The 111,639-nt window shown below is 69.7% G+C and carries 102 protein-coding genes and 3 pseudogenes (2 of these 105 running past the window's edge); 49 read left to right on the top strand and 56 right to left on the bottom strand.

The features are described 5' to 3' along the window. The 5 genes in view from CCZ27_RS18200 to CCZ27_RS18180 are tightly spaced (at most 27 nt apart) and all read right to left on the bottom strand, a layout consistent with a single transcriptional unit that may run on beyond the window. On the bottom strand, window positions 1-203 hold the 5' end (the start) of the coding sequence (locus tag CCZ27_RS18200) for a type VI secretion system Vgr family protein (RefSeq protein ID WP_096450582.1). It extends 2,623 nt beyond the left edge of the window; the window shows 203 of its 2,826 coding nt (coding positions 1-203); it begins with the start codon at window positions 201-203; the stop codon falls past the left edge of the window. After that, complete coding sequence (locus tag CCZ27_RS18195) at window positions 200-1,384, bottom strand: hypothetical protein (protein ID WP_096450580.1); 1,185 nt, start codon at window positions 1,382-1,384, stop codon at window positions 200-202. Before CCZ27_RS18195 ends, CCZ27_RS18200 begins: the two co-directional genes overlap by 4 nt. A gap of 27 nt (window positions 1,385-1,411) precedes the next feature. Next, the gene (locus CCZ27_RS18190; RefSeq protein WP_096450578.1) at window positions 1,412-2,695 is read right to left on the bottom strand and encodes a hypothetical protein; all 1,284 of its coding nucleotides are present in this window, start codon (window positions 2,693-2,695) and stop codon (window positions 1,412-1,414) included. Window positions 2,696-2,703: 8 nt separating this feature from the next. Continuing rightward, complete coding sequence (locus tag CCZ27_RS18185; protein ID WP_096450576.1) at window positions 2,704-3,738, bottom strand: hypothetical protein; 1,035 nt, start codon at window positions 3,736-3,738, stop codon at window positions 2,704-2,706. A 1-nt stretch (window position 3,739) separates the two neighbouring features. Then, window positions 3,740-6,469: a type VI secretion system Vgr family protein gene (locus tag CCZ27_RS18180; protein WP_096450574.1), complete on the bottom strand. Its 2,730-nt coding sequence runs from the start codon at window positions 6,467-6,469 to the stop codon at window positions 3,740-3,742. 387 nt (window positions 6,470-6,856) lie between these two features. Between CCZ27_RS18180 and CCZ27_RS18175 the strand changes: the two genes are divergently transcribed. Further along, window positions 6,857-7,069, top strand: coding sequence for a DUF3079 domain-containing protein (locus CCZ27_RS18175; RefSeq protein ID WP_096450572.1), 213 nt, complete (start codon window positions 6,857-6,859; stop codon window positions 7,067-7,069). Between the two features lie 144 nt (window positions 7,070-7,213). Then, window positions 7,214-8,233, top strand: coding sequence for an ATP synthase subunit B family protein (locus CCZ27_RS18170; RefSeq protein WP_096450570.1), 1,020 nt, complete (start codon window positions 7,214-7,216; stop codon window positions 8,231-8,233). Window positions 8,234-8,257: 24 nt separating this feature from the next. Here the strand turns inward: CCZ27_RS18170 and CCZ27_RS18165 are convergent, their stop codons facing one another. After that, the gene (locus tag CCZ27_RS18165; protein WP_157748633.1) at window positions 8,258-10,417 is read right to left on the bottom strand and encodes a phytoene desaturase family protein; all 2,160 of its coding nucleotides are present in this window, start codon (window positions 10,415-10,417) and stop codon (window positions 8,258-8,260) included. 113 nt (window positions 10,418-10,530) lie between these two features. On the opposite strand from CCZ27_RS18165, the gene CCZ27_RS18160 reads away from it, so the two are divergent. Continuing rightward, entirely contained in the window at window positions 10,531-11,157 is a 627-nt protein-coding gene (locus tag CCZ27_RS18160) for a TetR/AcrR family transcriptional regulator (RefSeq protein WP_198363174.1), read from the top strand. 91 nt (window positions 11,158-11,248) lie between these two features. Here CCZ27_RS18160 and CCZ27_RS18155 read toward each other — a convergent pair whose 3' ends face one another. Beyond that, window positions 11,249-12,121, bottom strand: coding sequence for a class I SAM-dependent methyltransferase (locus CCZ27_RS18155; RefSeq protein WP_096450564.1), 873 nt, complete (start codon window positions 12,119-12,121; stop codon window positions 11,249-11,251). Window positions 12,122-12,319: 198 nt separating this feature from the next. Here CCZ27_RS18155 and CCZ27_RS18150 point away from each other — a divergent pair, with 198 nt between their 5' ends. Then, window positions 12,320-13,321 (top strand): AraC family transcriptional regulator, encoded by a 1,002-nt coding sequence (locus CCZ27_RS18150; RefSeq protein ID WP_096450562.1) that lies wholly within the window; start codon window positions 12,320-12,322, stop codon window positions 13,319-13,321. Window positions 13,322-13,449: 128 nt separating this feature from the next. After that, entirely contained in the window at window positions 13,450-15,768 is a 2,319-nt protein-coding gene (locus CCZ27_RS18145) for an acetate/propionate family kinase (protein ID WP_096450560.1), read from the top strand. A gap of 43 nt (window positions 15,769-15,811) precedes the next feature. Here the strand turns inward: CCZ27_RS18145 and CCZ27_RS18140 are convergent, their stop codons facing one another. The 4 genes from CCZ27_RS18140 to CCZ27_RS23695 are packed head-to-tail and all read right to left on the bottom strand — an operon-like array spanning window position 15,812 to window position 18,340. Further along, window positions 15,812-17,140 carry a ferredoxin reductase family protein gene (locus CCZ27_RS18140; RefSeq protein ID WP_096450558.1) on the bottom strand — a complete coding sequence of 443 codons (1,329 nt, stop codon included), beginning with the start codon at window positions 17,138-17,140 and terminating at the stop codon, window positions 15,812-15,814. Between the two features lie 12 nt (window positions 17,141-17,152). Further along, window positions 17,153-17,641: a diheme cytochrome c gene (locus CCZ27_RS18135; RefSeq protein WP_096450556.1), complete on the bottom strand. Its 489-nt coding sequence runs from the start codon at window positions 17,639-17,641 to the stop codon at window positions 17,153-17,155. Window positions 17,642-17,663: 22 nt separating this feature from the next. Then, window positions 17,664-18,086 carry a DUF1924 domain-containing protein gene (locus tag CCZ27_RS18130; protein WP_232516461.1) on the bottom strand — a complete coding sequence of 141 codons (423 nt, stop codon included), beginning with the start codon at window positions 18,084-18,086 and terminating at the stop codon, window positions 17,664-17,666. Further along, window positions 18,083-18,340, bottom strand: coding sequence for a hypothetical protein (locus CCZ27_RS23695; protein WP_157748632.1), 258 nt, complete (start codon window positions 18,338-18,340; stop codon window positions 18,083-18,085). The genes CCZ27_RS18130 and CCZ27_RS23695 overlap by 4 nt, the downstream gene beginning before the upstream one ends. A gap of 197 nt (window positions 18,341-18,537) precedes the next feature. Here CCZ27_RS23695 and CCZ27_RS18125 point away from each other — a divergent pair, with 197 nt between their 5' ends. The 6 genes from CCZ27_RS18125 to ahpF all read left to right on the top strand — a co-directional run bounded on the left by CCZ27_RS18125 (window position 18,538) and on the right by ahpF (window position 24,121). Next, the gene (locus tag CCZ27_RS18125; protein ID WP_096450554.1) at window positions 18,538-19,533 is read left to right on the top strand and encodes a TerC family protein; all 996 of its coding nucleotides are present in this window, start codon (window positions 18,538-18,540) and stop codon (window positions 19,531-19,533) included. 208 nt (window positions 19,534-19,741) lie between these two features. After that, a complete protein-coding gene (locus CCZ27_RS23690; protein ID WP_157748631.1) occupies window positions 19,742-19,933 on the top strand; it encodes a hypothetical protein in 192 nt (63 codons plus the stop codon). A 33-nt stretch (window positions 19,934-19,966) separates the two neighbouring features. Then, a complete protein-coding gene (locus CCZ27_RS18120; RefSeq protein WP_232516460.1) occupies window positions 19,967-20,638 on the top strand; it encodes a glutathione peroxidase in 672 nt (223 codons plus the stop codon). A gap of 199 nt (window positions 20,639-20,837) precedes the next feature. Next, window positions 20,838-21,701, top strand: a complete 864-nt coding sequence (locus tag CCZ27_RS18115; protein ID WP_096450552.1) for a putative RNA methyltransferase — start codon at window positions 20,838-20,840, stop codon at window positions 21,699-21,701. A gap of 176 nt (window positions 21,702-21,877) precedes the next feature. Next, the gene (gene ahpC / locus CCZ27_RS18110) at window positions 21,878-22,441 is read left to right on the top strand and encodes an alkyl hydroperoxide reductase subunit C (protein ID WP_096450550.1); all 564 of its coding nucleotides are present in this window, start codon (window positions 21,878-21,880) and stop codon (window positions 22,439-22,441) included. Window positions 22,442-22,552: 111 nt separating this feature from the next. Continuing rightward, window positions 22,553-24,121 (top strand): alkyl hydroperoxide reductase subunit F, encoded by a 1,569-nt coding sequence (ahpF, locus tag CCZ27_RS18105; RefSeq protein ID WP_096450548.1) that lies wholly within the window; start codon window positions 22,553-22,555, stop codon window positions 24,119-24,121. 251 nt (window positions 24,122-24,372) lie between these two features. On the opposite strand, the gene CCZ27_RS18100 is transcribed toward ahpF, so the two are convergent. The 5 genes and pseudogenes from CCZ27_RS18100 to lysM all read right to left on the bottom strand — a co-directional run bounded on the left by CCZ27_RS18100 (window position 24,373) and on the right by lysM (window position 28,559). Then, window positions 24,373-25,056, bottom strand: a complete 684-nt coding sequence (locus CCZ27_RS18100; RefSeq protein ID WP_096450546.1) for an SDR family oxidoreductase — start codon at window positions 25,054-25,056, stop codon at window positions 24,373-24,375. A 10-nt stretch (window positions 25,057-25,066) separates the two neighbouring features. Then, the gene (locus CCZ27_RS18095) at window positions 25,067-26,035 is read right to left on the bottom strand and encodes a glycerophosphodiester phosphodiesterase (RefSeq protein ID WP_096450544.1); all 969 of its coding nucleotides are present in this window, start codon (window positions 26,033-26,035) and stop codon (window positions 25,067-25,069) included. A 90-nt stretch (window positions 26,036-26,125) separates the two neighbouring features. Further along, window positions 26,126-27,397, bottom strand: a pseudogene (locus CCZ27_RS18090) (TIGR03862 family flavoprotein); the annotation flags it as partial. 104 nt (window positions 27,398-27,501) lie between these two features. After that, on the bottom strand, window positions 27,502-27,930 hold the full coding sequence (locus tag CCZ27_RS18085) for an acyl-CoA thioesterase (protein WP_096450540.1): 429 nt from the start codon (window positions 27,928-27,930) through the stop codon (window positions 27,502-27,504). A gap of 155 nt (window positions 27,931-28,085) precedes the next feature. Further along, a complete protein-coding gene (gene lysM, locus CCZ27_RS18080) occupies window positions 28,086-28,559 on the bottom strand; it encodes a peptidoglycan-binding protein LysM (RefSeq protein ID WP_096450538.1) in 474 nt (157 codons plus the stop codon). A gap of 220 nt (window positions 28,560-28,779) precedes the next feature. Between lysM and CCZ27_RS18075 the strand changes: the two genes are divergently transcribed. From CCZ27_RS18075 to CCZ27_RS18065, 3 genes are all read left to right on the top strand, one after another. Further along, window positions 28,780-29,307 (top strand): OmpA family protein, encoded by a 528-nt coding sequence (locus CCZ27_RS18075; RefSeq protein WP_096450536.1) that lies wholly within the window; start codon window positions 28,780-28,782, stop codon window positions 29,305-29,307. Then, window positions 29,285-30,628: an NADP-specific glutamate dehydrogenase gene (gene gdhA / locus CCZ27_RS18070; RefSeq protein ID WP_096450534.1), complete on the top strand. Its 1,344-nt coding sequence runs from the start codon at window positions 29,285-29,287 to the stop codon at window positions 30,626-30,628. The genes CCZ27_RS18075 and gdhA overlap by 23 nt, the downstream gene beginning before the upstream one ends. 186 nt (window positions 30,629-30,814) lie before the next feature. Continuing rightward, window positions 30,815-31,456 carry an MBL fold metallo-hydrolase gene (locus CCZ27_RS18065; protein ID WP_096450532.1) on the top strand — a complete coding sequence of 214 codons (642 nt, stop codon included), beginning with the start codon at window positions 30,815-30,817 and terminating at the stop codon, window positions 31,454-31,456. 195 nt (window positions 31,457-31,651) lie between these two features. Here CCZ27_RS18065 and mscL read toward each other — a convergent pair whose 3' ends face one another. After that, complete coding sequence (gene mscL / locus CCZ27_RS18060) at window positions 31,652-32,080, bottom strand: large conductance mechanosensitive channel protein MscL (RefSeq protein ID WP_096450530.1); 429 nt, start codon at window positions 32,078-32,080, stop codon at window positions 31,652-31,654. A gap of 251 nt (window positions 32,081-32,331) precedes the next feature. Between mscL and CCZ27_RS18055 the strand changes: the two genes are divergently transcribed. The 7 genes from CCZ27_RS18055 to CCZ27_RS18025 all read left to right on the top strand — a co-directional run bounded on the left by CCZ27_RS18055 (window position 32,332) and on the right by CCZ27_RS18025 (window position 38,522). Continuing rightward, entirely contained in the window at window positions 32,332-33,303 is a 972-nt protein-coding gene (locus tag CCZ27_RS18055; RefSeq protein WP_096450528.1) for an NAD(P)H-dependent flavin oxidoreductase, read from the top strand. 23 nt (window positions 33,304-33,326) lie between these two features. Beyond that, window positions 33,327-34,199 carry a branched-chain amino acid ABC transporter permease gene (locus tag CCZ27_RS18050; protein WP_096450526.1) on the top strand — a complete coding sequence of 291 codons (873 nt, stop codon included), beginning with the start codon at window positions 33,327-33,329 and terminating at the stop codon, window positions 34,197-34,199. 5 nt (window positions 34,200-34,204) lie between these two features. After that, complete coding sequence (locus tag CCZ27_RS18045) at window positions 34,205-35,137, top strand: branched-chain amino acid ABC transporter permease (protein ID WP_385961077.1); 933 nt, start codon at window positions 34,205-34,207, stop codon at window positions 35,135-35,137. A gap of 97 nt (window positions 35,138-35,234) precedes the next feature. Continuing rightward, window positions 35,235-35,582 carry a YMGG-like glycine zipper-containing protein gene (locus CCZ27_RS18040; RefSeq protein WP_096450522.1) on the top strand — a complete coding sequence of 116 codons (348 nt, stop codon included), beginning with the start codon at window positions 35,235-35,237 and terminating at the stop codon, window positions 35,580-35,582. Window positions 35,583-35,695: 113 nt separating this feature from the next. After that, window positions 35,696-36,859: an ABC transporter substrate-binding protein gene (locus CCZ27_RS18035; protein ID WP_096450520.1), complete on the top strand. Its 1,164-nt coding sequence runs from the start codon at window positions 35,696-35,698 to the stop codon at window positions 36,857-36,859. 416 nt (window positions 36,860-37,275) lie between these two features. Next, window positions 37,276-37,905, top strand: a complete 630-nt coding sequence (locus tag CCZ27_RS18030) for a flavin prenyltransferase UbiX (RefSeq protein WP_096450518.1) — start codon at window positions 37,276-37,278, stop codon at window positions 37,903-37,905. Continuing rightward, window positions 37,902-38,522, top strand: coding sequence for an LON peptidase substrate-binding domain-containing protein (locus CCZ27_RS18025; RefSeq protein WP_096450516.1), 621 nt, complete (start codon window positions 37,902-37,904; stop codon window positions 38,520-38,522). Before CCZ27_RS18030 ends, CCZ27_RS18025 begins: the two co-directional genes overlap by 4 nt. Here the strand turns inward: CCZ27_RS18025 and mutY are convergent. Then, on the bottom strand, window positions 38,512-39,570 hold the full coding sequence (gene mutY / locus CCZ27_RS18020; protein WP_096450514.1) for an A/G-specific adenine glycosylase: 1,059 nt from the start codon (window positions 39,568-39,570) through the stop codon (window positions 38,512-38,514). The genes CCZ27_RS18025 and mutY overlap by 11 nt on opposite strands. 131 nt (window positions 39,571-39,701) lie before the next feature. Between mutY and CCZ27_RS18015 the strand changes: the two genes are divergently transcribed. Further along, window positions 39,702-40,199: a flavin reductase family protein gene (locus CCZ27_RS18015; RefSeq protein WP_096450512.1), complete on the top strand. Its 498-nt coding sequence runs from the start codon at window positions 39,702-39,704 to the stop codon at window positions 40,197-40,199. Window positions 40,200-40,225: 26 nt separating this feature from the next. Next, on the top strand, window positions 40,226-41,416 hold the full coding sequence (locus CCZ27_RS18010) for a class I SAM-dependent rRNA methyltransferase (protein WP_096450510.1): 1,191 nt from the start codon (window positions 40,226-40,228) through the stop codon (window positions 41,414-41,416). Between the two features lie 185 nt (window positions 41,417-41,601). Here CCZ27_RS18010 and CCZ27_RS18005 read toward each other — a convergent pair whose 3' ends face one another. The 9 genes from CCZ27_RS18005 to CCZ27_RS17965 form a co-directional block, all read right to left on the bottom strand. Then, window positions 41,602-41,937 (bottom strand): cupin domain-containing protein, encoded by a 336-nt coding sequence (locus tag CCZ27_RS18005; RefSeq protein WP_096450508.1) that lies wholly within the window; start codon window positions 41,935-41,937, stop codon window positions 41,602-41,604. Further along, window positions 41,934-42,545, bottom strand: a complete 612-nt coding sequence (gene paaY, locus CCZ27_RS18000) for a phenylacetic acid degradation protein PaaY (protein ID WP_096450506.1) — start codon at window positions 42,543-42,545, stop codon at window positions 41,934-41,936. Before paaY ends, CCZ27_RS18005 begins: the two co-directional genes overlap by 4 nt. Before the next feature lie 179 nt (window positions 42,546-42,724). Continuing rightward, a complete protein-coding gene (locus CCZ27_RS17995; RefSeq protein ID WP_198363173.1) occupies window positions 42,725-44,251 on the bottom strand; it encodes a methylenetetrahydrofolate reductase C-terminal domain-containing protein in 1,527 nt (508 codons plus the stop codon). A 20-nt stretch (window positions 44,252-44,271) separates the two neighbouring features. After that, on the bottom strand, window positions 44,272-45,087 hold the full coding sequence (locus CCZ27_RS17990; RefSeq protein WP_096450502.1) for an ABC transporter ATP-binding protein: 816 nt from the start codon (window positions 45,085-45,087) through the stop codon (window positions 44,272-44,274). Window positions 45,088-45,178: 91 nt separating this feature from the next. Next, the gene (locus tag CCZ27_RS17985; RefSeq protein ID WP_096452760.1) at window positions 45,179-46,012 is read right to left on the bottom strand and encodes an ABC transporter ATP-binding protein; all 834 of its coding nucleotides are present in this window, start codon (window positions 46,010-46,012) and stop codon (window positions 45,179-45,181) included. Between the two features lie 11 nt (window positions 46,013-46,023). Then, entirely contained in the window at window positions 46,024-46,800 is a 777-nt protein-coding gene (locus tag CCZ27_RS17980) for an ABC transporter permease (RefSeq protein WP_096450500.1), read from the bottom strand. Further along, on the bottom strand, window positions 46,797-47,702 hold the full coding sequence (locus CCZ27_RS17975) for an ABC transporter permease (RefSeq protein ID WP_096450497.1): 906 nt from the start codon (window positions 47,700-47,702) through the stop codon (window positions 46,797-46,799). Before CCZ27_RS17975 ends, CCZ27_RS17980 begins: the two co-directional genes overlap by 4 nt. Window positions 47,703-47,714: 12 nt before the next feature. After that, the gene (locus CCZ27_RS17970) at window positions 47,715-48,896 is read right to left on the bottom strand and encodes an ABC transporter substrate-binding protein (RefSeq protein WP_096450495.1); all 1,182 of its coding nucleotides are present in this window, start codon (window positions 48,894-48,896) and stop codon (window positions 47,715-47,717) included. A 24-nt stretch (window positions 48,897-48,920) separates the two neighbouring features. Next, on the bottom strand, window positions 48,921-49,787 hold the full coding sequence (locus tag CCZ27_RS17965; protein ID WP_096450493.1) for a 3-methyl-2-oxobutanoate hydroxymethyltransferase: 867 nt from the start codon (window positions 49,785-49,787) through the stop codon (window positions 48,921-48,923). Window positions 49,788-50,000: 213 nt separating this feature from the next. Between CCZ27_RS17965 and CCZ27_RS17960 the strand changes: the two genes are divergently transcribed. Further along, window positions 50,001-50,702: a Crp/Fnr family transcriptional regulator gene (locus CCZ27_RS17960; RefSeq protein WP_198363172.1), complete on the top strand. Its 702-nt coding sequence runs from the start codon at window positions 50,001-50,003 to the stop codon at window positions 50,700-50,702. Between the two features lie 164 nt (window positions 50,703-50,866). Here the strand turns inward: CCZ27_RS17960 and CCZ27_RS17955 are convergent, their stop codons facing one another. The 13 genes from CCZ27_RS17955 to paaN form a co-directional block, all read right to left on the bottom strand. Continuing rightward, a complete protein-coding gene (locus tag CCZ27_RS17955; protein ID WP_096450491.1) occupies window positions 50,867-53,533 on the bottom strand; it encodes a bifunctional acetate--CoA ligase family protein/GNAT family N-acetyltransferase in 2,667 nt (888 codons plus the stop codon). Between the two features lie 177 nt (window positions 53,534-53,710). Then, window positions 53,711-54,808 (bottom strand): 1,2-phenylacetyl-CoA epoxidase subunit PaaE, encoded by a 1,098-nt coding sequence (gene paaE / locus CCZ27_RS17950; protein WP_096450489.1) that lies wholly within the window; start codon window positions 54,806-54,808, stop codon window positions 53,711-53,713. A gap of 19 nt (window positions 54,809-54,827) precedes the next feature. Next, window positions 54,828-55,328 (bottom strand): 1,2-phenylacetyl-CoA epoxidase subunit PaaD, encoded by a 501-nt coding sequence (paaD, locus tag CCZ27_RS17945; RefSeq protein ID WP_096450487.1) that lies wholly within the window; start codon window positions 55,326-55,328, stop codon window positions 54,828-54,830. Between the two features lie 11 nt (window positions 55,329-55,339). Beyond that, window positions 55,340-56,122, bottom strand: coding sequence for a 1,2-phenylacetyl-CoA epoxidase subunit PaaC (gene paaC / locus CCZ27_RS17940; protein ID WP_198363171.1), 783 nt, complete (start codon window positions 56,120-56,122; stop codon window positions 55,340-55,342). After that, entirely contained in the window at window positions 56,122-56,418 is a 297-nt protein-coding gene (paaB, locus tag CCZ27_RS17935) for a 1,2-phenylacetyl-CoA epoxidase subunit PaaB (RefSeq protein WP_096450483.1), read from the bottom strand. The genes paaC and paaB overlap by 1 nt, the downstream gene beginning before the upstream one ends. Next, window positions 56,415-57,422, bottom strand: a complete 1,008-nt coding sequence (gene paaA / locus CCZ27_RS17930; protein ID WP_096450481.1) for a 1,2-phenylacetyl-CoA epoxidase subunit PaaA — start codon at window positions 57,420-57,422, stop codon at window positions 56,415-56,417. The genes paaB and paaA overlap by 4 nt, the downstream gene beginning before the upstream one ends. Window positions 57,423-57,523: 101 nt before the next feature. After that, complete coding sequence (locus CCZ27_RS17925) at window positions 57,524-58,309, bottom strand: enoyl-CoA hydratase/isomerase family protein (protein ID WP_096450479.1); 786 nt, start codon at window positions 58,307-58,309, stop codon at window positions 57,524-57,526. Between the two features lie 83 nt (window positions 58,310-58,392). After that, on the bottom strand, window positions 58,393-59,598 hold the full coding sequence (gene pcaF / locus CCZ27_RS17920; protein WP_096450477.1) for a 3-oxoadipyl-CoA thiolase: 1,206 nt from the start codon (window positions 59,596-59,598) through the stop codon (window positions 58,393-58,395). Window positions 59,599-59,608: 10 nt separating this feature from the next. Continuing rightward, window positions 59,609-60,934 carry a phenylacetate--CoA ligase PaaK gene (gene paaK / locus CCZ27_RS17915; RefSeq protein ID WP_096450475.1) on the bottom strand — a complete coding sequence of 442 codons (1,326 nt, stop codon included), beginning with the start codon at window positions 60,932-60,934 and terminating at the stop codon, window positions 59,609-59,611. 38 nt (window positions 60,935-60,972) lie between these two features. After that, window positions 60,973-61,440, bottom strand: a complete 468-nt coding sequence (gene paaI / locus CCZ27_RS17910; protein ID WP_096450472.1) for a hydroxyphenylacetyl-CoA thioesterase PaaI — start codon at window positions 61,438-61,440, stop codon at window positions 60,973-60,975. Next, entirely contained in the window at window positions 61,433-63,004 is a 1,572-nt protein-coding gene (gene paaH, locus CCZ27_RS17905) for a 3-hydroxyacyl-CoA dehydrogenase PaaH (RefSeq protein ID WP_096450470.1), read from the bottom strand. The genes paaI and paaH overlap by 8 nt, the downstream gene beginning before the upstream one ends. Next, window positions 63,001-63,798 (bottom strand): 2-(1,2-epoxy-1,2-dihydrophenyl)acetyl-CoA isomerase PaaG, encoded by a 798-nt coding sequence (gene paaG / locus CCZ27_RS17900; RefSeq protein WP_096450468.1) that lies wholly within the window; start codon window positions 63,796-63,798, stop codon window positions 63,001-63,003. The genes paaH and paaG overlap by 4 nt, the downstream gene beginning before the upstream one ends. A 10-nt stretch (window positions 63,799-63,808) precedes the next feature. Beyond that, window positions 63,809-65,476 (bottom strand): phenylacetic acid degradation protein PaaN, encoded by a 1,668-nt coding sequence (paaN, locus tag CCZ27_RS17895; RefSeq protein WP_096450466.1) that lies wholly within the window; start codon window positions 65,474-65,476, stop codon window positions 63,809-63,811. Between the two features lie 593 nt (window positions 65,477-66,069). On the opposite strand from paaN, the gene paaX reads away from it, so the two are divergent. The 9 genes and pseudogenes from paaX (at window position 66,070) to CCZ27_RS17850 (ending at window position 76,147) form a co-directional block, all read left to right on the top strand. Beyond that, window positions 66,070-67,020 carry a phenylacetic acid degradation operon negative regulatory protein PaaX gene (gene paaX, locus CCZ27_RS17890; protein WP_232516458.1) on the top strand — a complete coding sequence of 317 codons (951 nt, stop codon included), beginning with the start codon at window positions 66,070-66,072 and terminating at the stop codon, window positions 67,018-67,020. Between the two features lie 142 nt (window positions 67,021-67,162). Then, window positions 67,163-67,951, top strand: coding sequence for an IclR family transcriptional regulator (locus CCZ27_RS17885; protein ID WP_096450464.1), 789 nt, complete (start codon window positions 67,163-67,165; stop codon window positions 67,949-67,951). A 143-nt stretch (window positions 67,952-68,094) separates the two neighbouring features. After that, window positions 68,095-69,243 carry an ABC transporter substrate-binding protein gene (locus CCZ27_RS17880; protein WP_096450462.1) on the top strand — a complete coding sequence of 383 codons (1,149 nt, stop codon included), beginning with the start codon at window positions 68,095-68,097 and terminating at the stop codon, window positions 69,241-69,243. A gap of 108 nt (window positions 69,244-69,351) precedes the next feature. Beyond that, window positions 69,352-70,389 carry a branched-chain amino acid ABC transporter permease gene (locus tag CCZ27_RS17875; RefSeq protein WP_096450460.1) on the top strand — a complete coding sequence of 346 codons (1,038 nt, stop codon included), beginning with the start codon at window positions 69,352-69,354 and terminating at the stop codon, window positions 70,387-70,389. Next, on the top strand, window positions 70,386-72,179 hold the full coding sequence (locus tag CCZ27_RS17870; RefSeq protein WP_096450458.1) for a branched-chain amino acid ABC transporter ATP-binding protein/permease: 1,794 nt from the start codon (window positions 70,386-70,388) through the stop codon (window positions 72,177-72,179). Before CCZ27_RS17875 ends, CCZ27_RS17870 begins: the two co-directional genes overlap by 4 nt. 16 nt (window positions 72,180-72,195) lie before the next feature. Further along, window positions 72,196-73,013: pseudogene (locus CCZ27_RS24050) on the top strand (ABC transporter ATP-binding protein). A 202-nt stretch (window positions 73,014-73,215) separates the two neighbouring features. Beyond that, window positions 73,216-73,812, top strand: coding sequence for a hemerythrin domain-containing protein (locus CCZ27_RS24045; RefSeq protein ID WP_096450456.1), 597 nt, complete (start codon window positions 73,216-73,218; stop codon window positions 73,810-73,812). Between the two features lie 456 nt (window positions 73,813-74,268). Continuing rightward, window positions 74,269-74,742 (top strand): acyl-CoA thioesterase, encoded by a 474-nt coding sequence (locus tag CCZ27_RS17855; protein ID WP_096450454.1) that lies wholly within the window; start codon window positions 74,269-74,271, stop codon window positions 74,740-74,742. 259 nt (window positions 74,743-75,001) lie between these two features. Beyond that, complete coding sequence (locus CCZ27_RS17850; RefSeq protein WP_096450452.1) at window positions 75,002-76,147, top strand: ABC transporter substrate-binding protein; 1,146 nt, start codon at window positions 75,002-75,004, stop codon at window positions 76,145-76,147. A 115-nt stretch (window positions 76,148-76,262) separates the two neighbouring features. Here the strand turns inward: CCZ27_RS17850 and CCZ27_RS24645 are convergent, their stop codons facing one another. After that, window positions 76,263-76,412, bottom strand: coding sequence for a TetR-type transcription factor C-terminal domain-containing protein (locus tag CCZ27_RS24645; RefSeq protein WP_332460903.1), 150 nt, complete (start codon window positions 76,410-76,412; stop codon window positions 76,263-76,265). Next, entirely contained in the window at window positions 76,358-77,161 is an 804-nt protein-coding gene (locus CCZ27_RS17845) for a TetR family transcriptional regulator (RefSeq protein ID WP_332460883.1), read from the bottom strand. The genes CCZ27_RS24645 and CCZ27_RS17845 overlap by 55 nt, the downstream gene beginning before the upstream one ends. A 301-nt stretch (window positions 77,162-77,462) precedes the next feature. On the opposite strand from CCZ27_RS17845, the gene CCZ27_RS24390 reads away from it, so the two are divergent. From CCZ27_RS24390 to CCZ27_RS17780, 13 genes and pseudogenes are all read left to right on the top strand, one after another. Next, window positions 77,463-80,507: an AMP-binding protein gene (locus tag CCZ27_RS24390; RefSeq protein WP_096450450.1), complete on the top strand. Its 3,045-nt coding sequence runs from the start codon at window positions 77,463-77,465 to the stop codon at window positions 80,505-80,507. Window positions 80,508-80,530: 23 nt separating this feature from the next. Beyond that, the gene (locus CCZ27_RS17835; RefSeq protein WP_096450448.1) at window positions 80,531-81,301 is read left to right on the top strand and encodes a crotonase/enoyl-CoA hydratase family protein; all 771 of its coding nucleotides are present in this window, start codon (window positions 80,531-80,533) and stop codon (window positions 81,299-81,301) included. Between the two features lie 52 nt (window positions 81,302-81,353). Then, complete coding sequence (locus tag CCZ27_RS17830; RefSeq protein WP_096450446.1) at window positions 81,354-82,610, top strand: thiolase family protein; 1,257 nt, start codon at window positions 81,354-81,356, stop codon at window positions 82,608-82,610. Between the two features lie 25 nt (window positions 82,611-82,635). Beyond that, the gene (locus tag CCZ27_RS17825) at window positions 82,636-83,403 is read left to right on the top strand and encodes a 3-hydroxyacyl-CoA dehydrogenase (RefSeq protein ID WP_096450444.1); all 768 of its coding nucleotides are present in this window, start codon (window positions 82,636-82,638) and stop codon (window positions 83,401-83,403) included. Window positions 83,404-83,415: 12 nt separating this feature from the next. Then, window positions 83,416-83,835: an acyl-CoA thioesterase gene (locus CCZ27_RS17820; protein ID WP_096450442.1), complete on the top strand. Its 420-nt coding sequence runs from the start codon at window positions 83,416-83,418 to the stop codon at window positions 83,833-83,835. 36 nt (window positions 83,836-83,871) lie between these two features. Beyond that, the gene (locus tag CCZ27_RS17815; protein ID WP_096450440.1) at window positions 83,872-85,659 is read left to right on the top strand and encodes an acyl-CoA dehydrogenase; all 1,788 of its coding nucleotides are present in this window, start codon (window positions 83,872-83,874) and stop codon (window positions 85,657-85,659) included. 43 nt (window positions 85,660-85,702) lie between these two features. Continuing rightward, on the top strand, window positions 85,703-87,271 hold the full coding sequence (locus CCZ27_RS17810; RefSeq protein ID WP_096450438.1) for an acyl CoA:acetate/3-ketoacid CoA transferase: 1,569 nt from the start codon (window positions 85,703-85,705) through the stop codon (window positions 87,269-87,271). An 81-nt stretch (window positions 87,272-87,352) separates the two neighbouring features. After that, window positions 87,353-88,389, top strand: a pseudogene (locus tag CCZ27_RS17805) (branched-chain amino acid ABC transporter permease). Further along, complete coding sequence (locus CCZ27_RS17800) at window positions 88,386-90,179, top strand: branched-chain amino acid ABC transporter ATP-binding protein/permease (protein WP_096450436.1); 1,794 nt, start codon at window positions 88,386-88,388, stop codon at window positions 90,177-90,179. Before CCZ27_RS17805 ends, CCZ27_RS17800 begins: the two are co-directional and overlap by 4 nt. 16 nt (window positions 90,180-90,195) lie before the next feature. Continuing rightward, window positions 90,196-91,014: an ABC transporter ATP-binding protein gene (locus tag CCZ27_RS17795; protein ID WP_443081512.1), complete on the top strand. Its 819-nt coding sequence runs from the start codon at window positions 90,196-90,198 to the stop codon at window positions 91,012-91,014. Between the two features lie 194 nt (window positions 91,015-91,208). Continuing rightward, window positions 91,209-91,805, top strand: a complete 597-nt coding sequence (locus CCZ27_RS17790) for a hemerythrin domain-containing protein (RefSeq protein ID WP_096450434.1) — start codon at window positions 91,209-91,211, stop codon at window positions 91,803-91,805. Window positions 91,806-91,983: 178 nt separating this feature from the next. Next, window positions 91,984-92,259 (top strand): HU family DNA-binding protein, encoded by a 276-nt coding sequence (locus CCZ27_RS17785; RefSeq protein ID WP_021248184.1) that lies wholly within the window; start codon window positions 91,984-91,986, stop codon window positions 92,257-92,259. 498 nt (window positions 92,260-92,757) lie between these two features. After that, on the top strand, window positions 92,758-94,089 hold the full coding sequence (locus CCZ27_RS17780) for a DEAD/DEAH box helicase (protein ID WP_096450432.1): 1,332 nt from the start codon (window positions 92,758-92,760) through the stop codon (window positions 94,087-94,089). A 93-nt stretch (window positions 94,090-94,182) separates the two neighbouring features. Here CCZ27_RS17780 and CCZ27_RS17775 read toward each other — a convergent pair whose 3' ends face one another. Next, window positions 94,183-94,599 carry a secondary thiamine-phosphate synthase enzyme YjbQ gene (locus CCZ27_RS17775; RefSeq protein WP_096450430.1) on the bottom strand — a complete coding sequence of 139 codons (417 nt, stop codon included), beginning with the start codon at window positions 94,597-94,599 and terminating at the stop codon, window positions 94,183-94,185. Between the two features lie 77 nt (window positions 94,600-94,676). On the opposite strand from CCZ27_RS17775, the gene CCZ27_RS17770 reads away from it, so the two are divergent. Beyond that, window positions 94,677-95,255, top strand: coding sequence for a Tll0287-like domain-containing protein (locus CCZ27_RS17770; RefSeq protein WP_096452752.1), 579 nt, complete (start codon window positions 94,677-94,679; stop codon window positions 95,253-95,255). A 249-nt stretch (window positions 95,256-95,504) separates the two neighbouring features. Here CCZ27_RS17770 and nusB read toward each other — a convergent pair whose 3' ends face one another. From nusB to CCZ27_RS17705, 13 genes are all read right to left on the bottom strand, one after another. Next, window positions 95,505-95,993, bottom strand: a complete 489-nt coding sequence (nusB, locus tag CCZ27_RS17765; protein ID WP_096450428.1) for a transcription antitermination factor NusB — start codon at window positions 95,991-95,993, stop codon at window positions 95,505-95,507. Then, window positions 95,990-96,493 (bottom strand): 6,7-dimethyl-8-ribityllumazine synthase, encoded by a 504-nt coding sequence (gene ribH / locus CCZ27_RS17760; RefSeq protein WP_096450426.1) that lies wholly within the window; start codon window positions 96,491-96,493, stop codon window positions 95,990-95,992. Before ribH ends, nusB begins: the two co-directional genes overlap by 4 nt. A 9-nt stretch (window positions 96,494-96,502) precedes the next feature. After that, window positions 96,503-97,591 carry a bifunctional 3,4-dihydroxy-2-butanone-4-phosphate synthase/GTP cyclohydrolase II gene (gene ribBA / locus CCZ27_RS17755; RefSeq protein ID WP_096450424.1) on the bottom strand — a complete coding sequence of 363 codons (1,089 nt, stop codon included), beginning with the start codon at window positions 97,589-97,591 and terminating at the stop codon, window positions 96,503-96,505. A 37-nt stretch (window positions 97,592-97,628) separates the two neighbouring features. Continuing rightward, entirely contained in the window at window positions 97,629-98,243 is a 615-nt protein-coding gene (locus tag CCZ27_RS17750) for a riboflavin synthase (RefSeq protein WP_096450422.1), read from the bottom strand. A 306-nt stretch (window positions 98,244-98,549) separates the two neighbouring features. Further along, window positions 98,550-100,418, bottom strand: a complete 1,869-nt coding sequence (gene dsbD, locus CCZ27_RS17745; protein WP_096450420.1) for a protein-disulfide reductase DsbD — start codon at window positions 100,416-100,418, stop codon at window positions 98,550-98,552. A 2-nt stretch (window positions 100,419-100,420) separates the two neighbouring features. Further along, window positions 100,421-100,792: a divalent-cation tolerance protein CutA gene (gene cutA / locus CCZ27_RS17740; protein ID WP_096450418.1), complete on the bottom strand. Its 372-nt coding sequence runs from the start codon at window positions 100,790-100,792 to the stop codon at window positions 100,421-100,423. Between the two features lie 191 nt (window positions 100,793-100,983). Then, a complete protein-coding gene (locus CCZ27_RS17735; RefSeq protein WP_096450416.1) occupies window positions 100,984-101,448 on the bottom strand; it encodes a ferritin-like domain-containing protein in 465 nt (154 codons plus the stop codon). 124 nt (window positions 101,449-101,572) lie between these two features. After that, window positions 101,573-102,013, bottom strand: coding sequence for a universal stress protein (locus tag CCZ27_RS17730; RefSeq protein ID WP_096450414.1), 441 nt, complete (start codon window positions 102,011-102,013; stop codon window positions 101,573-101,575). Between the two features lie 10 nt (window positions 102,014-102,023). Beyond that, entirely contained in the window at window positions 102,024-102,767 is a 744-nt protein-coding gene (locus CCZ27_RS17725; RefSeq protein ID WP_198363168.1) for a TerC family protein, read from the bottom strand. A gap of 25 nt (window positions 102,768-102,792) precedes the next feature. Further along, window positions 102,793-103,404 (bottom strand): glutathione S-transferase, encoded by a 612-nt coding sequence (locus CCZ27_RS17720; protein ID WP_096450412.1) that lies wholly within the window; start codon window positions 103,402-103,404, stop codon window positions 102,793-102,795. Window positions 103,405-103,434: 30 nt separating this feature from the next. Further along, entirely contained in the window at window positions 103,435-104,094 is a 660-nt protein-coding gene (locus tag CCZ27_RS17715) for an alpha/beta hydrolase (protein ID WP_096450410.1), read from the bottom strand. Continuing rightward, entirely contained in the window at window positions 104,091-104,414 is a 324-nt protein-coding gene (locus CCZ27_RS17710; protein WP_096452748.1) for a (2Fe-2S) ferredoxin domain-containing protein, read from the bottom strand. The genes CCZ27_RS17715 and CCZ27_RS17710 overlap by 4 nt, the downstream gene beginning before the upstream one ends. 167 nt (window positions 104,415-104,581) lie before the next feature. Further along, complete coding sequence (locus tag CCZ27_RS17705; RefSeq protein ID WP_096450408.1) at window positions 104,582-105,688, bottom strand: VanZ family protein; 1,107 nt, start codon at window positions 105,686-105,688, stop codon at window positions 104,582-104,584. Between the two features lie 250 nt (window positions 105,689-105,938). Here CCZ27_RS17705 and CCZ27_RS17700 point away from each other — a divergent pair, with 250 nt between their 5' ends. Both CCZ27_RS17700 and CCZ27_RS17695 read left to right on the top strand, forming a co-directional pair. After that, on the top strand, window positions 105,939-109,418 hold the full coding sequence (locus CCZ27_RS17700; protein ID WP_096450406.1) for a transglutaminase family protein: 3,480 nt from the start codon (window positions 105,939-105,941) through the stop codon (window positions 109,416-109,418). A 4-nt stretch (window positions 109,419-109,422) separates the two neighbouring features. After that, window positions 109,423-111,639: the 5' portion of a circularly permuted type 2 ATP-grasp protein gene (locus CCZ27_RS17695; protein ID WP_096450404.1), read on the top strand. It continues 444 nt past the right edge of the window; only the first 2,217 of its 2,661 coding nucleotides appear in the window; its start codon is at window positions 109,423-109,425; its stop codon lies off the right edge, out of view.

Below are 111,639 nucleotides of genomic sequence, written 5' to 3'. Positions count from 1 at the left end.
ATGCCGGCAAGGTCGAAGTTGGCGGCCAGGCTGGGGGCGAAGGCGAGCGCGTCGGGGGTCTTGAGTTCGAGCAGGTAGGTGAAGAGCGACGAGAGCCCTTCTTCCCCGGACAGGCGCACCGGCACCAGGGCAGGCTGGCCGAGGTGCTGCGGCAGCGCGGCGCTTTGGGCCGTCAGCGTGCGGGCGGATTTGAAGCGGTTCATGGCCGGTCGTCCTTACTGGGATACCCCACGCCTTCCCGCAGGCACGGCTGGCCCGGCCGCGCCGAGAGCGCGGGCGGCTTCGGCTGCGCCGGTGCGGATGGCGGACGGGGTGCCCGGCGCTCGGGCGAGGGCCAGTCGCTGCCTTCGTCGAAGCGCCCCATCCAGCGCGGCCCGCTCTGGAAATCGAAGCGCGGATTCGGGTCGTCGTCCCACGGGTCGAGCGAGAGCAGGTTCAAGTCGTCGCAACGCACCGGGCGGATCAGCCGGTTGGCGATCACCGGCAGTTCCGGCACGCCGTCTTCGATCGGGTACAGCGACAGCTCCCCCAGTTCGATCCAGTAGCTCGTCCGCCCGTCGCTGCTGCGCGGCAGGGCTTCGATGCGGATGCGTGCATCGTTCAGCCCTTCGTACAGGCGTAGTTCGTCCAATCCCAGCTTGTCGAACCAGTGGGGCGACAGCAGGAAGCCCCAGGTCGGCGTGCGCAGCCCGGCGCCGAGGCGGGCCGGATTGACCCAGCCCTTCTCATTTCGGTGGTACTGGAAGCCCATGTCACCGGGGTGGTCGATGTCCAGCCCGTAGAAGTGGTCGGCGCAGATGCGCTCCAGGACGTCGCTTTCGTAGGCGCCGGTGTTGCCGATCTCGAAGCCGCTGTAGCACTGTTCCGGTTCCAGCAGGTGCAGGCAGGCGAGCACGAATTCCCGCCATTCCCGCCGATGCTCGACATACCAGCTATGGCGGAAGGTGATCTTGAGCGTGGTGTAATCCATCGCGCTGCAATTGGTCACCTGCGCGTCGATGGCCCAGCGGGCCGAGGCGAGCGGGCTGTCCATGTCGGTGGCCCGAACCCAGAATTCCTTGCCCTGGTCCAGTGCCTTGCGCGCCTCGGCGCGCAAGTCGGTCGGCAGGCGCTTGTCGCTGGCCTTGAACCAGACTTGGGTGGCATCCTTCCAAACCTTGCGGTAGGGCGAATCGATCATCCGCTCCAGCCGGTGGTGGAGGTCGATCATCTTGTCGCACAGGCTCAGGAACTGCGCGTCATGGTGGTAGACGTAGAAGGTAATGAACGGGCATACGCCGTATTCCTGGTCTTCGTAGCCGTAGGTATAGCCATACCCCTTCTTGGTCTCGGCGATGAATTCGGCGATTTCCTCGTCGGTGAGATACAACTCGCTGGTGCTCATGGTCCTTTCTTCCCTCTGACAAGCCCGTCACGGCCCCTTGAAATACCAGGTGACCGCCCCGGACGGGCCGATCTTCGGCCCGGGCATGGTTTCGCCCTGCCGCATGCGTATTTCCTTGCCACGCAGGTGGATGGCGAACCACACGCCTTCTCGCGGGCAGGGCTCGCCGGGGCGGGCCGAGAGCGTGGGCGGCTTCGGCTGCGCCGGTGCGGATGGCGGACGGGGTGCCCGGTGCTCGGGCGAGGGCCAGTCGCTGCCTTCGTCGAAGCGTCCCATCCAGCGCGGCCCGCTCTGGAAATCGAAGCGCGGATTCGGGTCGCCGTCCCACGGATCGAGCGAGAGCAGGTTCAAGTCGTCGCAACGCACCGGGCGGATCAGCCGGTTGGCGATCACCGGCAGTTCCGGCACGCCGTCTTCGACCGGGTACAGCGACAGATCCCCCAGTTCGATCCAGTAGCTCGTCCGCCCGTCGCTGCCGCGCGGCAGGGCTTCGATGCGGATGCGTGCATCGTTCAGCCCTTCGTACAGGCGTAGTTCGTCCAGCCCCAGCTTGTCGAACCAGTGGGGCGACAGCAGGAAGCCCCAGGTGGGCGTGCGCATCCCGGCGCCGAGGCGGGCCGGATTGACCCAGCCGTCCTCGTCCCGGTGGTACTGGAAACCCATGTCGCCGGGGTGGTCGATGTCCAGCCCGTAGAAGTGGTCGGCGCAGATGCGCTCCAGGACGTCGCTTTCGTAGGCGCCCATCACCCCGGCCGCGGTGTTGCCGATCTCGAAGCCGCTGTAGCACTGTTCCGGTTCCAGCAAGCGCAGGCAGGCGAGCACGAATTCCCGCCATTCCCGCCGATGCTCGACATACCAGCTATGGCGGAAGGTAATCTTGAGCGTGGTGTAGCGCATGGCGCTGTTCTTGGTCACACGTGCGTCGATGGCCCAGCGGGCCGAGGCGAGCGGGCTGTCCATATCGGTGGACTGAATCCAGAATGAGCGATGCTGAGCCTGTGCCTTGCGCGCCTCGGCGCGCAGGTCGGTCGGCAGGCGTTTGTCGCCGGCCTTGAACCAGGTTTCGGTGGCATCCTTCAGAACCTTGCGGTAGGGCGAATCGATCATCCGCTCCAGCCGGTGGTGGATGTCGATCATCTTGTCGCACAGGCTCAGGAATTGTGCATCATGGTGGTAGACGTAGAAGGTAATGAACGGGCATACGCCGTATTCACGCCCTTCGTCGCCGTAGAAGTACTGCGGCTCGGCCTTGGTCTCCCGGATGAACTCGGCAATTTCCTCGTCGCTCAGGTAGGTTTCGCTGGTGCTCATGGGTTTCCTCAACGGTTGTGCTTGCGTCCGGGTTTGCGTTGCGAGCCCGCGCGGGCGGGCTTGCCATCCTCGTCACGGGCTTTGGCCTTGTCCTCGGGGTAGCGGAAGAGCGACACCCGGCAGCCGAGGGTGACGCCCTTGCCGCCGTAGGTGCGCGCCTTGCCGATAGCCTCGGTCTTGACCTTGGCGCATCTGTCGCTGAGTTCCTTGTATCCCTCGAATTGCCGGTTTTCGATCTTGTCGCGCTCAAACTTGATCTCGACAAGGGCAAAGACGTTGTCCTTGCGCAGCGGCGTCTTGCGGTAGTCGGGGATGGCCAGGTCGGCGGCCAGGCTGCCGCGCCCGCGATGGGGCAGCGGGTAGAAGGGGTTGATCGACGGCCCCCTGCGCAAGAGCCTGGTGCCTTCGAGCGGCGGGTCGGCGTAGCCGGGGCCCGGGCCGAAGCTGGCTTCCGCCTTGAGCGGGCTGGCCCACTCGACGAGGTCGTCCATGAACTCGAAGATGAGGCTGGCCATCAACTGCTTCTGGCGCACGACGATGAATTGGTCGATGTCTTCGATGTAGCCCAGCTCCGTGGCGCCGGCCGCCAGGATCTCCAGCAGGACTTTCTTCCTGGCCGCACCCAGGTCCTTGAGTTCGGCGCCCGGCCGGCGGCGCACGGAAACGACCGGCATGCGGTCGGCCTGGTCGCAGACCATGGAGATCACTTGGCGGAAGGGAATCTTCTGCTGGATGGCGGTCTGGATCAGGGGGCTCCTGGCCCCGCGCCCGCTGGCCTGGCGCGTGACTTCCTGCTGGATCTTGCCGTCCGCCTCGGTCGCGGCCCACAGCGCGGCACGCTCTGTCTCATGATCGACCTTGGCCGCGATCTCTTCCATCAGGGCCTCCATGTTCTTGCGGATTTCGGCCTTGGCTGCCTCGACATTCTTGGAGAACTCGCCCACGCCGTCGTACAGCGCCCTGCTGAGGTCGTAGATTTCGTAAGCGGTGATGGCGGCACTCACCAGTTCGAGGATGGCCCAGGCAATGGCTGGCACGGCCATGTCAGCCTCCCTTCCCGGCCAGCCGGGACTGCCAGTCTTCCGTCAGGCGCTCGCTTTCGCGCAACACGGCTTTTTCTACCGAAACGCGCCTGGGCGATTCGGTTTCGATCACCCGGATATGCCCGTCCGGATCGGTGTACTCGTGTTTGAGCATTTCGCCGTCCACTCCGGCCTGACAACGGTAGCCTTCATAGGGGCGCCCATCGTTCTTGAAGATCTGGTAGCGGGCTGCATACGGACCGGCGACGGCCAATGGCATGTCGGGCATCCGCACCGGCACGCTCTTCGGTCCGACCATGGAGAATGCGGCGCGGTGGACCGTGACCTTGCCTGCGGTGCCGGCCTCGATCTCGTCCTTGGCCAGGCGGATATAGCTGCCGCCGCCGTTGATGATGATTTCCTTCTTGGCCTGGAATTGGATGGTTTCGGCAGTGCAGGTGATGCCGAGCTTGGCGACGAGGTTGATCGCGTGCTTCAGGGCGTGCACGTCGATGTCGTCGTGGGCGGCGACGAACTTCATGCCCTTCTCCTGGGTGAAGAGGCTGATCTTCTCCTTCACGCTGGCGAAGAATCCCTTGCCGCTGGCGATGCCGAGGTCGCCGCCGGTGGTGAGCGCGGTGTGCTCGCCGCTGGCGAGGTGGATGCTGCCGCCGCTTGTCGCGGCAATGCCCGAGGGGCTGGACAGCGTGAGATGCGGTGCGGCGAATTCAGGGAAATGGCCGGATTCGGGGTTGGGCGCTCCCTCGCCCCGCAGGTCCTGGTTCTGGCGCTCCAACGCGTCCGAGACCTCATCCTGCTCGCCGCTGGTTTGCGCCTCATGCTGGCGAGCCAGGTCGGCGAGTGCCGCATGCGCTTCCTGCGCGGCTTCCAGCCGAGCCAGCGTCTCGCCCATGGATTTGACATGGCTGGCGGCGTGGCTGCGGGTTTCGGTGGTGAGCAGCATGCCCGCCCCGGCGCGCACGACGCCGTGCGCATCGGTGCGCAGTTCGAACCCTTCCCCGCGCCGGTCGGCCCGCCCGCTGGTGTCGGGAATGCGGGTGATGCTGCCGAGGTTCAGTTGGCTCAGCGCATGGTCGGAGGACAGTTGCGCCTGGATCTGGCCTTCGCTGTCGTCGAGCACGAGGTGGTTGTTGCGCTGGCCGTACAGTTCCTTGCTGCGCAAACCCGAGAGCGCCTGGTTGCCGGGCAGTTGCCAGGGCGGCAGGTTCTGGTTGTCGGCCACCCGGCCGGTAACGATGGGTTTGTCCGGGTCGCCGCCTTCGAAGCTGACGAGCACCTCGTGGCCGATGCGGGGGAGCTGGATGCCGCCGTACTGGTTGCCGGCCCAGGCGGTGGAGACCCGCAGCCAGCAGGAGGAATGGTCGTCGCTGCGGTGGTAGCGGTCCCACGGGAAGGCGACCTTGACGCGGCCGTAGGGGTCGGTCCAGATCTCCTTGCCCGCCGGGCCGGTGACGATGGCGCGCACCGGGCCGCCGATGGCCGGGCGGGGATGGTTCAGCGGCGGCCGATAGACCTCTCGCGTCGGTTGCAGCTCGAGATCGACGGTGCAGCGCCATTGCTGGGCGGGGATGCCGGCGCTGCCCTGGCTTTCCTGGGCAATCTCTTCGATGTCCAGGCGCGCGGACAGGATCAGCCATTCGATGTTGGCCGCGTCCTGCGGGTGTTTCTTCAGGTGGAAGGTGTGGCCGGCGGCCAGGCCGCGGACGTTGCCCCGGGCGCTGGCCTGCCAGCCGGCGGCGCGCAGGGCCTGCAGGCGCACGCGGGCGAAGTGTCCGCCTTCGGCGCGCGGGTCGTTGGCCGGGCCGGACATGCCGCCGGCGCCGGCCTTGGGCTGGCTGGTGTCGGCCGGCCAGTGGAAGACTTCGTGGTCGGCATGGCCGGTGGGGCGCGGGTCGTGGTGGCGGACGGCCAGATCGGCGCGGCGGCGGGTGTAGTCGACGTCGGTGCCGGCCCAGGCGCCGGTGACGAGGCGGTCCCGGATGGAGACGGCGTGCAGGTATTCCTCGTCGAGCTTGTGGCCGGGCGGGTAGACGCTCACCTGCCGGTAGGCGTCGCTGGGCGAAGGGCGATAGGCGCCGGGCTGGTCGGCGAGGATCAGGCGGTGCTTGCCGTCGGCGTGCTCGAACCACCAGGCGATGCCCCATTCTTCGCACAGGCGGGCGAAGAAGTGGTAGTCGGTTTCGTTGAACTGGGTCTGGTAGTCGCGCGGCGGGTACTTGGCGGTCTGCAGGCGCTTTTCGACGACGAAGGGGGTGTCGGCGAAGAGGTCGTCCAGGATCTGGATGACGGTCTTGTCCTGGAAGATCCTGCAGTCGGCGGTGAGGGTGGCGAGCCACAGCCAGGGGCGCAGGGTGAGGCCATAGACGTGGTGGCGGCCTTCTTCGCGCAGGTAGCGGGCCTCGGCGATGAGTGCGGAGATTTCGCGCACGCCGGCGCCCTGGTTGGCCAGCCCCTGGTCGCCGACGGCGCCGGGGATGAAGTGGCCCCGGCCTTCGAGCTGGATGCTGACGGTGATCTCGCGGCCGACCATGCCGGCAAGGTCGAAGTTGGCGGCCAGGCTGGGGGCGAAGGCGAGCGCGTCGGGGGTCTTGAGTTCGAGCAGGTAGGTGAAGAGCGACGAGAGCCCTTCTTCCCCGGACAGGCGCACCGGCACCAGGGCAGGCTGGCCGAGGTGCTGCGGCAGCGCGGCGCTTTGGGCCGTCAGCGTGCGGGGGGCGTCAAACAGGCCCATGGGCGACCGTCCTCATGGTGAGGGATGGATGCAGCAAGATCGGCATGCGCTTCTCCTTCGCGAAACGGGTTGGGACGGATCGTCGGGCGGCGGGCGCGCCCTTCGGGAATCCGGCAAAGGCCGTGGCAGGCGCCTGCCTGGCGATTCCGCGATCATGATCCTGCAGGACATTTGGATAGGCGTGTTTTGCTGGAAGGGCGCAAACCTTTGATTGCAGGCTCGGGCGCATCGGCGGCGGCCGCGAGCCAGTGCTGGACGAGGGGCGTACGTCCGGTGTGTTCGGGGAGCGGTGCAGGCCGGGCAGGACTTGAGCCAGGTCAAGGCCGGTGTCCGATAGTTGAGTAATCTTGTCGGGTATCGACGATGTCCCCGCTTTCCACACCCGCCATGGCCAAGAAGTTTCCTCTCCACCCGAGGCATCCCGAGCGGATCTGCTGGGGATGCGACAAGTATTGCCCTGCCGATTCGCTCGGTTGCGGCAACGGTTCGGGGCGCACGCAGCATCCGATGGAAGTCCTGGGGGAGGACTGGTACGAGTACGGGGACTGGGGGCTGGACGTCGAGGAGGGGGACAAGACGGCGGGTGGCGGTTCGCGCTGAGCGCGCGGGCGCAGGGCTGCGGGCGCGGTCCGGTCTGGTGAGCCGGGGCGGGACGGGTTAGGCTGGTCGATGATGGCGTTCGCCGCGGCCGGTCGTGCGCCGGCCGGCGGGCCGCGTCTGCCCACCTTCCGCCCAGGGGCCTCCATGAACTCGTCCGTAGCCACCGTTGCCGGAGCCGATCTCAAGCGCCTTGCCGACCGATACCGGGAACGGGCGCAGAAGTACGAGCGTACGGCCAGGGTCTATCTCTACATCATCATCTTCGTGCTGTCGGCCTGCATCCTGATCTTCGCGGGGGCGGACCGGCTTGCGGGCGCCTTGTTCAAGACCGCGGCGGAGCGCGAGGTGGAGGCGGTGCTGCGCCAGGCGACCATGCAGACCTTGCGCAACCTGTCCGCCGCGTCGCAACGGTTGCAGGACGGGGTGCAGGGCGATGCGGTTCTTCCGGCGCCGGCTGCTCCGCGTCTGCCTTCCGTTCCTCCCGCGCCGGCTGCAGGGGTTCCGGCGATGCCGCCGGGCCTGCCCGGCGTGGCGCCGTCGCCGATGCCCGGTCCCGCGGCCGGCACCGCGGTGCCGAAGGCCGGCAAGCAGCCGCCGGCGCGGGCGACGTCCGGCAACGAGGGGCTGCACCGGACCATCAAGCAACTGTATGAGGACAATGCTGCGCTCCACGAGCAGCTTGCGCAGGCGCGCGGCCGTCTCGGGGAGGAGGCCGATCGCTTGTCGATCGAGGAGCTGCGCAAGGATGCAGCCGTCGAGGTGGCGCAGATCCGTGCCAACGTCGACGAGAGCCGTGCCTCGGCGGACCGCGACATCGCGCAGGCGAAGGCCGACGTGGAACGCGCCGCCGTGGAGGAGGCCACGCGCCGGGCCGAAGACCTGAACGCGCTGATCGCCAGTTCGGTCGCCCGCGTCGGTGCCGCGGTGATCGTCATCCTGCTGGTCCGGATCTTCCTGCGCGACAGGCAGCGGCTGATCCTGCTGGGGGGCTTCTATCTCGGCCTTGCGGATGCGATCGAGATCAGCGGCGGCGATCCGGCGCGGCTCAAGGAATGGCTGCCGCAACTGGTTCCGCCCGCGGTTGCGGCGCCGGACGACGTGCCGACGCCGATCGAGTCGGTCATGCAGGCGGTGGTGGAGCTGGCGAAGCGGGGGCGCGTCTGACGGCTTTGCCGCCGGCCGCCCGCATCAGGCCGGCGTGGGGGGCGCGGCGCGTGCGAGCAGGCCCGGCAGCAGCGCTTCGGCGGCGTAGGCGCCGGAGATGACGACCGCCTCGATACCCGGCCCATGGGTGGCCGCGCCGGCCACCACGAGGTTGCGCACCGGCGATTTGGTAGGGATGGCGCCGTGGCTGCGCATGCCGTAGATGGCGCCGCCGGTTGCCCAGGCGTAGCGCTGGAAGGTGAGCGGGCTGGCGTCGGTGCGGTAGATGATGCGCTGGTCCAGGTCGGGGATGGCCTGCCGCGCCAGTGCGATCAGGCGGTCGCCGGCAGCCTGCTTGCGCGCGAGGTATGGTGCCGAGCGGCGGTATGCGCGGTGGTCGTGGCCTTCCTCGGCGCGATCGTCGGCCGGCATGTCCGCAAACCAGGCTTGCGCCTCGTCCGGACGCATCAAGGCCAGCAGTTCGACGGTGGAATGGCCGGGCGGCGCGCAGCCCGGGTCCACCTGCGACGGGATGACGATGGACACCGCTCCGCCTGCGCCCTCCACGTGGACGATCGGCGGCATGGCCAGCATGCCCTTCACCGCCAGGCTCACGCCCATCGCCGAGCATGTGGGCTGCAGTCGCCCGGCCAGTTCCCGTACGCCGGGCGGCGCTTCGTCCCGGGGGAGCAGCCGGGTCAGGCTCTGGCCGAGGTCGGCATTGGTGATCACCGCCCGCGCCTGCACGCTGCGCTCCGGGCCGTTCTGTCCGCGCACGACGACGCCTTTCGCCGCGCCGTCCCCGGTGACGATGCGCAGCACCTCGGTGCGCAGGTGGACGCGCCCGCCGCGCGCCTCGATGGCTTCGACCAGCCGCCGCGCGATCAGGCCCGAGCCGCCCAGCGGGTAGTAGCCGCCCTCGAAGTAGTAGCCGAAGATGGGGACGATGTCGCGCACCCGGAGCCGGGCGATGTCGTCGGTGACGTAGCCCGCCAGCGCGCCTATCCATGCCTGCACCGCGCGGTCGCGCACATGGCGTTCGACGAAGTCCTGCCACGGCCGGTCGAGCCAGGCGACCGCGAGCGGATGGCGCAGGGCGAATTCGAGCAGGGCGCGCGGCGTTCCCGGCGTTCCGGGAATGCCGCCGCGTTCGGCGGCCGTCGAGAACATCGCCTCGTAGACGGCGTGGATGTCTCCGAACAGCGCGCGCAGCCCGGCCGCCTCGTGCGGGAATTCCGCGGCGAGCCGTTCGACCCAGGCGCGCCAGTCGCGCGGCACGTCGAGCGTGCGGCCGTCCAGCATGTAGCGATGATCCAGCCGCACCCATTCGTCTTCGCGGGCGATCCCCAGGCGCTCGAACACGCTGCGCACGGTGCCGCCCGGGTGCCAGCCCGACACGTCATGCACGCCGGAATCGAAGCGGAACACGAGCGGCTCGCCGCTTTGCGGGTCGCGTACGCGGGCGCGCCGGAGCCAGGTGTGGGAGAAGCCGCCGGGTACGTCGTGCTGCTCGAACACCTCCACCCGCAGGCCGGCGTCGGCCAGCAGCGCCGCCGCGGTGAGGCCGCCGATGCCGGCGCCGATCACGGCCACGTCCGCCGTGCCGCCTTCGCCCGGGGCGGCGGGATGCGATGCGCGCAGGTCGGGGGGCGGCCAGTCGTAGCGTGTGTCGCCCGCGGCCATCTTGCGCAATCCGCGCGCTACCAGCAGCCGCGGCAGCAGGATGGAGGCCAGCGCGCCGCCGGCGAGCGGGAGCCAGTGCGCTGGCGGCGGCAGCGCCAGCCACGCGGCGACCGCCAGCCAGCCGAACAGCGCGCCCCACAGGGCCGAGATCGTCTCGTTGATGGCGACGAACAGCGGTGTCGCGCTCGCGCCGCCGAATTCGGCGGCCGAGAACTCCGCCGTCCAGGGGCGCCCGCGCAGCACGCTGGCGATGGCGCCGGCCGACAGGCAGCCCATCACGATGCCGATGCCTTGCGCCGCGTCCGCGGCTGCGGCCGCCAGCCCGATCGCGGCAAGCGCGAAGCCGGCCATCAGCGCCGCCTCGAACGGCGGCGGCGGTTGCAGGCCGCGTCTCAGCAGCGATGCGCCGGCGCTCCAGGCCAGGCCGGCCAGCGCGCCGGGAAGGGCATGGCCCTGCGCCGCCGCGATCAGGAACGCCAGCAGCGGAACGAGGAACAGCTTGACTCTGAGGAAGGTTTTCATCGGGCGCATCCTGTGCCGGCCGGCGGAATGGATCGGATTGATGGAGCGATGTTTACACCGTAAACATAGCGGGCGCTGTTTACGTTGTAAACATGATTCGCCATACTGCCCCGATGAAAAAAGCGCTGATCGACAAAGAGACGGAAGGGATGGCGGGGACGGGCGACCTGCGCGAGCGGCTCGTCGCCGAGGCGGCCGCGATCCTGGAAACGCAGGGCCTGGATGCCGTCACGCTGCGCGCGGTCGCCGGTGCCGCGGGCGTGTCGCACATGGCGCCGTACCGGCATTTCGCCGACAAGGACAGCCTGCTCGCCGCGGTTGCCGAACGCGGCTTCCGCGCCCTGTCGGCGGACATGGGTGCCGCTGCGGGGGGGGAGCGCGACACGGCGGCGCGCCTGCACGCATTCGGCATGGCCTACCTCGCCTTCGCCCGCCGCCGCCCGGCGCTGTATCGCCTCATGTTCGGGCCGGCGCTGGCCTGCAAGCCCCAGTCCGCCGGCCTGGCGGAGGCGGGCGGCGAGGCTTTCGCCCATTGCGCGGATGCCGTCGCCGCCATCGTGCGCGAGCGCGGCGCGGCGCCGGATACCGATCCGCGTGCGCTGGCGATCGCGACCTGGTCGCTGGTCCACGGCCTGGCCATGCTGCTGATCGACCGCCGGCTCGACCTGCCCGAGGATGCCCGGGCGCAGGACGAACTGATCGGCCAGGTGCTCGTGCTGCACGGCAAGGCGTTCGGCTGAGCCGCATGGCGGGCGGAACCCGCCGGTCTGCCCGCCTTGATCCGTGCCCGCGGCCCGTGCCCCGCGCCGCGGGCACGGGCAGGCCGCCCGCCTATTGCCGCGTGATCACCACTTCGAGATATTCGCCCGGCACCACCAGCGAGCCGGGGCCGCCGACGTCGAGCGATCCGAGCAGGTGCAGCAGGTCGGCGTGGAAGCGCGCCTGGCCGTCGCCGTCCAGCGCGGCGAAGGCTTTGTGCGTCGGCCCGTAGTAGTTGCGGAAGACTTCGATCCAGTGCTCCGGCGAGCGGTAGCGGAAGTTGAACGTGCGGCGGATGCAGCGGATGTCGTCGGCGTGGGGGCCGAACAGCGCCACCACGTAGGGTTCGTCGCCCCACTTGACCGGCGAGCGGAGGCCGGCCGGCGGCGGCACGTGGCTGCCCACGAGGCGGAACAACTGGCCGATGAAGCCCTCCGGCGTCCACGCGGCGAACCCGATGCGCCCGCCGGGCCGCACGACGCGCAGCAACTCGCCGGCGGTGCGGTCGTGGTCGGGCGCGAACATCGCGCCGAAGGTGGATAGCGCGACGTCGAAGCTGCCGTCGGCAAAGGGCAGCGCCTCGACGTCGGCCACCTGGAAGTTCACCGCCAGGCCCTCGGCCTCCGCACGCGCGGCGCCCTTGTCGAGCAGGTGCGGCACGTAGTCGGTCGAGGTGACCTCGGCAAAGCGGCGGGCCGCGGCCAGCGTGGCGTTGCCGTTGCCCGCGGCGACGTCCAGCACGCGTTCGCCGGCGCACACGTCCGCCGCCTCGGCGAGCATCTCGCCCACGATCTGCAGCGTGGTGCCGACGACGGCATAGTTTCCGCTCGCCCACGTGGCCTGCTGGCGCGTCTTGATCGCGGCGAGGTCGGGGGCGGGGGTGGAAGGCGCCGCGGCCTGGCTGGCGGATTGGCCGGGGGCGCACGTCTCGATGGGAGCGTTCATGGTGTGGTTTCCTTGCGTTGGGATTGGGGCGGGCCTCTGCGGACCCGTGCCGGAAAGGCGGGCGTGCCTGCCGACGCCCCCATTCTTTCGCCGCGGGGCATTCGATGCTTCACTGAAAGTCGGCCGAACTTGCCCGTGCGTCCGCCGTTGCCCGCCGGCGGGTGGCGTCCGGGCGCGAATCTTTCGGAGTCGAGCGCGATGAGCCGCGACACGCTGTCCGACCTGCTGGGCACCGTGCGCCTGCGCGGCGCGGTGTTCTACTACGTGAGCTGCTGGCGCGACTGGGCGGCGGAAGCGCCGCCCGCGTGCGAGATCGCCGACGCGGTGCTGCCCGGCGCCGAGCACGTCATGGAGTTCCACGTGGTGGCCCGCGGCGGCGGCTGGGCCGCGGTGAGCGGCTGCGCGCCGGTGCGGCTGGAGGCGGGCGACATCGTGGTGTTTCCGCACGGCGACGGGCACGTGATGTCGAGCGCGCCCCACGTCAGGCCGGAACGCCGCGAGGCGGCCTGGGTGTTCGCCACGCGCCACGAACCCAAGCCGATGCCCATCGCCTACCACCACGGCGTCAGCACTCCCGGCTCCACCGAGCCCAACGACGATGCCGACACCGTGCTGGTGTGCGGTTTTCTGGGCTGCGACCTGCGGCCGTTCAATCCGCTGGTGGCGGCGCTGCCGCGCTTGCTGCATCTGCCCGCGGCGCGTGCCGGCGGCTGGGTCTCGCGCGTCATCGACCAGGCGGCGCAGGAGTCGGCCGAGCGCAGGCCGGGGGCGAATGCCGTGCTGGAAAAGCTCGCCGAGACGATGTTCGTCGATACCGCGCGGCGCTATCTCGACAGCCTGCCCGAGGACGCCACCGGCTGGCTGGCCGGGCTGCGCGACCGCTACGTCGGCCGCGCGCTGGCGCTGCTGCACGCGTTTCCGGACCGTCCATGGACCATCGACGAACTCGGCCACCAGGTCGGGCTGTCGCGCTCGGCGCTGCACGAACGCTTCATGCAGTTCCTCGCCCAGCCGCCGATGCACTACCTCGCCAACTGGCGCATCCAGCTCGGCTCGCGCCTGCTGCGCGAGACCAACCGCACCGTGGCGTCGATCGCGCTGGACGTCGGCTACGACTCGGAAGCCGCTTTCTCGCGCGCCTTCAAGCGCCTCGTCGGCACGCCGCCGGCGACGTGGCGCCGGACGGTCGCTTCGGCCTGAGGCCGTCCTGCGGCGCGCCCGCCGGTGCCGCGTGCGCCCTTGCACGGACGCGGGCCGAATTCATATTGCACTGCAACAAAAGTGCTAATCTGGGGGCCGAGAGCATTCCAGTCCCGTCGAGCCGCGCCATGACCGAAACCGATCTGAACAAGTTCTTCCTCGAACAGGTGCGCCTGTTCGAAGCCTTTCCGGCCGAAGAGGTCGGGGAAATCGTCGCCAGGTCCCGCCTCGTCACCTACGAAGGCAACGAAGCCATCATGGAGACCGGCGACCGCGGCCGCTTCATCGGCGTCATCGTCAGCGGCCATGCGGAAGTGTCCATCACCGACAACACCGGCGTGCGCACCGTGATCCAGCAGCTCGGGCCGGGCGACGTGTGCGGTGCGATCTCGCTGCTGACCGGCGACCCGCTGGTGGCCGACGTGATCGCCGGCACGCGCTGCTTCGTGCTGGAGATCCCGCAGGACGTCGTCCACGCCCACATCCTCGGCAATCCGCAGGCGGTCGCCTACCTGTCGCGCGTGCTCGCCGACGTGACGCGCGCGATGTCGGCGGACATGGCGGCCGCGCGGGCGGGCGCGGTGGCGAAGTCCGAAGACCCCTACGCGCTGTCGCTGCGGACCGATGTGCCGGGCAAGGTGGTGGCGCTCAACGTCGGCGCCGGCCGAATCCGCTTCGGCATCTACGACACGCGGGATCTCGGCGCCGACGTGCAGGGCACGATCGACGTCTCCGATCCGGCGGTGTGCCGCGTCGCCGTGGGCGTCGGGCCGCACCGGCGCAGCTACGAGCGCGCGCCCTTCCCGCTCGCCGGGCTGTTCGGGGTGATGCAGGAGGCGGCCGGGCAACTCGGCGGCGACTTCGCGCTGCACCTGCCCGACGTCGTCGCCGTCGGCCACCGCGTGGTGCATGGCGGCAACCGCTTCGCCAGCGCGGTGGTCGTCACGCCCGCGGTGATCGCCGACATCGAGGCGCTGGCGGTGTTCGCGCCGCAGCACAATCCGCAGAACGTGGCCGGCATCGAGGTGGCGATGAAGGAACTGCCCCACGTGCCGCACGTCGCCGTGTTCGACACCGCCTTCCACCAGACGCTGCCGCCCTACGCCTACCTGTACGGCCTGCCGTACGGGATGTACAAGCAGGAAGGCATCCGCCGCTACGGTTTCCACGGCACCTCGCACCGCTACGTGTCGCTGAAGTCGGCCGAGGTCCTGAAGCGCCCGCTGGGCGAACTGGAGATCGTGTCCTGCCACCTCGGCGTGGGCGCGTCGATGTGCGCGATCGACCACGGCCGCTCGGTCGACACCACGATGGGCATGACGCCGAGCGACGGGCTGATCATGCCGACGCGCTCGGGCAGCATCGATCCGGCGGTGATGATCCACCTGATGGACCACTACCGGATGACGCCCGAGCAGCTCTCCGCGCTCATCAACACGCAGAGCGGGCTGAAGGGCATCTCGGGCCTGTCCGGCGACATCCGCGAGATCGAGGAGGCGGCCAACGACGGCCACCACCGCGCGCTGCTCGCGCACAAGGCGTTCTGCTACCAGATCCGCAAGAACATCGGCGCCTACGTCGCGGCGATGGGCGGCATCGACGTGCTCGCCTTCACCGGCGAGGTCGGCGAGACCAGCGCCGCGGTGCGCAGCCTGGCCTGCCAGGGCCTGGGCTACATGGGCATCCGGCTCGACGAGGAACGCAACCGCGACCTCGGCCGGCTCGTCTCGCACGCCGTCGTCTCGGCCGACGATTCGCCGGTGAAGATCCTCGTCATCGCCAACGACAACGAACGCCTGGTCGCGTGGGAGACCCTGCGCGCGGTCGAGCGCAACCAGTTGCTGGTGTCGGCGGGGCAGCAGCGGTGCCCGATCCCGATCGAGATCTCGGCGCACCACGTGCACCTGTCGCAGGCGGACGTCGAGAAACTGTTCGGCTCCGGCCACCAGCTCACGCCGCAGCACGAGCTGTCGCAGCCCGGCCAGTACGCCTGTGCGGAGAAGGTGCATCTGGTCGGCCCCAAGGGGCGCATCGCCAACGTGCGCGTGCTGGGCCCGACGCGCAAGGAGACCCAGGTCGAGATCGCGATGACCGAGCAGTTCAAGCTCGGCGTCCAGCCGCCGATCCGCGAATCGGGCGACCTCGCCAACACGCCGGGCGTCACGCTCGAAGGACCTCACGGCAGCGCCACCATCGAGCGCGGCGTGATCTGCGCCCAGCGCCACATCCACATGACGCCGGAAGACGCGCTGCGCCTGCACGTGGGCGACAAGTACATCGTGCGCGTGCGCGTCGAGGGCGAGCGCGAGCTGATCTTTGGCGACGTCGTGGTGCGGGTGAGCCCGTCCTACCGGCTGGCGATGCATCTGGACACCGACGAGGGGAACGCGGCCAACATCCGCACCGGCATGGTCGGCTACATCGACGCCATCCAGAGCCGCCACTGAGGCGGCGCGGCGGCCCTCCGCGGGGCCGCCGGCCGCGGCCCGCTCAGCGCATCTCGAACGCTTCCTGGTGGAAGCGCATGCCGCCCATGCCCAGCCGGCGCAGGCCGTCGCGCAGCTTGTCGGCCAGGCCCTGCGGGCCGCAGAACCAGATCTCGGCGCGCGCCCCGTGGCGCCCGTGTTCGCGCAGGGTCTCGGCGCTGAGCCGTTCGTTGCGCTCGCTGCTCAGCACGTGCAGGCGTACCGAGGGCAGCACGGCGCACAGCGCTTCCAGCCGGGCGGCGAAGGGGTCGGATTCGCGCTTGCGCACGCTGTAGTAGAAGTCCACCTCGGGCGCCTTCTCCGGCGCCGCCTGCAGGGCTTCGAGCCAGGCGAGGAAAGGGGTCACGCCGATGCCGCCGGCGATCCACACCTGGTTCCGCCCGCGTGCGCCGGAGGGCAGTTCGAAGCAGCCGTAGGGCCCTTCGATGCGTACCGGCTGCCCGCTGCGCAGCTTCTGCGCCAGGCCCCGCGTGTAGTCCCCCAGGGCCTTGATCTGAAAGGTGACGCGGTGGTCGCCGCGGTCGGCGCCGGCGATGGTGAAGGGATGCGCGCCTTCCAGGCGGTCGAAGGTGACGAAGGCGAACTGGCCGGCGCGATGCCCGTGCCAGGTCCCGTCCAGCTTGCAGATGACCTCGGTGAGGCCCGGCGCGGGTTCGCGCACCGTTTCGACGACGCCCGCGCTGCGCCGGCCGCGTCCGATCCAGCCGGCGAGCGCCTGCACGCCGGCGGCCGAGCCGGCGGCGATCAGCAGCGCCAGCAGCGCACCCACCGGCTGCGTCCAGTAGCCGGACGGCGCGAGGAAGGCGGCGTGGAAGGCCAGCGCCAGGTACAGCAGCGGCATCACCTTGTGCAGATAGCGCCAGATGCTGAACGGAAAGCGCTTCCACAGCGTCAGCACGAGCATCGCCGGCAGGGCGTAGATGGCGAACTCGCCCAGCCCCTCGGCGACGTCGCGCATCGCCTCCAGGAAGGCGCCGCCATGCTCCTTCGGCAGCCGCCCCGCGCGGCCGAACACGGTCTTGATGAGATCGTCCGACATCTCCACCAGCCAGTGCAGCACGGCGAAGCCGATCGCGAGGATGCCCGCCCACTTGTGCACGCGGTAGATGCGGTCCATGCCGCCGAAGGGACGCTCCAGCCAGGCCGGCCGGGTGGCGAGGACCATCGCCAGCGACATCAGCGAGAAGGACCACAGGCCGGTCAGCGTCAGCGCGTGCTGCCGTACCGTCCACGCGGTGACCGGGGCGGCGGGTGCGGCGCCCGCCGCCGGCAGCAGGTCCCAGCCCCAGGCCAGGGTGACGAGCGCGACGAATGCGGCGAGGAAGCGTTTCATGGCGGTGCTCCCTCAGTCGTCCTCGAAATAGCCCTTTGCCGCGTCGACGTGGCAGGCGGCGCAGTTGGCCTTGCTGCCGACGTCCTTGCGCGTCCAGTCGCGCCGCGGGACCTCGCGGTGCTCGCGCACCCATTTCGGCAGTTCGGTGATGCGCAGCGGCGCTTCGCCCGGCTTCAGCCCGCGCAGCAGCCTGCTGTCCTGGCCGGGGGCGTCGCCGGCGTTGCGCACGAGATAGCGGGTGATCGCGGCGGCGGTATCGGGATCGAGGCTGGCGTCGTCGCCGAAGTGGTCCTGCAGCCCGCCCATCATGCGTTTCCACGATGCGGCGGGCAGCATGGACGGCGGGAAGGCGAGGTGGCAACTGCCGCATTCCTGCAGCGCGAGTGCGTCGGAGACCGGCGGAAAATACTCGTCGTCGCCGGCCTGCGCGCGGCCCAGCAGCGCGGCAGCGGCGGCGAGGGCGGCCAGGAGGACGGCGAGCGGGCGGAGGGGAAGGTTCATCTGCGTGCTCCGTGCATCTGCGTCACTGCTTCATCATGTAGGCGAGCCAGTCGCCCTTCTCGCGCGGGCTGCATTCGCGCCCCAGCACCTCGGTGCAGTTGCGCCTGAACCACTTCTCGACCTTGGCCGCGTCGCCGTAGCGGGCCGGCGACACCGACGCGGCCATCGGCTCGATCCGCTTGCCCGCGCGGGTACGGCCCGCGGCGCGCGCGTCGTCGCCGTGACAGGCGGTGCAGGCCGGCGTGTCGGGCTTGCCGCCGCCGTACCGGGTGCGATGCAGGGTTTCGCCGCGGGCGGCGGAGAAGCCAGCGAAGGCCGGGTCGGCGGCGCGGGCCTCGGCGGCATAGCGGGCGATGAGGTCCTCGCGCTCGCCGGCCAGTGCGGCGGTGCCGGGGCCGAGTGCGAGGAGGAGGGCGATCGTGATGCGTGCGGCGGTCATCTTCATGTCACGGTTGGTTTGCGGATGGCGGCGCCGGGCGGGATTCCGCGCACGGCACCGAAGCTGATGCGCAGTGTGCGGATGCCCGACTGAATCCACGCTGAACGCGTGCGGGCGAGGGCGATCGGTGCGCGCGGCGTGCCGGTTCCCCGTCCGGCGGCAAAGTAGTAGTTGACCGGATCGCTCGGCTTATCTAGAGTCCGAACGTCCCAAGGGGGAGTAGCTCTCCGCCGCGGCGTCGTCAGTTCGGAACGGCTCACGGAGCCTTCCCGGCGCCCGGGCAGCCGTCACAGGATGGCTGCGAGCAAGACCTTTGCCGCGATGGCGGAGGTCCCCTTGTCGAAGTACTGCGGCCCTTCGTCCTCGCCGGACAAGGGCCGTTCCGTTTTCCGCTGCCGGGTCTTGCGGCCGGCAGGAGACGGAACGGAAGACGGTATCGACAAGGAGGACTCGTTTCATGGAATCAATCGGCACATGGTGGATGTGGGCGGGCTTCTTCGCCATCGTCCTCGTCATGCTCGCCATCGACCTGTTCGTGGTCGGCGGCGGCAAGCGTCATCGCGTTTCGTTCAGGGAGGCCGCCACGTGGTCCGGCGTGTGGGTCGCGGTGTCGATGCTGTTCGCCGGCGCGCTGTGGTGGCATCTCGACGGTGCGATGGGGCGCGAGATCGCCAACCAGAAAGCGCTCGAATTCGTCACCGGCTACCTGATCGAGAAGTCGCTCGCGGTCGACAACGTGTTCGTGTGGCTGATGCTGTTCAGCTTCTTCGCGATCCCGCTCGAACTGCAGAAGCGCGTGCTGGTGTTCGGCGTGTTCGGCGCGATCGTGCTGCGCACCGTCATGATCATGGCCGGCGTGTGGCTGATCGCGGAGTTCCACTGGCTGCTGTACGTGTTCGGCGCCTTCCTGCTGATCACCGGCATCAAGATGTGGTGGTTCGCCGAGCAGGAACCGGACCTCGCCGGCAACCCGGTCGTCAGGTGGATCCGCCGCCACATGAACGTCACGGAGGAGCTGCACGGCGAACGCTTCTTCGTCACGAAGCAGCACGCCGGCAAGTGGGTGCGCTGCGTCACGCCGCTGTTCCTGGCGCTGGTGCTGGTCGAACTGAGCGACGTGATCTTCGCGGTGGACTCGATCCCGGCCATCTTCGCCATCACCACCGACCCCTTCATCGTGCTCACGTCCAACGTGTTCGCGATCCTGGGCCTGCGCGCGATGTACTTCATGCTCGCCGGCATGGCGGACCGTTTCCCGCTGCTGAAGTACGGCCTCGCGCTGGTGCTGGTGTTCATCGGTGCCAAGATGCTGTTGATGGACATCTACAAGATCCCGGTGGGCATCTCGCTGGGCGTGGTGGCGCTGATCATCGGTACCTCGGTGGTGCTGTCGCTGCGCCGCACCGCCGGCGAAGGCGCGGCCGGCAAGCCGGTGGAGGACCGCGCCGACTGAGGGCCGGCGCCGGGCGGGAGGCCGGGGCGGCAGTGCCCGGCTGAACCTTTTGCCCGGTGCCGTGGTCAATCCTGCCGTCCGGGCAGGGAAATGCCCGGGGCCCGGCGGGAGCCCGGTCGCGAAGAGGCGATCGAGGAAGTCCCGCCGTTTCCAGGTGATGTGCCGGCGGCGCGGTTGCGCCTGCGGTCCGGATGCGGGGGTTCCGCCCATGCCACCTTTTTCCTTGCCGATGCTGATGTTCGCGGCGGTCGACATCAGCCTGTCGATGATGATCGCGGTGCTGCGGTTCCAGCACAACCTGATCACCGGGCATCGGCTGAACCAGCCGGGCGGCAGGCTGCTCGGGCGCCCGCGCGAATCCGCGCGCGACGCCGACAGGCCGGAAGGCGAGGGCGGCTGAGTGCCCGGCGATGGGGTCTCGGAGTTGAATGCGATGAATGCCAGGACATCGACAGGGCGCGGCGAATCCGCCGCGGTTGCCGGACGGGCGCCGGCTGACGGGCGGATGGCGCGCGCCACCATGCCCCGGGTGCGGGGACGACTTGTCGCCGTCCTGTTCGCACTGGCCGCGGCCGGCCTGGCGGGCGGCGCGTCCGCCGCGGAGGATGCGGCCACCGCCTGCCCCGCGCTGCTCGACCACCGCTTCCCGGCGCTGCAGGACGAAAAGCCGCAGTCGCTGTGCCAGTACGCCGGCAAGGTGATCCTGGTGGTGAACACCGCGAGCTACTGCGGCTACACCAAGCAGTACGACGGTCTCGAGCGCCTGTACGACAAGTACCGCGACCGCGGCCTGGTCGTGCTCGGCTTCCCGTCCAACGACTTCAACCAGGAGCCCGGCAGCAACCGGGAGATCGCCGATTTCTGCCGCAGCACCTACGGCGTGCGCTTCCCGATGTTCGCCCGCAGCACGGTGTCCGGCCGTACCGCCAACCCCCTCTACGTGCGGCTCGCCGAGATGACCGGCGACCGGCCGCAGTGGAACTTCCACAAGTACCTGATCGACCGCAGCGGCAACGGGGTGACCAGCTTCCCCAGCCAGCTCTCGCCGGAAAGCCCGCTGCTGGTCGGCACCATCGAGAAGCTGCTGGCAGTCGCCCAGCCCTGACGCGGGTGCGCTCCCGCCCCGGCGGGCCCGTTGCCTCCGGCCGCAAGGGGGCCGGGCGGGCGTCTGCACCGGAGGGCCGGGTGCAAGCCGCCCGCTTGCTCCGCCGGTCGGCGCGCGGCGGGTTTGCGGTCCGCGGCCGATCCTGATATCCAGCAGGCTTTCGCAACCTCCGGCGCCCTGCCGGCCGGGACCCGCCTGCATGTACATCGTTCCCTTCCAGTCCCTCGCCTGCCCGCTCGACGGCGCGCCGCTGCAACGCAGCGGTTCCGCCTGGCGCTGCCCGTCGGGCCACAGCTTCGACGTCGCCCGCGAGGGCCACACGAATCTGCTGCCGGTGCAGAACAAGCGCTCGCGTGATCCGGGAGACAGCAAGGAGATGGTCGCCGCGCGCAGGCGCTTCCTGAATGCCGGCGGCTACCAGCCCATCGCCGCGGCGGTCGCGCGCACCGTGCTGCGGCACCTGCCGCCCGCCGCCGACGCGGCCTGCCTCGACGCCGGCTGCGGCGAAGGCTACTACCTGCGCCAGCTCGCCGGAGCGGCGGCCGCGGCCGCAGGCGACCATACGCTGGCGCTGCTCGGGCTGGACATCTCGAAATGGGCGGTGCTGTCGGCGGCGAAGCAGTTTGCGCAGGCCGGCTGGGTGGTGGGCAGCAACGCCAACCTGCCGGTGCGGCCGGGCGCGTTCGATTGCGTGCTGTGCATGTTCGGCTTTCCGGTCCATCCGGAGTTCGCCCGCGTGCTGAAGCCGGGCGGGCTGCTGCTGCAGGTGGATGCCGGCCCCGACCATCTGCGCGAACTGCGCGAGATCATCTATCCCGCGCTGAAACCGGAGCGTCCGGCGGCCGATGCCCCGCCGCCGGCGGGCTTCGTCCGGCTGGACGGCGAAGCCGTCCGCTCTCCGCTGCAATTGGCCGGCCAGGCGCAGATCGCCGACCTGCTGGCGATGACGCCGCACCTCTACCGCGCCACCGCAGAGGGCCGCGCCAGGGCTGCGGCGCTGGATTCGCTGGCGGTCACCGTGGATGTGCGGCTGGCCGGCTTCGAGCGTGCCCGTTCGGCATGAACAGGCGGCGGGCCGGACGTCCGCGCTGCCGGCCATGGCGCAAGGGATGATCGGCCGTCACTTCTCAATAGATTCAAGGAATGATGATCATTTTCTCAATCAATTTGAGCTATTGATCGCCGCGCCTTAGGATTCGTTTCGTCTTCTCCCGACACGCAAACACAGGAGCGAATCGAATGGCAATCATCAACAGCACGGTCAAACCCTTCAAGGCCACCGCCTACCACGAAGGCAAGTTCGTCCCCGTCTCGGACGAGACGATCAAGGGCAAGTGGGCGGTGTTCTTCTTCTACCCGGCCGACTTCACCTTTGTATGCCCGACCGAACTGGGTGACATGGCCGACCTGTACCCCGAGTTCCAGAAGCTCGGCGTCGAGGTGTATTCCGTCTCCACCGACACCCACTTCACCCACAAGGCGTGGCACGACGCGTCGGACACGATCAAGAAGATCGGGTATCCGATGATCGGCGACCCCACCCAGGCCATCAGCCGCAACTTCGACGTGCTGATCGAGGAAGAGGGCCTGGCGCTGCGCGGCACCTTCGTGGTGGACCCGGAAGGCAGGATCAAGGTCGCCGAGATCCATGACCTGGGCATCGGCCGCGACGCCGCCGAACTGTTGCGCAAGGTCAAAGCCGCGCAATACATCGCGGCGCATCCTGGCGAAGTCTGCCCGGCCAAGTGGACCGAAGGCGCCGAAACGCTGAAGCCTTCGCTGGACCTGGTCGGCAAGATCTGAGCGACCGCAGGTACCGCCGAATTCCCGCCCATCGGCGCGGAATCCAGCGTCAAGCACACCCGCCGCGGGCGTGCTTGGCGATGAATTCCCCATCCATTTCAGGAGGACACCATGCTCGACGCCACCATCAAGACCCAACTGAAAGCCTACCTTGAGAAGGTCATGCAGCCGATCGAGATCGTCGCGTCGCTGGACGATGGCGAGAAGTCGCGCGAGATGCAGGCGCTGCTGGCCGACATCGCGGGCCTGAGCGACAAGATCACGCTGAGCGAGGTGCGCGACGACGCGCAGCGCAAGCCCTCGTTCTCGCTCAACCGCCGGGGCGCCAAGCTGGGCGTGCGTTTCGCCGGGCTGCCCATGGGCCACGAATTCACCTCGCTGATCCTGGCGCTGCTGCAGGTGGGCGGGCACCCGCCCAAGGCCGAGGCGGAGGTGATCGAGCAGATCCGCGGGCTGGAGGGCGAATACCACTTCGAGACCTACATCTCGCTGTCGTGCCACAACTGCCCGGAGGTGGTGCAGGCGCTCAACCTGATGGCGGTGATCAACCCGAACGTGCGCCACACGATGATCGACGGCGCGCTGTTCCAGGCCGAGGTCGATGCGCGCAAGATCATGGCGGTGCCGACGATCTTCCTGAACGGCGAGCCGTTCGGGCAGGGCCGCATGGAGCTGGGCGAGATCCTCGCCAAGGTCGACACCGGCGCGGCGGCGCGCGAGGCGCAGAAGCTGTCGGCCAGGGACGCGTTCGACGTGCTCGTGGTCGGTGGTGGGCCGGCGGGGGCGGCGGCGGCGATCTACGCCGCGCGCAAGGGCATCCGCACCGGCATCGTGGCCGAGCGCTTCGGCGGGCAGGTGATGGACACGATGGGCATCGAGAACTTCATCTCGGTGAAGGAGACCGAGGGGCCCAAGCTGGTGATGGCGCTCGAAGAGCACGTGCGCCAGTACGGGGTCGACATCATGAACCTGCAGCGCGCGGCCAAGGTCGTGCCCGGCGGCGCGGACGGCAGCACGCTCGCCCGGGTGCAGCTCGAGAACGGCGGCACGCTGCAGGCGAAGACGGTGATCCTGGCCACCGGGGCGCGCTGGCGCGAGATGAACGTGCCGGGCGAGAAGGCGCTGCGCGGCAAGGGCGTGGCGTACTGCCCGCACTGCGACGGCCCGCTGTTCAAGGGCAAGCGGGTGGCGGTGATCGGCGGGGGCAACTCGGGCGTGGAAGCGGCGATCGATCTGGCCGGGGTGGTGTCGCACGTGACGCTGCTCGAGTTCGCCGAGGAACTGCGCGCGGACGCGGTGCTGCAGAGCAAGCTCCACAGCCTGCCCAACGTGAAGGTGATCAAGAGCGCGCAGACCACCGAGGTGACCGGCGCCGACAAGGTCACCGGGCTGATGTACAAGGACCGGGCGTCGGGCGACACGCACTGGCTCGAACTGGAAGGCATCTTCGTGCAGATCGGCCTGCTGCCGAACACGGACTTCCTGAAGGGCACGGTGGAGCTGACGAAGTTCGGCGAGATCATCGTCGATGCCAAGGGCCACACCTCGGTGCCGGGGGTGTTCGCGGCGGGCGACTGCACGACGGTGCCGTACAAGCAGATCATCATCGCCATGGGCGAAGGGGCGAAGGCGTCGCTGTCGGCCTTCGACCACCTGATCCGTACCTCGGCTCCGGCCTGATCGCGGCACGGCGGGAAGCAACGCCCGCGCCCCGGACCGGCAGGGATCCGCAGCCGGTCCGGGGCGGGCCGTCGAGGGCCCGTCGATCCTCCGGCATGACGCTCAGCCGGCCGGGAAGCCGCTCCGGCCGGCTGAGCCGCTTTTTCGGGGACGGCGCGGCCTTGCCGGCCGAGCCGCACCGGTTGCGCCCGGCAGGCGGACCGAGCAGGGAAGATTCGGCCGGCAACGCGCCGGGACGGGGCCGGAACGGCTCAGCGCACGACCCAGCCGCCGCAGACGGGGAAGACCTGGCCGACGAAGCAGTTGGCCGCGTCGCTGCACAGGTAGGCGGCAAAGGCCGCGTCTTCCTGTGCGCCGACCAGGCGGCCGAGCGGTACCTCTCGCTGCAGCCTCTCCTGGAAACGTGGATTGGCCTGCACCTCGGGCGGGAAGTAGGTGGGGTTGTCGACGAAATTCTGCGCGATGGCGTTGACCTGGACGCCGTGCGGCGCCATCTCCACGCCGAGTGCCTGCACGTAGGCCAGTTGCGCGCCGCGCGCGGCGCTGTAGGTGGAGGCGCGCTTCATGCCGCGCAGCGCCGAGGCGCTGCCCATCAGCAGGATCTTGCCGGCGCGGCGCGCCACCATCTGCGGCAGCACCGCGCGGCACAGCCGCGGCAGCGGATCGACCAGGCAGCCGAACACCTTTGTCCATTCGGCCTCGTCCACGTCCAGGGCCGGCGTGCTCGGGGCGGGCAGGGCGAGGTTGGCCACCAGCACGTCGATGACGCCGGAGGCGTCCACCAGCGCCGCCGGCGCGCCGGGGTCGGGCAGTGCTTCGGTGCTGGCGATCACCTCCGCGCCCTGGGCGGCGAAGACTTCGCACAGCACCGGGCCCATGAAGGCGTCGGCCTGGGTGATGAGCACGCGTTTTCCTGCAAGCGGGGCATCTGCCATCGTCGTCTCCTCAGTTCCAGCGCAGCGCCGGGAAATCGTGCCGCGCGCGGCGCATGGCCGCAGCGCGGTTCGGGTAGTCGGTGATGATGCCGGTCACGCCGGCGGCGTCGAGCGCCGACATGCGGTGCGCATCGTTGCAGGTCCACACGAAGACCATGCGGCCGGCGGCGGCGAGCGCGGCGATGGCGGCGGTGTCCAGGGCGCCGTGCACCGAATCGAAGCCCAGCGAATCGGCCTCGCCGTGGCAGCAGGGGTGATAGGCGTCGGCGTCGAGCAGCGCGAGGTAGTCGGCGATGCGTGCCAGCCGGCCGCTGGTCAGCACCCCGGTGGCGATGCCGGCATCCAGGCGGCGTACCTCGACGAGCTGCTCATGGTCGAAGGACGACACCAGCACGCTGCTCTGCAGGCCGGCGGCGCGCACCTCGTCGACCACGCGCGCGGCGATGCCGCCATAGAGGCGCGGGATGGACTTGATCTCGACGTTCAGCATCAGGTCGGCTTCCGCGACCAGCGCCAGAACCTCCTGCAGCGTGGGGATGCGGATCGCGCCGCTCGCGTAGCGTTCGCGTTCGCCGGCGGGCACGTGCCCGTCGAGTTCGGCGTCCGTCAGGTCGCGCAGGTAGGCCTGGCGCCGTTCGGCGGGCAGATCCAGTTCATGCGCATACCACGTGCCGGCATCCAGCACGCGCAGTTCTTCCAGCGTGAAATCGGAGATGAACTCGCCTGCGAAGAGCGGAAACTGGATGGCGACGTCGGTGCAGCGGCCGAGACGGTCGTCGTGATGCACCACCGGCACGCCATCGCGCGACAGGTGCACGTCCAGTTCCACCATGTCGCAGCCGAGCGCGGCCGCCTTCTCGAAGGCGGCGAGCGTGTTCTCCGGCGCGAAGGCGCGCGCGCCGCGATGGCCGACGATGAGCGCGCGCCCGGCCGGCAGCGGACGGCCGGAAGGAAACTGCAGGCGACGGGCAGGCGGCATGCGGCTCTCCGGACATTTCGGGACACGGCGGAGCCCCGATTCTAAGGCGTGCCGCCGCAGGCGCGGATGCCGTGCGCCAGGCGCGCGCGGTCAGCGCTCCGCGCCCGCCCGCAGCCAGTCGAGTGCGCCGAGCCCGGCCGCCCGGCCGCTGGCAAAGCAGGCGGTAAGCAGGTAGCCGCCGGTCGGCGCTTCCCAGTCCAGCATTTCGCCGGCGACGAAGACGCCGGGCAGCGCGCGCAGCATCAGGCGCCCGTCCAGTTCGTCGAACCGGACGCCGCCGGCACTGCTGATCGCCTCGTCCAGCGGACGCGGGGCGACGAGGCGCAGCGGCAGCGCCTTGATGCCGGCGGCGAGCCGCGCCGGGTCGGCGAAATCCTCCGCCGGCAGGCATTCCCGCAGCAGCGCCGCCTTCAATCCCTTGATGCCGGCCTGGCCCTGCAGGTGGCTGGCCATCGAGCGGCTGCCGCGCGGGCGTGCAAGCTCGGCGGCGAGGCGTTCCGCGCTGCGGCCGGGTGCGAGGTCGAGTTCGAGCACCGCCTCGCCGCGCGCGGCGATCGTGTCGCGCAGCGGCGCCGACAGCGCGTAGATCAGCCCGCCCTCGATGCCGGTGGTGGAAATCATGCATTCGCCGGCGCGCTCGTGCAGGCGGCCGTCGGCGTCGGTGACGCGGGCGGCGACCGACTTGAGCGGTTCGCCGAGGTGGCGTGCCAGCAGGTGGGCGCTCCAGCCGCGGCCGTCCGCTCCGCCGGCGGCGACGTCGAAGCCGCAGTTGGCGGGCGCGAGCCCGGTCACCGCGATGCCGCGGGCGCGCAGGATCGGCACCCAGGCGCCGTCCGAGCCCAGCTTCGCCCAACTGCCGCCGCCGAGGGCGAGAACCACGGCGTCGGCGTCGATGCGCCGCTCGCCCTCCGGCGTGGCAAAGCGCAGTGCCGTCGCGGGCCGCTTCGCGTCGCTCGTGCCGCGATCCCAGCCCAGCCAGCGGTGGCGTACGGCGAAATGCACGCCATGCGCGCGCAGCCGGGCGAGCCATGCGCGCAGCAACGGCGCCGCCTTCATCTCGTGCGGAAACACGCGGCCCGAACTGCCGACGAAGGTGGACACCCCCAGCGCATGCGCCCACGCCCGCAGCGCATCGGCGTCGAACGCGTCGATCAGCGTTTCCAGCGCTTCGCGGCGCGGTCCGTAGCGGGACAGGAAAGGTTCGCGCGGTTCGGAATGCGTCAGGTTCAGGCCGCCGCGGCCGGCGAGCAGGAACTTGCGTCCGACGGAGGGCATGGCGTCGAGGACGGTGACCTCGGCCGTGCCGGCCAGCACCTCGGCGGCCATCAGGCCGGCCGGTCCGCCTCCGACGACCGCGACGCGCGGCCGCCCGGAGCAATCCGCAGATACGGCGCCATGCTCCGCGAAACCCCTGCTCCACCCTTCCCGCGGCGTGGCGGGCGTTTCTTCCGGACGGCCGGGGACGTTCATGCCGCGGCGCAGCGGCGGCGGAAGACCTCGGGCATGGGGGCGATCCTGCGTGCACCGTAGTCGAAGAACACGATGCCGGTCTTGCCGCGCGCCACTTCGCGCCCGCTGGCCTTGTCGCGCATGCGCCAGACCACGTCGCAGCCGTACTTGTTGAAATCGTCGGCGCCCATTTCGACCGCCATGGTCTCGCCGTGGAAGGCTTCGGACAGGTACTGCAGCGCCGCGTCGGCAACGAGGATGCCCAGGCCCTCGACGTCCAGTTCCCGGTAGCCCATGGATTGCAGCCAGCGCACCCGTGCTTCGGAGACCAGCGACAACAGGCGGGCGTTGTCGAGGTGGTTGCCGTGGTTCATGTGGCCGATGTAGAGCGGCAGTTCGGTGGAGAACGGCAGCGATTCCGGCACTTCGATCTTGATGCGGGCCATGGGAGATCCGGCGCGTGGAGAGCGTGAAGAAGGAGGCCCGAACGAACGGCGGGCGAAGGGGTGAAGCCTAGCGCACGGTGCGCGCCGGCTTCAACCACCTCCGCCCGCCCGGCTTCCCGACCCGGACCGCGCAACGGGTCCGGGCCGGGGACGCGTCAATCCTCGGCCGGGATGCGCAGCACCTGGCCCGGATAGATCTTGTCCGGATGGCTGAGCATCGGCTTGTTGGCCTCGAAGATGACCGGGTACTTGTTGGCGTTGCCGTAATACTGCTTGGCGATCGCCGACAGCGTGTCGCCGCGCGCCACGGTGTGGAAACGCGCCTCGGCCGCTGCGGCGGCGACCGTCATCTGGTCGCTGACCTGGCTGACGCCGGCGACGTTGCCCGCCGCGAGCAGGATCTTCTCCTTGGTGGCCTGGTCCGGCGCGGTGCCGGACACCGCCACGGTGGAGTTGGTGCCGTCGAAGGCCACGGCCAGATCCGCCGGCGCCAGGTTCAGCGCGACGATGTAGTTCTTGATCGCCTCGCCGGCCTTGGCATTGGCGGCGGCGTCGGTACCAGCGGCATGCGCTTCCCCGCTGCCGAAAAGTTTTTCACCAGCTTCCTTGATGAACGCGAAAAGTCCCATGTCTTCCTCCTGACGGAAATGACGTGACGAAGTGACGGTGCGAACCCCGGCGCACTCAGGATAGAGGGATACGCCGGCCGGGTCCACGTGCACGAATAGCATGCGCAGGCTCCGGCGGTGCCGTCGCGGGCGCAAAAGCCTCAACGGCGTGTCGTCTTTCCGCTAAACTGCGCGCCGACCCTGCGGATGCGGGATAACCCTGAGAATCTGGAGCCAAAACATGTTCGATCAGGAAGACGGCGAACTCAATGTCGTCATGGGCGTACTGTTCGGCATCATCGCCCTGGTGATTGCCTTCGTCATCGGTCTCGGCGTCTTCAAGATGCGCTCGGCGGCCCCGTCGGCCCCGGTGGTGGCGGCGGCCCCTGCCGGCGCCGAGTTCGCGGAGGTGGAAGAGGTGGGCGAGGCGCTCGCCAAGGTCTATTTCGGCCTCGGCCAGACCGAGCTGCCGGCCGATGCCGCCGCCAGCATCGCCACCGTCGTCGCCGCGCTGCAGGCCGAGCCGGGCAAGCGCGCCCTGCTGTCGGGCTACCACGATGAAACCGGCGGCGCGGCGATCAATGCCGAGGTCGCGAAGAATCGTGCCGTGTCGGTGCGCAGCGCCCTCGTCGCCGCTGGCATCCCGGCCGAGCGCGTGCTGATGCGCCGTCCGGCGGTCACGCTGGGCGGCGGCGATGCCGCCGAGGCGCGCCGCGTCGAGATCTGTCTACAAAGGTTCGAGCACCATGAAATACCAGTCCCTGGCTGAATTCCTGGCCTATGTCGAGCAGCGCAACCCCGGCCAGCCGGAATACCTGCAGGCCGTCGGCGAGGTGATGGACAGCCTCTGGCCCTTCATCTCCGCCAATCCCCGCTACGCAGAGCATTCGCTGCTCGACCGCCTGATCGAACCCGAGCGCGTGATCATGTTCCGCGTGTCGTGGGTGGACGACAAGGGCGAGGTGCATGTGAACCGCGGCTACCGCATCCAGCACAGCTCCGCCATCGGGCCGTACAAGGGCGGCCTGCGCTTCCATCCGTCGGTGAACCTGTCCATCCTGAAGTTCCTCGCTTTCGAGCAGACCTTCAAGAACGCACTGACCACGCTGCCGATGGGCGGCGGCAAGGGCGGTTCCGATTTCGACCCGAAGGGCCGCAGCCCCGGCGAGGTGATGCGCTTCTGCCAGGCTTTCATGAGCGAGCTGTATCGCCACGTCGGCCCCGACACCGACGTGCCCGCCGGCGACATCGGCGTGGGCGGCCGCGAGGTCGGCTACATGGCCGGCATGATGAAGAAGCTGTCCAACAACGCCGCCTGCGTGTTCACCGGCAAGGGCCTGACCTTCGGCGGTTCGCTGATCCGTCCGGAATCCACCGGCTACGGCACGGTGTACTTCGCCAAGGCCATGCTCGAGCACGCCGGCCGCGATCTCGCGGGCATGCGCGTGTCCGTCTCCGGTTCCGGCAACGTCGCGCAGTATGCGATCGAAAAACTGATGCAGTTCGGCGCCAGGCCGATCACCTGCTCCGACTCCAGCGGCACGGTGGTCGACGAGGAAGGCTTCACCACCGAGAAGCTGGCCGTGCTGATGGAGATCAAGAACCACTACTACGGCCGCGTTTCCGAGTACGCGGAGCGCGTCGGCGCCCGCTTCGAGCCGGGTGTGCGTCCGTGGCACGTGCCGGTGCAGGTGGCGCTGCCGTGCGCCACGCAGAACGAACTCGACGCCGACGATGCCGCCACGCTGGTGAAGAACGGCGTGGTCGCGGTCGCCGAGGGCGCCAACATGCCCAGCACGGTCGAGGCGGTGAAGATCTTCGAGCACCACGGCGTGCTGTATGCGCCGGGCAAGGCGAGCAACGCCGGCGGCGTGGCCACGTCGGGCCTGGAGATGAGTCAGAACGCGATGCGCCTGTCGTGGACGCGCGACGAGGTCGACGCCCGCCTGCAGGAGATCATGCTCGGCATCCACGCCGCCTGCCTGAAGTACGGCAAGCGCGACGACGGCTCGGTGAGTTACGCCGACGGCGCCAACGTCGCCGGCTTCGTCAAGGTTGCCGAAGCCATGCTCGCCCAGGGCGTGATCTGATCCCGGCCGCGGCGCGCCCGCGGGCGCGTTTCGCCTTTGCACCCGTCCCGCGGCCCGGCCGCCGGACGGGCGTTTTCATTGGCGGCCGGGCCCAGGCGCCGCGGCACGCACTCCCGGGCGGCGCGGAGAGGGCGCCGCCGATCGGTTAGACTGGCGCCTCCCCATTCCGTCCAGGAGCCTCAGCCGATGATCCAGGCCAGCATCGTCCCGGTGACGCCCTTCGAGCAGAACTGCAGCATCGTGTGGTGCGACAGGACGAAGAAGGCGGCGGTCGTCGATCCGGGCGGCGATCTCGACCGCATCCTCGCGGCGGCGAAGAAGCTGGGCGTCACGATCGAGAAGATCCTGATCACCCACGGCCATATCGACCACGCCGGCGGCACGGCGAAACTCGCACGCGAACTGGGCGTGCCGGTCGAAGGGCCGCAGCGGGAAGACCGCTTCTGGATCGACGGCATGCCGCAGCAGAGCAAGATGTTCGGCTTTCCCGACGTCGAGTCCTTCGAGCCCGACCGCTGGCTCGAAGACGGCGACACGGTCACGGTCGGCGAGGAGACGCTGCGGGTGATCCACACGCCCGGCCACACCCCGGGCCACGTCGTGTTCGTGCACGCCGATGCCCGCCTCGCCATCGTCGGCGACGTGCTGTTCGCCGGCTCCATCGGACGCACCGACTTCCCGCGCGGCGATCACCAGACGCTGATCCGCTCGATCCGCAACAAGCTGTTTCCGCTCGGCGACGACATCGTCTTCATCCCCGGCCACGGCCCGACCTCGACCTTCGGCGACGAGCGCCGGCGCAACCCCTACGTGGGCGATCAAGCCTGAGCGCTCACGTCCGGCTGCCCGCAGGGCGCTCCGCCGCCTTCGGGAAGGGTGCGGCGCAGTGGTGGGAGGCTATCCAGAGCCGGGCCGGCATGCTCCCGGACGATGCAGGAAGCCCGCCCATCGTGTCCTAGGGCTGCGATGGCCGGGCTTCTGGTTTCGGGGACGGCGCCGCGACAGGGCGGGCCGCCGCCGGCTTCAGCCGCGCTGCTGCAGGGCGTCGCGGATCTCGCGCAGCAGCTTGACGTCCTCCGGCTCCGGTGCGGGTTCCGGTTCCGGGGCCGGCGGTTCGGCGCGCTTGAGCTTGTTGATGGCCTTGATCGCAACGAAGATCGCGAAGGCGATGATCAGGAAATTGATGATGCTGTTGATGAAGATGCCGTACTTGATGAGCGGCGCGCCGGCCTTCTCCGCCGCTTCCAGCGTGTCGTAGGCGGTACTGCCGAGATTGATGTACAGGTTGCCGAAATCGACCCCGCCCACCAGCATGCCGACGATCGGCATCACGACGTCCTTCACCAGCGAATCGACGATCTTGCCGAAGGCTCCGCCGATGATCACGCCCACGGCGAGATCGATGACGTTGCCGCGCATGGCGAATTCCTTGAATTCCTGAACGAAGCTCATAGGCGACTCCTTGGGGGCGAGCATTATTTGTTTGGGGATCGGCTGCCGGATGTCGTCAAGCCCGGCTGCAGGGGCGATACGCGGCGCATCTTAACGCCGCACTGCATCAATTGACAGAGGGCGGCAGCCGCGGCGCGGCCATCCCGGCGCGGCCCGCGAAGGTGCGCGCCGGCCTGCGGCGCCGGCCCTGTGCCAGAATTCGCTCCGCCGCCACTGCGCACGCCGCCCACGAACCGAGACACGGAGACGACATGGCCATTCCTTCCTCCCTGCACGGCAGGTTCCGGGTACCGGCGATCGCCGCGCCGATGTTCCTGGTGTCGGGCCCCGAACTGGTGATCGCCGCCTGCCAGGCCGGCGTGGCGGGGACCTTCCCGGCGCTCAATGCGCGGCCGGCCGTCCAGCTCGACACCTGGCTGGGCGGGATCGATGCCGCGCTCGAACGCCGGCGGCGCGAGCACCCCGAGGCGCCATGCGCGCCGCACGGCGTGAACCTGATCCTGCACGCCTCCAACGAGCGCCTGCAGGAAGACCTCGCCACCGTCGTGCGCCACCGCGTGCCCATCGTCATCACCAGCCTCGGCCATCCGGGCGAGGTGGTGAAGGCGGTGCATGCCTACGGCGGGCTGGTGTTCTCCGACGTGATCCATGCCTACCACGCGAGAAAGGCGATCGGTGCCGGCGTGGACGGCATCATCGCCGTCGCCGGCGGGGCGGGCGGCCATGCCGGCGGGCAGGGCGTGGTAAGCCTGATCCGCGAGATCCGCGAGTTCTGGGACGGCGTACTGGTCGCCGCCGGCAGCATCTCCGACGGTGCCGCGATCCGCGCGGTGGAAGTGCTCGGCGCCGATTTCGCCTACATGGGCACGCGCTTCATCGCCACGCGGGAATCCATGGCGCCGGCCGCCTACAAGCAGATGATCGTCGATTGCGGCGCGGCCGACGTCGTGTATACCGACGCCATCTCGGGCACCAACGCCAACTTCCTGTGGCCCAGCCTGGAAAAGGCCGGCTACGACCGCGCGGCACTTGCGGCCGGCGCGGGCAAGGGCAGGCTGCACGACATGTCCGACGAGGCGCGCGCCTGGCGCGACGTGTGGAGCGCGGGCCACGGCGTGGCGACCATCCACGACGTCCCGGCGGTCGAGGCCCTCGTCGACCGGCTCGCGGACGAGTATCGTGCCGCCTGCGCACTGCCGCCGAGTGCCGCCGTGGCGCGCTGAGCCGGGCCGCCTTTTCCGCCCGCATGCTCGCCGTCGCCCAGGTCCTGATCAGCGGCATCGCGCTCGGCTGCGTCTATGGCCTGGTCGCGCTGTCCTTCGTGCTGATCTACAAGGCGACGGAAACCGTCAGCTTCATGCAGGGCGAACTGTTGATGACCGGCGCCTTCGCCGCGCTGGGCCTGCACCTGGGAGCCGGCTGGCCGCTCGCGGCCGCGGCGGCCGCGGCGGTGGCCGGCACCGCCCTGCTCGGCGCGGCCTTCGAGCGCATTGCGTTGCGCCGCGCCGTCGGCCGGCCGCACCTCGTCGCGGTGCTGCTGACCTTCGGCCTGGGCCTGATGCTGCGCGGCGCCGTTGCGTCGGTGCCGGCCGCCGCGCAGGAGACGCACCGCCTGCCCATCGCCGCCGATGCCGTGCGGCTCGGGCCGCTGACCCTGGCCGCCGGGCAGTTGCTGGTGATCGCCGCCACCATGCTGGTCGCCGCGCTGCTGGCGCTGTTCTTCCGCGCCACCCGCACCGGGCTCGCGCTGCGCGCGCTGTCCGAGGATGCGCGCAGCGCCGCGCTGATGGGCGTGCCGGTGGCGCGCATGCACACGCTGGCATGGGCGCTCGGCGCCGGGCTCGCCGCGCTCGCCGGCCTGCTGCTGGCGCCCGTCACCTTCATCCACCTGAACATGGGCCTGATCGCGCTGAAGGCTTTTCCGGCGGCGGTGCTGGGCGGGCTCACCAGCCTGCCGGGCGCGCTCGCCGCCGGCATCTTCCTCGGCGTGGCCGAAGCCCTGGCCGGGCTGGCGCTGCCCGAAGGCGTCAAGGACGTCGTGCCCTATGCGCTGCTGATGCTGGCGCTGCTGCTGTTTCCGGCCGGCTTCGGCGCCGGTGCGCAGGGGCGGGGGCGATGACGGGCATGCCGCGCATGCGCGCCGCCCTGCCGTGGCCGGCGTTGCTCGCCGTGGCGATCTTGGCTTTCGGTGCGGACCACGCGCTGAGCCAGGCGACCCTGGTCGCCACCTATGCGCTGGCCGGACTGGGCGTCGTCGTGGTGGTCGGCCAGGCTGGCCAGATCGCGCTCGGGCAGGCGGCGCTGGTGGGGCTGGGGGCCTATGCCGAGGCGCTGCTCGTTGCCGCGGGCGCGTCGCCGCTGCTCGCCCTGCCGGCCGCGGTGGCGGTCGCCGCCGGCAGCGGCGTGCTCGCCAGCCTGCCGGCGCGCCGGCTCGGCGGGTTGTACTTCGGCATGAGCACGCTGGCCTTCGCCCTCATCGTCGAGGAGGCGCTGGTGCGCTGGGAGCCCGTCACGCACGGTGCCGCCGGCCTCGCCGTGCCGGCGCTGCGGCTTGCCGGGCGGACGGTCGACACCCCGGCGGCCCAGGCCGCGGTCAGCACCGCGGCGCTGCTCGGCGCCATGCTGCTGTGCGCGCGCCTGCTCGCCTCGCGCATCGGCCGCGCATGGCGCGCAGTGCGGGAGGACGAAGCGGCTGCCGACGCCTGCGGCATCGCCCCGGCGCGCGCCAAGATGCTGGCCTTCGCCGTCGGCGGCGGGCTGTCGGGCCTCGCCGGCGCCCTGTATGCGCACTGGATCGGCTTCATCAGCCCGGAACAGTTCGGCCTGATGTTCTCGTTCGAACTGCTGATGCTCGCCTTCATCGGCGGTGCCCGGCACCTGGCCGGTGCGGCGTGGGGCGCGCTGGTCGTCGTCGCCATCCCGCAGGCGATCGCGGTGCTGCGCGATGTGCTTCCCGGCGGCGCCGCGCGCGCCGCCGGGCTGGAGACGGTGCTGTTCGGCGCGGTGATCGTGGCCGTCGTGCTGCTGCGGCCCGGCGGCATCGCCGGCCGGGGGTGAGCGGCGGGCCGGCAACAATTTCAGACAGTCTGGATTGGACGGGCGGCAAGGTCGCCCACTACGATCCCGCCGACCCAAATCACTCAGGAAAGCGAAAATGAAACTCGACAAGCTGCTCCCCGCCGTCTTCTGCCTCGCGCTCGCCGGAGGCGCCCATGCCGATGCATCGACGGTGCTCGGCGGAGCGATCGGCGGAGGCGTCGGTGCGGCCGTGGGCCAGGCGATCGGCGGCAGCGATGGCGCGGTGATCGGCGGCGCGCTCGGGGGCGGCGTCGGCGCCGCGATCGGCAACGATGCCGGCCGGGATCGCGGGCGCGGGCGTGTCCGCGAGCGCGAGGTGGTGCGCTACGAGGAACGTCGCCACGATCGCCGCTACTACCACGACCGCCGCCATCGCCACCCCTACGGCTGCCCGCCGGGCCTGGCCAGGAAGGGCGCCTGCTGATTTCCCGTGCCCGCCCCGCGCGAGGGGCAGGCGCATCCGGCCCGGCTTCCCGGCGGGATCTCCGGGTTGGGGTATAAAGCGGTTCGAAGATCGTCCGCCCGGGATTCCCACCGATGAACCTGTTTCGCCAGTTCGTGTTCGCCGTCGTCGCGGGCGCCCTCCCGTCCCTTTCCCACGCCGCTGCGCCCGGCGTGACCGACCGCGAGATCGTCGTCGGCACCGTGTCCGACCTGTCCGGCCCGATCGCCTTGCTCGGCGTGCCGGTGCGCGACGGCATGCTGATGCGCTTCGACGAGGCCAATGCCGCCGGCGGCGTGCATGGCCGCAGGATCCGCCTGGTGGTCGAGGACTCCGGCTACGACCCCAAGCGCGCGGTGCTCGCCGCGCGCAAGCTGGTGCAGCGCGACGGGGCCTTCGCCTTCATCGCAGACATGGGCACGCCGGTGGTGATGGCGTCGATGCCGGTCATCGTCGATGCCGGCCGCCTGCACCTGTTCCCGTTCTCGCCGCACGAATCCACCTATCTGCCGCTGCATCCGCTCAAGTTCCAGAACTTCGCGCCCTACCGGACCTACATGGAGGCGGCCACCCGCCACATGGTGCAGACCCGCGGCTACCGGCACACCTGCCTGCTGTACCAGGACGACGACTACGGCCTCGAGGTGATGAAGGGCGTCGAAGCCGCGCTCGGCAAGCTCGGCCGGCCGCTGGCCGAGAAGACCAGCTACAAGCGCGGCGCCACCGACCTGTCCAGCCAGATCGCGCGTCTGCGCGGCGCCGGCTGCGATTTCGTCGTGCTCGCCACCGTGGTGCGCGAGACCGTGGCGGCGATGAGCGAGGCGCGCAGGACAGGCTGGAAGGCGGACATGCTGGTCACCGCGTCCGGCTATTCCGCGCAGACGCACGAACTGGGCGGCGAGGCGGTCGAGGGGCTGTACGGCGTCAGCGTGCTGCCCCATCCCTACGCCGAAGGCGCGAACCGCCAGCTCGCCGACTGGATCCGGCGCTACCGCCAGCGCTACGACGCCGATCCCAACGTCTGGAGCGTGATGGGCTATACGCTGGCCGACATGTTCGTGCGCACCGCAGAGGCCGCCGGCCCTCGGCTCACCATCGACGGCTTCGCCCGTACGCTGGAGCGCATGGACTTCACCCGCGATTATTTCGGCAGCCCCGAGTACCGCTTCAGTCCGACGGACCACCTCGGCAACCGCTACGGGCGGCTGGCGCAGATCCGGAACGGGAAATGGGAGCTGATTTCGGATTACTTGAAGTAACCGGTTTCATCGTTCGTGGGAACGCTGTGGTTGGCGGTGCCCCGTGATACGGGGTGCTAATTCGCGCCGGGCGGGACATTCCTTCCGCCGGCTGCGGAACTCGCCTTCGCTGCGCTCGGCTCGGACAGTCCTCGCCGGCTCCAGGAATGTCCCGCCCGTCGCTTGCGCGGCGGTTTTTCGGGCCTTTCGATAGCCGCTGCGTTGCGTCGTGCGGGGTGTCCGCGGAAGCGGCGAGGACTGTCCGAGCGAGCGCAGCGAGCGAGTTCCGCAGCCGCTGGAGCGGACACCCCGCGCGGCGCATGGAGGCACCTGCAGCGATGAAGCGGCGCCGGTCCGATCTGCCCGAGCCAATATCCCTGTGGCGCCCCGATGGAGTACCCTGCCCGAGCGAAACCTCTCCCATCTACCGAATCACCATGATCAACGGCCAGACACGCACCATCACCGTCGCCTTCACCGGCGCCTCCGGCCTGCCTTATGGCGTGCGGCTGGTCGAATGCCTGATCCGGGGCGGCTGCCGCGTGTGGCTGCTGTATTCGCAGGTGGCGCAGGTCGTGGCGCGGCAGGAAATGGCCTGGAACCTGCCCGGCCGGCCCGCCGACGTCGAGGCCGAGCTGTCGGCGCGTTTCGAGGCCGTGCCTGGCCAGTTGCGCGTGTTCGGCCGCGAGGAATGGTTCGCACCGCCGGCCTCCGGCTCCAACCCGCCCGACGCGATGGTCGTCTGCCCCTGCACCATGGCCACGCTCGCCGCCGTTGCCGGCGGCCTCAGCCGGAGCCTCATCGAGCGTGCCGCCGACGTCGTCATCAAGGAAGGCCGCAAGCTCGTGCTGGTGCCGCGCGAAACGCCGTATTCGGCCATCCATCTCGAAAACATGCTCAAGCTCGCCCGCCTCGGCGTCTGCATCCTGCCGCCCAATCCCGGCTTCTACCACCATCCGCAGACCGTGCAGGACCTCGTCGATTTCGTCGTCGCCCGCGTGCTCGACCAGCTCGGCGTGCCGCACCGGCTGATGGCGCGCTGGGGCGACGAGGGAGCGGCGCAATGAACGACACCACCCGTATTCCGCTGTTTCCGCTCGGCACCGCGCTGTTTCCCGAAGGCAGCCTGCCGCTGCGCATCTTCGAGCCGCGCTACCGGCGCATGATCGCGCAATGCCTGAAGGGGCACGGCACCTTCGGCGTGTGCCTGATCGCCGCCGGGCAGGAGGTCGGCGCGCCGGCCGTGCCCTATCTGCTCGGCACCGAGGCGCAGATCGTCAGCGCCGACCATCTGCGCAACGGCGTGGTGGAGATCGTCGTGCGCGGCCGCCGGCGTTTCCGCGTGATCGACCACGAGGTCGAGCAGGATGGCCTGATGACCGGCCTCGTGCGCTGGCTGGACGAGCCGCCGGCGCAGCCGGTCCCGCCGCATCTGGCCGAGGTGGCGCCATTGCTCGAGCGGCTGATCGGCAAGTACGGCGGCGGCCACGTCGCCGAGCCCCACCGCTACGACGACGCCGGATGGGTCGGCGCCCGCTATGCCGAGTGGCTGCCGCTCAAGCCCGAGGCCAAGCAGCGCCTGCTGGAGATGGACGATGCGCTCGAACGGCTCGAATTCGTCCACCAGGCGCTGTACGAACTCGGGCTGCTGCCGGAAGATCCGGACGCCCCGCTCAACCGCTGAAGAGATCCGGCGCGGCCAGCGCGTCGAGAATGCGCCGCACCGGTGCCGGCAGCGCCGCGCCGGCCAGCGCCGATAGCGGCTGCCAGCCATGGCCGGGCTCCATCGCCTGTGCCGCCACGCGCGATGCGTCCAGCCGCAGCGGCTGCATGTCGAGCACGAAGTGGGTGAAGGCGTGCGTCAGCGGCGCCAGCGGCAGGGCCTCTTCGCACTCGACGCCGAGGGCGGCGTCCGCCCACGCCGCCACGTCGCCGACCTGTTCGGGGATCTCGGGCAGCGCCAGCAGCCCGCCCCAGATGCCGGCGGGCGGGCGGCGTTCCAGCAGCACCCGGTCGCCATGCAGGATCACAGCCACCCGTACGCTGCGCCGCGGCACCGCCTTCCTCGGCCGTGCCGCCGGCAGTTCGGCGGTGCGGCCGTCGCGCCGCGCCACACAGTCGTCCTGCAGCGGGCAGCGGCCGCAGGCGGGCCTGCCGCGCGTGCATACGGTGGCGCCGAGGTCCATCTGCGCCTGGATGTAGGGGCCGGTGCCGCGCTCGGGCAACAGCGATTCGGCCAGCGCCCACAGCTGGTTCTCCACCGCCTTCCCGCCCGGGAAGCCCTCGATGCCGAACGCCCGGCACAGCACCCGCTTGACGTTGCCGTCGAGGATGGCGGCGCGCTCGTCGTAGGCGAAGGCGGCGATGGCCGCCGCGGTCGAACGGCCGATGCCGGGCAGCGTCCCGATTTCCGCCGCGCTGTGCGGGAACCGCCCGCCATGGCGCTCGACCACCTGCTGCGCCGCGCGGTGCAGGTTGCGCGCGCGGGCGTAGTAGCCCAGCCCGCTCCACAGCGCCATCACGTCTTCCACCGGCGCGGCGGCCAGGGCGGCGACGTCCGGAAAGCGTTCGAGAAAGCGGTGGTAGTAGGGGATGACCGTCTCCACCTGCGTCTGCTGCAGCATGATTTCCGACAGCCAGATGCGATAGGGGTCGCGGCCGCCCTGCCAGGGCAGATCGTGGCGGCCGTGCTCGCGCTGCCATGCGACGAGCCTGCGTGCGAATTCGCTCATGTGTTGTCCGTTTCCTGTGTCCGGCACCGCAGCCCGGGCGGGCACTCGACGCTGCCGGCGGCTGCCGCCATAATCCGGGGCCTCGTTTCCATCTTCCTGCCGCGGCCCGTGCCGCGGCGCCGAACCGTCCGATGTCCCAGCAGACTTTTTCCGGCGAGGATGCCGCGCGCCGCTTCCGCGATGCGCTGGGCATGTTCGCCACCGGCATCACCGTCGTCACGACGCGCACCCCCGACGGCGTGCCGCTCGGCCTGACGGCGAACTCGTTCAATTCCGTCTCGCTCGATCCGCCGCTGGTCGTCTGGAGCCTGGCCCGCGACGCTTCGCTGCGTCTGCCCTTCGAAGGCTGCGAATACTACGCCATCAACGTGCTCGCCGCCGACCAGGAGGCGCTGTCGAACCGCTTCGCCAGCCGTGTCGACGACCGTTTCGCCGGCCTCGAAGTGGAGCGGGGCGAGGGCGGCGTGCCGCTGCTGACCGGCTGCTGCGCGCGCTTCGTGTGCCGCAACACGGTGCGCCACCCGGGCGGCGACCACATCGTCTTCATCGGCGAAGTGGTGAGCTTCGACCGCGAGGAACGGCCGCCGCTGATCTACCACGGCGGCGTCTACCGGCGGCTGGCCGGCTGACCGCCGCGATCTCGCCCGGAACGCCCATGGCCCGGCTCATCCTCACCCCCGGCAAGGAACGCTCGCTGTTCCGCCGCCATCCCTGGATCTTCGCCGGCTCGGTCGAACGCCTCGACGGCCGTGCGCGGCCGGGCGACACCGTCACCGTGGTGTCGGCCGACGGCAAGCCGCTGGCGCGGGCGGCGTGGTCGCCGGAATCCCAGATCCGCGCGCGGGTGTGGAGCTTCGATGCCGACGCGGCGATCGACCACGCCTTCTTCAAGCGCGCGGTGGCCGCCTCGGTGGCGCGCCGCGCGTCGATCCCGGCGCTGCAGGGGCAGGAGGGCGTGCGCCTGATCCACGGCGAATCCGACGGACTGCCCGGTGTCATCGCCGACCGCTACGGCGCGGTGGTGGTGCTGCAACTCACCAGCGCGGGCGCCGACAAGTGGCGCGAGGCCATCGTCGCCGGCCTGGTGCAGGCCACCGGCTGCGCCGCGGTGTTCGAGCGCTCCGATTCGGAAGTGCGCGGGCTCGAAGGGCTGGCGCCGCGCACCGGCTGCGTGCATGGCGAACTGCCGGCGGGCACGCTCACCATCGTCGAGAACGGCGTGCGCATGGAGGTCGACGTCGAAAGCGGGCACAAGACCGGCTTCTACCTCGACCAGCGCGACAACCGCCTGCTCACCGGCCGGCTTGCCGCCGGGCGCGACGTGCTCAACTGCTTCTGCTATACCGGCGGCTTTTCGCTGCAGGCGCTGGCCGGCGGCGCGAAATCGGTGCTGTCGATCGATTCCTCCGGCCCGGCGCTGGATTCCGCCCGCCGCAACCTCTCGCTCAACCCGCAACTCGACGCCGGCCGCGCCGAATGGCACGAAGCGGACGTGTTCAAGGCCCTGCGCGCGCTGAAGGACGAAGGCCGCCGCTTCGGCCTGATCGTGCTCGATCCGCCCAAGTTCGCGCCTTCCGCCGCGCATGCCGAGCGTGCCGCGCGCGCCTACAAGGACATCAACCTGTTCGGCTTCCGCCTGCTGGAGCCGGGCGGCATCCTGATGAGCTATTCCTGTTCCGGCGGCATCGGCCTCGAACTGTTCCAGAAGATCGTCGCCGGCGCCGCCATCGACGCCGGGGTCGATGCGCGCATCATCTACCGCCTGTCGGCCGCGCCGGACCACCCGATCGGGCTGGCGGTGCCCGAAGGCGAATACCTCAAGGGGCTGGCCTGCCAGGTGGGCTGAGCGGGCCTTGGCGCCTCGAATCCGGTTGGGTGGGGCTTCGTCCGGTCTGGCGGCGGGGGATGCGCTCCGCGTCCTGCGCAACTCGACCTCGCTGCGCTCGGGACTCGAGCAGTGCTCGTCCGCTCCGCGCATCCCCCGCCGCCAGACCTGCCGTGTCGCGAGCCTTCAGCCGCGCCGTTTCCGCTTCATGTTTTCCCGGGATGCACCGCCAGCCAGATGGCGTCGTTACTCGTCGATTCGACCCGATGGCGGCGATGCGCCGGAATGAAGACCCAGTCTCCCGCCGCCAGCGCCAGGGTCTCGCGATCTCCGTCCGCATGTTCGAGGACGAGCGTGGCGCGGCCCGCCGCCAGCATCACCCACTCGTCTCCCGGCTGGTCGTACCAGAAGCCCGGCGGACTGGCGTGGCCGAACGACGCGATGCGTTCGATGCGCGCCGCCGGATGATCGAGCAGCGTGTCGAACCGCTCTTCCGCACCCGGCGGCGGCAGCGCGGCGAACAGGTTGCCGCGTCCGCTCAAGCCTTGCCTTCCTTCTTCGCCTCCACCAGCGGCACCACGCCGGGGAATTCGAAGCGCTTGCGGCCGGGCTCCATCTCGGCGAGCGGCTCGCACGGCTTCAGCGTGGCGAGGCAGCGCTCGGTCAGCTCCTGGTAGGTGCGGGTACCGTCGCTCTTCCATGCCACCTCCTGCTCCGAGAGGTCGCGCACCACCTTGGCCGGCATGCCCGCCACCAGCTTGCGCGGCGGAATCTCCACGCCCGCCTTGACGAAGGCGCAGGCCGCGACGATGCACTCCTCGCCCACCACCGCGTTGTCCATCACCACCGCGTTCATGCCCACCAGCGCATTGCGGCCGATGCGGCAGCCGTGCAGCACCGCGCCGTGGCCGACGTGCCCGTCCTGCCCGATCACCGTGTCGGTACCCGGAAAGCCGTGCATCACGCAGGTGTCCTGGATGTTGCAGCCTTCCTCCAGCACGATGCGGCCGAAGTCGCCGCGCAGCGAGGCCAGCGGCGCCACGTAGCAGCGCGGCCCGACGATCACGTCGCCGATCAGCACGGCGTCGGGATGCACGAAGGCGGTGGGGTGGATGACGGGCTTCAGGCCGTCGATTTCGTAACAGGGCATGGGGTGGGTCCTCTGGTATGGGTGGTGTGTGCTCTTGTTCGGCTGCGGCCGATTTTGCCACGCATGAGGCGTGGATCGGGCGTCGGGGGCGGCATGGCCTTGCAGGTGGAGCGGCCAGCGTTCGGACCGGGAGAGCCGCGCATGGAACGGCCATCGCCCGCCGCCGGTGTGCGGCGGCGCTACGCGTCCGGGCCGTAGTGCGGGCACGTCGGGGCGCCCGCCGTGTCGATGGACGTACCGGGGGCGGAGGCGTCGAGTATCCGGACATGGGGTTCCTGGCGGATGAACCAGGCCGGCCAGGAAGATGAATGCCGGGTTTCCGCGGGTATGGCCGGAACCAGCACGCTCTCCAGTTCGTTCAATGCGCCCGTCTCCTTGGCGATCCGGTAGCGGACGCTGTGGATGCATTCCTGCTCGCCGAACTCGCAACGGTTCTGCGTAGTGCCGCCGCACGCGCCGTTGGCCAGCCCCTTGGGACAGGTCTCCGGGCACACGAACTGCGTGCTCGCCAGCCGGCATTGGCCGCAAGTCTCGCAACCCAGCAAGGGATGCTTGACGGCACGTTCGAGACGTTCCAGCCCTCGTGCCATGGTGCCCGGCTGCGCGCAGGCGGCGCGCATCGTCCAGGCGAAGGCGGCCGCCAGCGGACCGCGTTGGAACAGCAGCGCATGCGTGGCGGCGAACACGCGATAGCGATAGCGTTCCCGCGGGCTGGCCCGAACCGTGCCCTGCCCCGGCCGCCAGCATTCTCCGGGCGGCCGGGGATCGGCCGGCGTGCCGTCGGCGCGGCACCAGTGGTCCCGCCAGGCGCTTTCCCATGCCGCCTGGTCGGCGCAGTCCCGCGCGAGCGCATCAACGCTGTCGGCCAGTGCTTGCAGATCCATGGCGTTGCGGATGCCCGTCAACTGGATGCCGGCGTAGCCGAGCCGGCGCAGATGGACGATCTGCAATGCCAGGCGGTGCAGCACGCGGGCGCGGCCGCCGTCCGGCTGGCGTCGGGCGTCTTCTTCGAGCAGTGCAAGCAGGCTGTCGCTGACCGTGATGCCTGGCACCGGATATCGCCGCAGATGGCGCGCGCGCGCCGCGGACAGGGGCATGACGCAGGCCAGCAGCGGCCGGCGCAGGGGGCTGTCGGCCATCCAGCCGAGGGCCTCGACATGCTTGTCCGGATCGAAGCCCACCTGCGTGATCGCGAAGCTGGCGCCCGCGCGCAGTTTCTTGGACAGCTTCAGGTACTGGAGCATGCCATCTTCCTCGCGGTACTTGAACGGGTTGACCGCTACGCCCAGCAGCCAGTCCGGTTGCCAGCGCCGCACGGCCGCCACGGCCGCCACCGATTCCAGGTAGCGGATGCGCTTGCCGTGGCCGTGTCCGGGCAGGCGGTCGCCGCTGAGCAGCAGCAGATTGCGCAGGCCCATCTGCTGCATGGTCCGGACTCGATCGCGCAGCTCTGCCAGCTCGCGATCCTTGCCGGCGAAGTGCAGCAGCGGCTGGCGTCCGCTCGCCTGCAGCAGCCGCCCGGCGATCGGCAGCGGATCAGGGTCCTGCGGACTCAGGACGCGGTCGGTCACCGCGAACGCGCTCAGCCAGTCCGGAGCGCCGCGGGGGCCGATCAGCGCTCCGTAGTCCGCTTCGGGCCGCCGCCCGGCTGCCGGAATGCATTCCAGCAGCCACGCGAACCGTTCCCCGGCCAGCGCGCGGGCCAAGTGGTTGCCGCGCTCCGCCATCAAGCTGCGGAACGCGGTGCGGGCGCCGCAAAGGCTTTGCCGGATTCCTCGTGCAGTAGATCGAGCAACTGCCGCTTGATCCGCACCGCCTGTTCCAGTTCGAGCATCCCGGCCGTTCGCGGCCTGGGCAGCGGCACCTCGACGACCGTCCTTTGCGTGGTCGGCTTGTGCGTCAGGACGATCACCCGGTCGGCCAGCAAGACCGCTTCGTCCACCTCCGAGGTGACGAACAGCGTGGTCGGCCGGTCCTCTTCGAACAGGTCCAGGAAATACGCCTGCATCAAGCCGCGCGACAGATGGTCCAGGCCACGGAACGGTTCGTCGAGCAGCAGCAGGCGGGGCCGGTTGATCAGCGCGCGGGCCACTTCGGCGCGTCGCTGCATGCCGCCGGACAACTGTTCCGGGTAGCGGCGATCGAAGCCCTGCAAGCCGACCCTGGCCAGGAACTTCCGTGCCCTTTCCTTCGCTTCGCCGGGGCTGACGCCGGCTTGCCGGGGACCGAAGGCCACGTTGTCGAGCAGGGTCATCCAGGGGAACAGCGCGGTTTCCTGGAAGACCATCAGACGCTCGGCGCTGGGGCCGGTGACCGCGACACCGTCCACACTGACTTGCCCGACGCTGGGCGGGAGATAGCCGGCAATCAGCTTGGCCAGCGTGCTCTTGCCGCAGCCGGAAGGGCCGATCAGCACGTTCAAGCGGCCGGGCAGCAGCTCCAGGCTGCAATCCCGCAGTACCACGTCCGCCCGCCCGGCGCGGGCGAACACCTTGCCGACGCCGTCCAGGCGGGTGTGACCATCGGTCCGGGCGGCGGCCATCCCGGCGCTCACTGGACTACCCTCCTGTCACTGCGTGACATCCTCCCCGCGGGAGGATGAGCGCCCCCTTCGGGCGGCCGGGCGGTGGCGCTCATGCCAGCTCCCGTTCACCGGAAACGAAGGCCCTGACGGCCTCTTCGCGCACGGCCTCGACGGCAATGTGGTGAAGGGCCAGAAAGCGCCCGGAAGTCAGCATCCGCCGATGGCGCGGACGTGGCAGGTCCACTTCGATAGCGCGTTTGATACGGCCCGGACGGCTGGTCATCACCAGGACCCGATCCGCCAGATAAATGGCCTCCTCCAGATCGTGGGTGATGAAAAGCACGGTCCCGCCGGTGCTCGCGTGCAGTTCCAGCAGGGCATCGTGCGTGGCGCTCTTGGTCAGCGCATCCATGCCGCGGAAAGGTTCGTCGAGCAGCAGGATGCGGGGCGCATTGAGCAGGGCGCGGACCATTTCCACCCGCCGGCACATGCCCGAGGACATGGCGCCGGGGTACAGTCCTTCGACGTCTGCCAGGCCGACCCGGGCCAACAGTTCGCGCGCCCTGGCGAGCGCTTCGGCCTCGCTCAGGCGACCTTGCAGCATGGGCGCGCGGATCAGGTTTTCGCGCACCGTCGCCCAGGGGAACAGGGCGTCGTGCTGGAACACCACGATGCGGTCCGGGCCGGGCCGCAGGCGCAGGCCGGGCGCGTTGATGACGCGCTCGTCGAGGACGATCTCGCCGGCACTCAGGCTGTCGAAGCCGGCGATGGCGTTGAGCAGGGTGCTCTTGCCGCAGCCAGAAGGGCCGACGATGGCGCAGAATTCGCCCGCCTGGATATCGATGGAGCAATCGTCCAGGGCGACGACCTGGCGGCCCCGGGAAACATAGGTCTTGCCCGCGTTGCGAATGGACACGGTTCCGCTGGATGCATGCTGCGTCATGGGTGTTTCCTTCAGTGCGTGCGCCAGGGCATGGCGCGCCGGCCGAGCCATAGCATGGCTGCGCTGGACAGCATGCCCGCCAGTCCGATCGAGAACATGCCGACGATGATGCCCGGCAGCGAATGGCTCATGTAGGCATTCCAGGTCAGATAGCCGAGTCCGCTCTGCCCGGACGCCATCTCGGCGGCAATGACCACCTCCCAGGTGATGCCGATGGCGATCGACAGGCCGGTAAACAGCGATGGGAGCGCGCCGGGGACCAGGATCTGCCAGAACAGCGTGCGGCGGCGGCCGCCGAGCGACCGGGCAGCCTGGATATAACGTTCGTCGATGCGCTCGATGCCGGCCAGCACGTTGAGGAAGATCGGGAAGAACGCGCCCAGGAAGGTCAGGAAGACCATGGTCATTTCCGTCGACGGCCAGAACAGGATCGACAGCGGCAGCCAGGCCAGCGGCGGAATCGGCCGCAGGATCTCGAAGATCGGGAAAAGCAGATCGTGCCAGCGCCGCGAGACCCCCAGCGCGATGCCGAGCACGATCGCCAGCACGGCCGCGGCAAGAAAGCCGAGAAGAACGCGCTGCGTGCTGAATCGCCAGGACTGCGCGAAACCTTGCTGGGCGATCTCCCCCGGCACGCTGCGCGCAACCTCCAGCGGCCCGGGCAAGAATGCCAGCATGCCGGCGGTCCTGGCCAACTGCCAGGCGCCGAAGAACACCAGCATGCCGAGCAGGCCCTGCCACAGGGCGGGATGGCCCAGCCGCAGCGATGGCGGGAAGAACCGGCTCATGGGTGTCCTCCCGTCCTGTGCGCCTGCCAGCGCATCAGCCGCTCGCCCAGGCGGCGGATCAGCGCGCTGGACAGCCAGCCGAGGGTGCCTAGGGTGATCATGCCGATGAAGATGTTGGGCAGCACGAGCTGCGTGTAGGCATCCAGGATCAGATAGCCCAGGCCGGAACGGCCGGCGATCATTTCACCGCCGACCAGGGAGAACCACGCTACCCCCATGGCGATCTGCAGTCCGGTGAAGATGCTTGGCAGCGAGCCCGGGACGATCACCCGGAACAGCACGTCGGCGCGCCGATATCCCAGGCAGGCCGCTGCCCGCAGATAGGTTGCCGGGATGGAGCGCACGCCAAGAAATGTATTGAGTACCGTCGCGAAGAAGGCCGCGAGCAGGGTGACGAAGATGACGGCGCTTTCCACGCTCGGCAAGGTCAGCACCGCCAGCGGGACCCAGGCCAGCGGCGGTACCGGGCGCAGCAACTCGATCACCGGGCCGAGCGTGTTGCGCGCGAACGTGCTCCAGCCCATCAGGATGCCCAGCGGCGTTCCGAGTGCCACGGAGATGGCGAAGGCGGCATAGACCCGCAGGATGCTGATGCCGATGTGCTCGTAGTACGCCCTGGTGTACAGGGACACGCCGTGCGAGGGTTCGCGGCTCGTCCATTCGCTGAAGAGGTACAGCGGGTCGGGAATGAAATGGAAACGCGGCGGGATGGCCACGGCGGTCAGCAGGTACCACAGGGAGACGAAGCCCAGCAGCCCCAGAACACCGCGCCGCAGCCTGGCCGAGCGGGACAGCAGGCGCAGGCGGCCGCGCCAGTCGCCCGCGGCGAGCGGCCAGTCGGCGGAGCGGGCCAGCCTTTCGTCGTAGTCGTCCAGCGCGGGCGCGACGTGCTGTCCAGGCATGGCGGACTTCGCTCAGCGGGCCGCGGGGGCGACGCGCAGGTCGTCGCCCTTGAAGGGGTTGTCTGCGCTGGCCTGCAGTTCGAACAGCCCCTGGGCGGGATCGAGCCCGAGTTCGCGGAACGCCTGGGCGACCAGCGAATCGTCGATCGCCTGTTCGCCCAGCGCCTGCTCCTGATGCACTTTCAGATCACGCAGAAAGGCGTGTCCGCGCTCGAGCAGGGCACGGGACGCGGGGCTGACGATCATGTCGGCCTTCAATGCCTGCGGAGCCGCACCGACGCCGTCCGGCAGCTTGCCGTACAGTGCGTACCAGAGATTCTCACGGCTGTATTCGGGCAGTTCCTGCTTGACCAGGTTGATGGTGTCGACCGGCCGGTCGCGCATGAAGTAGAGCGCTTCGATGTTGGCTTTCAGCCAGGCAACCGCCGCCTCCCGGTTGGCATCGATGAAATCGCGGCGCATCAGCACGGTGTTGGCATCCTGCTCACCGTATCCGGCAGGCGCCACGGCGTAGCGCGCGTAGCCGTCGAACACCGCCTTGGAAACGTGCGGCTCGTACAGCACGGCAGCATCCAGCTTGTTGGCCTGCAGGCTGCTGACGATCACCTCGCCCTGCATCTGATGCCAGTTCACCGTGACGTTCTCCCGGGCGAACATCTGCTGGCCGAGGCGATCCGCGCAGCTCCCCTTGGGCACCCCGACGCGCTTGCCGTCCAGCCACTTGACCGCCTCGTGGTAATCCTTGAACGGCGGCGCGTCGGCACGGACCACCACCAGGCCGCACATGCGTCCGGGGGAGGTGGTGTTGACCGCGACGATGCTGATCGGCGCCAGATCGCGCTTGGTCGTGGCGACAATGGAAGGGTTGTCGCCGATGTAGCCGATCTGCTGCTTGTTGGCGACCAGATCGGTGATGACCGGGGGGCCTTGCAGGTTGCGCTTCCACTCCACCTGGCTGCCCACTGGCAGCCATTTCTGCCACAGCTTCTGCTGTTTCAGGATGACCGTGTCCCAGGCGCCGGTCCAGGCCAGCCAGTAATTGCTGCTGAGGTTGACCGGCCGGCCGCTCAGCGGCTTGGCCTTCGCGTCGATTTCGGCCCAACTGACGGACTTGTTGTCGGCGGCCGCAACCTGCGACACCGAAATGGCCAGCGCGCCGGCCATGAACAGCGTGCGATGCATCAAGCGTTTCATTCCTATCTCCTGTAACAGTCGGATTCAGCGTTCGCCCGGCAAACCCTGGCGAAACTTCTGCAATTCCTCGGGCGGCATGTGGAATGCCTGCTCCGCACGTGGATACGTGCCGGCCAGGCATTCATCCCGATAACGTGTCAGTCCCTCTTCGATGATCGGGCCGACATTGACGAAGGCACCCCGATTGCGCGGAATGGGGAACGCGCTGTAACCGACCACATCGCCACTGATGTGATAGATGCCGTCTCCGTGATGCCCCGCTCCGAGGGTGATGATGGGTACCGGCGAAATCTCCTGCAGATAAGCGGCGGGTTCGACCGGGACCTGTTCGAGAATGAAGGCGAACACGCCCGCGTCGATGAACGCCTGCGCGCTGTCTATGATGTGCCGGGCTTCCTCGGCGCTTTTCCCCTTCACGCCGAATCCGCTTTGCTCCGTGCGCCGCGAAGCCTGCATGCCGATATGGCCCATCACGGGAATGCCCGCCCGCACGATCTCCGCCACGTACTCCGCGGTATACCGGTTGCCTTCGCACTTGACGGCTTGCGCGCCGCCGACGGAAACCATGCGTCCCGCGCTGGCGATGGCCTGCGCCTTCGACCCGTGGTAGCTCAGATAGGGCAGGTGGCCGACGACCAGTCCGTACCGGGTGCTGCGGCTGACCGCACGCGTCAGGAACAATTGCTCCTCGAAGCTGACCGTGGTCGGGTCTTCGTGTCCGAGCAGCGACATCGGCCCGGCATTGCCGACGATCAGCAGGTCGAAGCCGACGCGGTCGGCGATGTGCGCCATCGGCGCGTCGTAGACACCGATGGAAGTGATCAACTCACCGCGCTGTTTCTTGGCCCTCAGGGTATTCAGCGTGATTTTCTTGCGTGGCTGCTCTGTCATTGCCGGCTCTGCCAGGGGAGATCGAGGCGGCAGTGTCACTGATCGGAAGGGCCTGTTCTGTCGCGCTGGCGACAGATTCTTATGCGAAAAACGAAATTTCTTATTCCATTAATTCGGTTGGTCGCATGTGCCGTTGCGACTATATGAAGGGCGGGCGCACATGGTGACTCCGGTATGCGGAACGCCTGCCGGCGCCGCAGAATTGGAGGCCCCATGCAGAACAAAGGTGAAATACCCTGGTACTGGGAAGGTACCTATCTGTTCGAAAAGATGGATGACCAGGCGCGCCATGCCGTGCTGGGCAAGTCCCATCGGCAGATATTCAGGAAAGGCGCCACGATCTTTCGCGCGGACGATCCGGCCAATCAGGTTTTCTTTCTGGAAAAAGGTCTGGTCAGGATATTCAATCTGTCCGCCCAGGGAAGCGAAACGGTTTTCTGGCTCTGCATCGACGGAGAGATATTCGGCGCCGGCGGGATCTCCGGCTGCGCAAGGCAGTCCGTATTCGGGCAGGCGCTGGATCATTCGGTCATCCATTCGCTGAAGCGGGAGGACTTCGAGGACATGATCCACCGCTACCCGCAACTCGGCATCAACGTCATCACCCTGATGGGTGCGCGCCTGCGCCTGGCGTGCGATGCGGTCATCGAAAAGACGGCGAGCACGACGGATATCCGCCTGGCCCGCGGTTTGCTGCGCCTGTCACGGAATTTCGGCAGCTGGGATGGAGAGGAAATCATCTTCCGCAAGCAATTCACCCATCAGGAGCTGGGCTACATGGTCGGGGCCAGCCGCCAGACGATCAACCGGGCGCTGAATGCCTTTGCCCGGCGGCAGTTGATCCGCTTTGAAAAACGCACCCTGGTGATTCGGAACGTAGACGCCCTGGCTTCGATGACTACGACGGTGGAGTAGCCGGCACTGGCCGTCGAAAGTGCAGTTGCTCGACGAAGGGGCGGATTGAGACGGACGGGTTGCGCCGAAACGGGCGCATCGCCCGTACGCGTACCGCGAGAACCGGTGCATGGACGGCGGAGTGCCGTTTCGGCGATCGTGATCCGCGTCATGCCGCCGGAACGCTAGCCGTGCAGCGCCTTGACCACCCGCTTCAGCGTGTTCTCCTCCGGATGCGGCTGCACCTCGAAACCCAGCCCCTGCATCAGCCGCAGCATCTTGGGGTTGTGGCCGAGCACGTCGCCGACGATGTTGCGGTAGCCCTTGGCGCGGGCGCAGTCGATCAGGGCGCCCATCAGGCGGCGGCCGAGGCCGAAGCGCTGCCAGTCGTCGGCCACCACCAGGGCGAATTCCACCGATTCGCCGTCCGGCGCCAGCGAGTAGCGCGTGCTGCCTATCATGGTCTCGGCGTCGCCGGCGCGGGTGGTGGCGACCAGGGCCATCTCGCGGTCGTAGTCGATCTGGGTGAAGCGGGCGATCATGCCGGGCGGCAGTTCGTCGATGCGTTCCATGAAGCGGAAATAGCGCGTTTCGGGGCTGAGCCGGTCGAAGAAGGCTTGCACCAGCGCGGCGTCTTCCGGGCGCACCGGCCGCGCACGCACGATGCGGCCGTCGGACATCTTCCAGTCCCGGACCAGGTGTCCAGGGTAGGGGTGGATGGCCATGTGGGCGTAGCGGTCGCTGCCGGCCGGAACGCCCTGGTCGATGACGATGCGGGCGTCGGCGACGATTGCGCCGTCCTCGTCGGCGATCAGCGGGTCGATCACCAGTTCGCATACCCACGGCAGTTCGCATGCCAGGTCGGACACGGCCACCAGCACGCGCTCCAGCGCGCCGCGGTCGACCGTGGGCAGGGCGTGGAAGCGGTCCAGCAACTGCGCGACCTGGGGTGCGTCGATGAGGTCGCGCGCCAGCACCGCGTTGAGCGGCGGCAGGGCGTAGGCGCGGTCGCCGGTGTGTCCGGCCGCCGCGCCGCCGGCGCCCAGGTTGATGACCGGGCCGAAGACCGGGTCGCGGAACACGGCCAGCCGCAGCTCGCGCCCGTGCGGCCGGTGCAGGTAGGGTTCGATCGACACGCCGCTGATGCGCGCCTCCGGGTGGCGCAGGCGCACGCCGCCGACGATGTCGTGGAAGGCGCTCCATACCGATTCGGTCGCGGTGAGGTTCAGGCGCACGCCGCCAGCTTCGGACTTGTGCGCGAGGTCGGGCGAATCGATCTTCATCACCACCGGAAAGCCGACCTGCTCGGCGACGAACAGCGCCTCGGTGACGTCGCGCGCCACCATGGTCTGCGTGACCGGCACGCCGAAGCTGCGCAGCAGCGCCTTCGATTCCATGGCCGACAGCACGTTGCGGCGCTGGTTGAGCAGCGCCTCGACCAGCATGCGGGCGCCGCCCGGGCCGCTGCGCCCGGCCTCTGCCGTCTGGCCGGCGGTCTGCAGCAGCAGGGCCTGGTGGCGGTAGAACTTGGAGATGTTGTGGAAGAGTTCCACCGCGGTTTCCGGCGCGTGGAACACCGGGATGCCGGCGCGGTCGAGCAGGGTGCGCGCCTGCGCCACCTGGCCGCCGCCCATCCAGCAGCAGCAGATGCTCAGGTTCGCGCTCCTTGCCACGTCGGCGATGGCCTGGGCGATCTCGACCGGGTCGGTCAGCGCGTGCGGCGACAGGATCACCAGCACGTTGCGGATCGCGGCATCGTCGGCGAAGGCGAGGAGGGCGTCGCGGTAGCGCTCCGGCGGCGCGTCGCCGCCGAGGTCGAGCGGATTGCCGGCGCGCCCGCCGCCCGGCTTCAGTTTCGCCAGCGCGGCCTGGACCTGGGGCGACAGTTCCGCCAGCGGCGTGCCGAGGTCGCCGGCGCGGTCGGCGGCGATCGCGCCGGGCCCGGCGCCGTTGGTGACGATGGCCAGTTGCTCCACCCCGGGGCGGAAGCCCGAGGCCAGCGCGCGCGCGGCGAAGAACAACTGGCCGACGTTCTGCACCCGCACCACGCCGGCGCGGCGCATCGCCGCGTCGAACACCGCGTCGGCGAGCGAGACTTCGCCGACCGGCGTTCCGGAGGGGGCGTGGCGGCCGGTCTTGAGCAGGATGATGGGCTTGATGCGCGCCGCCGAGCGCAGCGCGCTCATGAAGCGGCGCGCGTTGCGGATGCGGTCGACGTACAGCAGGATGTAGCGGGTGCGCTCGTCGTGGACGAGGTAGTCGAGCGTTTCGCCGAAATCCACGTCCATTTCCGAACTGAGCGAGATCACCGACGAAAAGCCGATCTGGTGCGTCGCCGCCCAGTCGAGCACCACCGAACACATCGCGCCCGACTGCGACACCAGCGCCAGTTCGCCGCTCGCCGCCGCGATCTTCGTCAGTGCGGCATTGAGGCCGGCTTCCGGGCGCAGGATGCCCAGGCTGCCCGGCCCGAGCAGGCGCATCCCGGCGGCGCGGGCGGTCTCCAGCATGCGCCGCTCCAGGGCGCCGTCGCCGGGGCCCAGCGCGGTGACGATCACCGCGTTGCGCACGCCGGCCCGTCCGCACTGTTCGACGATGGCATGCAGCGTGCGCGCCGGCGTGGCGATGATCGCCAGGTCCGCGCGGCGGCCGATGTCTTCCACCGAGCGGTAGCACTTCCTGCCCAGCACCGTCTCGTGCTTCGGATTGACCGCGTGCACCGGGCCGCGGTAGCCGGCGTCGACCAGGTTCTTGAAGAGCACGCGGCCGACCGACTGCGCCTCTTCGGAGGCGCCGACCACCGCGACGGAGGCCGGTTCGAACAGGGAGCCGAGGTAGTGGGCGTCGAGCATGGCGGCCTTGGGCGATCGCATTGGGGGTGCCGGGAGTCTATGCAGGGACGCCCGCGCGCTCATTGACCTGTATCAGCGGCCCGTCCTGCGTGCGCGGCGCAGGGCGGACGAAAAAACGCGGCCGACGAAGCGGCCGCGCATCGCAGTGGCCGGGGCCACTTCGCCGGACGGGCGGGATCAGCGCTCGTCGAAGCTCACCCGCAGGTGCCTGGTGGTGGCGCGCGCCTGGCAGCTCAGCACGAAGCCCTGCTCCACGTCGGCGGCTTCCAGGGTGAAGTTCTTGTCCATCACCACCTCGCCGTCCAGCACCTTGGCGCGGCAGGTGCAGCACACGCCGGCCTTGCAGGAATAGGGCAGGTCGAGGCCGGCATCCAGCGCGGCGTCGAGCACGTGGTCGTCGGGGCCGAGCGCGATCTCGTGCTCCTTGCCGTCGAGCACCAGCGTCATCCGGATGTCCTTTGCCGCGCTGGCCGCCGCTTCCGCCGTGCTCGAGGCGCCGACCGGTTTGGCGCCGGCGGGCAGGTTCACCGTGAAGCGCTCGGTGCGGATGCGGTCGGCCGGCACGCCGGCCTCCTGCAGCGCGGCCTCGGTGGCGGAGATCATCGCGTCCGGGCCACAGATGAAGACCTCGTCCATGCTGCCCACCGGCAGCAGCGCGTCGATGATCGCGCGTACCTTGCCGCCGTCGATGCGGCCCTGCAGCAGGTCGACCTCCTGCGCCTGGCGCGACAGGACGTGGATCATCGTCAGGCGGTCGCGGTAGCGGTCCTTCAGGTCCTGCAGCGCTTCGTTGAACATCACGGTGGACATGCGGCGGTTGCCGTAGATCAGCGTGAATTTCGACTCGGGCTGCTCTTCCAGCGTGCTCGCGGCGATCGACAGGATGGGCGTGATGCCGGAGCCGGCGGCGAAGCCTACGCGGTGGATGGCGCGCTTCTTCTTCACTACGAAGCGGCCGTCCGGCGGCATCACCTGGACGACGTCGCCGGCCTTGATCGAGTGCGCCGCCCAGTTGGAGAACAGGCCGCCCTCGACCGGACGGATGCCGATCTCCACCTCGCCGTTCCTGGCGAGGCGGCTGCGCGGGCTGCTGATCGAGTAGTTGCGGCGCACCTCCTGGCCGTCGATGGTGGCGCGCAGGGTCAGGAACTGGCCCGGCTCGAAGGCGAAGCGTTCGCGCTCGGCCTCGGGGATGTTGAACGTGATCGCCACCGCGCCGGCCGCTTCGGGGTTCACGCGCTTGACGGAGAGTGCTTGAAAACGGGGTGCTGACATGTCGTTTTGTCTCCGGCCCTCAATAGGGCTTGAAGTAGTCGAAGGGCTCCTGGCAGTGCAGGCACTTGTACAGCGCCTTGCAGGCCGTGGAGCCGAACTGGGAGGTGACGACGGTGTGCGTCGAACCGCAGAGCGGACAGGCGACCGGCTCGGCGGGGGCGGCGCGCCGCACGAACTTCACGACGCTGACGTCCTTCGGCGTGTGGTGCGGCGGCGCGATGCCGTACTCGCGCAGCTTTTCCTTGGCCTCGTCGCTCATCCAGTCGGTGGTCCAGGCCGGCGCGAGCCGGGTCACCACCCGCGCCGCGATGCCGGCCCGTTCCAGGCTTGCACGCACGTCGTCCTCGATCTGGCCCATCGCCGGGCAGCCGCTGTAGGTCGGCGTGATGACGACCTCGATCCCCTCCGCGGTCTCGCGCACGTCGCGCAGGATGCCCAGCTCGCGCAGGGTCACCACCGGGATCTCGGGATCGGTCAGTTGCTCGAGCGTCGCCCAGGCCTTGTCGACGGTGCTGCTCATGGCCGCTGCCCTTACCAGGTGGCGCCGGGATGGGCGCGCGCCAGGCCCTGCATCTCGCCGAGCAGGTAGCCCAGGTGCTCGGAGTGGCGGCCATGCTTGCCCTCGGGCACGTAGCCGCGCACCTGCGGGCGCACCAGCGTGGCCTCGGCCAGCGTGTCGGCCACCAGCGCATCCCAGGCGGCGCGCAGCGTGCGCAGGTCCACCGCCGCCCCGGAGGCCACCGCGGCGTCCTCGGCCGCGCTCGGCGTCCAGAACTCCTCGGTGTACGGGAACAGGTGGTCGAGCGCCGCCTGCGCGCGGGCGTGCGATTCGTCGGTGCCGTCGCCGAAGCGCACCACCCAGTCGGCGGCGTGGTGCAGGTGGTAGCGCGCTTCCTTCAGCGACTTGGCGGCGATCGCGGCGAGGTCGGCGTCGGCGGACTTCTCCAGCGCTTCCCACAGCAGCACCATCAGCGCGCCGTACAGGAAGTTGCGCACGATGGTGGTGGCGTAGTCGCGGTCGGCGGCGGCGTAGCCGACCAGCGCGCCGTGGTTGGGCAGTTCGAGCAGCGTGTAGTTGCGGAACTCGGTGTCGCCGCGGAAGTAGGCCAGCCTGTCCTCGGTGGCGTCGCCGCCCATGCGGGTGGCGGCAAGCTGGTACAGCAGGCGGGCCTGGCCGATGAGGTCGAGGCTGACGTTGGCGAGCGCGAGGTCTTCCTCGAGGATGGGGCCGTGGCCGCACCACTCGGCGTCGCGCTGGCCGAGCACGACGGCGTTGTCGGCCAGGTGCAGCAGGTATTCGACGGGCGCCTTCATCACATGTGCCCCACTTCTTCAGGGATTTCGTAGAAGGTCGGATGGCGGTAGATCTTGTCGGCGGCCGGGTCGAACAGTTCGCCCTTGTCGTCCGGGTTGCTGGCGGTGATCGCCGACGAGGGCACCACCCAGATGCTCACGCCTTCCTGGCGGCGGGTATAGACGTCGCGCGCCATGTGCAGCGCCTGCGCCGCGTCGGCGGCATGCAGGCTGCCACAGTGCTTGTGCTCCAGACCTTGCTTGCTGCGGACGAAGACTTCCCAGAGCGGCCAGTCCTTCAGTGCGGGGGTGTTCATGCTGCCTCCTTGGTTGCGCGTTCTTTTTGCTTGCGGGCGTGGGCCAGGGCCGCGTCGCGGACCCACTGGCCGTCGTCGTGGGCCTTCACCCGGGTCGCCAGGCGTTCCTTGTTGCACGGGCCGTTGCCTTCGACGGTGTTCCAGAATTCCTGCCAGTCGATCTGGCCGTGGTCGTGGTGGCCGCGTTCCTCGTTCCACTTCAGGTCGGGGTCGGGCAGGGTCACGCCCAGCACCTTGGCCTGCGGCACGGTGGCGTCGATGAACTTCTGGCGCAGTTCGTCGTTGCTGATGCGCTTGATGCCCCAGCGCATGCCCTGCGCGCTGTGCGGGCTGTCGGCGTCCGGCGGCCCGAACATCGCCAGGCACTTCCACCACCAGCGGTCGACCGCGTCCTGCACCATCGCGCGCTGCCCGTCGGTGCCCTTCATCATCACCAGCAGGGCTTCGTAGCCTTGGCGCTGGTGGAAGGATTCCTCCTTGCAGACGCGGATCATGGCGCGCGCGTAGGGGCCGTAGGAGCAGCGGCACAGCGGGATCTGGTTCATGATCGCGGCGCCGTCGACCAGCCAGCCGATCACGCCGACGTCGGCCCAGTTCAGCGTCGGGTAGTTGAAGATGGAGCTGTACTTGGCCTTGCCGGCGTGCAGCGCGTCCAGCAGTTCGTCGCGGCCGGTGCCGAGCGTCTCGGCGGCGGAATACAGGTAGAGGCCGTGGCCGCCCTCGTCCTGCACCTTGGCGATCAGGATCGCCTTGCGCTTGAGGCTGGGCGCGCGGGAGATCCAGTTGCCTTCCGGCAGCATGCCGACGATCTCGCTGTGGGCGTGCTGGCTGATCTGGCGCACCAGCGTCTTGCGGTACGCGTCCGGCATCCAGTCCTGCGGCTCGATGCGGCCGTCGGCGTCGATGCGGGCCTCGAACGCGGCTTCCTGCCCGCTCGCGGCGCCGGGCACGACGGCCAGCTTTTTCCCGGATTCGTCCGGGATGTCCATTGCCTGGGTATACATCTGCTCCCTCCTCGCAAATACCGGCCCGGCGGATGCCGGGGCGGAACTCAACACTCGTGTGGTTCGACTTGCTCGCTAACTGCGCCGTTCGGCCGCGGGACTCAGCCCTGCCAGGCCGGCGGGCGCTTCTGCAGGAAGGCGGCGATGCCTTCCTTCGCCTCGCCGGTGGCGCGCTGGCGGGCGATGCGGGTGGCCGTCTCCTCGGCCACTGCGGCGTCGATCGGCCGGCCGCAGACCGCCGCGATCAACTGCTTGGCGGCCTGCTGCGCCAGCGGGCCGCCGGCCAGCAGCGGCTCGACCAGCGCGGCGACGCCGGCGTCCAGCTCGTCCCGCGACACCACCTCGCTGACGAGGCCGATCGCCCTGGCCTGGTCGGCGCGGAACTTCTCGCCGGTCTGGAAGTAGCGCAGCGCGTGGCGCGGGCCGATGGCGCGCAGCACGTAGGGGCTGATCACCGCCGGGATGATCCCGAAGCGCACTTCCGACGTCGAAAACTGCGCGTCGTCGGACGCCACCACCATGTCGCACGCCGCCGCCAGCCCGGTGCCGCCGCCCAGCGCCGCGCCCTGCACGCGCGCGATCGTCGGCTTGGACATGCCGGACAGCGCCTGCAGCATGCCGGCGAAGCTGCGCGCGTCGGCGAGGTTCTCCGCCTCGCCGTAGCCGGAGGCGCGCTGCATCCAGTTGAGGTCGGCGCCGGCCGAGAAATGGCGGCCGCGCCCGGCCAGCACGACGATGCGCGCGGTGGCGTCGGCATCCAGCGCGCGGCAGGCGGCGCCGAGGTCGGCGATGAGCCGTTCGTTGAAGGCGTTGAACACGTCCGGACGGTTCATCCAGATCGTCGCCACCGCCCCCTTGCGTTCGATTTCCAGGGTTTCGTATGTCATCGTGATCCTGTTCCCGGGCGTGCCGGCGAGGGGCGTGTCCTGCCCTTCGCCGGCGCCACGGGTCTCCTCCGTTCTTCCCTGCGTCAGACGCGCTCGATGATCAGCGCGATGCCCTGGCCGACGCCGATGCACATCGTGCACAGCGCGTAGCGGCCGTTGCGGCGCTGCAGCTCGTAGGCCGCCGTGGTGACCAGGCGCGCGCCGCTCATGCCCAGCGGGTGGCCCATGGCGATGGCGCCGCCGTTCGGGTTGACGCGGGCCTCGTCGTCGGCCAGGCCGAGGTCGCGCAGCACGGCGAGCGCCTGCGCGGCGAAAGCCTCGTTGAGTTCGATCACGTCCATCCGGTCCAGCGTCAGGCCGGCCTTGGCCAGCACCTTGCGCACCGCCGGCGCCGGGCCGAAGCCCATGATGCGCGGCGCCACGCCGGCGGTGGCCATCGCCACCACGCGGGCGCGCGGCGTCAGGCCGTGGCGCGCCGCGGCGGCCTCGGACGCCAGCAGCAGGGCGCAGGCGCCGTCGTTCACGCCGGAGGCGTTGCCGGCGGTCACCGTGAGTTCGGGGCCGTTCACGCCCTTCAGCCTGGCCAGCATTTCCAGCGTGGTGTCGGGGCGCGGATGCTCGTCGGTGTCGAACAGGATCGGGTCGCCTTTCTTGCGCGGGATCTCCACCGGCACCAGTTCGTCCCCGAACCGGCCGGCGGCGTGGGCGGCGGCCCAGCGCTGCTGCGAGCGCAGCGCGAAGGCGTCCTGGTCGGCGCGCGCGATCTGGAACTCCTCGGCGACGTTGTCCGCGGTCTGCGGCATCGAGTGCGTGTCGTACAGCTTCTTCATCAGCGGATTGACGAAGCGCCAGCCGATGGTGGTGTCGTGGATCGCGGCGCTGCGCGAGAAGGCCGTCTCCGCCTTGCCCATCACGAAGGGCGCACGCGACATGCTCTCCACGCCGCCGGCGATCATCAGCTCGGTCTCGCCGGCCTTGATCGAGCGCGCCGCGAGGCCCACCGCATCCATGCCGGAGCCGCACAGCCGGTTCACCGTGGTGCCGGGCACCTCGACGGGCAGGCCGGCGAGCAGGCCCGACATGCGCGCGACGTTGCGGTTGTCCTCGCCGGCCTGGTTGGCGCAGCCGTAGATGATGTCTTCCACCGCCGTCCAGTCGACCTGCGGGTTGCGCGCCATCAGGGCCTTGAGCGGAACGGCGCCGAGGTCGTCGGCGCGCACCGCCGCCAGGGTGCCGGCGTAGCGGCCGATGGGGGTGCGGATGGCGTCGCAGATGTAGGCTTGGGTCATCGCCGGCTCCTCACAGTTGCTTCGGGCGCTGGTCGATGACGCGGCGGGCCTTGCCGGTCAGCGTGCGCGGGATGCTTTCGAACTCCATCACGTTCACCCTGGTGCTGATGCCGATGATGGTCTTGATGTGGTGCTGCAGCTCGCGGGCGATCGATTCGGTCTCGTTGCGGCTGAGCTTGCCCGACAGTTCGCGCTGCACTTCGCAGCGGATCTCGACGTTGTCGAGGTGGCCGTCCCGCGTCAGCACGATCTGGTAGTTGCCCGACAGGCGCTTGTCGCGCAGGATCTGCTCCTCGATCTGGGTCGGGAACACGTTCACGCCGCGCACGATCAGCATGTCGTCCGAGCGGCCGGTGATCTTGCCGATGCGGCGGAAGGCGCGCGCGGTGGGCGGCAGCAGGCGGGTGAGGTCGCGCGTGCGGTAGCGGATGACGGGGAAGGCTTCCTTGGTCAGCGAGGTGAACACCAGTTCGCCTTCCTCGCCGTCGGGCAGCACCTCGCCGGTGTCGGGGTCGATGATCTCGGGGTAGAAATGGTCTTCCCAGATCACCGGGCCGTCCTTGGTCTCGATGCATTCGCTGGCCACGCCCGGGCCCATCACCTCGGTGAGGCCGTAGATGTCGATGGCGTCGATGCCCAGCTTGCGCTCGATCTCGGCGCGCATGCCCTCGCCCCACGGCTCGGCGCCGAAGATGCCGACCTTCAGCGAGATCTCTTCGGGCTTGATGTTCAGGCGCTCGAACTCCTCGGCGATCACCAGCGAGTACGACGGCGTGACCATGATCGCGTCGGGGCGGAAGTCCATGATCTGCTGGACCTGCTTCTCGGTCTGGCCGCCGGACATCGGCACCGTGGTGCAGCCGGCGCGCTCGATGCCGTAGTGGGCGCCCAGGCCGCCGGTGAACATGCCGTAGCCGTAGGAATTGTGCACCATGTCGCCGGCGCGCACGCCGGCGGCGCGCAGCGAGCGCGCGACGACGTCGGCCCAGTTGTCGAGGTCGTTCCTGGTGTAGCCGACCACCACCGGCTTGCCGGTGGTGCCGCTCGAGGCGTGCAGGCGCAGGATCTTGCCGCGCGGCACGGCGAAGAGGCCGAAGGGGTAGTTGTCGCGCAGGTCCGTCTTCGTCATGAAGGGGAAGCTGGCGAGGTCTTCCAGCGATTTCAGGTCGTCCGGATGCACGCCCTTTTCCTGGCAGCGCTTGCGGTAGGGCTCGACGTTGTCGTAGGTGTGGCGCACCGACCACTGCAGGCGCCGCAACTGGAGGGCCGAAATCTCGTCGCGGCTGGCGGTTTCGATCGGCTCGAGATCGCCGGGCTGGGGGCTCTTCACGGGCATGGTCTTCTCCTCTTTCCTCTCTCTGTTTTGATTGCCGGTCAGGCCTGTTCCGCGGCGAGGCCGGCGATCACCTCGCCGGCGATGCGATAGCTTTTGCCCCGGAACAGGGCGACGGTCTTGCCGGCGCCGTCGCGCACGGTGATGTCATACACGCCGGTGCGGCCCGACAGCGAGCGCTCGACGGCCTCCGCCTGCAGCGTGTCGCCTTCCTTGCCGGGTGCGACGAAGTCGATGTTGCAGCCCGAGGCGACGGTGTTGCGGTTGTAGGCGTTGCAGGCGTAGGCGAAGGCGGTGTCGGCGAGCGTGAAGATGAGGCCGCCGTGGCAGATGTGGTGGCCATTCACCATGTCGCCGCGCACCGGCATGCTCAGCGTGGCGCGGCCGGGGCCGACGCTGTCGATGCGCATGCCGAGCGCCTGGGCGGCGCGGTCGCGCGACCACATCGCGTCGGCGACGGCCTCGGCCAGCGCCTGGGCTTCTTCGGGGGTGATGTGCTTGTCAGTCATGGATCTTCTTTCCGGCAAAGACGCGCTGCTGGATCAGCGGCGACACCCGGTAACGGTCTTCACCGTAGAACCGGGCGAGGTTGGAGAGGACGGTGCAGATCGCCGGCAGGCCGACGTTGTCGGCCCAGGCCAGCGGCCCGCGCGGGTAATTGACGCCCAGGCGCATCGCCGAGTCGGCGCCGGCCGCGTCGCACACGCCCTGGTGCACCGCGTCGGCGGCCTCGTTGGCGAGCATGGCGACGGTGCGCATCACCGCCAGGCCCGGTGTGTCGCCGAGGCGGCACACCGCGAAGCCCGCGGCCTGCAGCAGGCCGATGGCCGCGCCCACCGCCGGCGCCCAGCAGTTGATCGCCGCGCCCACCGCGATGCGGGTGGCGGTGGCGTAGTCGAGCGCGAGGTCGATCAGCACCACGTTGGCGATGCCGGTGTCGGCCGCGCGCTGGGTGGCGGTGCGGCCGTCGGTGACGAAGACCACCGCGCCGCCCGCCTCGGCGATGCGGCCGTCGGCGGCCTCGCCCCAGGCGTAGGCGATGCCGCGCTCGTGCAGGCGGTCGGCGAGCGCATGCGCCGCGGCGGAATGGCCGTGCAGCACGATCGCTTCGGGCGCGTTCTGCGCGACGGCGATCTTCGGCTCCGGCCGCTCGGCGCCTTCGCCGTAGGCGTAGAAGCCACGTCCGCTCTTGCGGCCGTGAAAGCCCGCATCGACCAGTTCCTGCTGGATCAGCGAGGGGGTGAAGCGCGGATCGTTGTAGAAGGCGTTCCACACCGAGCGGGTCACGGCGAAGTTCACGTCGTGGCCGATCATGTCCATCAGCTCGAACGGCCCCATGCGAAAGCCGCCGGCGTCGCGCATGATCGCGTCCAGCGTGGCGCAGTCGCCGCCGCCTTCGTTGAGGACGCGCAGCGCCTCGGCGTAGTAGGGCCGGGCCACGCGGTTGACGATGAAGCCTGGCGTCGAGCGCGCATGCACCGGCGTCTTGCCCCACGCGGCGGCGGTGGCGAACAGCGTGTCGGCCACCGCCTCGTCGGTGGCCAGGCCGGACACGATCTCGACCAGCGCCATCAGCGGCGCGGGGTTGAAGAAGTGCAGGCCGGCCAGGCGCCCGGGGCGCCGGAGCGCCGAGCCGATGGAGGTCACCGAGATCGACGAGGTGTTGGTGCCGAACAGGCAGCCGTCGCCGACGATGCCTTCCAGGTCGCGGTACAGCGTCTGCTTGGCTTCCAGGCTCTCGACGATGGCCTCGACGACCAGCGCGGCGTCGGCGAGGTCGGTCAAGCGCTCCACGGCGATCAGGCGCTCGCCGGCCGCGCGGGCGGCGTCGGCGCTCATCCTGCCCTTGTCGGCGAGCTTGCCGAACTGGCCGCGGATGCCGTCGATCGCCTTGGCGGCGGCGCCGGGCCGGTTGTCCAGCAGCTTGACGACGTGGCCGGCGGCGGCGGCCACCTGGGCGATGCCGGCGCCCATGGCACCGGTGCCGACCACCGCGACGATGGCCGAGGCGTCGAGCGCGGCGGCGGGAGGCGTGGCGGTCTGGGGATTCGTCACGGTATGCGTCACGCTCATTCCCCGGTGAACTTCGGCGCGCGCTTTTCCATGAAGGCGGCGACGCCCTCGGCGTAGTCCGGGCTCCAGCCCAGCTCGCGCATGAAGCCGCCTTCGAAGGAAAGCTGTTGCTCCAGGGTGTGGCCCGGCGCGGCATGCATGGCCTGGCGGGTGCGCACCAGCGCCTTGGTCGGCATGGCGGCGAGCTGCGCGGCCGTCGCATCCACCCTGGCAGCGAACTCGGCGTCGTCGTAGGCGGCCCAGATCAGGCCCCAGTCGGCGGCCTTGTCGGCGGGCAGCTTGTCGGCCAGCATGGCCAGCCCCAGCGCGCGGGCCATGCCGACGCGCTGCGGCAGGAACCAGGTGCCGCCGGTGTCCGGAACCAGGCCGATCTTGCTGAAAGCCTGCAGGAAGGAGGCGGAGCGGGCGGCCAGCACCAGGTCGCAGGCCAGCGCCACGCTGGCGCCGGCGCCGGCGGCGATGCCGTTGACCGCCGCGATGGTGGGCACGCGCAGGTTCTGCAGGCGCAGCACCAGCGGCTTGTAGTTCTTCTCGACGATGTTGCCGATGTCCGGCATGCGGCCGCCGGGCTGCGTCGCCATGTCGGGGTCGGCCAGGTCCTGGCCGGCGCAGAAGGCGCGGCCGGCGCCGGTCAGCACCAGCACGCGCACCGACTTGTCGGCCTGGACGGCATCGAGCGCGTCGCGCAGTTCGGCGTGCATCTCGCCGGTGAAGCTGTTGAGCTTGTCCGGGCGGTTCAGCGTCAGCCGGGCGATGCCCGCATCCACCGAAAAGAGGATGTTCCTGTATTCCATGGTCCGCTCCTCAGACGTGGTAGCGGCGCTGGACGACGCGGAAGCGGTTGGCGACGAAGGCCGAATCCGCATACGAGGCGTTGGCCGCCGGGTTGCCGCCGGTGCCGTGGTAGTCGGAGAAGGCCGCGGACTGGTTCACGAACACGCCGCCGGTGAGGTTGATGGACAGCGCGACCTTGCTGCGCCAGGTGGCCTCGGTCATGGCGTCGATCACGTCCTGCTTCGTCGAATACACGCCGACGGTCAGCGCGCCGTGGGTGCCGACCACGCGCTCGGACAGCGCGATCGCCGCGGCGGTGTCGGCCACCTTGACGATGAAGCTGATGGGGCCGAAGCGCTCTTCCATGTAGGCTTTTTCGTCGGCCGCGTCGCAGGCCAGCAGCACCGGCGTGCGCACCTTGGCGCCGGGGAACTCGGGGTTCTCGAGGGCGGTGGAGGCCAGTACGACCTTGCCCAGCGCGCCGCTGTCGGCCACGCCGATGCGCTCGGCGGTGTCGGCGGACTGGATCGCGCCCAGCACGGCATGCGCCACCTCGGGCTTGGACAGGAAGCGCTCGATGGCCTTGGCCAGATCGGCGCAGAACTCGTCGTAGCTCTTGTGGCCGTCGTCGGTCTCGATGCCGCCGGCCGGCACGAAGATGGCCTGCGAGGTGGTGCACATCTGGCCGGAATACAGCGACAGCGTGAAGGCGAGGTTGCCCAGCATCGCCTTGTAGGCGTCGGTGGAGTCGATGACGATGTTGTTGACGCCGGCCAGCTCGGCATAGACCTGGGCCTGGCGGCAGTTGTCGATCAGCCACTGGCCGAACACGTTGCCGCCGGTGAAGTCGATCGACTTCACCGCCGGGTGGGTGGCGAGCGCCTGGGTGGTGGCGCGCTTGGCGGCCACGCACAGGCTCACCAGGTCGGGGTCGATGCCGTTCTCGGCGAGCACCGCGCGGATCGTGCGCACGGTGATGGCCGCCGGCAGGATGGCGTTGCTGTGCGGCTTGACGATCACCGCGTTGCCGGTGGACAGCGCCGCGAACAGGCCCGGATAGGTGTTCCAGGTCGGGAAGGTGCCGCAGCCGATCACCAGGCCGATGCCGCGGCCGACGATCTGGAAGTGCTTCTTCATGGCCAGCGGCGGGTTCTTGCCCTGCGGCTTTTCCCACGCCGCCTCGGCCGGCACGAAGCCCTGCTCGCGCCAGGCGTAGGCGACGGCCTCGAGGCCGCGGTCCTGCGCGTGCGGGCCGCCGGCCTGGAAGGCCATCATCCAGCCCTGTCCGGTGGTCATCATGACCGCATGCGCGATCTCGAAGCTCTGCCTGTTCAGCCGCTCCAGGATCTCCAGGCAGATGCCGGTGCGGCCGTCGGTGCCCATCGCCTGCCAGCCCTTCATGGCCTCGAGGCCGGCGGCGATCAGCGCGTCCGGCTCGCACACCGGATAGCCGACGTCCAGCGCCACGCCGTAGGGAGAGGCTTCACCCCCGTGCCAGCCGGTCTGGCCCGGCTGACCCAGTTCGAAGTGCTTGCCGAGATGGGCCTCGAAGGCCCGCTTGCCTTCCTCCGGCGCCGTCTCGCCATACAGCCTGGGGCTCGGCATCTCGGGGAAGGGAGACCAATATCCGCGCGTGGAGATGGCGTTAAGGGCGCTCTCGAGGGTGGCGCGGTGTTTTTCGAACAGGGGATGAGTCATTCGTCTCTCTCCGTTGGGGTTATGGGTGTAAACGATACGAATGGATTTGATGGATGTCAATGCATGGTATCCAATCTGTTGGCCGCCATGGGGCGTATTTCTGTAATGAGGAATCGGTTACCAGAAAAGAAAAACTTTTAAAAACATAAAATTGAAAGAGTATGGGCCGCCATTTTTTGCCGATCGTCATTTTTCATGGCGTCTTGCTTACTTCTGATTCGGGTGTATTTCGATACCAAAAACTAGAAATATTTATATGTTTGTGTATCATTAAATGGCCGTTCCGCCAGAGCCGTTGGCGCGGGTCCGGCGTCTCCCGGCCGTTCGGCTGGAGCGATGCCGCCGCCCGGGGGCGGGATGGTCCGGGCCGTTCCGGCATCGTCCCGGTGAACATGCTTCGTGTCCCTCCTTCCCGGTCGGCAGGCCGCCGGAAAGCGGCGGCCATCCAGCTTTCTTTTTACGCCTGCAGAACCCGTCCATCCACCACCATGTCGACCGCCCATTCCGCCGTCCGACGCAGCGCCGACGCTATCCGGCACACCGGCGAATCGATAGACTCGCTCACCGCAAGTCAAGTCCCGTTCGCAAATCCGGTGTCCACTCCCATCCACAAACGTCTCGACGAGTTCCGCCAGCTCGACCGCGTGCAGGCGGGCTCGCTGATCATCTCGGTCTTCGGCGACGCGGTCGTGCCGCGCGGCAGCCGCATCTGGCTCGGCAGCCTCATCCGGCTGCTCGGCCCGCTGGGCCTGAACGAGCGGCTCGTCCGCACGTCGGTGTTCCGCCTCGCCAAGGACGAATGGCTGGGCAGCGAGCCCGTCGGCCGCCGCACCGACTACCTGCTGACGCCATCGGGCCAGCAGCGGTTCGAGGATGCCTCCCGCCACATCTACGCCTCCAGCACGCCGCAATGGGACCGCCGGTGGCGCCTGATCGTCGTCGTCGGCGAACTGGGCGGCAGGGAGCGGGAGCGGCTGCGCCAGGCCCTGTTCTGGCAGGGATTCGGTGCGCTGGGCGCGGACTGCTTCGTCCATCCCAGCGCGGAGCTGATCGCGGCGTTCGATGCGCTGGTCGCCGAGGGGCTGGCCGACGTCCTGCCGCGGCTCAAGCCGCTGCTGGCCGCCGACGCGACGCTGGGCACCGCGGCGAGCGATGCCGAAATGGTCCGCCGCGCCTGGAACCTCGAGCGCCTCGCCGGCATGTACGCCGACTTCGTCGGGCGCTACCAGCCCATCCTGCAGCAACTGCGCGACAGCGCGGGCGACGTGGACGACGAGAGCGCCTTCCTCGTGCGCACGCTGCTGATCCACGACTACCGCCGCCTGCTGCTGCGCGACCCGGAACTGCCCGACGCGCTGCTGCCCGCCGAATGGCCGGGCCAGAAGGCGCGCCTGTTGTGCAGGGAGCTGTATCGCCGGCTGCTGGCGCCATCCGAGCGTCACCTGGACGCCCATTTCCAGTTGGCCGACGGGCGCACGCCGGAGGCCGCGCCGTTGCTGTTCGAGCGCTTCCGCGACGTCGACCCGCTGCTGCAGCCGCTCTGACCGTTCCGGCGGCGCGGCCGCGCCGTGCGGCGCCGGTCGGGCAGATGGAGAAGGGCTGCGCGGCGGTTCTTCTCGCCTGCGAGTTGTGTTACACGTAAAGAAACGTTTTCTTTATTTTGTAATCACGTCGGAAAGGCCGGGCATGAGCGAAGAACTGGAAGGCAAACACGGAGTGCAGTCGCTCGAGGTGGGCATGGCCATCCTGCGGGCGATGGCGGCCGGCAAGCGCTCGATGATGCTGAAGGACATCGCCATCGCCGCCAGCATGCCGCCCTCCAAGGCGCACCGCTACCTCGTCAGCCTGATCCGCAGCGGGCTCGTCGAGCAGGACAGGCTGACTTCCCGCTACGACCTCGGGCCGTTCGCGCTCAACCTGGGCCTGGTCGCACTGGACCGCATCGACCGCATCCGGCTGGGGCTTGCCGCCATCACCGACCTGCGCGACGTCACCAACGAGACGACCTCGCTCGCCGTATGGAGCGACGACGGCCCGGTGGTGGTGCGCTGGGAGCGTCCGCGCCGCCCGATCACGGTCAACGTCGTGACCGGCACCAGCCTGTCGCTGCTGTCCTCTGCCGCGGGGCGCGTGTTCGCCGCCTGGCTGCCCGAACGGCAGACCGAGGCCCTGCTGCTCAAGGAGATCGAGGCCGGCAAGGCGCCGGGCGTGGCCAGCCTCGCGCAGGCCCGCGCAGTGCTCGCGGAGGTGAGGGAGCAGGGGGCGGCCATCCTGTCCCGCGGCTACTTCGCCCGCGGCGTCGAGGCCGCCGCCGCGCCGGTCTTCAACTTCAAGAACGAGATCACGATGTCGATCGCGCTGGTCGGCGTCGAAGGCTCGATGGACCTGACCCCCGGCAGCCCGACCCTGGACGAACTGCGCCGCGCCACCCACGAACTGTCGCTGCGGCTGGGCGCATCGGCCGACACCGCCTGATGCCTCGTTGCGATACAACTTTTTCGCTTGACGAGTTCTTTTGTCTCATTTCTAATACGCAGAACTTATTACGCGATTCAGAATAATGGTCCGCCGTCGCCACCGATGCGCGGCCCGTCGCCAAAACCCATGGAGGAGAAACCATGAAGCTGCGTAACACCCTGATGGCCGCCCTCGGCCTGGCCTTTGCCGCTACAGCCGCCCGCGCGGACATCAACGTCGGTGTCGTGCTCTCGGCAACCGGCCCGGCCGCTTCGCTGGGCATCCCGGAAAAGAACACCATCTCCCTGCTGCCCCAGACCATCGGCGGCGAGAAGGTGAACTACATCGTGCTCGACGATGCCTCCGACACCACGACCGCGGTCAAGAACGCGCGCAAGCTCGTGGCCGAGAACAAGGTGGACGTGGTGATCGGCTCCACCACCAGCCCCGCCTCGCTGGCGATGATCGACGTCGTCGCCGAGGCGCAGACGCCGATGATCTCGATGGCGGCATCCGCCCGCATCGTCGAGCCGATGGACGACAAGAAGAAGTGGGTGTTCAAGACTCCCCAGAACGACCTGCAGATGGCCACCGCGATCATCGAGCACATGGCCGCGAAGAACGTCGGGAAGGTCGCCTTCATCGGCTTCGCCAACGCCTACGGCGAAGGCTGGTACGAGCAGTTCAAGAAACTCGCCGACGTGCGCGGCATCGAGATCGCCGCCAACGAGCGCTTCAATCCGGCCGACACTTCGGTCACCGGCCAGGCGCTGAAGCTGATCTCGGTGAAGCCCGACGCCGTCTTCATCGCCGGTTCCGGCACGCCGGCCGCGCTGCCGCAGAAGGCGCTGCGCGAGCGCGGCTACAAGGGCGTGGTCTATCAGACGCACGGCGTGGCCAACAACGACTTCCTGCGCATCTGCGGCAAGGACTGCGAAGGCACGCTGCTGCCGGTCGGCCCGGTGCAGATGGCGCGCAGCCTGCCCGACAGCAACCCGGTCAAGAAAAGCTCGCTGGCCTACGTCGAGAAGTACGAGGCCACTTACGGCAAGGGCACGGTCTCGAGCTTCGGCGCCTACGCCTGGGACGCCGGCGTGCTGCTGGACGCGGCCGTTCCCGGCGCGCTGAAGAAGGGCAAGCCGGGCACGCCCGAGTTCCGCGCCGCGCTGCGCGACGGGCTCGAGCAGATCAAGGAAGCCGCGGGTGCGACCGGGATCTATTCGATGAGCCCCACCGACCACCTCGGCCTCGACCAGCGTTCGCGGGTGATGATCGAGATCCGCAACGGCAACTGGTCGCTGCTGAAGTAATCATCCCGCACGGGCGGCCCGCAACCGGCCGCCCCCGTCTTGCGGACGGTGCATACTTGATCGAGCGGCGCCCGGCCGGGCCGGCCGCGCGCCGCGATGGGGCAATCGATGGATCTGACGATAGCGCTGATGCTGGCCCAGGACGGGCTGACGAACGGAGCGATCTACGCGCTGCTGGCCTTGGCGCTGGTGCTGGTGTTCGCGGTGACGCGGGTGATCTGCATCCAGCAGGGGGAATTCGTGGCGTACGGGGCGCTGACGCTGGCGATGATGCAGTCGGGGTCGGTGCCGGCCACGGTGTGGCTGTTGGTGGCGCTGGGCGCGGCGGTGGCGGTGCTCGACGGCGCGGCGGCGCTCAAGGCCGGGCAGGGGCGCCGGCTGGCGGCGGTGCTGGGCTGGAACCTCGCCGGCCCGCTGGCGCTGGCGGGCCTGCTGGCGGTGCTGCCGGTCCCGTCCCTGCCGCTGGCGGTGCAGGTGGGGCTGGCGCTGGCGGTGGTGGTGCCGATGGGCCCCTTCATGTACCGGCTCGTCTACCAGCCCATCGCCTCGGCGCCGGTGCTGATCCTGCTGATCGTCTCGGTGGCGGTGCACGTGGCCATGGTCGGGCTGGGGCTGCTGTTCTTCGGTGCCGAAGGCCAGCGCACCCCGGCCTTCAGCGACGCCAGCCTCGAAGTGGGGCCGCTCTTGGTGTCGGGGCAGACGCTGTGGGTGATCGTGGCCTCGCTGGTGCTCATCGTCGGGCTGTACCAGTTCTTCGAGCGCACGCTGTACGGCAAGGCCCTGCGCGCCACGGCGATCAACCGGGTGGGGGCGCGGCTGATGGGTATCTCGCCGTCGCTGGCGGGCAAGCTCACCTTCTTCCTGGCGGCGCTGATCGGCGCGCTGTCGGGCGTGCTGATCGCCCCCCTCACCACCATCTACTACGACACCGGCTTCCTGATCGGGCTGAAGGGGTTCGTGGCCGCCATCATCGGCGGACTGGCCAGCTACCCGATCGCCGCGCTGGGCGCGGTCGCGGTGGGGCTGCTCGAAGCGTTCTCCTCGTTCTGGGCCAGCGCCTACAAGGAAGTCATCGTCTTCACCCTGATCATCCCGGTGCTGCTGTGGCGCTCGCTCACCAGCCGGCACGTGGAGGAAGAAGAATGAGGCCCGACCGTCTGATCCTGGGCGCCTTCCTGGCGCTGCTGCTGGGGGTGCCGGCGCTGCTGTCGCCGTTCTACGTCACGCTGCTCAACTACATCGGCCTGTACGCGCTGGTGGCCCTCGGGCTGGTGCTGCTCACCGGCGTCGGGGGGCTCACCAGCTTCGGGCAGGCCGCCTTCGTCGGGCTGGGCGCCTACACCAGCGCCGCGCTCACCACTGCGACGACGCTGCCCGGCTGGATCGCCTGGGCCGGCACCTCCCCCTGGCTCGCGCTGGGCGTGGGGCTGGTGCTCACCGCCGCGGTCGCGCTGATCCTGGGCTCGCTCACGCTGAAACTGTCGGGCCACTTTCTGCCGCTGGGCACGATCGCCTGGGGCATCAGCCTGTACTTCCTGTTCGGCACCATGGAAAGCCTCGGGGGGCACACCGGGCTCACCGGCATCCCGCCGATCACGCTGTTCGGCTGGACGCTGGACGAAGGCGGCGAGATCTACTACCTCATCTGGGCCTTCGTGCTGGTGGCGGTGCTCACCACGCAGAACCTCTTGGATTCGCGCGAAGGGCGGGCCATCCGGGCCTTGAAGGGCGGGCGGGTGATGGCCGAGGCGATGGGGGTGGACACCGCGCGCTCGCGCATGATCATCTTCGTGATCGCCGCGCTGCATGCCTGTGCCTCGGGCTGGCTGTACGCGCACATGCAGCGCTTCGTCAATCCGACCCCGTTCGGGCTGCACATCGGCATCGAATACCTCTTCATGGCGGTGGTGGGCGGCGCGGGCCACGTGTGGGGCGCGCTGGTGGGCGCGGGGGTGATCACCGTGCTCAAGCAATGGCTGCAGGACCTGCTGCCCAAGCTGCTGGGGGCCAGCGGCAACTTCGAAGTGATCGTGTTCGGCCTCATGATGGTGCTGGTGCTGCAGCGCGCGCGCAACGGCCTGTGGCCGCTGCTGAAGAAATGCGTGCCGGTGCAGGGCGTGCCCAAGCGCATCGACGCGGCGGCCGAGCCCCTGCCGCGGCGCACGCTGCCGGCGGCGGGCACGCCGATCCTCGAAGCGCAGGACGTCACGAAGAAGTTCGGCGGGCTCATCGCCAACAACAACATGAGCCTCACGGTGAAGGCGGGCGAGATCCTGGCGCTGATCGGCCCCAACGGGGCGGGCAAGAGCACGATGTTCAACCAGATCTCGGGGGTGGACACCCCCACCTCGGGCGAAGTGCGCTTCCTGGGCAAGGCGGTGGCCGGGCACGACTCGCGCGAGATCGCCAGGATGGGCATGAGCCGCACCTTCCAGCACGTGAAGCTGCTGCCGACGATGACGGTGCTCGAGAACGTGGCGATCGGCGCGCACCTGCGCAGCCGGCAGGGCGTCCTGCGCTCGGCCTGGCGGCTGGACCGGCACGAAGAAGCACGGCTGCTGAAGGAAGCCGCCTACCAGATCGAGCGCGTGGGCCTGAAGGACCACCTGTACGACGAAGCGGGCAGCCTGGCGCTGGGCCAGCAGCGCATCCTCGAGATCGCGCGCGCGCTGTGCTCGGACCCGTGCCTGCTGTTGCTGGACGAACCGGCGGCGGGGCTGCGCTTCAAGGAGAAGGAAGCGCTCGGGGAGCTTCTGAGAAAGCTGCGGGCCGAAGGGATGGCGACGCTGATCGTGGAGCACGACATGGACTTCGTGATGGGGCTGGTGGATCGGGTGGTGGTGATGGAGTTCGGTCAGAAGATCGCCGAAGGGCTGCCCGACGAGATCCAGCAGCACCCGGCGGTGCTCGAAGCCTACCTGGGCGGCGTGGACTGAGCGGAGGGGACAGGAGATGACGATGCAGACGCAGGCCCAGACCCAGACCCAGACCCATCCCCCGCTCACCCCGTCGAACGCCGGCGCGACCTCCCCGGTGCTCGAAGTGAAAGGGCTGTGCGTGTCGTACGGCAAGGTGGAAGCGCTCACGAACGCGGCGCTGACGGTGGGCGAAGGTCAGATCGTGACGGTGATCGGCCCCAACGGGGCGGGCAAGACGACGATGCTGTCGGCGATCATGGGGGTGCTCGAGGCGAAGGGCGAGGTGCGCTTCGACGGCACGGTCGAAGCGGTGCCCGAGGTGGAGCGCCGGGTGGCGCGCGGCATGAACCTGGTGCCGGAGAAGCGCGAACTGTTCGGCGAGATGAGCGTCGAGGACAACCTGGTGCTGGGCGCCTTCCAGCGCTACCGCAGCGGGCACCGCGACCACGGGCAGACGATGGAGGAGGTGTACGGGCTGTTCCCGCGGCTGAAGGAGCGGCGCACGCAGCTGGCGGGCACGCTGTCGGGCGGGGAGCGGCAGATGCTGGCGGTGGGCCGTGCGCTGATGGCCCGGCCGAAGCTGCTGATGCTGGACGAACCGAGCCTGGGGCTGGCGCCGCTGATCGTGCGGGAGATCTTCCGCATCATCGCGGAGCTGAGGCGCCGGGGGGTGTCGATCCTGCTGGTGGAGCAGAACGCGCGGGCGGCGCTGCAGGTGGCCGACTACGCGTACGTGCTGGAGACGGGGCAGGTGGCGATGCAGGGCCCGGCGCACCAGCTGGCGGACGACCCGCGGGTGATCGAGGCGTACCTGGGGCTGGGGGCAAGCACCAGGCGATGCTCAGTACCTGAGGGGCGGGAGCGGCGGGTGCGGGGAGCCCGGCCGGGGGCGGAGGCGGCGTTGCGTCGGGCTGCGCAACGCGACCTCGCTCACGCTCGGGACTCGGACCGTGCTCGCCCACTCCACGCCGCCCCCACCCCCCGCCCTGCCGCGTCGCGTGATCCGGCGGGCCTGAGAAACGGAACCGAGAAGGACAGAAGGAGGACGAGAGCCATGGAAGCGATGCGCATCCTGATGGACGAACACCAGTCGCTGGCGGCGATCATCCACGCGATCCGGCATCTGATCGGCGAGATCGGGGCGGGGCGGCTGGAAGCGGACCAGGGCCTGCTGGCGGCGATGGTGCATTACCTGGACGCTTACCCGGAGAAGCGCCACCACCCGAAGGAGGACCGGTACCTGTTCGGTCCGCTGAAGGCGAAGACGGGAGCGGGGGCGGCGGCACTCGAGCGGCTCGCGCGCGAGCACGGCGAGGCGGAGGCGCGGATCAAGGGGCTGGAGGCGGCGCTGGGGCGTTACCGGGCGGGGGAGCCCGGGGGCTTCGAGGGCTTCGCGCAGGCGTTCGAGGGGTACGCGGCGTTCTACCGGGAGCACATGCTGCTGGAGGAGCGCGAGGTGCTGCCGCTGGTGATCGCGCACTTCACGGAAGCGGACTGGGCGGCGGCGGAGGCGGGGTTCCTGGCGGACGATCCGCTGCGGGGCACGCGCACGGGCGAGGGGGAGGAGGACTTCGGGCGGATCTTCTCGAAGCTGGTGGCCGCGGCGCCGGCGCCCATCGGGCTGGGGGCCGGGCCGTACAAGGAGCAGTGAGGGGAGGATCGGCGCCAGGACGGCAACGGAACACGACGCGGCTGGCGGCCCGGCCACCCTGCGTACGACGTAACCAAGAATCACACGAGGGTCTTTCAGGCGCCTGGATCACGCAATGCGGCAGGTCTGGTGGCGGGGGAGGCGTGGAGCGGGCGAGGACTGTCCGAGCCCCGAGCGCAGCGAGGGCGAGTTCCGCAGCCCGCGGAACGCCTCCCCCGCCACCAGACCGGATTCGAGAGACGGACCGCGCAGGCGGAGACCGACCAGACCGGATTCGAGAGACGGACCAGCCAGGATCCGGGAGACGGACGGCGCAAATGGAGACTGTCCGGGCACCGGACAAAGCGAGGCCGGGTTCCGCAGCCCGACGGAACGCCTCCTCCGCGCCACCAGCCCGGATAAGGGAGGCGGACGCCGCCGATGGAGACTGACCGGCATTCTCACGGGAGGAAGATCATGGAATTGCCCGCGCACCAGCTCGCCATGACGGTGTTGATGACACCGGACACCGCCAACTTCTCCGGCAACGTCCACGGCGGAACCATCCTCAAGCTGCTCGACCAGGTGGCCTTTGCCTGTGCCAGCCGCTACGCCGGCAGCTATGTGGTGACCCTGAGCGTGGACCAGGTGATCTTTCGGCAACCGATCCACGTCGGCGAACTGGTGAGCTTCCTGGCCTCGGTCAACCACACCGGCAGTTCGTCCATGGAGGTCGGCATCAAGGTGATCGCCGAGAACATCCGCACGCAGGAAAGGCGGCACGTCAATAGCTGCTTCTTCACGATGGTCGCGGTCGACGATGCCGGCAGGCCCACGGCCGTTCCCTCTCTGCGACCCTTCACGCCCGACGAGATCAGACGCCATGCCGCGGCCGAAGTGCGCAAGACCATGCGGCGCGAGATGGAACAGCGGTTTGCAGCCACCCGCTGAAACGGGCGGCCGCTCGGCACCGGGGACCGCAGCCGTCCGTGACGGGATGCGCAGGCCGATCCGGATCTCGCGCGGGATCATTTCGGCCTGTCCACGCCGTTCGAGCGCCTTCGTTTGTTGCGGAGAGGTCGTCACCGGGCGATGAATTTGATATGTTCAAACCTTTTAGACAACCTCGATTTTCGTAGGACAGCAAGCCTGGAAGGCGCAACGCACAAGACGCCGGGCAAACCCGTTCCAGTTCATTGGAGGAGACACCATGAAGCTGCGTAGCACCCTGATGGCCGCCCTCGGCCTTGCCTTTGCCGTTTCCGCCCAGGCGGACATCAATGTCGGCGTGATCGTGTCGGCGACCGGCCCGGCCGCCTCGCTCGGCATTCCGGAGAAGAACACCATCGCACTGATGCCGGCCACGATCGCCGGCCAGAAGATCAACTACATCGTCCTCGACGACGCATCCGACACTACCACCGCGGTCAAGAACATGCGCAAGCTGGTGTCGGAAGACAAGGTCGACGTGGTGCTGGGCTCCACGATCACGCCGAACTCGCTGGCGATGGTCGACGTCGCCGCCGAGGCGAAGACGCCGATGATCTCGATGGCGGCATCCGCCCGCATCGTCGAGCCGATGGACGACAAGCGGCGCTGGGTGTTCAAGACGCCGCAGAACGACGCCCAGATGTCGACCGCCATCGTCGAGCACATGAACAGCAACGGCGTGAAGACGGTCGCCTTCATCGGCTTCTCCGATGCCTACGGCGAAGGCTGGTTCGAGCAGTTCAAGCCGGTGGCGGAAGTGCGCAAGCTGCAACTGGTGGCCAACGAGCGCTTCAGCCGCACCGACACCTCGGTCACCGGCCAGGTGCTGAAGATCATCGCGGCCAAGCCGGACGCCGTGCTCATCGCCGGTTCCGGCACGCCGGCCGCGCTGCCGCAGAAGGCGCTCAAGGAGCGCGGCTACACCGGCAAGATCTACCAGACCCACGGCGTCGCCAACAACGACTTCCTGCGCGTGTGCGGCAAGGACTGCGAAGGCACGCTGCTGCCCGCCGGGCCGGTGCTGGTCGCCGGGCAACTGCCCGATTCCAACCCGGTCAAGAAGCCGGCGCTGGAATACATCACCCGCTACGAGGCGGCTCACGGCAAGGGCAGCGTCTCCACCTTCGGCGCGCACGGCTGGGACGCCGGCGTGCTGATGTCGAATGCCGTCCCCGTGGCGCTGCAGAAGGCCCAGCCCGGCACCGCGGAATTCCGCGCGGCGCTGCGCGATGCGATCGAGGGCCTGAAGGAGGTGCCGGCCGCGCACGGCATCTTCACGATGAGCCCGACCGACCACCTCGGCCTCGACCAGCGCGCGCGCGTGATGGTGCAGATCCAGAACGGCAAGTGGGTGCTGGTGAAGTAAGTCTTCCGGCGCCGTCCCGGCCCGCCGCACGGCGGGCCCCTGGTGAAGCCTCCGCGCGGTGGCGGAGGCTTCACCAGGGCGGGGAGATCCGCAGGCGCGGCCGCGGATCGTTCGTTCAGGCCTGCACGCCGCCGCGCAGCATGGCCACCATCGCCGCGGCGATTTCGCGCGGGTTCCGCTTGCCTTCCCGGTACCACAGATAAACCCAGTTCATGCCGCCGAGCAGGAACAGGCGCAGCAGGGAGCGGTCGGTTCCTTCCCGCAGCGGGAGCGCGTCGACCAGGGTCTTGAAGACCTGCTCGTAGGCGGCGCGATGGGGCGGATCTCCTGCAGCAGGTCGTCGTTGCGCGAGATGGCGAGATTGCTGCCCGCCAGGCGATCGACCGACGAGCCGCCCACGATGCCCTCGACGTGCACCTCGCAGGCCCGCTCCAGGCATTCCCAGGGATCGTCGCTGCTGGTCGCCGCGTTCCTGACCCGTTCCAGCGTGCGTTCGAAACCCTCGCGGTGGACGGCGAGGAACAGCTCGCGCTTGGACGGAAAGTAGTGATACACCGAGCCCGGCAGCAGGCCCACGTTGCGCGCGATGTCCCGGATCGAGGTGCGGTCGTAGCCTTCTGCCGCGAACAACTGGGCTGCCGCATCCAGGATCAGCCGGCGGCGCTCCAGCGGCTCGTGCTCACCCGCCGCGGCGCCCGCGGCTGATTCGCCGCGCGCCAGGCGCTCGCTCAGCCTGCCGCGCTCGAGATGGCGGCGCTGGGTCTCGGTGAGCACCTCGGCGCCTTCCCCTTCCTGCTGCACCAGGGCCTGCAGCCGCTTCACCGCCGTTTCCAGCCCGTGCTTCTGCCACAGGTAGCGCACGCCCGAGGCCGAGATGCGTATGCCCGCCTGACGCAGGCGCTCGGCCACGGCCATCTGGCCCAGTTCGGGCGCCTCTCGCGCCAGGCGCAGGATTTCTTCTTCCGCGATGCCGGGTGACGCGGCGGGCGCGTCGACTGCGTGTGATTCGTTCATTCGGTGCGACTTTTCATGAAACCTGCATTCGGGCGGCGGCTGCCGCCCGGCCGCCCGTTCCGCGCCGTTCGCCCCGAAGAGCGGGGCGGCGGATCGGACGGGCGCAAGTTTGCCTCATTTCTCCGGATGGTAAGGCTCTCATCCTGGATAGTGCATAGAATAAATTAATTGAACAAGTGTTTGACAAGGTAGTTAGTCGACCATTATCTTCCGCTCCACAAGAGTTGTTCGGCAATACCGAAACACCCGGTCGATCGCCGGAGCAGGCGAATCGACGAGACCATCACCACCTGGAGGAAACATGAAGCTCACCAAGCTTGCCGTCGCCCTGTCCGTCACGCTTGCCGCCAGCTCGGCGGCGCTGGCCGAGATCACCATCGGCGTTTCGCTGTCGGCGACCGGCCCGGCCGCCATGCTGGGGATTCCGGAAAAGAACGCGTTCACCCTGATGCCCGCCGAGATCGGCGGGGAGAAGGTCCGGCTGATCGTGCTGGACGACGCCACCGATCCCACCCTGGGAACCAAGAACGCGCGCCGCTTCGTGTCCGAGGACAAGGTCGACGTGCTGATCGGCTCGTCCGGCACGCCGGCCACCGCCGCCATCGCCGAGGTCGCCCACGAATCCAGGACGCCGCTGGTGACGATGAGCCCTGTCGCCCTGCCCGCCGACCGCAACGAATGGGTCTTCCGCGCGCCGCAGCAGAACGGCGTGATGGCCGGCGCCCTGATCGACCACATGAAGGCCAGGGGCGTGAAGACGCTGGGCTTCATCGGCTTCTCCGACGCCTACGGCGAGGACTGGCTGAACGCGGTGACGAAGCAGGCCGGGGCCGCCGGCATCAAGCTCGGGCCGGTCGAGCGCTACAACCGCACCGACACCTCGGTGACCGGGCAGGTGCTGAAGCTCACCGCGGCCAAGCCCGACGCCATCCTGGTGGTCGGCTCCGGCAGTCCGGCGGCGCTGCCGCAGACGGCGCTCTCCGAGCGCGGCTACAAGGGCCAGATCTACCAGACCCACGCGGTCACCGGCCAGGCTTTCCTGAACGTCGCCGGCAAGGCGGCCGAAGGCACGATCATCCCGGTGGGGCCGGTGGTGGTGGTCGACCAGTTGCCCGACAGCCATCCGTCCAAGGGCGCCGGCCAGACGTTCGTGAAGAAATACGAGGCCCAGTTCGGCGCCGGCAGCTTCTCGTCCTTCGCCGGCTACGCGGCCGACGCCTTCCGCGTGATCGAGGCCGCCGTGCCGGCCGCACTGGCGAAGGCCAGGCCGGGCACGCCGGAGTTCCGCGCCGCGCTGCGCAACGCGATCGAATCGAACAAGGAAGTCGTCGGCGTGCATGGGGTGTTCAACATGACCCCGCGGACCATTTCGGCCTCGACGCGCGTTCGCGCGTGCTGGTGCGCATCGAGAACGGCGCCTACAAGCTGGTCGCGAAGTAAGCCGGCTGCGCGGACAAAAGAGAAAGGAGGGGACGCCATGAATGAAGAAATCATCCGCGACATCGACCGCATGTTCGCCGAGCCGGACCTGGTCATCGAGCACCGGGCGAACGGGGAGCGCATCCTGCGTTCGGGGATTCCCCTCCCCGACGGCTATGCGCGCTGCGTCGGCGACTGGCTGGAGCACTGGGCGCGGGTCCAGCCCGACGAACTGTTCCTGGCCGAACGCAACGCCGCCGGCGAATGGGACAGGCTGAGCTACGGCGAAGCCCGCCGCCGCGTCGTGGCGATCGCGACCTGGCTGCTGGGGCAGAACCTGTCCGCGGAGCGGCCGGTCGTCGTCCTGTCGGACAACTCGATCGAGCATGCGCTGCTGGCGCTGGCGGCGATGCATGTCGGCGTGCCGGTGTCGCCGATCTCGCCGGGCAATTCGCTGATGTCGAAGGACTTCGGCAAGCTGCGCGGCAACATCGAACTGCTGCGGCCGGGGGTGATCTATGCCGACCCGGTCGAGCGCTTCCGGGCGGCGATCGACGCCGTGGCCGACCTGCACGACGGGGTCGTCGTCTCCGGCAGCCGCAGCGCGCCGCAGCCCGGGACGCTGCCGATGGCCGCCATCGAGGCGCACGGCGACGAGGCGGCGGTGATGGCGGCGTTCGCCCGCCTCACCCCCGACACCATCGCGAAGTTCCTGTTCACCTCCGGCTCGGTCGGCACGCCGAAGGCGGTGATCAACACCCAGCGCATGATGTGTTCCAACCAGGAATCCAAGGCCCTGCTGTGGCCCTTCCTGGCGCAGAACCGGCCGGTGATGTGCGAATGGCTGCCGTGGAGCCACACCTTCGGCGGCAACCACGACTTCAACCTCATCCTGCGCTGGGGCGGCACCCTCTACATCGACGACGGCAAGCCCACGCCGGCCCTGCTCGAGAAGACGCTGCGCAACCTGCGCGAGATCTCGCCCACGCTGTACTTCAGCGTGCCGCGCGCCTACGACATGCTGGTGCCGCACCTGCGCGACGACGCCGTGCTGCGCGAAAGCTTCTTCCGCCGGCTGCAGGTGATCCTCTACGCCGGCGCCGCGCTGCCGCAGCACCTGTGGGCCGACCTCGAGGAGCTGTCGGAAGCGACGATAGGCGTGCGCGTGCCCATGGTGTCGTCCTGGGGCTCGACCGAGACCGCGCCGCTGGCCACCGACTGCCACTTCCAGGCGATCCGCTCCGGCGTGATCGGCGTGCCCATCCCCGGCACCGAACTCAAGCTGGTGCCCTCGCACGACAAGCTGGAGGTGCGGGTGCGCGGGCCGAACGTCTTTCCCGGCTACTGGAAGCAGCCCGATCTGACGGAAAAGTCCTTCGACGACGAAGGCTTCTACATGATCGGCGACGCCGTCGAGTTCGTCGACGCGGAGCGCCCCGAGCGCGGCCTGGTCTATGACGGGCGCGTCGGCGAGGACTTCAAGCTGCTGACCGGCACCTGGGTGCACGTGGGCTCGCTGCGCGTGGCGGGCATCGACGCGATGTCGCCGATCGCGCAGGACATCGTCGTCACCGGCCACAACCGCGACGAGATCGGCTTCCTGATCTTCCCCAACGTTCCCGAATGCCGGCACATGTGCCCGCACCTGCCGCCGGACGCCGACATCGTCGATCTGCTGCTGAACCCGGCCATCCGCAGCCGGGTGGCGCAAGGCCTGGCGGCGATGATGAAGAAGGGCGGTGGATCGTCCACCTACCCGACGCGCGCGATCCTGATGGCCGAACCGCCCTCCCCCGAGGCCGGCGAGATCACCGACAAGGGCTACATCAACCAGCGCATGGTGCTCACGCGCCGCGCAGACCTGGTCGAGTTCCTGCACGCCGACGTGCTCGACAAGACCGTCATCACCGTCCATGCCGCGGTGTGACAGAAACACGCGAGGAAACAGCCATGAGTGAACAACTCGTCAAGACGTCGTCGGCCGACGGCGTCTACACCATCACGCTGGCGCGCCCGGCCAAGCGCAACGCCATCAGCGACCGGCTGCTGGCCGCGCTCGAGGCGGCGCTGGCGGCCACGCCCGAGGGCACGCGCGCCATCATCCTCGCCGGCGAGGGCGAGCACTTCTGCGCCGGCCTGGACCTGTCCGAGCACCAGCACCGCGACGCCTTCGGCACCATGCTGCATTCGCAGACCTGGCACCGCATCTTCGGCCGCATCCAGAATGGCGGCATTCCGGTGATCGCCGCGATGCAGGGCGCGGTGATCGGCGGCGGCCTGGAACTGGCGACCGCCACCCACATCCGCGTGGCCGAGCCCGACACCATCTACCAGTTGCCCGAAGGCCGCCACGGCATCTTCGTCGGCGGCGGCGCCTCGGTGCGGGTGGCGAGGATCGTCGGCGCCGGACGCATGTGCGAAATGATGCTGACCGGCCGCGTCCTGAACGCCGAGGAAGGCCAGCGCCTCGGCCTGTCGCACTACGTCACGGGCGCCGGCGAGAGCCTGGCCAAGGCGCAGGAACTGGCGCGCCGCGTGGCCGAGAACGCGCCCATGGCGAACTGGGCGATGGTCACCGCCATCGCCCGCATCGACAACATGTCCAGCGACGACGGCTTCTTCGTCGAATCGCTGACCGCCGCGCTCGCCCAGACCAGCCCCGAGGTCGCCGAGCGCATCGGCCACTTCCTGCAGCGCAGGGGCCAGGGCCCCCGCCAGTGAGCCGCTCCGCCGCGAGCGCCCACACAGCCGATCCACGACATCGAGACCCGCAATGAACAATTTCGCCGCTTCCGAGGCCGCCGCATTGGCCGCCGCCTACGACGACATCTGGCTGGTCGCCGGCCAGCGCACCCCCTTCGCCGACTACAACGGCGTGCTGCGCGACGTGTCGCCCACCGACCTTGGCATCGCCGCCGCCCGTTCGCTGTTCGACACCAGCGGCATCCCTGCGTCCGAGGTCGACGCCATCGTCGCCGGCAACATGGCGCAGGCGAGCTTCGACGCCTACTTCCTGCCGCGCCACATCGGCCTGTATTCGGGCGTGAATCCGAACGTGCCGGCGCTGCTGGTACAGCGCCTGTGCTGCACCGGCTTCGAGACCATCCTGACCGCCGCCGACCAGATCACGCTGGGCAAGGCCGGCGTGGTGCTGTGCGTCGGCGCCGAATCGATGTCGCGCAACCCGGTGGCCGCCTATACGCACCGCGCGGGTTTCCGCATGGGGCAGGTGGAGTTCAAGGACTTCCTGTGGGAAGCCACGCTGGATACCGCGCCCGGGGTCGGCATGGGCGGCACCGCCGAGAACCTGGCGGTGCGCTACGGCATCGGCCGCGAAGAGGTCGACCGCTTCGCCGCGCAGAGCTTCGCCCGCGCGGCGGCGGCCTGGGACGCCGGCTGGTTCGCCGCCGAAGTCAGCGCCGTGGCCAACGCCACCTGGGAACTGGAGGGCTACAAGCCGCGCGGCATCAAGCTCGCCGACCGCGCCGAGCGCTGCGAGCGCGACGGCCACGTGCGACCCACGCCCTACGAAACCCTGCAGAAGCTCAAGCCCGCCTTCGGCGGCGTACAGACCGGCGGCAACAGCTCGGCCATCGTCGACGGCGCGGCGGCGGTCATCGTCGCCCGCGGCGACTGGGTGCGCGCCCACGGCCTGCGCCCGCTCGCCCGCATCGTCGCCGGCGCGGCGGCGGCGGTGCCGCCCGAGATCATGGGCATCGGTCCGGCGCCGGCGATCCGCGCCGCGGCGAAGAAGGCGGGCATCGCCGTCGGCGACATCGGCCGCATCGAGATCAACGAAGCCTTCGGCGCCCAGTACCTCGCCTGCGAGCGCGAGCTGGGGCTGGACCGCGAGCGCGTCAACGTGCATGGCGGCGCGATCGCGATCGGCCATCCGCTCGGCGCATCGGGCGTGCGCCTCACCCACACGGTCGCGCGCGCCGCGCGCGAGGCCGGCCTGCAGTACGGCGTGTCGTCGGCCTGCGCCGGCGGTGGCCAGGGCGTGGCGGTGATCGTCGAGAACGCGGCTTGAACCCGGATACGGAGAGGAGATTCCCATGAAGTTCGAAGGCAGCACTTTCATCGTCACCGGCGGCGCGTCGGGGCTGGGCGAATCGACCGCGCGCGCGCTGCACGGCGCGGGCGCCAACGTGGTCATCGCGGACCTGAACGTGGAGCAGGGCGAAAAGCTCGCGGGCGAGCTGGGCGCGCGCGCCGCATTCAACCGCACCAACGTCGCCGACGAGGCGGACGCGAAGGCGGCGGTCGACCTCGCCGTGGCCCGCTTCGGCGGGCTGCAGGGCCTGGTCAACTGCGCCGGCATCGGCAACGCCGGCAAGGTGCTGGGCAAGGACGGGCCGCAGCCGCTGGCCGATTTCAGCCTGTCCATCCAGATCAACCTGGTCGGCACCTTCAACATGATCCGCCTGGCCGCGGAGGCGATGAGCAAGGGCGAGGCGCAGGCCGACGGCGAGCGCGGCGTCATCGTCAACACCGCCTCGGTCGCCGCCTACGAAGGCCAGGTCGGCCAGGCTGCCTATGCCGCTTCAAAGGGCGGCATCGTGTCGATGACGCTGCCGGTCGCGCGCGAACTGTCGCGCTTCGGCATCCGCGTGGTGACGATCGCCCCGGGCCTCTTCATCACGCCGATGATGCGCGCCCTGCCGCCGGAGGTGCAGAAGTCGCTGGGCGAGAACACGCCTTTCCCGCAGCGCCTGGGCGAACCCGACGAGTTCGCGAAGCTGGTGCTCGCCATCGTCGACAACGTCATGCTCAACGGCGAGACCATCCGCCTCGACGGCGCGGTGCGCCTGGCGGCGCGCTGAGGCCCGGCCGGCATGGCGCGCAGCAACGTCTATCGCATGCGCATCGCCTTCGGCGACTGCGATCCGGCGCAGATCGTGTTCTTCGCCAACTACTTCAGGTGGTTCGACACCGCCGGCCGCGAGTTCTTCACCGCCTGCGGCGTGCCGAGCTGGCGGGAGACGACGGCCGAGCGCGGCATCATCGGCACCCCGCTGGTCGATGCCCAGGCCACGTTCAGGAATTCGGCCACCTACGGCGAGGACATCGAGATCGAATCCTGGATCGAGGAATGGCGCGGCAAGAGCTTCGTCATGCGCCACGTCGCGCGGCGCGGCGACACCGTGCTGTGCGAGGGGCGCGAGGTGCGGGTGTTCGCCACGCGGGACCCGGACGATCCGCTGCGCATCAAGGCGGTGCCCATCCCGGACGACATCCGCGCCGCCTGCGCCTGAGCGCCCGAACTACGACAAGAACGAGAGGAGACCCCGATGATCGACTACACCCCCCCGATCCGGGACATGCAGTTCATCCTGGCCGAACTCGCCGGCCTCGACGAGATCGCCGCGCTGCCCGGCTGCGGCGAGGCGACGCCCGACCTGGTGGCGGCCATCCTGGAAGAGGCCGGCCGTTTCGCCGCCGGCGTGCTGGCGCCCATCAACCGCGACGGCGACATGCAGGGCTGCCGCCTGGACGACGACGGCAGCGTGGCCACGCCCGACGGCTGGCAGCGGGCCTACGACCTGTTCCGCGAAGCGGGCTGGCTCGGCCTGTCGCTGCCGGCCGAGTTCGGCGGCCAGGGCATGCCCCGGCTGGTGTCGACCCCGGTGATGGAGATGTGGAACGCGGCCAACATGGCCTTCGCCATGCTGCCCATCCTCAACCAGGGCCAGGCCGAGGCGCTCCTGATCGCCGCCAGCGAGGCGCAGAAGCAGACCTGGCTGCACAAGGTGGTGAGCGGCGAGTGGGGCAGCACGATGAACCTCACAGAACCGCAGGCCGGCTCCGACCTCGCCGCCACCCGCACCCGCGCCGAACCGCAGGCCGACGGCAGCCACAGGCTGTTCGGCCAGAAGATCTTCATTTCCTACGGCGAGCACGGCCTCACGCCCAACATCGTGCATCTGGTGCTGGCCCGCCTGCCCGACGCGCCGGCCGGCGTGAAGGGCTTGTCGCTGTTCATCGTGCCCAAGTACCTGGTGAATGCCGACGGCAGCCCGGGCGCGAGGAACGACGTGCGCTGCATCTCCATCGAGCACAAGATGGGCATCCACGGCAGCCCCACCTGCACGATGAGCTTCGGCGACGCCGGCGGCGCCACCGGCTGGCTGGTGGGCGAGCCCAACCGCGGGCTCGAGACCATGTTCGTGATGATGAACGAGGCCCGCTTCGGCGTCGGCGTGCAGGGCGCGGGCCTGGCCGAGCGTGCCTACCAGTGCGCGCTGGCCTATGCGCGCGAGCGCGTGCAGGGCCGCGACGCGGTGACCGGCGAATCGGGCCGGCCCATCATCCACCACCCCGACGTCAAGCGCATGCTGCTGTCCATGCGCGCCCGCGTGATGGCGATGCGCACGCTGCTCTACACCGCCGCGGGCTGGTTCGACCGCGCGCACCACCACCCCGACCGCGCGGTGGCGGACAAGTGCCGCCGCTACGTCGACCTGCTGATGCCGGTGGCCAAGGGCTGGTGCACCGAGGTCGGCAACGACGTCTGCGACGACGCCGTCCAGGTCTTCGGCGGCATGGGCTTCGTCGAGGAGACCGGCGTCGCGCAGTACTACCGCGACGCCCGCATCATCACCATCTACGAAGGCACCACCGGCATCCAGGCCAACGACCTGGTCGGGCGCAAGATCCTGCGCGAAGGCGGCGCCACGCTGCGCGAACTCATCGTCGAGCTGCGCGGTACCGCCGCCGCGCTGGAGGCCGGCGGGCTCGCCGAGATCGGCGACGGCCTCGGCGACAGCGTCGACGCGCTCGAATCGGCCGCCGACTGGATGCTCGCCAACGGCCGCGACCAGCTTGCCGACGTGCTCGCCGGCGCGGTGCCCTTCCTGCACCTGCTCGGCACCGTGTGCGGCGGCTGGCAGCTCGGCCGCGTCGCGCTCGCCGCGCGCGCGAGGCTCGCCGCCGGCGGGGGCGATGCCGCCTACCTCGCCAGCCTGGTCGAACTCGCGCGCTTCTACATGGCCACCATCGGCCCGCAGGCCGCGGCCCATGCCGCGACGGTGCGCGAGGCGGGCGGTGCGCTGACCCGTTTCGAAGAAGCAGCCTTCTGAGCGGGCGCCGCGCACGTCCCGCATCAACCGGAGATTCCAACCCATGGCGAAATCGAAAGTCATCCCCGCGTCCGAGGCGGGCAAGCTGATCAGGGACGGGGCCACGATCTACTGCAGCGGCGTCGGCCTGGCCGGCTTCGCCGAAGAGGTGGCCGTGTCGATCCACGAAAACTTCAAGGCCACCGGCCACCCGCGCGACATGACCATCTGGCATGCCTGCGGGCTGGGCAACGGCAAGGACAAGGGCATCTACCACCTGACCCATCCGGGCATGATCAAGCGCATCGTCGGCGGCCATTTCGGCGTCGGCGGGCCGATCCTGATGAAACTCATCATGGACGACCGGATCGAGGCGTACAACCTGCCGCAGGGCGTGCTGGTGGTGCTGCCGCGCGAGATGGCCGCCGGCCGTCCCGGCCTGCTCTCCAAGGTCGGCCTCGAGACCTTCGTCGATCCGCGCGTCGAAGGCGCCAAGGTCAACGCCGCCACCACCGAGGATCTCGTCGAACTGGTCGACTTCGACGGCGAACAGTGGCTGTTCTACCGTGCGCCCCGGATCGACGTGGCGCTGATCCGCGGCACCACGGCGGACGAGAGCGGCAACATCACGGTCGAGGACGAAGGCATCTTCAACGAGGCGATCTCCATCGCCCAGGCCGCCAGGCGCAACGGCGGCATCGTGATCGCGCAGGTCAGGCATGTGGTGCAGAACGGTACGCTGCACCCGAAGCAGGTCAAGGTGCCGGGCATCCTGGTCGACCATGTCGTCGTCGGCCGGCCGGAGAACCACATGCAGACCATGGGCACCCAATACAACCGCGCCTTCGCCGGCGACATCCGCGTGCCGGTGCATTCGCTGCCCCAACTGCCGATGGACGAGCGCAAGATCGTCGCGCGCCGCGCCGCGGTGGAACTCGGCCACGGCGCCATTGTGAACCTGGGCATCGGCATGCCGGCCGGTATCGCCACGGTGGCGGCGGAGGAGGGCGTGCAGGACCTGATGGCGCTGACGCTGGAAACCGGCCTCATCGGCGGCATCCCGGCCGACGGGCTGGATTTCGCCCACGCGACGAATGCCGACGCCACCATCGACCCCGGCTACCAGTTCGACTACTACGACGGCGGCGGGCTGGACGTGGCCTTCCTCGGCCTCGCGCAGACCGACGTGCACGGCAATGTGAACGTCAGCAAGTTCAGCGGCCGGCCGGTAGGCTGCGGCGGCTTCATCAACATCACCCAGAACGCCAAGAAGGTGGTGTTCTGCGGCACCTTCACCGCCGGCGGGCTGCAGATCCGGGCAGGCAACGGCGAACTGCAGATCGTCACCGAAGGCAAGAACCGCAAGTTCCTCGACCACGTCGAGCAGATCACCTTCAGCGGGCACTACGCCGCCAGCGTCGGCCAGACCGTGCTGTACGTGACCGAGCGGGCGGTGTTCCAGCTCACCAGGGATCACGGCATGGAACTGCTCGAGGTGGCGCCGGGCATCGACATCGAGCGCGACATCCTCGCCCACATGGACTTCGTGCCGAAGATGGACAGGGTGAAGCAGATGGACCCGGGCATCTTCGACGAGCACTGGGGCCGGTTGTACGGCATCCTGCACGACTGAACCCGCACCTCGCGGTTCGACACCGGACGCATGCCGGCACCGCCGGCCGTGCGCCCACCGCCCATGGAGGCGAGGAGACAAATGGATCTGACGATAGCGCTGATGCTGGCCCAGGACGGGCTGACGAACGGAGCGATCTACGCGCTGCTGGCCTTGGCGCTGGTGCTGGTGTTCGCGGTGACGCGGGTGATCTGCATCCAGCAAGGGGAATTCGTGGCGTACGGGGCGCTGACGCTGGCGATGATGCAGTCGGGGTCGGTGCCGGCCACGGTGTGGCTGCTGGTGGCGCTGGGCGCGGCGGTGGCGGTGCTCGACGGCGCGGCGGCGCTCAAGGCCGGGCAGGGGCGCCGGCTGGCGGCGGTGCTGGGCTGGAACCTCGCCGGCCCGCTGGCGCTGGCGGGTCTCTTGGCGGTGCTGCCGGTCCCGTCCCTGCCACTGGCGGTGCAGGTGGGGCTGGCGCTGGCGGTGGTGGTGCCGATGGGCCCCTTCATGTACCGGCTGGTCTACCAGCCCATCGCCTCGGCGCCGGTGCTGATCCTGCTGATCGTCTCGGTGGCGGTGCACGTGGCCATGGTCGGGCTGGGGCTGCTGTTCTTCGGCGCCGAAGGCCAGCGCACCCCGGCCTTCAGCGACGCCAGCCTCGAAGTGGGGCCGCTCTTGGTGTCGGGGCAGACGCTGTGGGTGATCGTGGCCTCGCTGGTGCTCATCGTCGGGCTGTACCAGTTCTTCGAGCGCACGCTGTACGGCAAGGCCCTGCGCGCCACGGCGATCAACCGGGTGGGGGCGCGGCTGATGGGCATCTCGCCGTCGCTGGCGGGCAAGCTCACCTTCTTCCTGGCGGCGCTGATCGGCGCGCTGTCGGGCGTGCTGATCGCCCCCTCACCACCATCTACTACGACACCGGCTTCCTGATCGGGCTGAAGGGGTTCGTGGCCGCCATCATCGGCGGACTGGCCAGCTACCCGATCGCCGCGCTGGGCGCGGTCGCGGTGGGGCTGCTCGAAGCGTTCTCCTCGTTCTGGGCCAGCGCCTACAAGGAAGTCATCGTCTTCACCCTGATCATCCCGGTGCTGCTGTGGCGCTCGCTCACCAGCCGGCACGTGGAGGAAGAAGAATGAGGCCCGACCGTCTGATCCTGGGCGCCTTCCTGGCGCTGCTGCTGGGGGTGCCGGCGCTGCTGTCGCCGTTCTACGTCACGCTGCTCAACTACATCGGCCTGTACGCGCTGGTGGCCCTCGGTCTGGTGCTGCTCACCGGCGTCGGGGGGCTCACCAGCTTCGGGCAGGCCGCCTTCGTCGGGCTGGGCGCCTACACCAGCGCCGCGCTCACCACCGCGACGGCGCTGCCCGGCTGGATCGCCTGGGCCGGCACCTCCCCCTGGCTCGCGCTGGGCGTGGGGCTGGTGCTCACCGCCGCGGTCGCGCTGATCCTGGGCTCGCTCACGCTGAAACTGTCGGGCCACTTCCTGCCGCTGGGCACGATCGCCTGGGGCATCAGCCTGTACTTCCTGTTCGGCACCATGGAAAGCCTCGGGGGGCACACCGGGCTCACCGGCATCCCGCCGATCACGCTGTTCGGCTGGACGCTGGACGAAGGCGGCGAGATCTACTACCTCATCTGGGCCTTCGTGCTGGTGGCGGTGCTCACCACGCAGAACCTGCTGGATTCGCGCGAAGGGCGGGCCATCCGGGCCTTGAAGGGCGGGCGGGTGATGGCCGAGGCGATGGGGGTGGACACCGCGCGCTCGCGCATGATCATCTTCGTGATCGCCGCGCTGCACGCCTGTGCCTCGGGGTGGCTGTACGCGCACATGCAGCGCTTCGTCAATCCGACCCCGTTCGGGCTGCACATCGGCATCGAATACCTCTTCATGGCGGTGGTGGGCGGCGCGGGCCACGTGTGGGGCGCGCTGGTGGGCGCGGGGGTGATCACCGTGCTCAAGCAATGGCTGCAGGACCTGCTGCCCAAACTCTTGGGCGCCAGCGGCAACTTCGAAGTGATCGTGTTCGGCCTCATGATGGTGCTGGTGCTGCAGCGCGCGCGCAACGGCCTGTGGCCGCTGCTGAAGAAATGCGTGCCGGTGCAGGGCGTGCCCAAGCGCATCGACGCGGCGGCCGAGCCCCTGCCGCGGCGCACGCTGCCGGCGGCGGGCACGCCGATCCTCGAAGCGCAGGACGTCACGAAGAAGTTCGGCGGGCTCATCGCCAACAACAACATGAGCCTCACGGTGAAGGCGGGCGAGATCCTGGCGCTGATCGGCCCCAATGGCGCGGGCAAGAGCACGATGTTCAACCAGATCTCGGGGGTGGACACCCCCACCTCGGGCGAAGTGCGCTTCCTGGGCAAGGCGGTGGCCGGGCACGACTCGCGCGAGATCGCCAGGATGGGCATGAGCCGCACCTTCCAGCACGTGAAGCTGCTGCCGACGATGACGGTGCTCGAGAACGTGGCGATCGGCGCGCACCTGCGCAGCCGGCAGGGCGTCCTGCGCTCGGCCTGGCGGCTGGACCGGCACGAAGAAGCACGGCTCTTGAAGGAAGCCGCGTACCAGATCGAGCGCGTGGGTCTGAAGGACCACCTGTACGACGAAGCGGGCAGCCTGGCGCTGGGCCAGCAGCGCATCCTCGAGATCGCGCGCGCGCTGTGCTCGGACCCGTGCCTGCTGCTGCTGGACGAACCGGCGGCGGGGCTGCGCTTCAAGGAGAAGGAAGCGCTCGGGGAGCTTCTGAGAAAGCTGCGGGCCGAAGGGATGGCGACGCTGATCGTGGAGCACGACATGGACTTCGTGATGGGGCTGGTGGATCGGGTGGTGGTGATGGAGTTCGGTCAGAAGATCGCCGAAGGGCTGCCCGACGAGATCCAGCAGCACCCGGCGGTGCTCGAAGCCTACCTGGGCGGCGTGGACTGAGCGGAGGGGACAGGAGATGACGATGCAGACGCAGGCCCAGACCCAGACCCAGGCCCATCCCCCGCCCACCCCGTCGAACGCCGGCGCGACGTCCCCGGTGCTCGAAGTAAAAGGGCTGTGCGTGTCGTACGGCAAGGTGGAAGCGCTCACGAACGCGACGCTGACGGTGGGCGAAGGTCAGATCGTGACGGTGATCGGCCCCAACGGGGCGGGCAAGACGACGATGCTGTCGGCGATCATGGGGGTGCTCGAGGCGAAGGGCGAGGTGTGCTTCGACGGCACGGTCGAAGCGGTGCCCGAGGTGGAGCGCCGGGTGGCGCGCGGCATGAACCTGGTGCCGGAGAAGCGCGAACTGTTCGGCGAGATGAGCGTCGAGGACAACCTGGTGCTGGGCGCCTTCCAGCGCTACCGCAGCGGGCACCGCGACCACGGGCAGACGATGGAGGAGGTGTACGGGCTGTTCCCGCGGCTGAAGGAGCGGCGCACGCAACTGGCGGGCACGCTGTCGGGCGGGGAGCGGCAGATGCTGGCGGTGGGCCGTGCGCTGATGGCCCGGCCGAAGCTGCTGATGCTGGACGAACCGAGCCTGGGGCTGGCGCCGCTGATCGTGCGGGAGATCTTCCGCATCATCGCGGAGCTAAGGCGCCGGGGGGTGTCGATCCTGCTGGTGGAGCAGAACGCGCGGGCGGCGCTGCAGGTGGCCGACTACGCGTACGTGCTGGAGACGGGGCAGGTGGCGATGCAGGGCCCGGCGCACCGGCTGGCGGACGACCCGCGGGTGATCGAGGCGTACCTGGGGCTGGGGGGCAAGCACCAGGCGATGCTCAGTACCTGAGGGGCGGGTGCGGGGAATCCGGCCGGCGGGCGGGGGCGGCGTTGCGTCGGGCTGCGCAACTCGACCTCGCTCACGCTCGGGACTCGGACCGTGCTCGCCCACTCCACGCCGCCCCCACCCACCGTCCTGCCGCGTCGCGTGATCCGGCGGGCCTGAGAAACGGAACCGAGAAGGACAGAAGGAGGACGAGAGCCATGGAAGCGATGCGCATCCTGATGGACGAACACCAGTCGCTGGCGGCGATCATCCACGCGATCCGGCATCTGATCGGCGAGATCAGGGCGGGGCGGCTGGAAGCGGACCAGGGCCTGCTGGCGGCGATGGTGCATTACCTGGACGCCTACCCGGAGAAGCGCCACCACCCGAAGGAGGACCGGTACCTGTTCGGTCCGCTGAAGGCGAAGACGGGAGCGGGGGCGGCGGCGCTCGAGCGGCTCGCGCGCGAGCACGGCGAGGCGGAGGCGCGGATCAAGGTGCTGGAGGCGGCGCTGGGGCGCTACCGGGCGGGGGAGCCCGGGGGCTTCGAGGGCTTCGCGCAGGCGTTCGAGGGGTATGCGGCGTTCTACCGGGAGCACATGCTGCTGGAGGAGCGCGAGGTGCTGCCGCTGGTGATCGCGCACTTCACGGACGCGGACTGGGCGGCGGCGGAGGCGGGGTTCCTGGCGGACGATCCGCTGCGGGGCACGCGCACGGGCGAGGGGGAGGAGGACTTCGGGCGGATCTTCTCGAAGCTGGTGGCCGCGGCGCCGGCGCCCATCGGGCTGGGGGCCGGGCCCTATACGGAGCAGTGAGGCTTTTCCGTGTCCGGCGGGGGCCGGTCCGGTGGGAAGGCGTCCGACATTCGCGTGAACCACGTTGCATCTTCCACGGCGGCGATATTGTTTCGTCACGCCCCGCGCGCCGCGTCAGTGCTAGAATCCGCCGGGTAGATCAGGATTCCCATCACTTACACACCAATCGAGGAAAAGCATGAACAAAGGTGAATTCGTCGAAGCGCTGGCCGATCGTCTGGATGTTTCCCGCGCTCAAGCCGACCGCGCCCTGTCCGCCGTGCTCGACATCATTGCCGAACAACTGGGGAAGGGTGAAAAGGTGGCTTTCACCGGTTTTGGCTCGTTCGAGGTTTCCGAGCGCGCAGCCCGTACCGGGCGCAATCCGCAGACCGGCGCCGCGATCGAAATCGCTGCTTCCAGCGTACCCAAGTTTACCGCCGGCGCTACGCTGAAGGCCGCGGTAAACAAGTAATCTGCCTGTTGGCGAGTCCTGACCGGGCGGGTCGGTACCTCGGGTACCGACCCGCTTCTTGTTTTTCATCAAGCACTTTCATTCGTGTGCCCGGCGACAGCCGGGGGAAAAGCGGATATACTGCGCGGCGTTGTGCAATGCAGCAGCAGGGCCTTTGCGGTTTCACGTGCGGACCAGGATGTCCGCCTGCCCGGCCCGAGGGACTGTAACCACAGCCCCATCGCCCCCGACCTCCCGCCGAACTCCATTCGTTCTTCCGATCGTCTGGCATCGTGACAACCGGTTGGTGCCGATGCGCGGCCTCGATGGCCCGGTCGCGATGACCGGGGTTTGAGAGGCCGACCACGCCCATCGCGCGTTCGTCGCACCTGCGATCCCGTGCACCTGGCCTGCCCATCCGCAGGGCCGGTGCGGCGCGATGCCATGCGGCCCGTTCCCCGGGCCCGAACCTGCCGCCCCCGCCGACAGCGGAGGCCGGCACGCAATACAGGAAGAACCATGACTTTCCACAGCATCGGCCTTGCCGACGAACTTCTCAAGGCCGTCGAGCAGACCGGCTACACGACGCCGACTCCGGTGCAGCAGCAGGCGATTCCCGCCGCCATCGCCGGCGCCGACCTGCTGGTGTCGAGCCACACCGGCAGCGGCAAGACGGCCGCCTTCATGCTGCCGTCGCTGCACAGGCTGATCGACCGCCGCCCGGCACCGGGCGCCGGCCCGCGCGTGCTGGTGCTCACGCCGACGCGCGAACTCGCGCAGCAGGTGGAGAAGGCGGCGCAGACCTACGGCAAGGCGCTGCGCTGGCTCAATACCGCCTGCCTCGTCGGCGGCGCGCCCTTCTTCGCCCAGGTCAAGCAGTTGCAGCGTCCGGTCGACGTGGTCGTCGCCACGCCGGGCCGCCTGCTCGACCACCTGAACCGTCGCAAGCTCAAGCTTTCCGACCTCGAGATCCTGATCCTCGACGAAGCCGACCGCATGCTCGACATGGGCTTCGCCGAGGACATCGACGCCATCGTCGCCGCCACGCCGGCCAAGCGCCAGACCCTGCTGTTCTCGGCCACGCTGGACGGCGTGGTGGGGAACATGGCGGCGCGCATGACGCGCAATCCGCAGCGCATCGAGATCGAGGTGGCGCAGGAGGATCGCGGCCAGATCGAGCAGCGCCTGATGTTCGCCGACGACATCGGCCACAAGAACCGCCTGCTCGAGGCCCTGCTCGGCGACGACACGCTGCAGCAGGCGGTGGTGTTCACCGCCACCAAGAAGAGCGCCGACGAGCTGTCGCTGGCGCTGCAGGAAAAGGGCATCGCCGCCGCCGCGCTGCATGGCGACATGCACCAGACCCAGCGCAACCGCACGCTGCAGCGCCTGCGCCAGGGCCGCATCGGCGTGCTGGTGGCGACCGACGTCGCCGCGCGCGGCATCGACGTCGCCGGCATCAGCCACGTCATCAACTTCGATCCGCCGCGCCAGGCGGAGGACTATGTCCACCGCATCGGGCGCACCGGCCGTGCCGGCCGCGACGGTGTCGCGATCACGCTGTCCGGCCCGCGCGAGACCGGGCTGATCCGCGCCATCGAGCGCTTCACCGGCGACCGCCTGGAAGTGCACACCATTCCGGGCATGGAACCGGCGCCGCGCAAGCCGTCGGGGCCGCGGCCCGGCGGCAACGGCGGGCGCCGCTTCGGCAGTGGCGGCAGGCCCGGTGGCGGCCATGGCCGCCCCGGTGGCGACACGCGCCGCGGCAGCGGCGGCCACGGCCGCGAAGGCCATCCCTCGCGCAGCGAGCGCAGCCATGGGGATCGCCGCGACCGCGGTTCCCGCGGCTGAACGTACCTCGCCGGACCCGCCGGCCGCGCCCGGCAAGCGGGTCCGATTTTGAAATCCCGCCGCGCGGCGAGCGCCGCGGGATTTTTTTCGCCTTCAGGAACCGATCACGGTCACGACCAGCTCGCGCCGGTGGCCCTGCGCGCGGTGCTCCCACAGGTAGATGCCCTGCCAGGTTCCCAGCAGCAGTTCGCCGTCACCCACCGGCATGCTGAGGGCGACCTCGGTCAGCACGCTGCGTGCGTGCGCCGCCATGTCGTCGTCGCCTTCCATGTCGTGGCGGTAGGCGGGGTCGCCGTCCGGCGCCCAGCGCCGGGCCAGCGTTTCGAGGTCGCGCCGCACGTCGGGGTCGGCATTCTCGGTGATCAGCAAGGAGCAACTGGTGTGCCGCACGAACACGTGGGCGAGGCCGGTGCGCACGCCGCTGGCGCGTACCGCGTCGCGGACGGCGGCCGTCAGTTCGGTCATGCCGCGGCCGCGGGTCTGGATGTGGAGGGTGTGCTGAAAAGTCATGCTGCACCGATTTCCGGGATGTGCTTTATTGAGTGGTACATAATCGTTTGCTTATTTATTAGAGCCCGGAGATGGACATGATACTGAAGCGAATCGCCCTGAATGCCCTCGTCCCCCTGATGGCGGTTGCGGCCGCGCCGGCCGCGGCGGAGGAATTCGCACTGCTGCAGGAGGCCAGGACGGTGGCCGGCAGCATCCCGCCCCGCCTGCTGGCCGTCCTGCAGCAGGAGATCGAGAAGGGTGGCGTCGACGGCGCCATCGGCGTGTGCCGCGAGAGGGCACCGCAGATGGCGAGGGAGGCATCCGGGAATACGGGCTGGCAGATTCGCCGCGTGAGCCTGAAGAACCGCAACCCGAAGGCGGTGCCGGATGCCTGGGAAACCGCCGTGCTGAAGGAGTTCGACCGCCGCGCCGCGGCCGGCGAGGACCCGCGGCAGCTCGAGCGGGGCGAGATGGTGAGCGAGGGCGGCGTCTACAGCTATCGCTACATGAAGGCGCTGCCCACTCAGCAACTGTGCCTCAGTTGCCACGGCGCCCCTGGCGACATCGCACCTGCGGTCAAGGCGCGCCTCGCGGAGCTGTACCCGGCCGACAAGGCGACCGGCTACGGCCTGAACGAGATCCGTGGCGCGATGACGATACGCCGCACGTTCTGAAGAGGGGGCCGCCGGCGCGCTTCACGGTGCCGCCCGGCGGGGTGTCCGCCGCCCGGGCGGGGCGTTCGCGGCCTTCGGCTTCCCGGTCCGGGACGCACTGCGGGGGCGGCGACGCAAACTCGCCGCTGCGCTCCTCAGACATGCGTCGCCTTGTTTCCCCCGCAGCGCGCCCCGGACCGGCGCTCTCGACCGCCCGGGCGGCGGACACCCCGCCGGGCTCATCGCGGGCTTTGGGCGCAATGCCCCGGATCAGCCCCTGGCCTTGCGCGCCGCCTCGACTTCCACTGCGCGCAGGTTCGCGGCGAGCCTGTCGAGCACGCCATTGACGAACTTGTGGCCGTCGGTGCCGCCATAGCCCTTGGCGAGTTCGATCGCCTCGTTGATCACCACCCGGTAGGGCGTCTCCAGGTTGTGGCGCAGTTCGTGCGCGCCCAGCAGCAGGATCGCGTGCTCGATCGGCGACAGCTCGGCCACCGGACGGTGGATCAGCGGCGAGAACGCCGCGCGCAGGTCGTCGGCGTTTTCCAGCACGCCGCGCAGCAGGCTCACGAACAGCTCGCGGTCCACCTTGTCCAGGTCCTCGGTCTCGGCCTCGATGTGGCGCTGCACCGAGGTCATCGAGTTGCCCGACAGCAGCCACTGGTACACGCCCTGCAGGGCGAGTTCGCGCGCGCGGCGGCGGGCCATCTTGCCCGTCGGGTGGGGTGTGCCGGCGGCAGCAGTGGTCGGGTCGCTCATTTCAGGGCCTTCAGCAGGTTGGCCATCTCCACCGCCGCGCGGGCGCAGTCGGCGCCCTTGTCGCTCATGCGGGCGACGGCCTGGTCCTCGTCTTCGGTGGTCAGCACGCCGTTGGCGATCGGTACGCCGGTGTCGAGGCCGACGCGGGTGATGCCGGCGCCCATCTCGTTCGACACCAGCTCGAAGTGGTAGGTCTCGCCGCGGATCACCGCGCCGAGCGCCACCAGCGCGTCGTAGCGGCCGCTCCTGCCCATGGCCTGCAGCGTCAGCGGGATCTCCAGCGCGCCGGGCACGGTGACGATGCGGATGTCGCTGCGTGCGACGCCGAGGCCGAGCAGTTCGTCGGTGCAGGCCGACAGCAGGCCCTCGCAGATGTCGAGGTTGAAGCGGGCCATGACGATGCCGACGGACAGACCGGCGCCGGCGAAACCGGGTTCGAGTTCGGCGATGCCGTCGTAGCGGGCCGTCCTGCGGGCGTTCTCGGGTTGCGTGCGTTGCATGTGGATATCTCAGTCCTTGTCGACGAAGCCGGTGATTTCGAGGCCGAAGCCGGCCATGCTGCGGATCTTGCGCGGGCTGGCGAGCAGCCGCATCCTGCCGACGTTCAGGCTGCGCAGGATCTGTGCGCCGACGCCGAACAGGCGGGCGTCCCATTTCGTCGGGCGATCCTGCGTGCGGTTGAGGCCGGCGAGCAGTTCGCGACCGGACTGCGGGCGGTACAGCAGCACCATGACGCCGGCCTCGGCCGCCGCCAGCGTGGCGAGCGAGACATTCACCGGAAAGCTGTGGCCCGCGCTGGACGGGTCGAGGAAATCGATCACCGAGATCGGCTCATGCACCCGCACCAGCGTCTCGCGCTCGGGGCTGATGTCGCCGTGCGACAGCGCGAAATGCACGTCGCCCGAGGTCTTGTCCTCGAATGCCGACAGCCGGAAGAGGCCATGGGCGGTGTCGACTTCCTTTTCCGCGACTTTCTCGATCAGGTGCTCGGTGGCGGCGCGGTATTCGATCAGGTCGCGGATGGCGCCGATCTTCAGGCCGTGCTCCCTGCCGAACTCGACGAGGTCGGGCAGGCGCGCCATGGTGCCGTCGTCCTTGAGGATCTCGCAGATCACCGCGGCGGGCTCCAGGCCGGCGAGCTGGGCGAGGTCGCAGCCGGCCTCGGTGTGGCCGGCGCGGATCAGCACGCCGCCCTTCTGCGCGGTGAGCGGGAAGATGTGGCCCGGGGTGACGATGTCTTCCGGCCTGGCGTGGCGGGCGACGGCCACCTGCACGGTGCGCGCGCGGTCGTGCGCCGAGATGCCGGTGGTGACGCCGGTGGCGGCCTCGATCGACACGGTGAAGGCGGTGCCGTGCGGCGTGCGGTTGTCGCGCACCATCTGCTGCAGGCCGAGCTGGCGGCAGCGCTCGTCGGTGAGCGTCAGGCAGATGAGGCCGCGGCCGTAGCGGGCCATGAAGTTGATCGCCTCGGGCGTGACGAACTCGGCCGCCATGACGAGGTCGCCCTCGTTCTCACGGTCCTCCTCGTCCACCAGGATGACCATCCTGCCGGCCTTGATGTCGGCGATGATGTCGGTGATCGGCGCAAGTGCGCTCATGCTGTTTCCTTTGTTGGCGTTCCGGCGATGCGTTCGCTCACGCGTTGTGCGGGGCCTCTTGGCTGCGCCAGGCGAGCATGCGCTCGACGTAGCGGGCGATGAGGTCGATTTCCAGATTGACGCGCCCGCCGGGCGCGAGATGCTTCAGGTTGGTCATCGCCACCGTGTGCGGGATCAGGTTGACCGAGAAATCGCGGCCCCCGACGCGATTCACCGTCAGGCTGACGCCATTCACGGTGATCGATCCCTTCTTGGCGACGTAGCCGGCGATCTCCGCCGGCGCACGGACCACGAGTTCGTGGCTCTCGCCGACCGGCTCGAACCTCAGCACCTCGCCCACGCCATCCACATGGCCGGTGACCAGGTGGCCGCCGAGGCGGTCGGCCAGGCGCAGCGCCTTTTCCAGATTGACCTCGTTGCCGACGGCCTCCAGGCCCACCGTGCAGTTCAGCGTTTCGCGCGAGACGTCGTACTTCAGCCTGGGGCCGTCCATCCCGACCACGGTGAGGCACACGCCGCTGTGGGCGATGCTGTCGCCGATGACGACGTCGGACAGGTCCAGCCCGTTGGTGTCGATGGTGAGGCGCACGCCGTCGGTGAGCGGCTCGATGTGTTCGATGCGGCCGACGGCCGCGACGATGCCGGAGAACATGAAAGACTTCGAGGCGTAAGGGAAAGTGCGGATTGTAGGGGAAAACGCCTGCACTGACCGGATACGCGGCGTTTCGGGACGATCAGTGCGGCAGTTCCCGGCGCGGCGGTTCGCGGCGCTTCAGCACGCAACGCGGCAGGTCCGGCGGCGGGGGATGCGCGGAGCGGGCGAGCACTGTCCGAGTCCCGAGCGCAGCGAGGTCGAGTTGCGCAGAACGCGGAGCGCATCCCCCGCCGCCGGACCGGATTACGAGCGCCCCAGGCATCCCAGGCGAGGGCACGTACGCCCAACCCCCCCCCCCCGGTGCTACAGCGCCCGGTCCAGCACCGTGGCGAAGGGTCCGGACTTCATGTAGCCGACCACGCGCAGGCCGCCGCGCTCCTGCCCCTGCGCGTCGAAGAAGATGATGCCCGGCGGGCCGAACAGGCCGAAGCGCTTGAGCAGCGCCTTGTGCTCGTCGGTGTTGGCGGTGACGTCGGCCTTCAGCAGCAGCATGCGGTCCATGCGGCCGGCCACTTGCGGGTCGCTGAAGGTGTAGCGCTCCATCTCCTTGCACGACACGCACCAGTCGGCGTAGAAGTCCAGCATCACCGGCCGGCCGGCGCTCGCCAGGCGTGCGTCGAGTTCGGCGACCGTGGCCACCTTCTCGAACCGCGGCACCGCCTGCGGCGCCGAGGCTTCCGCGCGCAGCACGGCGAGCGGCTGCAGCGGATCGCGCGAGCCGGCCAGCGCACCCACCAGCATCGCTGCGCCCGAGATCAGCAGCACCACGCCCACGCCCTTCCAGAAGCGCTGCCAGCCCTTGGCCTGCGGCGGCAGCGGGTCGATCGCATGCAGGAAGATGCCGGAGAACACCAGCAGCGCGGTCCAGCCCAGCATCGTCGCCAGCGGCGGGATCACCGGGCCCATCATCCACAGCGCGACCGCCAGCAGCAGCACGCCGAAGGCTTTCTTGACGCCTTCCATCCACGGTCCGACCCTGGGCAGCAGCGAACGCGACGCCACGCCCACCGCCAGCAGCGGCGCGCCCATGCCCAGGCCCATCGCGAACAGCGCCCAGCCCCCCAGCACCGCATCGCCGGTGCGGGCGATGTAGAGCAGGGCGCCGGCCAGCGGCGCCGCCACGCAGGGGCCGACGATGAGGGCCGACAGCACCCCCATCGCCGCCACGCCGCCGAGGTGGCCGCCCTTTTCGTGGCTCGCGGTGGTGGCGAGCCGGCTCTGCAGCGTGCTCGGCAACTGCAGCTCGTAGAGGCCGAACATCGACAGCGACAGCAGCACGAACACCAGCGCGAAGGCCGACAGCACCCACACGTTCTGCAGCGCCGCCGACAGCAGCGTGCCGGTCATGCCGGCGGCGACGCCCGCCAGCGCGTAGGTCACCGCCATGCCCAGCACGTAGGCGAGCGACAGCAGGAAGGCGCGGGAGTGCGAGACCCTGTGGCCGTGGCCGACGATGATGCCCGACAGGATGGGGATCATCGGGAAGGTGCAGGGGGTGAAGGACAGCAGCAGGCCGAAGCCGAAGAAGCTCAGCAGGATCAGCGGCACGCTGGCGCCCTGCAGCAGGCCGGCGATGCGGCCGCTCTCGTCGCCGGCGGCTTCGCCGGCTGCGGCGTCGGCTTCTGCGGGCGGCGGGGCTGCGGCGGCCGGGGGCGCGGCAGGGGCGGTGCTTTGCGCCCCGCTGCCGGTTCCGCTGCCGCCGATCAGGCCGGCGAAGAGGCCGCCACCCTTGGCGGGCGGAGCCGTCAGGTCGATGGATGCCTTCTGCGGCGTGGGCGGGTAGCAGATGCCGCCGTCCCAGCAGCCCTGGCTGGTGACGAGCAGCTCGAAGCGGTCGACGCCGGCCGGCGCGCTCACCGGCAGCAGCACGCGCAACTCGCCGCGGTGGGTCTCGACCTCGCCGAAGAATTCATCCTGCTTGAGCTTGCCGGCGGGCTTCTGCGGTGCGCCCAGCGTGATCCCGGCCGGTTCGGCCTCGTAGCGGAACTTGTCGCCGTAGAGGTAGTAGCCCTTCGCCACCGAGAACACGACCTCGACCGTTTCCGCGTCGAGCGCCTGGGCGCGCATGGCGAAAGCCTTCTCGGGTTCGATCGGGTCGGCGGCGCGTGCCGCGGTGCAGAGCTGGAACAGCAGGCTCGCCAGCAGGGCGAGCAGGATGGGCAGGCGGTGCATCGTCAGGTCTTGGGCAAGGCGGGTGGGGTCTGGGCGGCGGGCGGCGTCCGGGGGCCGGGTTCGACCTCGCCCGCCACCCAGGCGAGATAGGGCGCGAAACCCTGCTGCACAGGGACCGCGACGATCTCGGGAAGTTCGTAGGGATGGTGGGCGAGGATCGCGGCTTCGAGCGCCGCATAGCCCGTGCGCGTGGTCTTGATCAGCAGCGGTGTTTCCTGTGCGTGCTCGACCGCGCCCTGCCACCGGTAGACCGACCGGCACGGCGCGAGGACGTTCACGCAGGCGGCCCGCCGCTCGCGGACCAGGCGCTCGGCGAGTGCGTGCGCGGCGGCTTCGTCGGGCAGGTTGGTGAGGACGATCAGGACGTCGGTCATGTCGCTTCCGTCGGCAGGGGGAGCGACATTATCGCGGACGGTGCGCCCGCGTGCGCCGATCTGGATCAAGTGGCCGCGGCGGGAGCGCGGGCGGCGCGGCTGCCGGAGCGCTCTCCTTCGGTGCGCGGCGTTCCTGCGGCGGAACGGCGTCCGGAGCAGGCGCAGTGGCCGCTCTGCCCGTCCTGCGGCTGCTAGACCGTGCGCGGCGCGAAAGCCTGCAGGTCGCCGGGCTTGCGCAGCATCTTGTCGACGTCGGCGAGGTGCAGTTCCTCGGCGTGGATCATCTGGCGCGAGAATTCCTCCAGCGCCACCGAACAGCCTTCGACCAGGACCAGCAACTCGCGGTACAGGTCCAGCGCCTTGCTCTCGGCCTCCAGCGATTCGCGCAGGATGGCGCCCACGTCGTGCTGGTGGGAGTCCAGCAGCGGCCCGATGCCCAGCGAAGGATAGGCGCCCAGCGTGGTGATCCATTCGCCGACCTGGCGCGCATGGAGCAGCGACTCGTCGGCCTGGGCGTTGAGCCAGGACACGATGGGGATGCGGCCGAAGCCGAAGACGAGGAAGGAATAGTGCGTGTAGCGCACCACGCCGGCCAGTTCCGCCTCGAGTATCCGGTTCAGGACGCCGACCACGGCCTCCTTGTCGAGTTCTGCCATGATGTTGTCTCCTTCCCTTGTGCGTCGGGCCGGTCCCGCACGGCGAGGCGCCGCGGTCCGATCTTCCCAATGTAGCCGATGGCATCCCCGCCGCAACAGTCGGGGTCGACCCGCGTGCGGGCGCTCAGGCTCGCGGCGGCGCGGGCTTGACCAGCGTCACCGGCACCTTCGAGCGGCTGGACACCTCCCGCGCCACCGAACCCATCAGCAGGTGCAGCAGGCCGGTGCGTCCGTGCGAACCCATCAGGATGAGGTCGAAGCCGTGTTCCTGCGCGTAGCGCACGATGGTGTCCGCCACATGGCCGACGGCGATGTGGTGCGCGTAGGGCGCGCCGGCGGCCTCCAGCGTGCGGCGCGCGCCGGCCAGCGCGGCCAGGCCCTCCTCGCGATGGTAGTCCGCCAGCGCCTCGGCGCTGACGAAGCTGCTCGCATGCCCGTCGATCGGGATCTGCACGCTGAGCAGGTGGATGTCGAGATCGGGCGCCTGCTCCCGCATCTCCAGTGCCTGCAGCACGGCACGGCCGGCGTTGTCCGAGCCATCGACCGGGATGAGTATCTTCATCATGCGCCCCTCCTCATTTGTCGCCCGTGGTCTGCGGCGCACCGTCGAGCGGCAGTTCGACGACGGGCGCCGCCTTGCGCAGCGCGCGCCGGGCCAGCCAGTGGCCCAGGCCGACCACGAACACCGCGCCTGCCGCCGAGGTCACGTAGTGCAGCCAGGACGGCGAGCCCTGCAGCAGCGGCCTGAGCGTGACGTCGCCCACCACCATGCCGCCGGCGATCCAGCCCAGCAGCGCGGCGCCCAGCGTGATGACGACCGGGAAGCGGTCCATCAGCCTGAGCACGAACTTGCTGCCCCACACGATGATGGGGATGCTGATGACGATGCCGAACACCACCAGGCCCAGGTCGCCCTTCGCCGCCCCCGCCACCGCGATGACGTTGTCCAGGCTCATCACCGCGTCGGCGACGACGATGGTCCTGATCGCCCCCAGCAGGTGGGTGCTGCCTTCGACGTCGCCGTGGCCGTCGCCTTCCTCCGGCTGCATCAGCTTGACGCCGATCCACAGCAGCAGCAGCGCGCCGACCACCTTCAGGAAGGGCAGCTCGAGCAACTGCAGCGCGAAGAAGATCAGCACCACGCGCAGCGCGATGGCCCCCACCACGCCCCAGGCGATGCCCTTGTTGCGCTGGTGCTCGGGCAGCTTGCGGCAGGCCAGCGCGATGACCACCGCGTTGTCGCCGCCCAGCAGGATGTCGATGGCGATGATCTGCAGTACCGACAGCCAGAAGGCGGCGTGCATCATGGATTCGAACACGGACGATTCTCCTCGGCCGCCGTGCTCAGGCCGCCGGCGGCATGGTGCCGGCGAAGCTGGCGCGCGCGAACAGCCGTTCCGCCAGCGCGGCCAGCGCCGGATGGCGGCCGCGCCAGTCGATCCGGGGGAAGCGCAGGTCGAGGTAGCCCAGCGCGCAGCCGGCGGCGACGTCGCCCAGGTGCATGTCGGCGCCGTCGAGCCACGTCCGGCCGGCGGCGCGGCGCTCCAGTTCGGCCAGCGCGCGGTCGACCTTTTCCAGTTGGCGCGCGATCTCCCGCTCGCTGCGCTCGCCGTCCGGGCGGCGCGATTCGAGCAGGGCGGCGACCGCCGCGTCGGTGATGCCGTCGGCCAGCGCTTCGTGCTGGCGCACGCGCACGGCGGCCAGCGCGTCGGCGGGCAGCAGCCGCGGACCGGCGCCCAGCGTTTCCAGGTAGCCGGCGATGACGGGCGAGTCGAAGAAGACTTCGCCGCCGTCGGTGACCAGCGCCGGCACCTTGCCGAGCGGATTGACCGTCGGCACGCGGGTGCCGGCTTCCCACGGCGAATCGACGACGAGTTCGAAGGGCAGCCCCTTCTCGGCGAGGATCACCCGGATCTTGCGCGCGTAGGGGCTGGTGAGCGAGGCGACGAGCTTCATGCGGACTCCTGGGCCGGGCGGCGGGCGGGTTCAGGCCAGCGGTGGGACGTTGCGCGCGATGACGTCGCGGATCACGTGCAGGCGGCCGTGGAAGAAATGGTCCGCGCCGGGGACCACCGTCACCGGCAGCTCCTGCGGGCGCGCCCAGTCGAGCACGTTGGCGAGCGCCACGGTGTCGTCGTTCTCGCCGTGGATCACCAGCGTCGGGATGGAAGCGGGGACCGGCGGCGTATCGTAGTGGCGCTCGCCGTCGGCCGCGCTGCCGGTCGCCACGCCCACCAGCACCAGTTGCTGCGGCGGCGCGATGCCGTCCGCCAGGCGGTTCGCCACCTGCGTCTGCACGAAGCCGCCGAAGGAGAAGCCGGCCAGCGCTAGCGGCGACGTGCCCCAGCGCGACTGCGCCCAACTGATGACCGACAGCATGTCCTCGGTCTCGCCGTTGCCGAGGTCGTGTTCGCCCTCGCTCTTGCCGACGCCGCGGAAATTGGGCCGGATCGCGGCATAGCCGAGGTCGCGGAAGCTGCGCGCCAGCGTGTGCGCCACCTTGTTGGTGTTGGCGCCGCCGAACAGCGGGTGCGGATGGCAGACCAGCGCGACGCCGCGCACCAGCTCGGGGGCGTCGATGAGCACCTCGATGTTGCCGGCGTGGCCGCGCAGCAGGGCGGACTCGGTGGGCAGCGGACGGCTCATGCCGCGTCTCCCGGCAGGCGCAGGCGCTCGACGATGCGTCCGGCCACGAGGTGGCTGTCGATGATCTCGTCGATGTCCTCCTTGTCCACGTAGGTGTACCAGACGTCGTCGGGATACACGACGATCACCGGGCCGTCGTCGCAGCGCCCCAGGCAGCCGGCCTTGTTGATGCGCACGCGACCCTCGCCCTTCAGGCCGAGTTCGGCGGTGCGCTCCTTGGCATAGGTCTGCAGCGCGCTGGCGCCATGGTCGTTGCAGCAGCTCTCGCCGTTCTGGCGCTGGTTGCAGCAGAAGAAGACGTGGTGTTCGAAATAGCTCATCGCGGGTCTCGGTGCGCGCGGCGCCGGCCATGGAAAGGCTGTGCCGGCCGCGCTGCGGTCGGTGTGGGGAAGGTTCGCCGCCGCCTGCACCGGGCCGGATGCGGGCACGGTCGGCCATGCCCGCATCCGCTGCGGCGTGGCGGCTGCATTCGATTCGGTGCTGCGAATTATAGACGGCGCTCGCGCCGATCCGGGCTGTCGTCCAGGTGCTCGCCGTGCCACAGGCCCAGCGCGGACAGGTAGGCCAGCGCGAGGAAGGGCCACAGGCTGTCGGTGAGCTGCGTCAGGCCGTGGAAGTTCAGGAAGTTGCTGAAGTTGGTCAGGCGCTGGTCGTATGCCAGGTAGGGGTTCTCCGGCAGCAGGTTGACCAGCGCGGTGCTGGCCAGCAGCGTCATGCCCGCCAGCGCGTGCTGCAGCACGCGCGGCAGCAGCAGTGCGCCGGCCAGCAAGGCGCTGCCCAGCAGCAGGCCGCGCCCCGCGCCCGGCGTGAGCCAGGCCAGCGGCGCGCCGGGCACGAAGAAGGTGGCGGTGGCCAGCGTCTTGGCGCCGATGCCGAGCAGCAGCACCAGCACGATGGGCCAGATGGCCGTGTGGCGCATCATGCAGCGCGCGAACAGCCCCACCGCCAGCACCGACAGCGCGGTCAGCGCGGTCTCGAAGGCGATGAAGCGCTCGGCGTTGAAAGGCAGCGGCGCGGCGATGCCGAGCAGGCTGCGCACGTCGCCGCTGGAAAACAGCAGGTCGGCCGCGCCGAGCTGGCTCAGCAGCCACAGCCCGATCAGTACCAGCCCCGCATCGCCGGTATGGCCGCCGACGACGTGCTGCGTGCGCCACCGCCGGGCGCGGCCGTGGCGGCCGAACAGCGCCCGCCCCCAGCGCGCGCCGGGCACCGCGCCCAGCAGCGCACCCAGGATGTTGCCGCCGAGGTCGATGTTGCTGGCGATGCGCGAGGGCAGGAAGTTCTGCGCGGTTTCCAGCCCCAGGCTCAGCAGGCCGGCGGCGAGCGTCGCCACCGCGACGGTGCGGCCGGCTGGCCAGCGGCCCGGCAGGGCGGCCGCCAGCAGGAAGCCGAAGGGCAGGTAGCCCAGCACGTTGAAGAGCAGGTCGGCGAAGACGAAGTACTTCGGCCACGGAGCCAGCATGAAGTCGAACAGCGGCAGTCCGCTCGCCTTCCAGCCGGCAAGCGGATGCAGGCAGGCATAGGCGATCAGCAGCGCATAGGCGAGAGCGAGATTGCGCGGCAGGGCGGAGGCCGGGCGCGGCGTCGGTGGCATGCGGCGGGCGTGGCGGGCAGGAAGACGGACGACGATGGGATGCCGGAGTGTAGCGGCTGGTTCCCTCGCCGGGGTGGGCGGCGGGTGCCATCCCGATGCATGCGCGGACGGTCATGCACCACGAAGGTGCATGACCGTCCGCGGGCGGGCCCGAAAAGCGTGCGGGGCTGCGGGGTTCGCGCCGCACGGCGAGTTGCATGCTTCTTGCTGTGGTCATGTGCAGCTCAATCCGGATACAACGAGGCGCCCCGTGTCTATCCACGTCAAGCTCAGCCACATCACCCATTACCGCTACGACCGCCCGGTCACGCTGTCGCCGCAGGTCGTGCGCCTGCGTCCCGCGCCGCATTGCCGCACCGCCATCCATGCCTATTCGCTGACGGTCGAACCGGGCCGGCACTTCATCAACTGGCAGCAGGACCCGCAGGCCAACTACCTGGCGCGCCTGGTCTTCCCGGAAACGACCCGGGAGCTGAAGGTCGAGGTCGACCTGGTGGCCGAGATGTCGGTCATCAACCCGTTCGATTTCTTCCTCGAACCCTCCGCCGAGAAGTTCCCCTTCGCCTACGAGGACGACCAGCGCGACGAACTCGAGTCCTACCTGCGCACGATTCCGCTGGACGAGATCGGCCCGCGCTTCCGCGACTACCTCGGCGCCGTCCCGCTCGAGCCCAGGGCCAGCGTCGATTTCCTGGTCGATCTGAACATGCGGCTGCAGCAGGACATCGAATACCTCGTCCGCCTCGAGCCCGGCGTGCAGACGCCGGAGGAAACGCTGGCGCTGGCAAGCGGTTCCTGCCGCGATTCCGCCTGGCTGCTGGTGCAGTTGCTGCGCCACCTCGGCCTGGCGGCGCGCTTCGTGTCCGGCTACCTCATCCAACTCACGCCGGACGTGAAGTCGCTCGACGGCCCCTCCGGCACCGAGGTCGACTTCACCGACCTGCACGCCTGGTGCGAGGTCTATCTGCCCGGCGCCGGCTGGGTCGGGCTGGACCCGACCTCGGGCCTGTTCGCCGGCGAGGGCCACATTCCGCTCGCCTGCTCGCCCGAGCCGTCCTCCGCGGCGCCGATCACCGGCTACACCGACGAGTGCGAGTGCGAATTCGAGCACCGCATGAAGGTCGAGCGCGTGTGGGAGGCGCCGCGCGTCACCAAGCCCTACGGCGACGAGCAGTGGGCGGAGATCGAGGCGCTCGGCCACCGCATCGACGGCGACCTGGAGGCATTCGACGTGCGCCTGACGCAGGGCGGCGAACCCACCTTCGTGTCGCTCGACGACCGCGACGGCGCCGCCTGGAACGGCGACGCGCTCGATCCGCTCGACCGCGACGCCGCCATGCCGAGCAAGCGCACGCTGGCCGAGAACCTGATGTTCCGCCTGAAGGACCACTATGCGCCGCAGGGCCTGCTGCATTTCGGCCAGGGCAAGTGGTATCCGGGCGAGCAACTGCCGCGCTGGTCGCTGAACTGCTACTGGCGCAAGGACGGCGAGCCGATCTGGCGCAACCCGGACCTGCTCGCGCGCGAGCTGTCGGGCACCGGGGTGGACGAGGCGACCGCCGGCCGCTTCCTCGCCCGCGTCGCGAGGCGCCTGGGCGTGGATGCGAAGTGGATGGTGCCCGCCTACGAGGACGCGTGGTACTACCTGTGGCGCGAGCGCCGGCTGCCGGCCAACGTGGACCCGCACGACTCGCGCGTCGACGACCCGCTCGAACGCGCGCGCCTGGCCAGGGTCTTCGACCGCGGCCTGAAGCAGGCCATCGGCCACGTGCTGCCGATCATGCGCAGCCACGCCGGCCCGCAGCGCTGGCAGAGCGGACCGTGGTTCCTGCGTCCCGAGCGGCTGTACCTCACCCCCGGCGACTCCCCGATCGGCTACCGCCTGCCGCTGGAATCGCAACCGTGGGTCGGCAAGGGCGACTATCCGTGGATCCACCATGCCGATCCGAACCAAGCCTTCCCGTCGTTGCCGGGGCATGCCGAGCTGCGCCAGCAGTTGCGCCCGACCGGCGCCATCATCGGCGCGGACAGCGGGTTGGGCGGCGAGGTGCATGGCGGCGCGTGGACCACGGGCCGCGCCGGGCACGCGGGTTTCCACGGCCCGCAGGATCCGGCGGCGGGCGAGGGCCCGGCAGGCGGGCCGGCAGCGGCGCCGGGGCCGGGAAAACTGGCCGACCCCACGCGCAGGCCGCAGCCCTTCGAATCCGCCGGCTGGATCACGCGCAGCGCGATCTGCGCCGAACCGCGCGGCGGCCTGCTGCACATCTTCATGCCGCCCACCGCCGCGCTCGAGGACTACCTCGAGATCGTCGCCGCGGTGGAGGAGACGGCCGCGGAGTTCGCCCTGCCCGTCGTCCTGGAAGGCTACGAGCCGCCGTCCGACCCGCGCCTGTCCCACTTCCGCATCACCCCCGACCCGGGCGTCATCGAGGTCAACATCCACCCCGCCGCGAGCTGGGACGAACTGGTGGAGCGCACCACCACGCTGTACGAAGAGGCTCACCAGTCGCGGCTGTCGACCGAGAAGTTCATGCTCGACGGCCGCCACACCGGCACTGGCGGCGGCAACCATTTCGTGCTCGGCGGCGCCACCACGGCGGATTCGCCCTTCCTGCGCCGGCCGGACCTGCTGCGCAGCCTGGTGAGCTACTGGCACAACCACCCCAGCCTGTCCTACCTGTTCTCGGGCCTCTTCATCGGCCCCACCTCGCAGGCGCCGCGCGTCGACGAGGCGCGCCACGATTCGGTGCATGAACTTGAGGTCGCCTTCCAGCAGTTTCCCGAGGCCGGCAAGGACGTGCCGCCGTGGCTGATCGACCGCCTGCTGCGCAACCTCCTGATCGACGCCAGCGGCAACACCCACCGCGCCGAGTTCTGCATCGACAAGCTGTACAGCCCCGACGGCCCGGCGGGCCGCCATGGCCTGCTGGAACTGCGCGCCTTCGAGATGCCGCCGCACGCGCGCATGAGCCTGGCGCAGCAACTGCTGCTGCGCGCGCTGATCGCGCGTTTCTGGCAGCAGCCCTACGCGCCCGATCGCCTGCGGCGCTGGGGCACCGAACTGCACGACCGCTTCCTGCTGCCGCACTGGGTCGCCGAGGACTTCCGCGACGTCATCGACGAACTGCGCGCGTGCGGCTATCCGCTCGGGTTCGACTGGTTTGCGCCGCATTTCGAGTTCCGCTTTCCGAAATACGGCGAATTCTCGGCGCGCGGCGTCGACGTGGAACTGCGCATGGCGCTCGAACCGTGGCACGTGATGGGCGAGGAAGGCGCGGCCGGCCGCACGGTGCGCTACGTGGATTCGTCGGTGGAGCGGCTGCAGGTGAAGGTGAGCGGGCTCAACGACGACCGCCACGTGCTCGCCTGCAACGGCCGCGCCGTGCCGCTGCAGCCCACCGGCACGGTGGGCGAGTTCGTCGCCGGCGTGCGCTACCGCGCCTGGCAGCCGCCGTCCTGCCTGCATCCGACCATCGGCGTGCATGCGCCGCTTGTGTTCGACCTGGTCGACGGCTGGATGCAGCGTTCGATGGGCGGCTGCGTCTATCACGTGGCGCATCCGGGCGGACGCAACTACGAGACCTATCCGGTCAACCCGTATGAGGCGGAAGGCCGCCGCCTGGCGCGCTTCACCACCACCGGCCACACGCCGGGCCGCATCGCGCCGCCGGCGGTCGGGCGCAACGCCGACTTCCCCTTCACCCTCGACCTGCGCCGGCAGGGCGGCTAGCGCGATGCAGGTCCAGTTGCAGAGCCCGCCCGGGCTGCTCGCCACCTATGCCGCGCGGCCCGACCGCTACGACGAACTGTGCCAGCGCATCGGCAGCGTGGTGGTGGTGCGGCCGCACTGGCGCGACTTCTTCCACGGCCTGGCGGCGATGTCGCCGGCCGAGATGGCGGCGCGGCGAGCCGCGCTGCGCCGCCAGATCCACGAGAACGGCATCACCTACAACGTGTATGCCGACCCGCGCGGCTTCGAGCGGCCGTGGGAACTCGACCTGCTGCCCTACATCCTGCCGGCGGCGGAATGGGCGCAGATCGAGGCCGCCGTCGTCCAGCGCGCCACCCTGTTCAACCGCATCCTCGCCGACCTCTACGGCGAGCAGACGCTGCTGCAGCAGGGCCTCATCCCGCCGGCGCTGATCTACGGCCACAGCGGCTTCCTGCGCCCGCTGGTGGGGACGAGGCAGCCCGGCGACCTGTTCCTGCACCTGTACGCGGTCGACCTGGCGCGTTCGCCGGACGGCCGCTGGTGGGTGGTGGCCGACCGCACCCAGGCGCCGTCCGGCGCCGGCTATGCGCTGGAGAACCGCGGCGTCGTGGCGCGCGCGCTGCCCGAGCTGTACCGCGCCGCCGGCGTGCAGCCGCTGGTGCCCTTCTTCGAGGGCTTCCGCGACAGCCTGGCGGCGCTGGCGCCGGCCGGCGCCCAGGACGACGACGAAGAAGCGCTGATCGCCGTGCTCACCCCCGGCCCCTACAACGAAACCTACTTCGAGCACGCCTTCCTCGCGCGCGAGATGGGTTTCCCGCTGGTGGAAGGGCAGGACCTCACGGTGCGCGACGAGAAGGTCTTCCTGCGCACGCTGGACGGCCTGCGGCGGGTGCATGTGATCCTGCGCCGGGTGGACGACATCTGGTGCGACCCGCTGGAGCTGCGCGACGATTCGGCGCTGGGCGTGGCCGGGCTGGTGGCGGCGGTGCGCGCTGGCAACGTCGCGGTGGCCAACGCGCTGGGCAGCGGCATCCTGGAAACCGGGGCGCTGCTGGGCTACCTGCCGCGGCTGGCCGAGCACCTGCTCGGGCAGAAGCTGAAGATGCCCTCCGTCGCCACCTGGTGGTGCGGCGAGCCCGCCGCCTGCGACTATGCGCTGAAGCATCTGCGCGAACTGGTGGTGAAGCCGGCCTATCCCGCAGCGGGCGAGGGGCCGGTGTTCTGCCGCGACCTGCCGGCGGAGGCGCTGGAGGCGGTGGCGGCGCGCATCGCCGCGCGGCCGTTCGATTTCGTCGCGCAGGAGATGGTCAACATCTCCCAGGCGCCGGTGCTGGCGGCCGACGATGCGCCCGGCGGACTGGTGGCGCGCAACATCGGCCTGCGCGTGTTCGTCGCCGCCGGCCCGGACGGCTTTCGCGCGCTGCCCGGCGGCCTCACCCGCGTCGCCTTCGGGGCCGACATGCGCATCGTGTCGATGCAGTACGGCGGCGGCAGCAAGGATGCCTGGGTGCTCAGCCCGCCGGCGCCGCAGCGGCCCGCGGCGCGCATCATGCCCGGCCAGATCGCGCCGCCGGAGCGGCGGCCGCGGCAACTGAGCCTGTCGAGCCGCGTGGCGGAGAACTTCTTCTGGCTGGGCCGTTACAGCGAGCGCGCCGATGCCGCGGCGCGGCTGGGGCGCGAGACGCTGGCGCGGCTGAGCGGCCTGGGCGGCCCCGGCGCACCGCCGCGCGAGGGGGCCGGCACGCCGCCGCCCGAAGCCGGAGCGGCGGCCTCCGCCCGCGACGGCGATCCGACGCTGGCGGCCCTGCTCGGGCTGTGCCGCCGCACCGGCATCGCGCTCGCGGAGGCGGCCGGCGGCGAGGCCGGCGTCGCGGTGCCCGGCACGGAGTCCGGGCGCGGGCGGGACGCCCCGCTGCCGCCGGCGGCGGGATTGGCACGGTCGCTGTTCGATCCCGCCTGCGGCGGCGGGGTGGCGGCCAACCTGCGCCAGGTGCTGCGCCTGGCCGGCCAGGTGCGCGACCGCCTGTCGCCCGACAGTTGGCGCATCTACAACCGGCTGTCCGAGTTCACCGTCGCGCCGGGCGGCCCCGCCGGCCTGGGCGATGCCCTCGACCGCCTGGACGAGGCGCTGCTGTCGCTCGTCACGCTGTCGGGCTTCGTCATGGAGAGCATGCCGCGCGACGCGGGCTGGCGTTTCCTCTCCATCGGACGGCGCATCGAGCGCCTGCAGTTCCTCGCC

Origin of the sequence: Thauera sp. K11 (genome assembly GCF_002354895.1) — a bacterium.
Lineage (GTDB): Bacteria > Pseudomonadota > Gammaproteobacteria > Burkholderiales > Rhodocyclaceae > Thauera > Thauera sinica.
The sequence above is the reverse complement of the archived record's forward strand: the minus strand, read 5'-3'. Positions and strand labels throughout refer to the sequence as shown.

What these genes read in the sequence shown, in the direction of transcription:
- CCZ27_RS18195 (WP_096450580.1), bottom strand. Translation starts at nt 1,384, where the DNA reads ATGAGCACCAGCGAGTTGTATCTCACCGACGAGGAAATCGCCGAATTC.
- CCZ27_RS18190 (WP_096450578.1), bottom strand. Translation starts at nt 2,695, where the DNA reads ATGAGCACCAGCGAAACCTACCTGAGCGACGAGGAAATTGCCGAGTTC.
- CCZ27_RS18185 (WP_096450576.1), bottom strand. Translation starts at nt 3,738, where the DNA reads ATGGCCGTGCCAGCCATTGCCTGGGCCATCCTCGAACTGGTGAGTGCC.
- CCZ27_RS18180 (WP_096450574.1), bottom strand. Translation starts at nt 6,469, where the DNA reads ATGGGCCTGTTTGACGCCCCCCGCACGCTGACGGCCCAAAGCGCCGCG.
- CCZ27_RS18175 (WP_096450572.1), top strand. Translation starts at nt 6,857, where the DNA reads ATGGCCAAGAAGTTTCCTCTCCACCCGAGGCATCCCGAGCGGATCTGC.
- CCZ27_RS18170 (WP_096450570.1), top strand. Translation starts at nt 7,214, where the DNA reads ATGAACTCGTCCGTAGCCACCGTTGCCGGAGCCGATCTCAAGCGCCTT.
- CCZ27_RS18165 (WP_157748633.1), bottom strand. Translation starts at nt 10,417, where the DNA reads ATGAAAACCTTCCTCAGAGTCAAGCTGTTCCTCGTTCCGCTGCTGGCG.
- CCZ27_RS18160 (WP_198363174.1), top strand. Translation starts at nt 10,531, where the DNA reads ATGAAAAAAGCGCTGATCGACAAAGAGACGGAAGGGATGGCGGGGACG.
- CCZ27_RS18155 (WP_096450564.1), bottom strand. Translation starts at nt 12,121, where the DNA reads ATGAACGCTCCCATCGAGACGTGCGCCCCCGGCCAATCCGCCAGCCAG.
- CCZ27_RS18150 (WP_096450562.1), top strand. Translation starts at nt 12,320, where the DNA reads ATGAGCCGCGACACGCTGTCCGACCTGCTGGGCACCGTGCGCCTGCGC.
- CCZ27_RS18145 (WP_096450560.1), top strand. Translation starts at nt 13,450, where the DNA reads ATGACCGAAACCGATCTGAACAAGTTCTTCCTCGAACAGGTGCGCCTG.
- CCZ27_RS18140 (WP_096450558.1), bottom strand. Translation starts at nt 17,140, where the DNA reads ATGAAACGCTTCCTCGCCGCATTCGTCGCGCTCGTCACCCTGGCCTGG.
- CCZ27_RS18135 (WP_096450556.1), bottom strand. Translation starts at nt 17,641, where the DNA reads ATGAACCTTCCCCTCCGCCCGCTCGCCGTCCTCCTGGCCGCCCTCGCC.
- CCZ27_RS18130 (WP_232516461.1), bottom strand. Translation starts at nt 18,086, where the DNA reads ATGAAGATGACCGCCGCACGCATCACGATCGCCCTCCTCCTCGCACTC.
- CCZ27_RS18125 (WP_096450554.1), top strand. Translation starts at nt 18,538, where the DNA reads ATGGAATCAATCGGCACATGGTGGATGTGGGCGGGCTTCTTCGCCATC.
- CCZ27_RS23690 (WP_157748631.1), top strand. Translation starts at nt 19,742, where the DNA reads ATGCCACCTTTTTCCTTGCCGATGCTGATGTTCGCGGCGGTCGACATC.
- CCZ27_RS18120 (WP_232516460.1), top strand. Translation starts at nt 19,967, where the DNA reads ATGAATGCCAGGACATCGACAGGGCGCGGCGAATCCGCCGCGGTTGCC.
- CCZ27_RS18115 (WP_096450552.1), top strand. Translation starts at nt 20,838, where the DNA reads ATGTACATCGTTCCCTTCCAGTCCCTCGCCTGCCCGCTCGACGGCGCG.
- ahpC (WP_096450550.1), top strand. Translation starts at nt 21,878, where the DNA reads ATGGCAATCATCAACAGCACGGTCAAACCCTTCAAGGCCACCGCCTAC.
- ahpF (WP_096450548.1), top strand. Translation starts at nt 22,553, where the DNA reads ATGCTCGACGCCACCATCAAGACCCAACTGAAAGCCTACCTTGAGAAG.
- CCZ27_RS18100 (WP_096450546.1), bottom strand. Translation starts at nt 25,056, where the DNA reads ATGGCAGATGCCCCGCTTGCAGGAAAACGCGTGCTCATCACCCAGGCC.
- CCZ27_RS18095 (WP_096450544.1), bottom strand. Translation starts at nt 26,035, where the DNA reads ATGCCGCCTGCCCGTCGCCTGCAGTTTCCTTCCGGCCGTCCGCTGCCG.
- CCZ27_RS18085 (WP_096450540.1), bottom strand. Translation starts at nt 27,930, where the DNA reads ATGGCCCGCATCAAGATCGAAGTGCCGGAATCGCTGCCGTTCTCCACC.
- lysM (WP_096450538.1), bottom strand. Translation starts at nt 28,559, where the DNA reads ATGGGACTTTTCGCGTTCATCAAGGAAGCTGGTGAAAAACTTTTCGGC.
- CCZ27_RS18075 (WP_096450536.1), top strand. Translation starts at nt 28,780, where the DNA reads ATGTTCGATCAGGAAGACGGCGAACTCAATGTCGTCATGGGCGTACTG.
- gdhA (WP_096450534.1), top strand. Translation starts at nt 29,285, where the DNA reads ATGAAATACCAGTCCCTGGCTGAATTCCTGGCCTATGTCGAGCAGCGC.
- CCZ27_RS18065 (WP_096450532.1), top strand. Translation starts at nt 30,815, where the DNA reads ATGATCCAGGCCAGCATCGTCCCGGTGACGCCCTTCGAGCAGAACTGC.
- mscL (WP_096450530.1), bottom strand. Translation starts at nt 32,080, where the DNA reads ATGAGCTTCGTTCAGGAATTCAAGGAATTCGCCATGCGCGGCAACGTC.
- CCZ27_RS18055 (WP_096450528.1), top strand. Translation starts at nt 32,332, where the DNA reads ATGGCCATTCCTTCCTCCCTGCACGGCAGGTTCCGGGTACCGGCGATC.
- CCZ27_RS18050 (WP_096450526.1), top strand. Translation starts at nt 33,327, where the DNA reads ATGCTCGCCGTCGCCCAGGTCCTGATCAGCGGCATCGCGCTCGGCTGC.
- CCZ27_RS18045 (WP_385961077.1), top strand. Translation starts at nt 34,205, where the DNA reads ATGCCGCGCATGCGCGCCGCCCTGCCGTGGCCGGCGTTGCTCGCCGTG.
- CCZ27_RS18040 (WP_096450522.1), top strand. Translation starts at nt 35,235, where the DNA reads ATGAAACTCGACAAGCTGCTCCCCGCCGTCTTCTGCCTCGCGCTCGCC.
- CCZ27_RS18035 (WP_096450520.1), top strand. Translation starts at nt 35,696, where the DNA reads ATGAACCTGTTTCGCCAGTTCGTGTTCGCCGTCGTCGCGGGCGCCCTC.
- CCZ27_RS18030 (WP_096450518.1), top strand. Translation starts at nt 37,276, where the DNA reads ATGATCAACGGCCAGACACGCACCATCACCGTCGCCTTCACCGGCGCC.
- CCZ27_RS18025 (WP_096450516.1), top strand. Translation starts at nt 37,902, where the DNA reads ATGAACGACACCACCCGTATTCCGCTGTTTCCGCTCGGCACCGCGCTG.
- mutY (WP_096450514.1), bottom strand. Translation starts at nt 39,570, where the DNA reads ATGAGCGAATTCGCACGCAGGCTCGTCGCATGGCAGCGCGAGCACGGC.
- CCZ27_RS18015 (WP_096450512.1), top strand. Translation starts at nt 39,702, where the DNA reads ATGTCCCAGCAGACTTTTTCCGGCGAGGATGCCGCGCGCCGCTTCCGC.
- CCZ27_RS18010 (WP_096450510.1), top strand. Translation starts at nt 40,226, where the DNA reads ATGGCCCGGCTCATCCTCACCCCCGGCAAGGAACGCTCGCTGTTCCGC.
- paaY (WP_096450506.1), bottom strand. Translation starts at nt 42,545, where the DNA reads ATGCCCTGTTACGAAATCGACGGCCTGAAGCCCGTCATCCACCCCACC.
- CCZ27_RS17990 (WP_096450502.1), bottom strand. Translation starts at nt 45,087, where the DNA reads ATGGCCGCCGCCCGGACCGATGGTCACACCCGCCTGGACGGCGTCGGC.
- CCZ27_RS17985 (WP_096452760.1), bottom strand. Translation starts at nt 46,012, where the DNA reads ATGACGCAGCATGCATCCAGCGGAACCGTGTCCATTCGCAACGCGGGC.
- CCZ27_RS17980 (WP_096450500.1), bottom strand. Translation starts at nt 46,800, where the DNA reads ATGAGCCGGTTCTTCCCGCCATCGCTGCGGCTGGGCCATCCCGCCCTG.
- CCZ27_RS17975 (WP_096450497.1), bottom strand. Translation starts at nt 47,702, where the DNA reads ATGCCTGGACAGCACGTCGCGCCCGCGCTGGACGACTACGACGAAAGG.
- CCZ27_RS17970 (WP_096450495.1), bottom strand. Translation starts at nt 48,896, where the DNA reads ATGAAACGCTTGATGCATCGCACGCTGTTCATGGCCGGCGCGCTGGCC.
- CCZ27_RS17965 (WP_096450493.1), bottom strand. Translation starts at nt 49,787, where the DNA reads ATGACAGAGCAGCCACGCAAGAAAATCACGCTGAATACCCTGAGGGCC.
- CCZ27_RS17960 (WP_198363172.1), top strand. Translation starts at nt 50,001, where the DNA reads ATGCAGAACAAAGGTGAAATACCCTGGTACTGGGAAGGTACCTATCTG.
- CCZ27_RS17955 (WP_096450491.1), bottom strand. Translation starts at nt 53,533, where the DNA reads ATGCTCGACGCCCACTACCTCGGCTCCCTGTTCGAACCGGCCTCCGTC.
- paaE (WP_096450489.1), bottom strand. Translation starts at nt 54,808, where the DNA reads ATGTCAGCACCCCGTTTTCAAGCACTCTCCGTCAAGCGCGTGAACCCC.
- paaD (WP_096450487.1), bottom strand. Translation starts at nt 55,328, where the DNA reads ATGAGCAGCACCGTCGACAAGGCCTGGGCGACGCTCGAGCAACTGACC.
- paaC (WP_198363171.1), bottom strand. Translation starts at nt 56,122, where the DNA reads ATGAAGGCGCCCGTCGAATACCTGCTGCACCTGGCCGACAACGCCGTC.
- paaB (WP_096450483.1), bottom strand. Translation starts at nt 56,418, where the DNA reads ATGAACACCCCCGCACTGAAGGACTGGCCGCTCTGGGAAGTCTTCGTC.
- paaA (WP_096450481.1), bottom strand. Translation starts at nt 57,422, where the DNA reads ATGTATACCCAGGCAATGGACATCCCGGACGAATCCGGGAAAAAGCTG.
- CCZ27_RS17925 (WP_096450479.1), bottom strand. Translation starts at nt 58,309, where the DNA reads ATGACATACGAAACCCTGGAAATCGAACGCAAGGGGGCGGTGGCGACG.
- pcaF (WP_096450477.1), bottom strand. Translation starts at nt 59,598, where the DNA reads ATGACCCAAGCCTACATCTGCGACGCCATCCGCACCCCCATCGGCCGC.
- paaK (WP_096450475.1), bottom strand. Translation starts at nt 60,934, where the DNA reads ATGCCCGTGAAGAGCCCCCAGCCCGGCGATCTCGAGCCGATCGAAACC.
- paaI (WP_096450472.1), bottom strand. Translation starts at nt 61,440, where the DNA reads ATGACTGACAAGCACATCACCCCCGAAGAAGCCCAGGCGCTGGCCGAG.
- paaH (WP_096450470.1), bottom strand. Translation starts at nt 63,004, where the DNA reads ATGAGCGTGACGCATACCGTGACGAATCCCCAGACCGCCACGCCTCCC.
- paaG (WP_096450468.1), bottom strand. Translation starts at nt 63,798, where the DNA reads ATGGAATACAGGAACATCCTCTTTTCGGTGGATGCGGGCATCGCCCGG.
- paaN (WP_096450466.1), bottom strand. Translation starts at nt 65,476, where the DNA reads ATGACTCATCCCCTGTTCGAAAAACACCGCGCCACCCTCGAGAGCGCC.
- CCZ27_RS17885 (WP_096450464.1), top strand. Translation starts at nt 67,163, where the DNA reads ATGAGCGAAGAACTGGAAGGCAAACACGGAGTGCAGTCGCTCGAGGTG.
- CCZ27_RS17880 (WP_096450462.1), top strand. Translation starts at nt 68,095, where the DNA reads ATGAAGCTGCGTAACACCCTGATGGCCGCCCTCGGCCTGGCCTTTGCC.
- CCZ27_RS17875 (WP_096450460.1), top strand. Translation starts at nt 69,352, where the DNA reads ATGGATCTGACGATAGCGCTGATGCTGGCCCAGGACGGGCTGACGAAC.
- CCZ27_RS17870 (WP_096450458.1), top strand. Translation starts at nt 70,386, where the DNA reads ATGAGGCCCGACCGTCTGATCCTGGGCGCCTTCCTGGCGCTGCTGCTG.
- CCZ27_RS24045 (WP_096450456.1), top strand. Translation starts at nt 73,216, where the DNA reads ATGGAAGCGATGCGCATCCTGATGGACGAACACCAGTCGCTGGCGGCG.
- CCZ27_RS17855 (WP_096450454.1), top strand. Translation starts at nt 74,269, where the DNA reads ATGGAATTGCCCGCGCACCAGCTCGCCATGACGGTGTTGATGACACCG.
- CCZ27_RS17850 (WP_096450452.1), top strand. Translation starts at nt 75,002, where the DNA reads ATGAAGCTGCGTAGCACCCTGATGGCCGCCCTCGGCCTTGCCTTTGCC.
- CCZ27_RS17845 (WP_332460883.1), bottom strand. Translation starts at nt 77,161, where the DNA reads ATGAACGAATCACACGCAGTCGACGCGCCCGCCGCGTCACCCGGCATC.
- CCZ27_RS24390 (WP_096450450.1), top strand. Translation starts at nt 77,463, where the DNA reads ATGAAGCTCACCAAGCTTGCCGTCGCCCTGTCCGTCACGCTTGCCGCC.
- CCZ27_RS17835 (WP_096450448.1), top strand. Translation starts at nt 80,531, where the DNA reads ATGAGTGAACAACTCGTCAAGACGTCGTCGGCCGACGGCGTCTACACC.
- CCZ27_RS17830 (WP_096450446.1), top strand. Translation starts at nt 81,354, where the DNA reads ATGAACAATTTCGCCGCTTCCGAGGCCGCCGCATTGGCCGCCGCCTAC.
- CCZ27_RS17825 (WP_096450444.1), top strand. Translation starts at nt 82,636, where the DNA reads ATGAAGTTCGAAGGCAGCACTTTCATCGTCACCGGCGGCGCGTCGGGG.
- CCZ27_RS17820 (WP_096450442.1), top strand. Translation starts at nt 83,416, where the DNA reads ATGGCGCGCAGCAACGTCTATCGCATGCGCATCGCCTTCGGCGACTGC.
- CCZ27_RS17815 (WP_096450440.1), top strand. Translation starts at nt 83,872, where the DNA reads ATGATCGACTACACCCCCCCGATCCGGGACATGCAGTTCATCCTGGCC.
- CCZ27_RS17810 (WP_096450438.1), top strand. Translation starts at nt 85,703, where the DNA reads ATGGCGAAATCGAAAGTCATCCCCGCGTCCGAGGCGGGCAAGCTGATC.
- CCZ27_RS17800 (WP_096450436.1), top strand. Translation starts at nt 88,386, where the DNA reads ATGAGGCCCGACCGTCTGATCCTGGGCGCCTTCCTGGCGCTGCTGCTG.
- CCZ27_RS17795 (WP_443081512.1), top strand. Translation starts at nt 90,196, where the DNA reads ATGACGATGCAGACGCAGGCCCAGACCCAGACCCAGGCCCATCCCCCG.
- CCZ27_RS17790 (WP_096450434.1), top strand. Translation starts at nt 91,209, where the DNA reads ATGGAAGCGATGCGCATCCTGATGGACGAACACCAGTCGCTGGCGGCG.
- CCZ27_RS17785 (WP_021248184.1), top strand. Translation starts at nt 91,984, where the DNA reads ATGAACAAAGGTGAATTCGTCGAAGCGCTGGCCGATCGTCTGGATGTT.
- CCZ27_RS17780 (WP_096450432.1), top strand. Translation starts at nt 92,758, where the DNA reads ATGACTTTCCACAGCATCGGCCTTGCCGACGAACTTCTCAAGGCCGTC.
- CCZ27_RS17775 (WP_096450430.1), bottom strand. Translation starts at nt 94,599, where the DNA reads ATGACTTTTCAGCACACCCTCCACATCCAGACCCGCGGCCGCGGCATG.
- CCZ27_RS17770 (WP_096452752.1), top strand. Translation starts at nt 94,677, where the DNA reads ATGATACTGAAGCGAATCGCCCTGAATGCCCTCGTCCCCCTGATGGCG.
- nusB (WP_096450428.1), bottom strand. Translation starts at nt 95,993, where the DNA reads ATGAGCGACCCGACCACTGCTGCCGCCGGCACACCCCACCCGACGGGC.
- ribH (WP_096450426.1), bottom strand. Translation starts at nt 96,493, where the DNA reads ATGCAACGCACGCAACCCGAGAACGCCCGCAGGACGGCCCGCTACGAC.
- ribBA (WP_096450424.1), bottom strand. Translation starts at nt 97,591, where the DNA reads ATGAGCGCACTTGCGCCGATCACCGACATCATCGCCGACATCAAGGCC.
- CCZ27_RS17750 (WP_096450422.1), bottom strand. Translation starts at nt 98,243, where the DNA reads ATGTTCTCCGGCATCGTCGCGGCCGTCGGCCGCATCGAACACATCGAG.
- dsbD (WP_096450420.1), bottom strand. Translation starts at nt 100,418, where the DNA reads ATGCACCGCCTGCCCATCCTGCTCGCCCTGCTGGCGAGCCTGCTGTTC.
- cutA (WP_096450418.1), bottom strand. Translation starts at nt 100,792, where the DNA reads ATGACCGACGTCCTGATCGTCCTCACCAACCTGCCCGACGAAGCCGCC.
- CCZ27_RS17735 (WP_096450416.1), bottom strand. Translation starts at nt 101,448, where the DNA reads ATGGCAGAACTCGACAAGGAGGCCGTGGTCGGCGTCCTGAACCGGATA.
- CCZ27_RS17730 (WP_096450414.1), bottom strand. Translation starts at nt 102,013, where the DNA reads ATGATGAAGATACTCATCCCGGTCGATGGCTCGGACAACGCCGGCCGT.
- CCZ27_RS17720 (WP_096450412.1), bottom strand. Translation starts at nt 103,404, where the DNA reads ATGAAGCTCGTCGCCTCGCTCACCAGCCCCTACGCGCGCAAGATCCGG.
- CCZ27_RS17715 (WP_096450410.1), bottom strand. Translation starts at nt 104,094, where the DNA reads ATGAGCCGTCCGCTGCCCACCGAGTCCGCCCTGCTGCGCGGCCACGCC.
- CCZ27_RS17710 (WP_096452748.1), bottom strand. Translation starts at nt 104,414, where the DNA reads ATGAGCTATTTCGAACACCACGTCTTCTTCTGCTGCAACCAGCGCCAG.
- CCZ27_RS17705 (WP_096450408.1), bottom strand. Translation starts at nt 105,688, where the DNA reads ATGCCACCGACGCCGCGCCCGGCCTCCGCCCTGCCGCGCAATCTCGCT.